The sequence below is a fragment of the Pseudarthrobacter sp. R1 genome (assembly GCF_024494415.1).
Classification (GTDB): Bacteria; Actinomycetota; Actinomycetes; order Actinomycetales; family Micrococcaceae; genus Arthrobacter.
Genome location: NZ_JAMKFI010000006.1, coordinates 78,636 through 193,978, shown reverse-complemented (window position 1 = coordinate 193,978; position 115,343 = coordinate 78,636). Strand labels below are relative to the sequence as shown.

Below are 115,343 nucleotides of genomic sequence, written 5' to 3'. Positions count from 1 at the left end.
GGTATAGGGGGTTTCACGCGTTCCAGGGAAATAGGTACAGGGGTTGTATTGCGACGTATTTGACGCCGGTCTATTGTTTGGCATTTTGGATCTACGGCTCGCTAAACTCCAGGCATATCGTTCAATTCACCAGTAGAAACAGCGATGAATACGAAGCTACGTCCGCGGGCCTACCCGTTGACGGCCGTCCGGAAGAACAGCTCCGTCACAGCGGCCAGCCGCCGCGGGTCCTCCACCCCGCACAACTCCCGCGCAGAATGCATGGAAAGCAACGGAACGCCTGCGTCCACCGTCCTGATTCCAAGGCGGGTGGCAGTCAGCGGACCAATGGTGGAGCCGCAGGGGATTGCGTTGTTGGATACAAACTCCTGGTACGGCACCCCGGCTTCACCGGAAAGCCGGGCCCACACAGCTGCCCCGTTGGCGTCCGTGGCGTAGCGCTGGTTGGCGTTGATTTTCAGCAGCGGGCCGCCGTTAAGTACAGGGCGGTTGGCGGGGTCGTGCCGTTCAGCGTAGTTGGGGTGGACGGCGTGCCCGGCGTCGGCCGAAACACAGAACGACGCCGCCAGCGCCTGCCGCCGTTGGCTCACTGTGGCACCGAGGCCGTCCGAGATACGCACCAGCACATCCTCGAGGATGGGCCCGCAGGCCCCGGAGCGGGAGTTGGAGCCAATCTCCTCGTGATCGAAGGCGGCAAGTACGGCGACCGGCCCGCCGGCGGCGCCACCAACAGAAGAAGCGTGGGCAATCAGCGCCACCAGCCCCGCATGGGTGGCCGAAAGGTTATCCAGCCGCCCGGACGCGAAGAACTCCCCGTTGCCCCCGAAAACCGCAGGTGCCTGCGTGTCTGCAATGACGACGTCGTACCCGCCAATCCGGGCAGGGTCCACGGAAGCGCCGGGAACATGGGAAGCCAGCACCGCAAGCAGATCGGAATCCCCGGCGTTGCCGAGCCCCCATACGGGATTCATGTGCCGTTGCTTGTCCAGCGTGAGGCCATCATTCACGGTGCGGTCCAGGTGGATGGCCAGCTGCGGGAACCGGAGCATGGGACCGGTGGCCGTGAGGTGCTCGGTACCATCCAGCATGACCAGCCGCCCGGCCAGCTGCAGCTCACGGTCCAGCCAGGAGTTCAGCAGCGGCCCCCCGTACACCTCCACGCCTGCCTGCAGCCAGCCGTGCGCACCAATGGTGGGCTTGGGCTTGAGCTTGAAGGAAGGGGAGTCAGTGTGTGCCCCCAGGATGTTGAACCCGGTGGTGGGTCCGGCGCCCCCGGGGACCACCCAGGCGATCAGCGCGCCGTCGCGGATGATGAAGAATGAACCGGCGCCGCCCTCCCAGGGTTCCAACTCATCCAGCCGGACAAACCCGGCGTCCAGCAGCCGGCGGCCCGCTTCGTGCACGGCGTGGAAGCTCGACGGCGATGCGCTGACGTAGTCGCCAAGGTCCTGGATGTGGTCTGCAGCGGAGGATGAAGAAGGCATGCTCCCGAGTCTAGAGGGTGACGTTGAGCCCAGCCGTGTAGCCTGCCGCAGCCGTTCCGGTCATGGTGGCGAGCTGGTAGATGCCGCCGTCGTTCCTGAACACGCTGTCGGACTGCAGCGTGGTGCGGCCCATGTTCCGCCTGCTCGTCTCGTAGCCCGGGAAGGCATAAACGTCGTCGCAGGAGGCCTTGGTGAGCGCAATCTGCGAAACGGCAAGCACCTGCCCTGCCGCCGTCGCGTTGTTCATGGACTCGAACACCTCGAAGTGGATGTGCGGCCAGCGTCCGGAATAGGCGCCAGGAAAAATCGTCGTGAAGGTGGCCTGGCCGTTCACGTCCGCTTCCTGGACGCCGCGCAGGTAGCTCTCGCTGGTGAGTTCCGGGTCGTACATCGAATACCTGCCTTCCCGGTCGCAGTGCCACGCATAGACGGCCGCCCCGGACAGCGGGACGCACCCGTTCGCGTTATCCAGCAGTGTCAGGGTGAAGGTCAGCGGTACTCCTTCAGCCCTGGCGGTCCCGGTCCCGAAGCTGGATGCGATGTCCCGGCGCACTACTCCGGAGGCTTCCAGCAGGTTGGGCCCATTCGAGCCGTCGGCCGGAAATGGCCCGGCGGTTTCCTGCCGAATTTCCACGCCGCACTCAGCAATGGCCCGGGTCAGGGCAGGCGACGGCGAACTGGCGGCACCTCCCGAAGCAGCGGCTGCCGGGCCGGCGGACGACGTCGAAGGGCCGGCGTTGGGGGTCGTCCCGCCAGGAGTGCAGGCAGCCAAGGCAGCGGCGGCGCCGCCCGCGCCGAGGAACATGCCCAGCGACCGGCGGCTGATGATGGTCGAAAGGTCGAACTCGAGGCCGCGGTCGTGGTTCGGGTGGGGGAGACGATTGCTCATGGGACCATCCAACCGCCCCGCCCATCGCCTGCATAGGGTCTCCTGGGCGGCGCGTGCGTCAGTAGTCCGGGTTACTGGGAACCACCAGGCCGGTTTCGTACGCATAGACCACTGCCTGGACGCGGTCGCGGAGGTGGAGCTTGGTGAGGATGCGCCGGACGTGCGTCTTTACCGTGGCCTCTGACAGGAAGTACCGGTGGGCGATCTCCGCATTGGACAGGCCTTCGGCCATGGCCTGCAGCATTTCCGTCTCCCTGGGCGTCAGGTCGGCCAGGAGCGGATCGGGCGCAGGAGCCGCCGGTGCGGGCTTGGCGGCACCGCGGACATAGGTCTCCAGCAACCGTTGGGTGACCCTGGGCGCCACCACGGCGTCACCGCTGGCCACCAGTCGTACGGCGTTGATCAGTTCCGACGGCGCGGCGTCCTTCAGCAGGAACGCGGACGCGCCTGCCTGGAGGCCCGCGAAGGCATACTCGTCCACATCGAAGGTGGTCAGGATGATGATCCTGGAGCAGGCCCCGGATTCCGTGATGGCACGCGTCGCCTCGATGCCGTCCAGCAGGGGCATCCGCACGTCCATCAGCACCACATCGGGGTTCAGTTCCCGGACCTGGCGGACGGCCTCGGCACCGTTTGACGCTTCGCCCACGATCCGCAGGTCCTCCTCGCCCTCGAGGATGAGCCGGAAGCCCATGCGGAGCAGCGGCTGGTCATCCACCAGCAGGACCGTTATGGCCGGATTATTGGTCATGCTTTGCCTTGGAGTTCGTAGGGACGGAGTGATTCGGAAACATCATCGCCAGGCCAGGTCAGGACGGCGTGCACCCGCCAGCCCCGTCCGCTGCGGCCGGCCTCCACTGTGCCGGAGTAGATCCGGGCCCGCTCGGCCATTCCGGTGATTCCCTGGCCGGTGCCGTAGGAGCCGTGCCCCGGGGCGGTGGCCGCGCTATCGCCAGGGGCGGGATGCCCCGGAAGTCCTGCCCCGTCGTCGAGCACGTCAATGGTGACCGTTGAACCCGTGCGGACAATCGAGACGTCTACGCGTCCCAGCGAACGGCCGTAACGGAGCACATTTGTCAGTGATTCCTGGACAATCCGGTACACGGTGAGCTGGAAGGCGGCGTCGTCGGGCAGCGCCGGACCGGTGTGGGAGTAGTGCAGGGGCAGGCCCGCGGTGCGGAAACCCTCCAGCAGCTTGGACAGGGTGTCGCCCGATGCGAGCGGCAGCCGCGGGGCCGCTGCTCCCGCATCATCCCGGAGGACACCCAGGACCCGCCGCATGTCGGCGAGGGCCGTCCGGCCAGTCCGGGACAGTTCACCCAGCACCTCGCCGGCGCGCTCCGGACTTTTTCGGACCACGACGGCGGCGCCGTCCGACAAACTGATCATCACCGTCAGCGAGTGGGCCACGACGTCGTGCATCTCCCGGGCGATACGGTTCCGTTCGTTCACCGACGCGAGCCGGGCGGTCCGCGCTGCCCACGCGGCCACTTCCAGTTCATGCTCACGCCCCTGCCGGACCGAGATGCCAATGCCTGTGGCGATGAAATTGGACAGGGTGATAGTCGCCCCGGTGGCGATGCTGGTCAGCAGGTGGAAGTCGCCGGGGTTGACTCCGGTGTCGTGGACGAAGGAGTTCTCCATCGGCCCGACGGCGGCCAGCAGGTAGGGGAGGGCCAGCGGCGCCGTGGCCACCGCCATGGTGATGAGGGCAAAGCGGCGGGTGTGGGCCACTGCCACGGCATACAGCGAGAACCAGAGGCCGGCCGACACATTGGAGCCCCACGGGTGCAGCAGCGTCACGGCCACTTCCGCCACTGCCACAAAGGCAACAAGGCCCACCGGGTGGAAACGGCGGAGGAACAGTGCCCCGGCCACCGCCACCAGCAGGGCGATGGCGGGCCAGTTGCCGGACTTGGTGGCGTCCACCACCGTGGGCGCCACCAGCAGGCTGTAGCTGGCGGCCACCACGGCGTCCATCACAAGGGGGTGCCGGTGCAGGTAACGCCGGATGCGCCCCCTGCGCCGGGCGGTGAGCTCGGCAAAGGACGCGTCGGCCTGTCCGGCCGGCGCGTCCCTTCCAGCTGCCATTTCTGTCATGGTCGCGGTTCTTGGTCCCTGTCTAGACGTCGCGCTTCTTCAAGGTGATCATTGCCGGGATCAGGAACAACAGCACGTAGCCCAGGAAAATCAGGCCGCCGTGCCAGGGGTCGATCACGCCGTCCGTGTGCCCGATGGACAGGAAACGTCCGCCGGCCTCGCTCGGAATGTACTGCGGAACGTACTTCCAGAACTCACCGGGAATGAAAGTCATGAAGCCCGCAGCGATGGAGAGGACGAAGAACATGGCCACCAGGACGGTGATGCCGCCGGCGGAGTTCCGCAGCAGCGTGCCCAGGGACAGGCCGATCAAGGCAACGCCGGCCACGTAGAGGCCGCCGGTGAAGATGCTGTAAAGCACCCCATCGGTGGACCAGTCCAGGTCGAAGCCCATGCCCTGGAACACCGGCATGGCGATCAGGAAGGTTACTGCTCCGGCGATGGTGGTGATCACGTAGGAGATGACCGCAAGGATAATCGCTTTGGCCACAAAGGCGGGGGTGCGCCGCGGCACGGCGTTCATGGTGGAACGGATCATTCCGGTGGCGTATTCGGAGGACATAAAAAGCACCGCCAGTGATCCGAGGATCAGGATGCCGATCTGCAGGCCTGCGTTCGGCAGGTTGTAGAGGTCGAAGCCCGAGCCCGGAGGGAATGATGCCTCGAGCATTTCGGGGGTCATCGTTTGGCCCTGATCCCTGGCGCTGCGGATCATCTCGTCCAGGTAGGTGTAGCGGATCAGGACAGTCAGAGCGCCAACTCCGACGATGGCGGCCAGTGTCAGCAGCAGCAGGATGCGGGTGGACATCAGCGACCAAAGCTTGATCCATTCGGACCGCAGGACTCCGCCAAAGGTCACGCCCCGTGATCCCGCAGAGGACCGGGTTGGGGCGGTACGGGTTTCAGTCATCGTGCTCATCGTCCTTACTTTCCTGCCGCTGCCGGGGCGGCCACTGCGGGTCCGCCGGTCAGGTGCGAATGGTATTCCACTTCGTCCTTGGTGAGGTCGAAGTACGCGTCCTCAAGGGAGGACATCTGCGGGGTGAGCTCGTAGACCAGGACACCGTTGTCCAGCGCGACCTGTGCGATCCCGCGGGAATCCATCCCCGTCACTTCAAGGGTTTCGGGCTCGTTGTGGTCCACGGTGACGCCATCGCCTGCCAGGAGCGCAGAAAGTTGCAGCGCGTCGCTGGTGCGGACCAGGGTCCTGGCCTGCCGGGTTCCGGCGATGATCTCCTGGACCGGCGCATCGGCGATGATCCGCCCGCGGCCGATGACGATCAGGTGGTCAGCAGTCTGGGCCATTTCGCTCATCAGATGCGAGGACAGGAAGACGGTTTTGCCCTCGTTCGCGAGGTACCGCACCAGGTTGCGGACCCAGAGGACACCCTCCGGGTCCAGGCCGTTGACGGGTTCGTCCAGGATAAGCGTCTGGGGATCGCCCAGAAGCGCGGCCGCGATTCCCAGCCGCTGCCCCATGCCTAGGGAGAAACCGCCGGCCTTCTTGCGGGCCACCGCCTCCAGGCCGGTCATCTCGATGACCTCATGGACCCTGGTCTTGGGAATGCCGTGCGTGGCGGCCATGGCCAGCAGGTGGTTGTAGGCGCTGCGGCTGGTGTGCACGGCTTTGGCGTCCAGCAGCGCACCCACCTCATGCAGCGGTGCCTTGTGGTGTGCGTACGGCAGGCCGTTCACGGTGACGGAGCCCGACGTCGGCCGGTCCAGCCCCATGATCATGCGCATGGTGGTGGATTTACCGGCGCCGTTCGGGCCCAGGAAGCCCGTGACCAGCCCTGCTTGGACGGTGAAGCTGACCCCGGCCACGGCGGCTTTTCCGCCGTAAACCTTGGTCAGGCCTTGTGCCTCAATCATTGGTTGTTCCTTCGGACGGCAGCGCGTGGCTGCGGCAGATGTTCGGGGACGCTTGCGTTATCCACCACGCTACCGAGGCGCAAGCCTGTTTTCGCCGGTCTCAGGGATGATTCAGGGGTTAACCGGGGTAGTCCCCCTGGATGAGGGGCGGCCACCATCAGGGACGGCGCCGTCAGGGACGGGGGGAGTAGTAGGCAAGGGCCCTGGGCCGCACCCGGTACTCAACACTGCGGACGCCGGCCAGCGCCTCGCCGTCCACGGCGAGTACCATCGGTGCTCCGCCCGCTTCGATGCGCACTTCCTTGGCCTCGGACAGATGGGTGATGCGTGAGGTGGCCAGCGTGCCGGTCAGTACAGACCAGAGCAACCTCAACCGGGCGAAGGACTCATCTGCCGTGATCATGCGGATGTCGAGGACGCCGTCGTCCATCACCGGCCGCAGCAACGGGGCATGGTCGCGGGGATAGTACCGGCCCCGGCCCACGTAGGCGATCCAGACTCTGTGCAGTCTGCCGTCCACCGTCAGGGTGGTGGGAGTGCCCGCCGCGAACGTGCGGAACATTGCCACCACTCCGGCGAGGGGCTTTCCCAGTGCCGGCTGCAACTGTTCGCGCCGCCGGACGAAGTTGGGATACAGGCCGAGGCTGGACGTGTTGAGCATCGTCACTTCGGCCTTTTCGGGCTTTCCCGCCAGGCCGCGCTGCACGGTAATGGTCCCGACGTCCGCCAGGGCAGCTTCGCCTTTCGTCGCGGCTGCCAGGGCTTCTTTGAGGCTCCCCGTTCCGGCGTCCCGGGCAAAGTGGTTGATGGTTCCGCCGGGCAGGACCAGCAGCGGGAGTGACCGCTCGACGGCGGCGGTGGCCGCCGCTCCCACCGTTCCGTCCCCGCCCCAGACACCCAGGGCACGGGTCCCGGGACGATCTGACGTCTCGGTGATTGCGGCACATAGGTCATCTTCCGGCTGCACGGTCTTTATATACGCTTTGGGGAATACCTGCTGAAGTGCGGCAGCCGTCTCCTTGGTGAAGGAACCACCCAAAGTGTTGACTACAATCGCAAGCCCTTCGCCCTCGGGCAGTTGGGGCGCAGTGGTCCAGGTCCTTGCCGTTTGCGGGAACGGCGGGCGGACGGGCCACCACCGCCGCGTGACCAGCGCCGCACCGGCACCGATCGCGGAACCGAACAGCACATCGGAGGGCCAGTGCGCCCCCGTGTGGACCCGGGAGTATGCCACCCCAAGCGCGGCCGGAGTCAGCGACGCCCCCAGGGACGGCTTGACCAGTCCTGCCCCTACCGCGAACGCCACCGCCGAAGCCGAGTGACCGGACGGCATGGACGAGCTCTTCGGCTGAGGATGCACGAACCGGAACACAGGAAGGTGTTCCGGCAGCGGACGGGCTCGGGGCAGCACGGTCTTGAACACTCCGTTGGTCACTGCGGAGGCAACTGCCTGCGCGATCAGTCCGTGAAGTGCGGCGCGGCGCGGCCTGCCCGGGATGATGGCCAGGACGGCGGCAATGCCCATCCACAGTTTTCCGTGATTTGCAGATGCTGACAGCCGACGGAAGAACGCGTCATGGTTTCCACCTGGCAGCTTTGATACATGCCGTACAAGGTATTTGTCCGTGCGGCTGATCCACTGATGGCCCCGGCGCCATTTCCTCTGCATGACCTCACCCTACCGCCGCCGCCGCACCTGGCGGCGATAGATGCAGCGCTTCCGGGAGGACCCTACGTGACCTTCAGCGGCTTGGCGGCGCCGGCGAGCAGGAGCGCCAGGATGATGGGTGCAAGGATCGCCAGCAGCGCGAAGTGGATTCCCGTCAGGTCGCCCAAGTATCCCAACAGGGGAGGCCCGGCCAGGAAGGAGGTGTACCCAAGCGTGGAAACAACAGAAACCCTTGCTGCTGCATGTTGGGGGTCATCGGCGGCAGCGGACATTCCCATCGGGAAGGCCAGTGCTGCTCCTACGCCCCAGAGTGCCGCGCCTACGGCAGCCAGCCACACATTCCCGGCCAGCACAAAAAGGCAAAGACCGGCGGCTGCTGCTGCCATGCTGGCGCGGAGCACGGCAACGCGGCCGTATTTGTCGATCACGCGGCCGCCCAGGAAACGCATCGCTGTCATGGCCAGGACAAAGAGGGCGAACATCAGGGCGCCGGTGGACTCGGACGTGCCGAGGCCGTCAACGGATGCCTTCGCAATCCAGTCATTGCCGGCACCCTCGGTCAGGGTGGCGCCAAGGATAACGACGCCGATGAGCAAGGTCCGGCTGTCCCGCCAGGCCGAAGGGCCTTTGGCAGGCTTAGCCTCGCCATCGGCCGGTGTTGGTGCCGTGATGTGCGGAAGGAAGTAGCGGGGGGCAATCATCGTCACCAGCAGCACGATGCCCACGATAACCAGCAGGTGCACCGGCAATCCGACGCCCAGATTCGACAACCCTGCTCCGATCAGCGCACCCACGAAGGCTCCGCCACTGAACGCAGCATGGAACTGGGGCATGATGGTCCGCCGCAGCTTGTGTTCGACGTCGGCCCCTTCAAGGTTCTGGGACACATCCCAAAGCCCGATGGCTATGCCAAAGAAGAACAAAGCGACTGCTGTGCCCGGAATGGAGGCGACCGAAAGGGACAGTGCAATGGCCGCCCCGGCCACCGAGGCCACCAACCCGCCGAATCGCACGGTGTTGGCCGTGCCGATCCTGCCTACCACCCAGCCGGCCGTAGGCAGGGCGAGCAAAGAGCCGATGGCGGTGCAGAGCAGCAGTGTGCCCATTTGGCCGGAGGTTATCTGCAGGGTCTCCGTGACCGCAGGGATCCTCGCTGCCCAACTGGCGAACACCAGGCCGTTAATGCCGAAGACAACGAACGTGGCAACTGCCGCTGCTTTCAGGCCAGCCTGCTGTGCCGTTCCGGTATTTAAGCTCATACATTCACTACTTCCACAGAGTTCTCATCGAGTCGTCGTTGTTCTTCAGGGCTGAACTGTTTGTTGGTGACATCAACACGCTCTCTCACTTAATGCGGCATTTCCGCCAACGCTCTGCAATGGGTGCGAGAGCGTTGACCAAAAACGTGCAGGAAGTGAGAGAGCGTCCGGTTAGCGGACGCGCTCCACGCGCTTCTCGTCCCACACCGGCTCGGCTGATTCGTACACCTTGCCGTCCGATCCAAACACCAGGAAGCGGTCGAAGGTCCGGGCGAACCAGCGGTCGTGGGTCACGGCCAGGACCGTGCCCTCAAAGTGGTCAATTGCCCGTTCGAGTGCCTCGGCCGAGTGCAGGTCCAGGTTGTCCGTGGGCTCGTCCAAAAGGAGCAGGGTGGCACCGCTCAACTGCAGCAGCAGGATCTGGAACCTGGCTTGCTGCCCGCCGGAAAGGGACTCGTACTTTTGCTCCGACTGCCCCGCCAGCCCATAACCGTCCAGCGCCCCGGCTGCTGCCTCACGGCCCAGGCCGGACCGGTGTTCGTCACCGCGGTGCAGGATTTCCAGCAGGGTCTTGCCCAGCAGGTCGGGCCGGACGTGCGTCTGGGCAAAGAACCCGGGGCGGATCCTGGCGCCAAGTTTCACAGTGCCCTCGTGCGGCACTTCGGCGATTTCGACGTCGGACACGGGCAGGTGCTCCCGCTCCGGGTCGGTGCCGCCTGTGGCCAGCAGCCGGAGGAAGTGACTCTTACCCGAACCGTTTGAGCCCAGCACACCTACACGGTCCCCAAACCACACCTCGGTGGAGAACGGCTTCATTAACCCGGTGAGTTCAAGCTTCTCCGCCACGATGGCGCGCTTGGCGGTCCGCCCGCCCTTGAGGCGCATCTGCACGTTCTGCTCAATGGGCAGTGCCTCGGGCGGCCCGATCTCCAGAAACTTCGCCAGGCGGGTCTGGGCTGCGTGGTACCGGTTGGCCATGTCGGAGCGGAACGCGGCTTTGTTTTTGTACATGTTGACGAGTTCCTTGAGCTTGATGTGCTCCTCGTCCCACCGCTTGCGGAGTTCCTCAAACCGGGCATTGCGGTCCGCCCGTGCGTCCACGTAGGAGCCGAACCCGCCGCCGTGAACCCAGGCTCCCGCGCCGCTGATTCCGGGCTCCAACGTGACGATGCGCCCCGCTGCGTTGTTCAGCAGTTCACGGTCGTGGCTGATGAAGAACACCGTCTTCTTCGATTCGTTCAGCTTGTCCTCAAGCCAGCGCTTGCCTGGCACGTCCAGGTAGTTATCCGGTTCGTCCAGCAGCAACAGGTCATCCGGGCCGGCAAAAAGCGCTTCCAGCACCAGCCGCTTCTGTTCACCGCCGGAAAGACTCGACGCCGGGCGGTGCTGGGCGCGGTCAAAGGGGAGTCCCAGCGCGGCCATGCACACTTCGTCCCAGACGGTCTCGACGTCGTAGCCTCCGGCGTCTCCCCAGTCGACGATGGCCTGGGCATAGCGCATCTGGCTGGGTTCGTCGTCGTGCTCCACCATGACGAGCTCGGCGTCGTCCACCTCGCGGGCCGCCGCTGCCAAGGCGGGCGGCGCCGCGGAGACCAGCAGGTCGCGAACGGTGGAGCCATCGCGGACCTGGCCCACGAACTGGCGCATGATGCCCATGTTCCCGGAGCGGCCGATCACGCCTTCGTCGGGAACCAGATCTCCGGCGATGATCCGGAACAGGGTCGTTTTGCCAGTACCGTTGGGGCCGATCAGGGCCGTTTTGGTGCCATCTGGAACCTTGAAGGTCACGCCGTTCAGCAGTTGGGTGCCGTCGGAAAGGAAGTAATCGATACCGGAAACGTCAATATGGGCCACGTATTCCATCTTCCCACGGCGCACCCACCCGAATTTTGTCAAGATCTGCAGGCCTACCCGGCCTGAAAGTCCGCATATCTGGACAAAAACTCTAGCCCGCGGCGGTCAGGAACTTTTGCAGCAGCGGCCCGGAGGTTGTTGCCCCCAGGCCGCCATCCTCCACAAAAACGGCAACGGCGAGATCGCCCTGTAAGGCCACAATCCAAGCGTGCGTCTTTGGCGGATTCTCTTTGCCGAACTCGGCCGTGCCGGTCTTGGCTCCCACCGGGGCACCCGGAACACTGGACAGGAAACCTGCGTGACCGGACGTCACCACGGCCCGCATCATGTCGGCCAGGGACGCCGCTTCCTGGCCGGTGACGGGGTCCTCGGATGCTTGGGACGGAGCCTCCGCGGTGGCCGTGGCGGACGGCTGGGCAGCGGGTGCAGTGGAGCCGCTGGTCGTTCCCTCGGCAGCGGCACCGGCGTCGGGATTCAACACCAGCTGCGGGGCTACCGGCGCACCCTTGGCCACGGAGCCGGCCATCATGGCGGCGGCCAGTGGCGACAGCAGCACCTTTCCCTGGCCGATCATCGAAGCGGCGTGCTCAGTTCCCGCGGCCTCGCCGGGGACGGATCCCAGGAAGGCCGCGGCGCCGAGCGTCGGTGCCTCGACGGCGAGGCCCATCGCCATGGCGGCTGCTTCAAGCTGCCCCTGCGAAACGGTGTCACGGGCGGCGATGAACGCTGTATTGCAGGAGTGGGCAAAGGCGTCACGCAGTGTTACTGAACCTAATGAGCCCTCCGGGTACCCCTCCGCGTTTTTGAAAGTCCGTCCGTCCACCGTCAGCGTGGGTGTGCATTCAACCTTCGACTCAGGGGTCAGCCCGTTACGGAACATCGCCAGCGAATCCACCATCTTGAAGATGGAGCCGGGCGCGTACTGGCCCAGCATCGCCGTGTTGTAGCCGTTGCTCCCCGGACCGGAGGCGGCCGCCAGGACAGCGCCGGTTGAAGGCCGGAGCGCAACAATCGCAGATGCCGGCTCCACGCCTTCCAGCGTGCTCTCCGCCAGCGACTGCAGCGTGGGATCCAGGGTTGTCTTCAGTGGGGTTCCCGGCGTGGGCTTCACCTCGAAAAGCACCCGGCGCGGATCGGTTGCGGCGGATTGGATCTGTTCCCTCGTCAGGTCGGCGCGCTGTGCACGGATAACGACGGCGTCCGTCCCCCTGAGCTGGTCGTCGTACTGCTGCTGGAGGCCGCCGACGCCGGTGACGTCACCGGCTGTCAGCTCGCCGCCGGATGCCTCGATCTGTTCGGCCGTGGCCTCGCCCACCGAGCCGAGGACGGCGCGCGCAAACGTGCGGTTGGGGGCCAACGGCATGGAGGCCGGAATGGCACGGGCCCCTGGAATCGCCGCAATCTGCTCATTGGTGATGGTGCGCCCTTCCTCCCGCAGGGTGATCGCGGGAACAAAGGCCTCGGCACCCGACGCCTGGACCTGCTGGACGTAGGCGGCAGGGTCCACCCCGACGAGCGCTGCAAGCTTGGTGGCGGCATCAGCAGGATCTCCAGCACCAAGCTGAGGCTTGTCGATGCCCACATTCACCACCGGGCGGTACGTCACCAGGGGTACGTCGCCGGCACCCAGGATGTCTGCCCGCTGGGGCGACTGGGAGCCTTTAGTCAGGATCTCGCTGTCGGCCAGGTCCGGTGCCAGGGTGGCCGGATCCCAGACCGTCAGCCATTTGTCCCCCGACTTCTTGAATTTAGCCGAGACGGAGTACTTCCACTCGGCACCACCGAAGTTCCAGGTGTAGTTGAGCGGTGCAGAGGCGTTGTCCCCGTCAAGGGCCAGTTCCCCTGCTTCGACGGCGGGCTTCTGGGGATCCAGTGCCGCAAAGACTTTTTTCAGCTGGTCATTTGCAGCCGCGGAATCCTTGCCGTCGAAGGGCACCGAGCCCACATCCAGTCCGGCTACTGCCGCGGCCAACTGCCCCGCAGCCGCCTCAGCTCCGCTCCTGCCGTCGTCGCAGGCAACCAGCGACGTTCCGAGAATGACCGCAGCGATGCCCAAAGAAAGTTTTGTTGATATCCCCATCGCGCCATTATCCCCCGCTTTTGCGGTCACTGTGGCACGTTCCGTTCTTCCGAGCCGCCGGAGACGGGAGCTGGAGGCCTACGCTGCGGCCAGCCCGAGTGCCGGGACAGAAAGACCGAACATGTCCTGAAGTGCATACTTCGCGGCGTGGTACCCCGGCATGCCGGTCACACCCGGCCCTGGCGGGGTGGAGGAAGAACACAGGTAGACACCGCGCAAAGGGGTACGCCATGGCACCGGCGACACGACCGGCCTCTGGACAAGGTTCAGCAGGTCCATGGTGCCCGCGCTGAAATCCCCGCCGACGTAGTTGCGGTTGTACTTCGCCAGCCCGGCAGCGGTAATCGCACTGGAGTCAACTACAAGGTCGCGGAACCCCGGCGCGAACCGCTCCAGCTGTGCAGTGATGGCTTCCGTCATGTCCCGTGTTGATCCGGAGGGGACATGGCAGTAGGCCCACAGGGTGTGGTGTCCGGCGGGGGCGCGGCCGGAGTCGAAGCGTGACTGCTGGGCCACCAGGACATACGGGCGTTCCGGGTGCCTGCCCGCGCTGACCTCGTTCTCTGCGCGTGCCACCTCGGCCCGGGTACCGCCCAGGTGTACCGTTCCGGCGTCGGCCAGTTCCTTCGCCGTCCACGGCACGGGACCCGAGAGGATGAAATCCACTTTGCACGAGCCATTTCCGTACCTGAACGATTCCAGCGCATCCCGGTACCGGTCGGGAAGGGCGTTACCGGCCATGTTCAGCAACCCTTGCGGCGCCACGTTCAGCAACGTGGTGCGTGCGGAGGGCAGATCCGTCAGCCGGTCGATGGGTGCATCGGTGTGGATAACACCCCCATGGGCAACGATGTCCTCCGCCAGGGCGGCAGCTATGGCGGCCGACCCTCCTTCCGGGATGGGCCAGCCACCGGCATGCCCGAGCGCCCCCAACATCAGCCCCGCCCCGGACGCGGCGAGGGAAGGCAGGTGGGAGATGGCATGGGCGGCAACCCCGGCCAGCAGGGCAGGTGCAGAGTCTTCCTTGAAACGGGCGTTCCACAGTCCGGTTCCCTGCTCCAGGGTCCGCAACCCGAACAGCCCTGCCGCCAACGGGTTGCGGGGGACGCGGATCAGCTGGTTCTGGGTGAAGTCCATGATCTCGTCGATGCGGTCCACGAGAGGTGCCATCAGCCGCCGGTAAGCAGCACCGTCGCGACCCAGTCCCTCGGATGTCCGGTCCAGCGACCGGTAGGCGAGGACCGCCCTGCCACCATCCAGCGGGGATCCGTAGGACAGGTCCGGGGTGATCAGGTTCACCCGGCGGGACAGTTCGAAGGCCTTGAAAAATGGTGAGGCCACTGCCATCGGATGAACAGCGGAGCAGATGTCGTGGAAGTGGCCCGGCTGCATCAGTTCGCTGGTCCGGGTCCCGCCGCCGATGGTACTGCCTGCCTCGAAGACCTCCACGGACAGCCCGGCCCGCGCCATTACCGCTGCCGCTGCAAGCCCGTTCGGCCCGGCGCCTACTACCGCTACGTCAGGCATTGGAACCCGCCTTCCAGGGCAGTACGGAGTTTGATCGCTCTCGAAGATCCAACCGGAGCCAGTCAGGCGCGCCGGCGAAGGGACCGCTCTGGGGATCATCCAGATGATGCCGGCGGATGGGGTCGTAGTCCGGGTTGTAGATGTCCCAGGTCACGCGCAGCATAAGGTAGCCCACCGCGGCCATGTGCGCCGCCACGGCGAGGACGTAGTAAGGCATATCCAGGTTGTGCTGGGAAGAGCCTGCGCTGGTCACCTGTCCAAGGTACATCCACACTGCTGCCCAGTGCAGGCCCTCAATTCCCTGCCAGATCAAAAAGTCACGCCATCTCGGCCGCGCCAGCGCAAGGAGGGGGATCAGCCACACCACGAACTGCGGCGAATACACCTTGCCGGTAAGGACAAACGCCGCCACGATCAGGAAGGCCAGTTGGGCAAGGCGGGGGCGGCGGCCGGCAGTCAGGGCAACGGCTGCAATAGCCACACAGGACAGGAGAAAAAGGCCAGGGGACAAGAGGTCGACGGCGGCCGGGCTGAGTTCCGTCCATTGCAGCCTGTTGGCCACGAGGTTGTAGGCGAACCAGGGCGAGCTGTACCCGGCGTCGCGGTCCACGCTGAACTGGAAGAAGTAGGCCCACCCGGCAGGGTTGGCAGCGGCGAAGGGCAGGTTGACAGCCAGCCATGAGGCGGCGGCAGCGCCCGCCGTCACCAGCAAGGGACGGAACCGTCCAGTCCGGATGGCCAGCAGCAGGATCGCGCCAATAACAAGCAGCGGGTACAGCTTCGTCGCCGCCCCCAGTCCGATGAAGACGCCGGCAAGCACCAGCCGTTCCCGCGAGAAGAAGTACATGCCCAGGGCGAGCAGGGCTACTGCCCACAGATCCCAATTGATGGTGCCGGCCAGCACGATGCCCGGGGCCAAGGCCACCATGGCGGCATCCCAGGGCCGCCGGCTGGACATCCGGGCGGTGGCCAGGACCGTGACCACAGTAACTGCGGCCAGAAGGGCAACATTGATGTCGAAGTAGGCGAGGACACGCGGTTCCGATATCCCTGTCCCGGGAACGAGCCATGCCGTGACCCCCGCGATCAGGGCGATCAGGACCGGATACTCAAACTGGCTCCCGGCGCCAAGGATGGGCACGGTTCCCTCCGCCAGTCCGCGGTTCCGAAAAAGCTCGGGGAAGTCCGAATAGCAGGTGGCGTAGAACTGGGTGGGGGATTCCCAGCCGTTGACGCGGCAATACCCTTTGACCAGGATGCCCGCAAGAGCCGCCAGGACCGTGAGCAGGATCAGTACACGTTCAACGGTAAAGATGCCGGGGGAAACGATGCCCGGTGCGGCCCTGGCTCCGAGGGGGCCGCCGATGGCTTCGGTGAAGTTGCGCAGCAGGACATCGCTGCGACTGGGAACTACCAGGCGGGTCCGCCCTCGGTGCTCCGGCGGCTGGGTCTCCTCCATGGCATCGAGCTTACCGTTGCTGCCTGCCACCATTGGAAGAGTCCCCGCGGGGAGCCCACGCGTCGCCGCGTAGGCTCCGGCACTGGCACTCATGTGCGCCCATATCTTCTCCTGCAGATCAAGCGGGCCGTCAGCGCATACCTCCCAACTGCTGGTGCATCAAGAGGAATACATCTTCCCGTTGTTTCTCCAGCAGCGGGCGGTTGAATTGCCTGCGGCTGCTGCGTCTCCCGCGTGAAGGAGACAGGAGTTTTTGAAGCTTTTTGATCATTGTGGGTCACCTCCTTTGAAACTGGTTGGCCCGCAAACTGGGCGCGACAATTAAGCCCCCAATCCGCGCCATAAAAAAGGGGGCGATTTGGGGCATAGGAATACCGGGAATGAATAAGTAATTAGAACCCGCGGGAAGGGAGCACAAAGCCCATAAGCTGCCGATGGCAATAGAAGAAAATTGCCGGGCTAATGGGTTAGCTGGTTATCCCGTGAAAGATGCGAGGGTGCGAATAACGGTGCCTGATGCACCCGAAGCATCGCCACCGGTCTCAGCACCGGCAGCAGGGGCGGTGGCTAAGAGCCGACGAACCCTGGAAAGGGGCGCGCAAAAGCATCAGAGGCCGGGTCCGCGGTGATGGTTGTCTTCCGTCCGCTAGTCAAAGTAATCATTTTTCCCAACCTCCTTTTTTGCTCTGCCGTTGCTTCAGCTGACTGGCCTGGCAACGAACGCCACGACCCCGGCAGGACGCTCTGGGGTCAGGAATAAAAGTACACCACGATTACAGTGCACCGCTACCTAATTCGTGAAACTTTCTAAAGAAACTCGGAAATAGCTTTTTAAAGGCCCCATCGGACAATTGCCGGAGTCCTCTTATCCCAGCCCAGGGTGCACACTTTCGCGGTTCCGAGAATAAAGTGGCGCCCCTCGGTGGGGGGCAATTCAAGCCAGCGGGCTGTGAGGATCCGGGAGAAGTGCCCGTGGGCCACAATGAGGACGTTGTCCATGCCGGATTCCAGGACGCGCCCTATGATTTTGTCCGCCCGGGCAGCCACTTCGTCCAACGTCTCTCCGTTGGGCACGCCGTGGGTCCAGATCAGGTAATCGGGGTTGTCTTTCCGGATCAGGTCCGAGCTGATGCCTTCATAATCGCCATAGTTCCATTCCACGGCGAGGGGCTCATGCTGGGCGTCCGGAAAGCCTGCCAGTTCCGCCGTCCGGCGGGCACGCCTCAGGGGAGAGGTCAGCACCAGGTCAAAATCGACAGGGTCCAGCACCTTCCGGGCCTCCACCGCCTGCTGCTCGCCTTCAACAGTGAGGGGCAAATCAGTAAGTCCCGTGTACTGCCCGCTTTTGGACCACTCGGTCTCGCCGTGGCGGAGGATCCAGAGCTGGGGCCGGGGGGCAAGGGCAGGATTGGTCACTTGGACTCCTTGGAGGAAAGGTCGACGGCGGCAGGAGGCGTTCCGGCCCCGGGTTCGGCGGGTGCAGATTCAGGCTGCTCCGCCCACCAGCGGAGCAACCTGGCTTCCGCGTCTTCGGTGGGCAGGGGCCCGTGCTCCATCCGCTCATTGAGCAGGAACTTATAGGCGCGGCCCACTACAGGGCCAGGTTTGAGGTCCAGGAGGGCCATGATCCGGGCACCGTCCAGGTCAGGGCGCACCGAATCCAGCGATTCCTGTTCCCGCAGCGCCGCGATCCGGGCCTCGAGGTCGTCATAGGCGAAAGCCAGCCGCTCGGCCTTCCGCTGGTTGCGCGTGGTGACATCCGAGCGGGTCAGCCGGTGCAGCCGTTCCAACAGTGGCCCGGCGTCGGTCACGTAGCGGCGAACCGCGGAGTCGCTCCAGCCCGCGTCGCCGTAACCGTAAAAGCGCATGTGCAACTCCACCAGGCGGGCAACGGCCTTGATGGTGTCATTGTCGAACCGCAGGGCCTTCATCCTCTTGGTGGTGAGCTTGGCACCCACCATGTCGTGATGCCGGAAGCTCACCGCGCCGCCCGGTTCAAAACGGCGCGTAGCCGGCTTGCCGACGTCGTGCATCAATGCTGCGAAACGGAGCACAAAGTCCGGCGCCGGCACGGGGCCGTCAGCGTCCGTTTCCAGTTCCGCAGCCTGTTCCAGCACCTGCAGCGAATGCTGGTAGACGTCCTTATGGCGGTGGTGCTCATCCGATTCGAGCCGGAGGGCGGAGACTTCCGGCAGCACGAACTCGGCCAGGCCGGTGTCCACCAGCAGATCCACACCCACCCGGGGGCGGCGGCCGCAGATGAGCTTGGTGAGTTCGTCCCGCACACGTTCGGCGGAAATGATGGTGATCCGTTCAGCCATCCTTGTCATGGCCTGGCGGACGTCATCGTGGACGGAGACACCCAACTGCGCCCCGAACCTGGCGGCGCGCATCATCCGCAGCGGATCATCCGAGAAGGACGCTTCCGGAGCCCCCGGCGTGGCCAGGATGGAGGCGTGCAGGTCGCGTACGCCGCCGAACGGATCCACCAGTTCCAGGGAAGGAAGTTTCAGGGCCATGGCGTTGATGGTGAAGTCCCGCCGGAGCAGGTCGTCAGTCAAAGAGGAGCCGAACGCCACCACCGGTTTCCGGGACTCCGGATCGTAGGCCTCCGCACGGTAGGTGGTTATTTCGATCTGGAAGCCGGCCTTGCGCATTCCGATGGTGCCAAAGGCGCGGCCGATCTCCCAGAAGTTATCCGCCCACTTCTTGATCAGGGCCACCGTTTGGTCCGGCGTGGCATCGGTGGTGAAGTCCAGGTCCGGGGAGGTCCTGCCCAGGAAAAGGTCACGCACGGGACCGCCCACCAACGACAGTTCGTGGCCTGCGTCCACAAAACGCTGGCCGAGCTCCAGGACCACCGGGTCCACCTGGAAATCAACGGTGTGGGATTCAGTCTTGTGATGTGGGTGCGCCATAGTTACTTAAGCTTGTCAGAAACCAGCGGGCGCGCAGGCCAAAATGCTGTCAAGATCCTGCTCATTCCGTGCGGCGCCTCCAAAGCGCGTCATATGCAGTCCATGTTCGTGTCATGTTCCGGTCATCACGAACGGGCAACAGTCGTTAGAGTGGACTCCATGGCCCATCCAGTACCGAGCGCTCCAGGCAGGAGGACAAACGCACCGTTGCCATCGGCAATCGGTGCGCACGTTGCACCTGCCCAGCATTCGGCACCGGCTTCGCTGCCTACCGTCGAGGAAGTCTCTGCCGGCGGCGTCGTTGTGGACACCTCCGACGCCGAACTGAGGGTGGCGATCATCGCCCGCCTTAACCGCGGCGGACGCCTGGAATGGTGCCTGCCCAAGGGGCATCCGGAGGGCAAGGAAAACAACGAGCAGGCCGCTGTCCGTGAAATCGCCGAAGAAACCGGCATCGAAGGCGACATCCTCGCGCCTCTGGGAAGCATCGACTACTGGTTCACCGTCAGTGGCCACCGCGTACATAAAACGGTCCATCACTACCTCCTGCGGGCCACAGGCGGCGAGCTGACCATCGAGAACGATCCGGACCAGGAAGCCGTGGACGTGGCGTGGGTTCCCATCCATGAACTCGCCCGCAAACTGTCCTTCCCCAATGAGCGCCGCATCGCCGACCTGGCACGCGAAGTCCTGCCAGAACACCTCTAGGGCGGCATTGCCGGTGCCGGTATTGCGGTGATAAGCGGCTGCGGGTGAGACGATGAACTCGATGTCAGCTTCCAATTTTCCTTCCGATCAAGCCGGCCGGGCCGGCGGCGCTCCAGAGGGCGTACCTGCAGACGGTGTACCCCTGGACGGGGCGCCCCAGGCTGCGGCACCCCTGGACAGCGCAACGCAGGACAGCGCCCCCGCGGAAACCGCGCACCTGGCTGCACCCGTGGACGGCTCTCCCTTGGACGGTGGACAAGCCGGCGCTGAGCAGGCGAGTGAAACCAGGTCCAGCGCCATCATGGCCGCGGGAACCCTCGTTTCGCGTTTCCTGGGCTTTGGCAAGACCTGGATGCTGGGCACGGCCCTCGGCCTCGGTTCCACCGTTAATGACACGTTCATCAACGCAAACAACCTGCCCAACCTGATCTTCCTGCTGGTGGCCGGCGGCGTGTTCAACGCTGTGCTTGTGCCGCAGATCATCAAGGCCAGCAAGGCTCCGGACAGGGGAGCGGACTACATCAGCCGGCTGCTGACGCTGGCGGTCCTGCTCCTGCTGGGACTGACGGCCCTGGTGACGCTGGCAGCGCCCTGGGTCATCGAACTCACCACCCAGGGCTATTCCCCGCAGCAAAAAGCGTTGGCCGTGGCCTTCGCCTTTTGGTGCCTGCCCCAGATCTTCTTTTACGGCCTCTACGCCCTCCTCACCCAGGTCCTCAACGCCAATGGCGCCTTTGGGCCGGCCATGTGGGCGCCCATCCTCAACAACCTGGTGGCCATCGCCGGCTTGGGGATGTTCATCTGGATCTTCGGCTCAAACGAGATCAATACGCACACCCTGGATAACTGGGGTGACACCCAAACGCTATTGGTGGCCGGATTCTCCACCATCGGAGTCATCTCGCAGACCGCCATCCTGATGATTCCCGTGATCCGGCTGAAACTGGGGCTCCGGCCGCGGTTCGGCTGGCGCGGAGTGGGACTGGGCCAGGCAGCGAAGCTGAGCGTCTGGACCTTGCTGACTGCCGCCGTCGGGCAACTCGCCTTCCTGTACGTCATGCGCATTGCCACCATTCCCGGAGCCGAGCGTATCCGGCTCCAGCAGGCCGGCGACCCTGCCGCGTACATGCTTCCCGGCAACGCCGTGCTGGAGGTTGCCAGCCAGCTGTATCTTCTGCCGCACTCCATCATTGCCCTGTCCCTCGCCACGGTCCTGTTCAACCGCATGACCCGCGCGTCGCAGGACGGCAACCGCGCCGAACTGCGCGACGCCCTCTCGCACGGCCTCCGGACCATGGCTGTGGCCACCGTGTTCGGTGCGTTGGCGCTCTTTGCCCTTGCCGGTCCGCTGGGGATGTTCTTCTCTGGCGGCCTTCGCCAGGACGGCGTGATGCTTGCCCAGACGCTGACCATTCTCGCGCTCAGCACGCCGTTCATGAGCGCCAACTTCATGATGTCCCGCGTCTTCTATGCGAACGAGGATGCCCGCACCCCCTTCTACATCCAGCTGCTCCTGGCGGTGGTTTACGTGGCCGGGGCGTTTGCCATCCAGTTCCTGCCCGTAAACCAGATCATCTACGCCATCGCGGTGCTCTATATGGTGGGCAACATCCTCTCGGTGGTTATCAGTGCCTTTTTCCTTCGGCGCCTCCTGGGGCACCTGGACGGCGCGCGGATCGCCAACTCCTACATCCGGATGGGCTACGCCGCCCTTGGTTCCGCGATTGCGGGTGCGGGAGCGCTGTGGTTGATGGGCAGCTACAGCCCGGACGGCTTCGCCTGGCGCGATCGGCTGAGCGCGCTCATAACGGTCATCGTGGTGGGTCCCATCATGCTGGTGGCCTACTTCGTCCTGCTCAAACTGTTCCGAGTCTCTGAGCTGCGCGACCTGCTGCGTCCCCTCCTGGGAAGGCTGGGGCGCGGCGGGGCTGCTGCGCCTGCTGCGGAAGACGGGACCCGGCCGTCGGACGATACAGCTGGAGCAGGGTCGGATGACCATCGGCGCCACGCACCCGAGCGCGCCACCACCTCCGTGGATACCGGGCTCATCCCACGCATTTCTGGAGAGTTTGACGCCGTCTCCTTCCGCGCCGGTCCCGTCCCCGAGCGCGGGGCAGGACGCCGGGAACCGGCCGACGGCGAAGACCACCCCGGCGGAGACGGCACGTACCTCCCCGGCGAGGACCAGCCCAGCACCGCGCGCGGCGGACTGCTGCGCGATCAGATCCCGCTTCCCGGACGCCGCACCTTCCAGGGGAAGCCCGGCGAGAACCCCCATTTCAGGCCGCGGCGGCCGCGGAAAAAGTGATGTTGACCCGGTCTGCCGCTGTCTTTGTCCACGGTGCGTAAGGCGCAATCGGCTAGGATCGATAGGGAACAGGGGTAGTTGCATTCAAGGGCCAGCCTCCCCGGCGGCCCCTTGAACGGTGGTTGCGTCATCCATCCCGGCAATACCGGACAGTCTAGGAGGAACACGTGTCCAACCCGATCGATGTCGGATCAGTACTGGGCGGCCGTTACAAGGTCACAGCCACTGTATTGGCCTCGCACGACCACGATCTGGTGCTGGATGGTGTGGACCAGGTGCTTAACCGCCCTGTCAGCATCCTGGTTGCCGGACCAGAGAACACCGAGCAGGTTGCCCAAAGCGCGCGCGAGGTTGCTACCGGTGAGCGCCCCGGCACGGTTCAGGTTCTGGACCTCGGCGTGACCGAGGCCGCCACCTACCTCATCACCAACCACACATCCGCGGCGGACCTGCTGGATCTTGTGGTAGCATCCAACCCTCCCTATGTGGAGCCCTTCTTTACGGACACGCTTGGAAGCGAAATCTTTGGGCAGCCGCGGTCCCATGAGCCGGAGCCGTACGACGACGAAGATCACGTGGACGCCGGCTACATCAACTACGGCGATACGCACCCCAGCCAGGTTGATCCTTTCCGTGCTGCGCCAGCAGTGCCGCCGAGGCCTCCAGTCCGGCCGACGAATGCACCCGCCGGGCGTAAGCCGTCCGGTGCGTCCCCGATGGGAGCAGCAGCCCTAGGCGGCGCGGCAGGGGCTGCGGCGTCGCATGCTTCAGCTCGCCCCGCCGGCCCCTCGACCCGGCCTGCTGAAGATCCGGCAACTGCCAGCTTCGCGTCCAACCAGCGGAACCAGCCCGAGGCGGCCGGCAGCGGGAAGCCGAAGGTGTCCCTCTGGTCTGAGGACGATTACGCAAGCGCCGGAGACCAGGACCGGTACGAAGTCTCTCCGGTTAGAGATGAAAAGCCGGCCAAGAAAAAGTCTCCCGTGTTTGCGCGGCCGGCTGCCGCTGCCGCCCCTGCTGGCCCCTCCTACGCTGAGCAGGACGACTATGACGACGACGACCGGGATGCACCGGCACGTGAACCGCGGTCCATGCGCTGGCTGGTGGGCGGGTTGCTCGCCGTCGTCCTGATTGCCGGGCTCGTTTTCACCCTGACCAACCTTGGCAGCCTCTTTCCCTCCGAGCCGCAGGCCAATCCCTCAGCTCCTGCCACCGCCAACGGGGCTCCCGCAGGCTCTGCCGCGCCAACGCAGGCACCTACCTCGGCCCCGCCCGCCGTCCCGCCGGCCATTGAAAGCGTCAGCCGGCAGGGTACCTTCGACTTTGCCGCCACCTTTGACGGTGACCTGGTCAGGGCATACGACGGTAACGCCGCCAGCTACTGGTCGGACATGGAATTCGCCACGGAGAACTGGGGAGGACTGGCCGCCCAGGGCGTGCCGCTGGTAGTGAAGCTTGAGAACCCGGCAACTGTTTCTTCAGTGACGCTTTCGCAGCTGGGCGGTTCAGGTGGAAACATCACGGTTTACACCAACGATCAGCCGTCTTTGGACGGAGCGAAGGCAGTCGGGACCAACAGCTTTACGTCAACCGATCTCACTATGCCGCTCGCGGAGCCGGTACAGGCCCAGTACGTCATTGTGTCCATCAACTCCCTTCCCCGGCTGGCTGCACCGAAGACGCGCTATGGCTACGGCCTCCGGTTGGCGGAGATCAAGGTCCAGTAAACCCCCAGGGTCTGTGCGACGGTTCCGCAATACTGGTGGGCTGTGGTCCTTACTGTGCTCGGGTTTGCCATGGGACGGTAATCTGGAAAGAGCGTCTCGCGGAGTTCGCTTACTGCTGTCCGCGGTCATCCGCCGTGCCCTGGGGTCGGAATATTCAACCTGCAGTATCAGTTGTGCCATGTGGCCGGCCTCCAAAGCGGGGCGCGTCAAATAAGGAAGAGGTTCACCGTTCAGTGACCATCACAGAAAACACCACGTCAGAAGTACGTGATGTCATCATCGTCGGCTCCGGCCCGGCTGGTTACACGGCAGCTGTCTATACTGCCCGCGCCAACCTGAAGCCCCTGTTGCTGGCAGGTTCTGTCACTGCCGGCGGTGAACTGATGAACACCACCGATGTCGAGAACTACCCGGGCTTCCCGGAGGGCATCATGGGGCCAGACCTGATGGAAAGCTTCGAGAAGCAGGCGGCACGCTTCGGCACCGAAATTCAGTTCGAGGACGTTACGTCGGTCCAGCTCGAAGGACCTGTCAAGACTGTCACCATCGCCACCGGCGAAAGCTTCCAGGCAAAGGCAGTGATCCTCTCCACCGGCTCCGCCTACCGTGAACTCGGCCTCCCGAACGAGAAGCGGCTTTCAGGGCACGGCGTCAGCTGGTGTGCAACCTGCGATGGTTTCTTCTTCAAGGACCAAGACATTGCAGTCATCGGTGGGGGAGACTCTGCCATGGAAGAGGCACTGTTCCTCACCAAGTTTGCGAAATCGGTAACGGTTGTCCACCGCCGCGATACGTTGAAGGCTTCGAAAATCATGGCCGACCGCGCACTGGCCCACGAGAAGATCAACTTCATCTGGAACAGCACTGTGGACGACGTGGTTGGAGACCAGAAGGTCACCGGTTTGAAGTTGAAGAACCTTGTGGACGGTTCCATTTCTGATTTGGCGGTTACGGGGGTATTCGTCGCCATCGGCAACGACCCCCGCACCGATCTGGTTAAGGGAGTCCTGGACCTGACGTCGGAGGGAACTATTGCCGTCGAAGGCCGGAGTTCCAAGACCAGTCTGTCAGGCGTGTTCGCCGCCGGTGATGTCATTGACCCCACCTACCGCCAGGCAATCACAGCGTCCGGTTCAGGATGTGTTGCCGCTATTGACGTCGAACACTACCTCGCAGACCTGCAAGCCTAAATCCGTCAGCGCTACGAAGAGAGAGATAAAACCATGAGCAATGCAAAAGACGTAACAGACGCCAGCTTCGGCACGGACGTCCTGTCCTCAGATAAGCCGGTTATCGTGGACTTCTGGGCTGAATGGTGCGGCCCCTGCCGCAAGCTCGGCCCGATCCTTGACGAGATCTCCGTCGAGTACAGCGAAAAGGTTGACGTTGTGAAGCTGAACGTGGACGACAACCCGGCCATTGCGGCAGAGTACGGTATTACATCGATTCCAGCTGTTTACCTGTTCCAGGGCGGGGAAGTGAAGAGCACTGTTATCGGCGCAAAGCCGAAGCAGTTCTTCGAGAAGGAATTTGCCGACGTCCTTTCCTAGGTCGTTACTCTAGGGCTCTTGCCCCGTAAGTACGGAAGTGGTCACCGCTCATGAGCGGTGACCACTTTCTTTTTGGCTCCACCGCCTTCCGTGCGTCTCCGCTGTCTCGATCGGAAAGAGGCCCCCAAAGGTGCCAAGGATTGCTCGGGAAGCGCTGGACCGTTCCGAGACGAACACATGCAGCCTTCAATGGTGTGATTCTCGGGCTGCGGGGCAACTCGCACCTCTGACGCGGACCCCGTGGAGCGCGGGTCTGTTTCACGTGAAACACTCCGGCACAGAGTGTGTTGACGGCGCGAAGGCTGCGAGTAAGTGGAAAAGTTCTTGCGAAGACTGGAACAATTCAACGCTTAAACGCCTAAGTGCCCGGCTAGTCGATGCAACCCGCACCGATACCTCATCAATGTTCATGACGCCCCATGAGGTGTTTTCCTGAAGAGGTCCTGTTCCCTGCCGCACTGCAGCCCCTTGTCGCCGCGCGGAATCACGGGCTATTCGCAGAACATCACGCGGTCTTTCCCAGCTGCTTTCCTGGGCCGTGTCGCTATTACGCACCGCCCTGCACCGCAAGAGCATTCGGCCCTGGAATAGGGGCAACGATCTCGGAGGCCTATTCAGCGCTCTGGTCCTGCTGTTTCACGTGAAACAAGAGGCCACGCCTTTGGACTGAAACGCACGGTGGTCCAGGAAGACGGTTGCGGCGCAGCGGTATTCTGAGATGCACTGAAAAGAACACGTGAATTCGAATTGGCATAGCGGTATCCGCCGTAACCCCAGATAGAGTTCCCGCTGCAAAGGTCGATGACAGCAAAACCCACATGAATGCTGTCATCGGCATTGTGCGTCGTGACGGTTAGTCGTCACAGAAGGTGCAAAAGGTCGGCTTTCGATCGTGCAAAAGAGTAGCTCCTCCCTAGGCGGCGCCAGGACATGTTGACGGACCGCATCGACACAAGGGCACAACAAAACCGAGTCTAAACGAGGTATAGACTCCGTAACACTAGTGTCGCACTCGAAAACTTTTCGGACTGGCGCCAATAGGGCCAGCCGAGGCTGACCAAAGCCTCTGGCGAAAGGGACGAATCGGGTAACACCCCATATTTTGGAACCCGACTGCAGGGCTGCGTCCGAGACGACGATCGAAAGCGAGAAATGTCCACATCCCACTGAGCTCCCGCGAGGAGCGGATACCAGCCAACAGTACATGAGGCGCAGTCGAAGAGGGGCCCTGACATCACCATGGCCATCAATTGTCCAGATCCTGGCCTTGAAGCTAACGTGCACACTTCGTCGAGCCAATTTGCTCCGAATACTCAAGCCAACCGTCATTTGAAAAGAAGAACCTGGAAGAGCACCAACCAGGCCCGCTTCTATTCATGCAATTAGCGGGGCGCCCGGAGCGGAGCTGCAGCCAGACACTAGCCACCAATAGCGGTGTCCTTCTTTGTGTACGGCGCGCCGGGCTTCGATGCGAAAGGAGCGACGGCATCGAGGCCGAGCGGCTAATCGACGCAACTACTCAGATCACCGTGAAGTGCGTGCCGGCCTGCGAGGGTGCTTGGGGGAGTCGATCAATAAGTTGCCCCTTCTAAGATCGGAATGATCACGCAGGACGCGCTTCACGATGAATTCGGAGAGCAGGCGCTGTTTCACGTGAAACAGCGGTGCCGGCCTTGAAGCACTATCCTAGTTTCGTGGTTAAACACTAAAGACTCTCGTCTTCTACAGACCACCGACGGTAGCTAGCTCTAGCGGGGCTAAATTCGGAGGTACCTGTCACGGCACACAGAGCGCGTGATTCTGTGGAGTGCAATGCACCCTTTCCAGTCGTCCAAGCCTGCCCCACGAGAGTCGCATCGCCAGGTGGCAGATTTAGGTGCCAGCCGCGCGTTTCACGTGAAACATCACTAGAGGCTCCCTTTCATGCGGGCAGCTTTTACATGTACGGTTTTCAAAGGCTCAGGGCACGCGCTGGCCCCTTTGCCACGGCACGAGCGACTCCAAGTTGGACTGGGGCTTTCGGGTTCCACTCACTAATGTCTCCCTTCGACCCCCGCGGAACTTTCGCCTCGACGTGGTCCGTGGAATGCCCGAGAGGGGAGCCAGAGTCCGCTACCTGGAGGGCTACCGCACACCACCAGCAAGATACATGACCTCGGATGCGCTGCGCAGCCACCCACACCCGCCTTCCACCTTTAGTACTCCTGTCTCTCCGGCTACTGAACCACGCTAGGGGGCAATTGCCGAGCCGATTACAACTCGCACGTGCGCGAGGACGAAACAGGTCTTTCGGATCGTTCTCCACGGCGTGCCGGTCGACCAGATCCATGGCGTGTGCCATAGCAAAGGTCGCCTCACTGATGGCAGCGCCAGACCTCCAGGGCGAGTCTTTACGACGGCCCCCCACGGTACAGCCCCACACCCCCTACCGCGAACTGCACACCATGTGCAGATCGATCAGCACCTGACAAGGGCAGTGACTGGATGATCACCTGGTGTGTGATAGCGTACGCGTCCTGTCGTTATCCCCAACGTTATCCACAATCCCTCTCCTCCTTTTCAACAGCGTTATCCACAGTCCTCCTGCCGATTCATTGACAGCCACTTCCCGCCCCGCAGCAAAGCATCAACAGCGATAACGCCCTACTTGGCGCAGCGGGACGCGATGGAAGACTCCGGATACGCTAATTCGGACGCAGGAACGGTAACCTAGCACTCATTGGAATACTGAACTGGTTGATTTCATGGATGAAACCAAGCTGTCTCAGGCGGCGGCGCTGGTCCCTGGTGTTTCACGTGAAACACCGCCAAGGATGACCTACAACTAAGGCCCGTAGCGCCTCGCCGACAAACAGAAATCGCCGTGGTGACCGCGGCCATCATCCACAACCCGCAGGCGATTTGTCCACAGAGTTATCCACAGCGATATGCACTGCACCGAGAAGGCTCCGCCGGAATCTTTCCCCGGCCGCGTACAGGGGAATCCATGGTCAAAGCAGGTCGAGAATGGCATAGCGCCGTTGATGGATACGCCCGTGCTAACACCACCCCTTCTACAAGTCCCGCGCGTCCTCACGGGTTGAGGGAGGAATCAGTACCAGTTCACCCGGGGCGCGACATCACGATGCTGCTTTCGCTAAGACCAGTTGGGCAGTAAAGCATCTCCACAGGAACCAAGCTAAATGGAAGCGTGACCGTGATGCGAAATCCAGGGCCTTCCATGTCGAGAGAGGCCAACAGCCCCCGAGCCATGCACAGGGGATAGGCAGGAGCCCAGGCTTCTGCCACCTGGTCGTACCGCCAGTCCGACGGCATATCCAGCTTTCACTACGGGCCTCCCTGACAACTCATCACCCACTGACTACGACCCAAACCACCGGACGATTTTACGCCTGACTTTGGAAGAGGCAGCGGTAGGCCTCCGGTACCTAGCGATTATGGGTCCTCCTGGCGGATCAGAACTTTGCCATCGCATTAGCCAGGCAGGGGGAGCGAGGTCGTCAGTGTTTCACGTGAAACAGACCTGCGATCCCTGTCTAAGCAAGACGGCCCAAATAGCTTGAAGAGGACGAAGAACGATGGGGCCCGACGCGGCCCGCGCTGATCCAGCCGCACCACGGAAAAAGCGCCTGCCGGCAGAATCAAACACGCTAACGTCTCAATCCCAGAATCGAATCAGCGGACGCTAATCTGCCTGATCCGAGCCGCTATCTTGACGGCCCCAAAGAATCGGATTGGACCTGCTCTCGTCCTATCCTTCACGGACAACGCCGCACTTCAGCCTCGAACAAGAAGGCCCTAGGTGCAGCTGCTGCAGCGCCCTGTGCGCGAGCACGCAAAGACTGGAAGTGCCACGGAGACGATCGGCATAACTCGGCTGCCGCTGACTTGCCTTCGCAGGGACTAAGCTGCTCCGCCATTAACAGAACCTACGAGCGATCCTTATGCATCGGGGCTGTCTCGTAAAGCTGGCTGGGCGTAGGATCGCGGGGCTGCGGGTATCCAAGTACAAACCTGGTCTCACTCCTTACGGTGGGGATGCGCTAATTTGTTCTGGCCTCATGGACCAGGAATACCGAATTCTCGGCCGGGTTGCGAGGTGTGCACGGCCCGCAGGAGTTCCTGCCTTCACTAGCAACCGGAAGGCAAAGCTTCCACCACCAAAGCTCCGGAGGCGCTCACGATGCCTTGTTGTGAGAAGCCAGAGCCTAAGCCGCAAGCTGCTAGCCAGGAGCTGTCAGAGCTGCCCGCGGTCTGTTGCTGTTCCCCCGCATGCCAAACGTGTTTCACGTGAAACAGGGGCCGCCAACCTTAGCCAGTGCATGAAGCAACGCGGGAATGGCTTCACGCGGCCGGCGGCCCATCAGGTTGCCTTGATGACTCGGTACGGCGAAGGTCCGCCTCCGCTGGCAAAGGCATCCGATAGAAGTGTTGGCAGCACCAAGAGGCGATGCGGAGGACCGCTCTATGAGTAACTGAGGCCCCAGATGCAGCCCGCACTCGAAGAAAAGGCCCTAGACCTAAATGATCGGTAAGTCGGCGATAAGGAATAGGACTTTCGACTCAGTCTACCGACTTTGCTCTACGGAACCTGAGCTACGGACATGACCGTAGCTCAGCTGCTATGAGAAGTGCACGAAAGCGGCGAAAGGGGCAGCAGCAGGCCGCCGTCAATACGGTCCGCAGCGGCAAGCACCGTAGGCGATATAAGTGCGCCTAGAACGACCATCGGGCTATCCAACACTGGTGGCGAAGTTTCACGTGAAACAGCAGACTGGAAACCGAGGGACCTGTACGAGCTATGGCAGACAACAACCGCGTGAATACCCGGGGACAGCTGTACGAGCGATCGATTGCGACGATTGCGAGGCTTCGAACTAGGAGTCTTCAACTGGCCTATAGTTCGCCGCACACTAACAGGTGGATCGGCCCTCCAGCCGAACCTGGCTGGTTATGCGGAGACACACTTCCTATAGATGCCACAGCACGTCCCGATTTACGGCACAGAGCAAAAAGGCGATAGCCCTTTGAATTCGAGAAGCACAAACTACGTTCTACTGTGGAAGAAAGCGCACTTTAAGGGCAGCATTCACAGACCCTTCCGCGCGGTAACTAGTTTTCTGCCCCTGGCGCGAGCACATCCATGATGCGGTTAAGATCCTCCACGCTGGCAAATTCGATGCTGACCCGGCCCTTGCGGACCCCAAGCGAAATCTTGACGTTGGTATCCAGACGGTCGGAGAGCGATGAAGCCAGGTAGTCCAAGCGCTCGTGCCGCGCACCAGGACGGGGAATGTTGTTCTTCGCTGGCTTAGCCGGGTCCTGGTACATAGCCACGGCTTCTTCGGTGGCGCGTACAGACATGCCTTCAGCCACAATCCCCTGTGCCAGACGTTCCATGGCTGCGGCATCGGGAAGTGCCAGGAGCGCACGCGCATGGCCTGCCGACAGCACTCCTGCTGCCACACGACGTTGGACCAACGGGGGCAGCTTCAGGAGCCGCAGAGTGTTGGAAACCTGGGGCCGGGAGCGGCCAATGCGGTCGGCCAGCTGTTCATGGGTGGTACCAAAATCTTCGAGCAGCTGCTGATAGGCCGCCGCTTCTTCCAAGGGGTTCAGCTGGCTCCGGTGGAGGTTTTCCAGCAGCGCATCCCGCAGGAGGTCGTCGTCGGTGGTGTCCCGGACGATTGCGGGGATAGTTTCCATGCCGGCGGCCTGCACCGCACGCCAGCGCCTCTCGCCCATAACAAGCTCAAACGGTTCTCCACCCTCTTCGGTTGAGTTACGGACCACAATTGGCTGGAGGACGCCTATTTCCCGGACGGAGTGTACGAGCTCCGCCATGTCGTCCTCGTCGAAGACTGCACGAGGCTGCTTTCGGTTTGGATGAATATCAGAAACGCGAATTTCTGCAAACCGAACGCCGGGCACCGGCACCAGTTCCACGCCCGTATCCGTGTTAACCGAATCAAACGAATCGTTGGCCCCGATGGCCAGAACTTCCTGCCCGTCCTCGTTGGCGGACACCACCGGCTCGACATCCGTTTGGGCCCTAGACCTGTGCTCGTTCTTGGTGCCCGCAGCGGTCTTCGTTGCAGAACTGCTGCCTGATTTGTTGGAGCTAGAGGCTGCTTCAGTTGCCCGCGTGGAGGATTTCGCTGAAGCCGGCTTACGCGAAGGACTGGTAGCTTTGGCCGCAGAATCCGGAGCGGTGGCTGATTTAGTGACAGCTTCAGTCAGACGCGCTGATTCCTCTGCCGCTGAAGCATCCGCAGCCGTCTCGGGCTCCACAGTCTTCCTGCGTCCCTCGGGAAAGAAGAGATCGACGGGACGCGAAACCGCTGCGCCGTTGCCAGCCCCATTCGCACCGGCGGAACTTGGAATCAGTGCGCCAAGACCGCGGCCTAAGCCCCTTCGCTTCTCGCTCATGGGTAAATCCCTCCAGTGGTAGAGCCCGGCCTTGCCGGACTCCAGTTGTTGCAGTTCTTGAAGATTTTAGCGTTCTGCTATTTCAGCAGCGGCTTCCAGGTAGGACAGGGCTCCACTGGATGAGGGGTCGTAGGTCATCACGGTTTGTTGGTAGCTCGGAGCTTCGGAGATACGAACCGAGCGCGGCACAACAGCGGACAGTACTTGCTCGGGGAAGTGTTGGCGAACCTCGGCGGCGACCTGGGCGGCCAGGTTGGTCCGGCCGTCGTACATGGTCAGGAGGATGGTGGAGACCACGAGGTCGGCGTTGAGATGTTTCTGGATCATCTCGATGTTTTTGAGCAGCTGGCTCAGTCCCTCCAGTGCGTAGTACTCGCACTGAATGGGAATCAGGACTTCACTCGCTGCGCAGAAGGCGTTGACCGTCAGAAGGCCAAGGCTTGGAGGGCAGTCAATGAAAATGTAGTCCAGGCGTTGTTCGCCCTTCTTCTCTCGAACCTTTGCGTAAACATCAATGGCTCGGCGCAACCGCTGCTCACGGGCCACAAGCGATACGAGCTCAATTTCTGCGCCCGCCAAGTGGATTGTGGCCGGTGCACAAATGAGGTTGTCGATGTCCGGGCATTGCGCGACCACATCGGCCAGGGGAACGTCGTTGATCAGGACGTCGTAAATACTGTCCACGTCCGCGTGGTGCTCAATGCCCAAAGCAGTGGAGGCATTGCCCTGGGGGTCGATGTCTATCACCAGGACATTCAGGCCGGCGGCGGCAAGGGCAGCCGCTATGTTCACTGTTGTGGTGGTCTTGCCGACGCCGCCTTTTTGGTTGGACACCGTGAAGACCCTCGTCTTCTCGGGACGCGGCAACTGCCGTCCAACAAGTCGTTCACGCCGGCGGGTCTCGTGCGCCAGTTCCCGGGCGATAGGACTGGAATCATCAATTGCATCGATAATGTTTGCCCTACCCGCGGAAGTTGTTTCACGTGAAACCAGCACCGGAGAGGAGCTTGATACCGATCGCGGTTGCTTCCCGAGTAGACCGGAGGAGGCTGAAACAGCACCAGCGAGAGAACGTGCTGACCCCAATGACACGAACGGCGGTATCCGTTGCGTGGAGGCTTCGCTACTGGTCACTGGGGCACACTCACTCTCGTTCAGCTATTTTTGCTGCCGTTGACTAGCCTAACTGCTTACCCCGGCAGACTGTGGCCGCCGGGCCTACCCTAGGCCTTCTTTTGGGACTTGTTTACAACGATGCGTACTACAGTGGTGGGCTCTTCCAATAGGTTGTCGCCAACCGTGATGACAGAGGTCTGAACGCCCCCCAGTTTGCGGATAACCTTCGCTGCCTTCTCAATTTCCTCAGCAGCACTGCGGCCCTTGATAGCCACCACTTCTCCGTGGCCTCCCAGCAGCGGAATGGTGAGGCCGGCGAGGTTACTCAGAGCGGACACTGCCCGTGCCGTCACGACGTCGGCCTCCACGTGGCCAACCGCAAGTTCGGCCCTGGTCCTCATCACCGTGACATTGTCCAGGCCCAGATCGTCAACTACTTCCTGGAGCCAGATGACCCTGCGCTCCAGCGGTTCGATCAGGGTGAGCTCCAGGTCCGGACGCGCGATCGCGAGGCAAAGGCCCGGCAGTCCGGCGCCGCTGCCGACGTCTGCAACATGGCTTCCCTGGGCGATCTCACTTTCGATGACCGCACAGTTAAGGACATGCCGCCCCCAGAGGCGGGGGATCTCCCGCGGGCCGATAAGCCCGCGCTCAGTTCCGGACGTGGCGAGGTGTTCCACATAGCGCTTGGCGAGATCCAGGCGGTCGCCAAAAATCTTTTCAGCTGCCAGAAGTTCAGCTGCCGTGATGTTAACCATGATTAGCGAATCCGCAATTCTCTAGTCTGCGGATACAACAATATGGCGTCCGGCGCCTTCGCCCTCGGACTCGCTCACCAGGCCCAAGTCGGCAACCGCGTCGTGAACGATTTTCCGCTCGTAGGCGCTCATCGGTTCCAGGGCAACAGCCTGGCCGGTTTTCTTCACAGCTGCGGCTGCATCTTCGGCAATTTTCTGAAGGTGGCCAGTGCGTTCCTGCCGGTAGCCGTTGATATCCAGCACCAGGCGGGAGCGGTTCTCCGTTGCGGACAGGACGGAGAGCCGGGTCAGTTCCTGCAGGGCTTCCAGGACTTCGCCGTCTTCGCCCACGAGGTTGTCCAGGCTATCGGACTCTTCCTCGGTAACGATGGAGATGTAGGTACGGCCGTTACGGACCTCAATGTCTATGTCACCGTCGATATCCGCGATGTCCAGCAGTTCCTCGAGGTAGTCCGCAGCAACATCCCCTTCTTCCTCCAGTCGGCTGGCTGAGGAAGCCTTGGGGGCAGAGCTGTCCTGGGCAGCGGACTCGTCCTGATCGTCGATGATCTCTTCGGAAAGGGCGTGTTCGGTACTCTCGGCTGACATTACTTCTTCTTCCTGTTCTTGCGTTGCGGCTGAGTGCGCTGTCCCTTGGCCTGCGCCACGGCTGCTGCTGCGGCGGCAGCGTCGGCATCTTCGTCCTTCTTACCACTCAGGATCGAGAGGGCCGGCAGGCCCTTGGCGGCACGGCGCTCGGCGAGGGCCTTGGCTGCGGGGGATCCCGGCGTCGGCATGCGGCGGATAACAAAGAACTGCTGGCCCATGGTCCAGAGGTTAGTGGTGGTCCAGTAGATCAGGACACCGATGGGGAAGTTGATGCCGCCCACACCGAAGACGATGGGCAGGATGTACAGCATCATCTTCTGCTGGCGCATAAAGGGGCTGGCCATGGCTTCTTCAGACATGTTCTTGGCCATGATCTGCTTCTGCGTAATGAACTGCGAGGCGGTCATGGCAAGGATCATCACAATGGACAGAATCCAAACTGCCGTGAGGTTTCCCTCACCGCCATGCAGCAGGGAGGCAGACAGCGTGGCGCCGAAGATGGTGGAGTCATCGAACTGAACCACCTGCTCGTGGCTCATTGCCCCAATGCCATTCCCTGCGGCGGCGGCTCCGGAGATCCCGGAGAGAACCGTGAACAGCGCGAAGAAGAACGGCATCTGGATCAGCATGGGCAGGCAGGCGGAGAACGGGTTGGTCCCGTGCTTCTTGTACATGGCCATCTGTTCCTGCGCCATGGCCTGGCGGGACAGCTGGTCAGTCTTGCCCTTGTACTTGTCCTGAAGCTTCTTCAGGTCGGGCTGGAGCAGCTGCATGCCGCGCTGCGCCTTGATCTGCTTCACGAACACAGGAATAAGGGCGGCACGGATCACCAGCACCAGGCCGATGATGGACAGAGTCCAGGTCCAGCCGGAGGCCTCAGGCATGCCAATGGTGCTCAGGCCCTCATGGAAGCCCACCATGATGATGGACACAAGCCACTTGAACGGAAACATGATTGTTTCAAAGAAGTCCATACTTATCCCTATTCGTCAGGCCGCCGTGCGGCCTTCTCCATCAGTCCGAGCAGCCAGGTACTTGTCCGGGTTGTTCAGCACAACAATTGTGGGGGTCTGGCTCAAAGGCCATTCCCTGTGGCCGGCGGGGACGTGGTCCACGCCACCGGCATTCCATGGATGGCAGCGGCCCAGACGGCGGAGGGCAAGCCAGCTCCCCTTGACGGCACCATGGACGGTAATCGCTTCAAGGGCATACGCCGAGCATGAAGGGAAAAAACGGCAGACCTGTCCATACAAGGGAGAGATCACCTTGCGGTAAGCCTTCAACAGAAGAATGAGGATGTTCCGGGGCAGGTTCCAGAGGAATCTCCCGGCAGCGGCAGCAACAGGACGAAAATAGGTGACGACGACGGCGGTGGCGTTACGCACGCGGTGTCCCCTCCTGTGTTGTACCGGCCGAACCGTTAGCAGCAGCCCGTGAAGGGCGGCCAGCCAGCCGGGTCATCGTCGCTGCCAATGCGGCGTTGTAATCCGACAACAGCTGATCCCAGCTTGCGGACGCGGACGCAGGAAGCGCCCGGACCACTATGGCAAACCCGGTACCGTACTCGCGCAGCGAGGCAGCACCTGCTTCTCTCAGTCTCCTCTTAACGAGATTCCTGACCACAGCGTTCCCGACACCCTTGGAAACGATGAACCCGATCCGGCTGGGTTCGTCAGCAGCAATGGCTGCCGTATATAACACTACGTTCCGGCGTCCATTGCGGACACCGGAACGTACAGTTGTTGAAAAATCGGTTGCAGTCCTCAAACGGTTACGGGTGGCCAGCACCTTAAACTCGCAAAGAAATGTCTACCGACGAGTCAGTATTTAGGCCGACAGCTCGGTACGGCCCTTGCCACGACGGGCTGCCAGGATGGCGCGGCCGGCACGGGTACGCATACGAAGGCGGAAGCCGTGCTTCTTGGCTCGACGGCGGTTATTCGGCTGAAAAGTCCGCTTGCTCACGTTAGTTACTCCAGTGGATCAAAGGTGCGCCCACCCGATCAGTAAAGGGGAAGAACTGGCCGACGCTAAGTTTTGTATATGCACGCTTCCCCCGGCCGCCCAAACGCACTGCGTCTGGGAGATTCAGATGGGGCCAAAAAGCGGACACAAAGGACTTCACAACGTTAGGGCAATTTAAGCCCCTGAGTCAAACCGGAGCAGGGTGCAGGCGGTATCCACAACTATGGTCAAGCAGCCCTTCCAGCCTGTGGATGAAGTGGCTCACAGGGCCGCTTTCAGAACAACAACCGTGTAATTATTCACAAGCTACTTGCCAGCTATCTTCTAGGCTTTTCATCCCCTAGAGTGGCCCAGTAGCCGATTATCCACGTGCTGTGCATAACCCTGTGGATGAAGCTGAACCCATCCTGGTTCAAGACTTGCGGCTGCAGGCAATGCAGGCAAAGCAAGTTTTGAGGGAACCGATTGATGACAGTAGACGAAGCCAACCACGCCAATACTGTCGGAAGTTCCTGGCGGCGGGTTGTCACCCTGCTGGAGCAGGACCACCGCGTCACACCGCGGCAGCGTGGCTTTGTCATCCTCGCCCAGGCGCAGGGCCTGATCGGTTCCACCTTGCTGGTTGCCGTTCCCAATGAGCTCACCCGGGAAGTGCTGCAGACCCAGGTCAAGGATGCGCTGGACGACGCACTGCACAACGTGTTTTCCGAAGACATCCGCTGTGCCATCGACGTGGACACCGATCTGGTGCCTGTCCACGAAGAGCCCGAACCCGTCGTCGAACCTTCCTTCTCGCCGGACCAGCTCATTGAGCAGAAGCCGCAGCCCATGCTGCCCAGCACGTCCCACGAGTTCGGCCGGCTGAACCCGAAGTACGTCTTCGACACCTTCGTGATCGGTTCCTCCAACCGCTTCGCCCACGCCGCTGCCGTCGCCGTGGCCGAAGCGCCGGCGAAGGCCTACAACCCGCTGTTCATCTACGGCGACTCCGGCCTGGGAAAGACGCACCTCCTGCACGCAATCGGGCACTATGCCCGGCGGCTGTACAGCGGCATCCGCGTCCGCTACGTCAACTCGGAAGAGTTCACCAACGACTTCATCAACTCCATCCGTGACGATGAGGGTGCCAGCTTCAAAACGACCTACCGCAACGTGGACGTCCTGCTGATCGACGACATTCAGTTCCTGGCCGGCAAGGACCGGACGCTGGAGGAGTTCTTCCACACCTTCAACTCACTGCACAACAACAACAAGCAGGTGGTCATCACCTCTGACCAGCCGCCCAAGCTGCTCGCCGGTTTCGAAGACCGCATGAAATCCCGTTTCGAGTGGGGACTCCTGACGGACATCCAGCCCCCGGAGCTCGAAACCCGAATTGCCATCCTCAGGAAGAAGGCCCTCAGCGAAGGCCTCTCCGCTCCGGATGACGCACTTGAGTACATCGCGTCCAAGATTTCGAGCAACATCCGTGAACTCGAAGGCGCCCTGATCAGGGTTACTGCCTTCGCCAGCCTCAACCGGCAACCCGTTGACGTTGCCCTCGCTGAGATGGTCCTCAAGGACCTCATCACCGACGACGGCGCCCAGGAAATTACGTCGAGCCAGATCCTCACGCAGACAGCGGACTACTTCAAGCTCAGCATGGAGGAGCTCTGCAGCAAGTCCCGCACCAGGACCTTGGTCACCGCACGCCAGATTGCCATGTACCTGTGCCGCGAGCTGACTGACATGTCGCTTCCGAAGATCGGGCAGGAGCTCGGCGGCCGCGACCACACCACCGTGATCCACGCGGACCGCAAAATCCGCGAACTCATGGCCGAGCGCCGTGTGATCTACAACCAGGTGACGGAGCTGACCAACCGGATCAAGCAGCAGCAGCGCGATTCCTAGCGGCGCTTCTATACCTTATTAACAGGTGCATGTGGATAAGCCTGTGGATACTTAAGGGGACAACCGCGGTTAATGGGCTTAAAACCCTTAAGGCGCCTGTGGATTCGCAAAATCGCGAAAAATGTTGTCCCCATCCACACCCTGTTTAAAACCTGCTCCACCCACAGTCCATGAACAGGGCTTAACCGCCGGATCATGCGGGCGGAGGCAGTTATCCACAGTTTCCACAGCAGTTATTAACACTACTAATCCCAAAAATTCGAAGTCCCTCAAATAACAAGTTCGATCTCCAGCACCGCACGAAGGGTCCAGCGACCCAAAGGGACCTGGCGCTGCCGACTGGGGATGGGTTAATCGCTGATCTTCCGGCTAAGCTGTCAGCAGCGCTCCCATCCTTGGGTTTCTGCGTGGTCCAGGCAGCACGGACCATGCAAGTTCAGGTGCCGGGGCAACTCCTTTTGGAACTTCCTGCGGGAAATTTCCGGAACACCATCGCAGCAGCAATGAAAGGCGGCACCCTTCCGTGAAGTTCAGAGTCGATCGGGACGTCCTGGCAGAAGCCGTCACCTGGACAGCCCGCTCGTTGTCTCCGCGGCCGCCCGTTCCCGTCCTCTCCGGCCTCCTCTTGAAGGCTGAAGCAGGCACGGTCAGCCTTTCGAGCTTTGATTACGAGACCTCCGCGCGTCTCGAAATCGCCGCTGACATCCGGGACGAAGGCACCATCCTGGTGTCGGGACGCCTCCTTGCGGACATTTGCCGCAGCCTCCCCTCGGCTCCCGTCGACGTCGAAACCGATGGCAACAAAGTCACCCTGACCTGCCGCCGAAGCAGCTTCCACCTGGCCACCATGCCCGAAGCCGAGTACCCGCCGCTTCCGGCCCTGCCGGCCGTCAGCGGAACGGTTCCGGGCGACTCGTTTGCCCAGGCCGTTTCCCAAGTGATCATTGCTGCCAGCAAAGATGACACCCTGCCCATCCTCACTGGCGTTCGGATGGAGATCGAGGATGACCTCATCACGCTCCTCGCCACGGACCGCTACCGCCTCGCCATGCGTGAAGTTCCCTGGAAGCCGGTTACTCCTGGAATCTCCACCAGCGCATTGGTCAAGGCAAAAACGTTGAACGAGGTGGCCAAGACCCTCGGCAACAGCGGCGATATCCACCTCGCCCTTTCGGATGATGAAAGCCGCCTGATCGGCTTCGAAAGCGGCGGCCGCACCACTACGTCGCTGCTGGTGGACGGTGATTACCCGAAGATCCGCTCGCTCTTCCCGGATTCAACCCCCATTCACGCGACCGTGCAGACGCAGGAACTTGTTGAGGCAGTCCGCCGCGTGTCCCTGGTGGCAGAACGCAACACCCCCGTGCGCCTGGCCTTCACCCAGGGCCTGTTGAACCTTGACGCCGGTACCGGCGAAGATGCCCAGGCCTCCGAAGAGCTGGAAGCCCAACTCTCCGGTGACGACATCACAGTGGCCTTCAATCCCCACTACCTGGTGGAGGGCCTGAGCGTGATTGAAACCAAGTTCGTTCGCTTCTCCTTCACCACGGCACCGAAGCCGGCCATGATCACCGCCCAGGCGGATGCCGACGGCGAGGACCAGGACGACTACCGTTACCTCGTGATGCCGGTCCGCCTCCCCAACTAATCCCCACCGCCACCCTCGCCTCGCAAGTCCCCATCGGCTCCCAGCCTTCCCCAGCGCAGAAAGAGGTTCCACCATGCACATCGGACTGATCGGCCTTGGCAAAATGGGATTCAACATGCGCGAACGCCTGCGCAAGGGTGGTGTGGAGGTCACCGGGTATGACCGCAACCCGGACGTCACCGACGCAGGCTCCATCGATGAACTCCTCACTGCTGTTCCAAGTCCGCGGTTGATTTGGGTGATGGTCCCCGCCGGTGACATCACAGACGCCGTCATCAGGGAGCTCAGCGAAAAGCTTGACGAGGGCGACCTCATCATCGACGGCGGCAACTCCCGGTTCACCGAAGACCAGAAGCACGGGGAACTCCTGGCCGCCAAGGGCATCCGCTTCGCGGACTGCGGGGTATCCGGTGGCGTGTGGGGCCTGCAAAACGGTTACGGACTGATGGCCGGCGGCGACGCAGCTGACATCGAGCGGGCACTTCCGGTCTTTGACGCCCTGCGCCCGGAGGGGGAACGCGAGGACAGCTTTGTCCATGTTGGCGGGATTGGTGCAGGCCACTACGCCAAGATGGTGCACAACGGCATCGAGTACGGCCTGATGCAGGCCTACGCCGAGGGGTACCAGCTGCTCGCCTCCAAGGACATCATCACCGATCTGCCAGGCACTTTCCGGGCCTGGCAGAAGGGCACGGTGGTCCGTTCGTGGCTGCTGGACCTGCTGGTCAAGGCACTCGATGAGGATCCGGGCCTGCAAAACATCGACGACTACGTCGAGGACTCCGGTGAAGGCAGGTGGACCGTGGAAGAAGCCATTGCCAACGCGATTCCCGCGCCGGCCATCACGGCCGCGCTCTTCGCGCGCTTCGAGTCCCGCGAGGACAGTTCCCCGGCCATGAAGATGGTGTCCGCACTGCGCCACCAGTTCGGCGGACACGCAACCCGTCCCGCCAAGTAGCCTCCACCGGGAACCTGCGAGGTTCCCAGAATTGCCGAAAACCGCGTGTACCTAGAACACCTTTCCCTGACTGACTTCCGCAGTTACGCGCAGGTCGACCTTGCCCTGGGCCCGGGTGTCACGGTTCTGGTGGGCTACAACGGCATCGGCAAGACCAACCTCATGGAGGCCATCGGTTACCTGGCCACCATGAGCTCCCACCGGGTCAGCTCGGACGGGCCGCTTCTGCGCTTCGGAACTGACCGCGCGCTGGTCCGGGCCAGACTGGTCCGCGGCGGACAAACCACCGTCCTGGAACTGGAAATCAACGCGGGGCGGGCGAACCGCGGACGCATCAACCGGAGTAATCCGGTCCGTGCCCGCGATCTGCTGGGCATCTGCCAGACAGTGCTCTTTGCCCCCGAAGACCTGGCCCTGGTCAAGGGGGACCCCTCAAACCGGCGCCGTTTCCTGGATGAACTGCTCGCCAGCCTTATTCCGCACCACGCGGCCACGCGCAGCGATTACGACCGGGTGCTGAAACAACGCAATGCCCTGCTGAAGTCCGCCCGCGCCGGGAAATTCACCTCCGCCCACGAGGCAACGCTGGATGTGTGGGACCAGCACATGGCCAAAGCCGGCGCCGAGCTGCTCTTTGCCCGGCTTGAACTGGTGGAGCGCCTCCGCCCCCACGTGGCCCGTGCTTATGCTGAGCTGACTGATGGGTCAAAGCCTGCTGACGCCGTCTACCGCTCCACCCTCCAGAACCAGGTGGACGACGACGACGCCCCCGTGGTGCGCACTCCCAGCACCAATGCCGGAGGTACTTCGGCAGACGTGGAAGACCTGCGCCAGCTGACGGTGGATCAGCTAACCGAACGGTACGTGCGTGCCTTCGCCGAAGCGCGCAAAAAGGAACTGGAACGGGGCATTTCCCTGGTGGGCCCGCACCGGGATGAACTGGAGCTGGTCCTGGGCCAGGCACCGGCCAAGGGGTATGCCTCCCACGGGGAAACCTGGTCCATGTGCCTGGCACTGCGGCTCGGTTCGTACTATGTGATGCTGGACGATGCCAGGACCGGAGGCTCAGCCCCCATCCTGATCCTCGACGACGTTTTTGCCGAGCTGGACGTCCAGCGCCGGCGTAAACTGGCGGCAACAGTCTCGGGTGCGGAACAGGTCCTGGTGACTGCCGCCGTCGACGCCGATATACCGGAAGAGCTGTCCGGACGGCGGGTGAAGGTCATCGCGGGAGGTATCGATGAATAGGGACGACGAAAGCGCCGGCGGCAAAGCCCCCCGCCACGACGCCGACGGCCGCACCCCGGACAACATCGACGCACCCCAGGCTGCACTGAACAGAATGCGGGAGGCTGCCGCCGCGCGGGGCGAAATCCGCCGTGCCGCCCCGCGCCCCGGATCCCAAAAGGCCAAAAAGGGCATCCGCGACACCCGCGGTTTCAGCCAGTTCCACGCCACCGGCCGCGACCCCCTGGGCCTCGGCAAAGTAGTGGGCCGCCTGGTGGCCGAACGTGGCTGGACCTCGCCGGTTGCAGTCGGGTCCGTCATGGCAGAGTGGGCCACGCTGGTGGGACCGGAAATCTCCGCCCACTGCACACCCGAAAGCTTCACCGGCACCACTCTGCACGTCCGGTGTGATTCAACCGCCTGGGCCACACAGTTGCGGCTCCTCAGCATGAGCCTGCTGGAGAAATTCCGGGTGGAGCTCGGCGATGGAGTGGTCACCAGCATCCAGGTCCTGGGGCCCTCCGCGCCCAGCTGGCGCAAGGGCGGCAGGTCCGTCAACGGCCGGGGACCCCGGGACACCTACGGATAGCCCGCCGTCGAACTCTTGAAAATCCCCTGATTGCCGTGTAGCGCCCTGGAAGGGCCGGAGGGTGTATAGGCACCCGGAGACCGGACCGTTGGAGCGCCCAAGGCGCGGTCTACGGCCTGCAAAGGGCACATCGACGGCCATCCACGCCCCTGGAATGCGGGGATACCGCTTGTTTCGCGGTAGAATCGTTGGAGATAACTGGGCGCGGGTTAAACGTTGACTGAGTCCGTTTTCCGCACGCTTTCAGCACGCGGACTTCGGATTCCGCCATCAGCTAGTAACCGGCGCTATAAGTTTGTGCCTGCTGGCAGATGACTTTCCTGATGGAACTGGGGAAAGAATCAGCCGGCCATCATCGAGAACAGAGGAGTCGACAGCACCTGTGGCTAACGACAATACAGATATTCTGGCAGCTGAGCCCGCAGTCGAGGATGCCCGCACGCCTGACACCCCGGGGGAAGCTGCCACTCCACGCGAGTACGGCGCCAGCGATATTACTGTCCTTGAAGGCCTCGAGGCAGTGCGGAAGCGCCCGGGCATGTATATCGGCTCCACCGGACCCCGGGGACTCCATCACCTTGTCTACGAAGTGGTGGACAACTCCGTGGACGAGGCCCTGGCCGGCTACTGCACACATATTGAGGTAGTGCTCCAGGCGGACGGCGGCGTTAAGGTCGTTGACGACGGCCGTGGCATTCCGGTGGACATGCACCCCACCGAACACAAACCCACGGTCGAGGTGGTTATGACCATCCTGCATGCCGGCGGCAAGTTCGGCGGTGGCGGCTATGCCGTATCCGGCGGCCTGCACGGTGTGGGTATCTCCGTTGTTAACGCCCTTTCCAGCAGGGTGGACACCGAGGTCCGCCGCCAGGGACACGTCTGGCGGATGTCTTTCGCCGACGGCGGCAAGCCCCAGGGCAGCCTGGTGAAGGGTGAGGAAACCGACCTGACGGGAACCACCCAGACGTTCTACCCGGACGCCGAGATCTTCGAGACCACGGAGTTCGATTTCGAGACGCTGCGCGCCCGCTTCCAGCAGATGGCATTCCTCAACAAGGGGCTGCGCATCACGCTGACTGACGAACGCACCTCTGCCAGCGATAACGACGCCGACGCCGACCTTGACCTCGATGCTGTTGTCACTGAAGGTGAAGTAACCGCCGAGCACCGCACGGTGGTTTACCAGTACGACGAGGGCCTGCTGGACTACGTCAAGCACCTGAATTCCGGCAAGAAGGTGGAAGTGGTCCACGAGGACGTCATCGCCTTCGAGACCGAGGACAAAGAGCGCCGCATCGCCCTGGAAATGGCGATGCAGTGGACCAATGCCTACTCCGAAAGCGTCCACACCTACGCCAACACGATCAACACCCATGAGGGCGGTACGCACGAAGAGGGTTTCCGCGCTGCCATGACGTCCCTGATCAACCGCTACGCGCGCGAAAAGGGAATCATCAAGGAAAAGGACGACAACCTTACCGGTGATGACATCCGTGAGGGCCTCACCGCCGTCATTTCCGTCAAGCTTGCCGAGCCCCAGTTTGAAGGGCAGACCAAGACCAAGCTTGGCAACTCCGAGGTCAAGGGCTTCGTCCAGCGCGTTGTCACCGACGGACTCGGCGACTGGCTGGAACGCAATCCCGGCCCTGCCAGGGACGTCATCCGAAAGGCCATTTCCGCAGCGCAGGCCCGCATGGCGGCCCGCAAGGCCAGGGACAACGCGCGCCGCAAGAGCCCCCTCGAATCCTTTGGTATGCCGGGCAAGCTGTCCGACTGCTCCTCGAAGGATCCGGAGAAGTGCGAGGTCTACATCGTGGAGGGTGACTCCGCCGGCGGTTCCGCCAAGCGCGGCCGGAACCCCGAAACCCAGGCCATCCTCCCGCTGCGCGGCAAGATCCTGAACGTGGAGCGCGCCCGCCTGGACAAGGCGCTGGGCAACGCGGAAGTCCAGTCCATGATCACGGCGTTCGGTACCGGCATCGGTGAAGACTTCGACCTCTCGAAGCTGCGGTACCACAAGATCGTCCTGATGGCCGACGCCGACGTGGACGGCCAGCACATCACTACCCTGCTGATGACCCTGCTGTTCCGCTACATGCGCCCGCTGATCGAAAACGGCTACGTCTACCTGGCCCAGCCGCCGCTGTACAGGATCAAGTGGTCAAATGCTGCCCACGACTACGTCTACAGCGACAGGGAACGCGACGCAAAACTGGTCGCAGGCCAGGCAGCCGGGCGCCGCATCCCCAAGGACAACGGCATCCAGCGCTACAAGGGCCTGGGCGAGATGGACTACACGGAGCTGTGGGACACCACCATGGACCCGGACCACCGCACCCTGCTGCAGGTCACTATGGATGACGCCCTCGCGGCGGACCAGATCTTCTCTGTGCTGATGGGTGAGGACGTGGAATCACGCCGGAACTTCATTCAGCAGAACGCCAAGGACGTCAGGTTCCTGGATATCTAAGCGCGCGTCCTTCGCATATTCCAGAGCTGACATATACCTGAAACGGAAAGAGAAAATGAGCGACGAAACACCCGAGAACCCGGTCCCCGAGGCCGGGAACCCGGACACCGTTCTTGAAGGCGATGTGCTGATCGACCGCGTGGAGCAGGTGGACCTGCAGACGGAAATGCAGCGGTCCTACCTGGACTACGCAATGGCCGTCATCGTGGGCCGTGCCCTTCCGGACGTCCGCGACGGCCTGAAGCCTGTCCACCGCCGCGTGCTTTACGCGATGTTCGACGGCGGCTACCGCCCTGAGCGCTCCTTCAACAAGTGCGCGCGTGTGGTGGGCGAGGTCATGGGCCAGTACCACCCCCACGGCGACACCGCGATCTACGATGCCCTGGTCCGCCTCATCCAGGACTGGACCATGCGGTACCCGCTGGCCCTCGGCCAAGGCAACTTCGGCTCTCCCGGCAACGACGGAGCTGCTGCGCCCCGTTACACCGAGACGAAAATGGCGCCGCTTGCCATGGAGATGGTCCGCGACATCGACGAGGAAACCGTCGATTTCCAGGACAACTACGACGGCAAGAACCAGGAACCCACCATCCTGCCGGCCCGGTTCCCCAACCTGCTGGTCAATGGATCCTCAGGCATCGCCGTCGGCATGGCCACCAACATCCCGCCGCACAACCTCCGCGAGGTAGCCGACGGCGTGCAGTGGTACCTGGCCAACCCGGGAGCCAGCCGCGAAGAACTGCTGGAAGAACTCCTGCTGCGGGTCAAGGGCCCGGATTTCCCCACCGGTGCCACGATCCTTGGGCACAAGGGCATCGAGGATGCCTACCGGACCGGCCGCGGCTCCATCACCATGCGGGCCGTTGTGAACGTGGAGGAGCTGCAGGGACGCACCTGCCTCGTGGTCACGGAACTGCCGTACCAGGCGAACCCGGACAACCTCGCCATCAAGATCGCCGAACTGGTTAAGGACGGCAAGATCCAGGGCATTGCCGACCTGCGCGATGAAACGTCCGGCCGAACCGGCCAGCGGCTGGTCATCGTCCTCAAGCGCGACGCCGTCCCGAAGGTGGTGCTGAACAACCTCTACAAGCACACCGAACTGCAGAGCAACTTCTCCGCCAACATGCTGGCCATTGTGGACGGCGTGCCCCGCACCCTGAGCCTGGATGCCTTCATCAGGCACTGGGTGACCCACCAGATGGATGTCATTGCCCGGCGCACCCGGTACCGGTTGCGCAAGGCCGAGGAAGAAGCGCACATCCTGCGGGCGCTCCTCAAGGCACTGGACATGCTCGATGAGGTCATCGCCCTTATCCGCGCTTCCAACACCACCGAAGCGGCACGCGACGGCCTGATGGAACTGCTGGACATCGACGAGCTGCAGGCACGGGCCATCCTGGACATGCAGCTGCGCCGCCTGGCCGCCCTGGAACGCCAGAAGATCCAGGACCGCCACTCAGAGCTTGAAGCGCTGATCGCTGAGTACAACGAGATCCTCGGCTCCGAGCAGCGCCAGCGCGAGATCATCAGCACCGAGCTTGGCGAGATCGTGGCGAAGCACGGCGACGACCGGCGCACCAAGATCCTTATGGGCTACGACGGCGACATGTCCATGGAGGACCTCATCCCCGAAGAGGAGATGGTTGTCACCATCACCCGCGGCGGCTACGTCAAGCGCACCCGGAGTGACAACTACCGCTCGCAGCAGCGCGGCGGCAAGGGCATAAAGGGTGCCCAGCTCCGCGGCGATGACGTGGTGGAGCACTTCTTCGTCACCACCACCCACCACTGGCTGCTGTTCTTCACCAACCTCGGCCGCGTGTACCGGGCCAAGGCGTACGAGCTGATGGAAGCCGGCCGCGACGCCAAGGGCCAGCACGTGGCCAACCTGATGGCGTTCCAGCCGGACGAGCACATCGCCCAGGTCCTGGACTTGAAGGACTACCAGCAGGCGCCGTACCTGGTTCTCGCCACCAAGCGGGGCCTGGTCAAGAAGACTCGGTTGGAGGACTACGACACCAACCGTTCTGCAGGCGTCATCGCGATCAACCTCCGCGACGGCGACGAACTAGTGTCCGCCCAGCTGGTGTCGGAAACCGATGACCTGCTGCTGGTGTCCCGCAAGGGCCAGTCCATCCGCTTCACGGCCACCGAAGACGCCCTTCGCCCCATGGGCCGGGCAACCTCCGGCGTCACCGGCATGAAGTTCCGCGAAGAGGACGAACTGCTCGCTGCCAACGTGGTGACCGACGGCTCGTTCGTGTTCATTGTCACGGACGGAGGCTACGCCAAGCGCACCGCGGTTGAGGAATACCGGCTGCAGGGCCGCGGCGGCCTGGGCATCAAGGTGGCCAAGCTGGCCGAAGGACGCGGTGACCTGGTGGGAGCGCTGATCGTCCAGGAAGAGGACGAGGTCCTGGTGGTCATGGAGGGCGGCAAGGTTGTCCGTTCCTCGGTTGCCGGCGTCCCGGCCAAGGGGCGCGACACCATGGGCGTCATCTTCGCCAAGCCGGATAAAAATGACCGGATCATCGAGGTGGCGCGCAACAGCGAACGCGGTCTTGAGGGCGAGGAATCGCTTGAGGATGACGTAACGTTGGCTGAAGATGGCGGCTCCCCGGAGGAAGCCGCAGAGTCAGCAGTGGCAGAAGAATCACCGGCCGTTGAGTCAGAGGACGCCTCGGGCGACGCTGAGCCGAACGAAGACAACACGGAGGTAACGAGTGAGTAATCCGGACTCATTTCCCAAGCCGAACACTTCTGTTCCCGAGGGAAGCCGGCCCTCGGCTGCGCCCCGCGTGAACGCTCCTGTTCGCCCCCAGCAGCGGCCGGCAGCTCCCGCAGCTGCCCCCGGCCAACGCCCGTCTGTTCCCGGCCAGCGCCCCGCCCAGGGCGAGCGTCCGACGACGGGACAGCAGGCCCCGCGCACGGCTCCGGGAAATCCCGTGCAGGGTCAGCGCCCCGTGCAGGGCCAGCCCGGCCAGCGCCCCGCACCGGGAAACCCGGTACAGGGCCAGCGTCCCGCCGCGGGCACACCCGGATTGGTGAAGCCGGCACCGAAGGCCAAGGTCAGGCGTGCCCGGCTGCTGGTCAGCAAGGTGGATCCGTGGTCTGTGCTGAAGATGGCGTTCCTGCTGTCGGTGGCGCTGGGGATCGTCACCGTGGTCGCTGCCATCGTCCTGTGGACCGTTCTGGACCTCACGGGGATCTTTGACCAGGTGGACAGCCTGCTGGGCACGCTCGCCGGTTCTGAGGGCGGCGGCTTCGAGCTGAAGAAGGTGGCCAGCCTCGGCCAGGTGGCATCATTCGCCACCATTATTGCCGTAGTGAACGTGGTTCTGCTGACCGCGCTCTCCATGCTGTCTGCCGTTCTATACAACATCGCTGCCACCCTGGTGGGCGGCATTGGCGTCACCCTCACCGACGATTAGGTCCCTGCTTTCACCGGCCAGTTCCCGGTGAAAGCGCCCGATTTGAGATCGGGCCGGGATGTGCTGTAAAGTCATGTCTCGGCCCGATGAGGTATCGGGGCGTATAGCTCAGGCGGTTAGAGCGCTTCGCTGATAACGAAGAGGTCCCAGGTTCAAGTCCTGGTACGCCCACGGAACCTGTGCAGGTTCAAGTGGAGGTTTGGTTCGCATCACTGCGGCCAGACCGGAACGGGGAGCATGTGAAGAAGTTGCTGGTACTGGCAGCCGCAATCGCAGGCGTCCTGGTCTACCGAAAAGCACAGGAATCCGAAGCCCGGAAAACTGTCTGGAGCAAGTCAACCGATACGGTGGACTAGGACGGACGCCCGGTTCCGGGGCTGGTAAGCAGCCCTGAGGTTCTAGGGTATGATTGACGGGTTGCTTCTTATGGGGGCATGGCGCAATTGGTAGCGCACCTGCTTTGCAAGCAGGGGGTTCGGGGTTCGAGTCCCCGTGCCTCCACCATAAGGAAGTCCCGGTCAGCGGAAACGCTGACCGGGACTTTTGCTTTGCCCCGCAGCACCCGACATTAGGGTTGGACAGTGAACTTCTTTCTCGCGGCCCTGGGGGTGCTGGGCGTTGCGTCGTCCGGCCCCCTGATAGCGGCAACGCTTGGGGCAACCAGCGTCAGCGCGCTGGCCATAGCCTTCTGGCGCAATGCCATTGGCGCCGCTGTCATGGCGACGCCCACCCTCATTCGGGAGCCAGCCCAGTTTGGCAGGGTCACAAAGGCCGAGTTCCGCTGGTCCGTCCTGGCCGCCGTCGCGCTGGCCCTGCACTTCGCCTGCTTCATCACCTCACTGCAACTGACGTCCGTTGCCGCAGCCACAGCCCTGGTCTGCCTCCAGTCGGCGTGGATCGCCGTCTTCCAGCTCTTCAGGGGAACCCGGCACCGGTGGCAGGTACTGGCCGGACTGGGCATCGCGTTCGCCGGTGTGGTGGCCATTACCGGCTTCGACCTGGGCACGTCACCCGAAGCCCTGCTGGGCGACCTGTTGGCTGTGGCTGGCGGCGCCCTTGCCGGGCTGTACACACTGGCCGGAGGCAAGGCGAGGCAGAGCATGACCACGGGAACCTACACCACGCTGTGCTACGGCATGTGCGCGGCGCTGGTGGCCTTGCTGGCCCTGCTGGGCGGACAGCCGCTGGTGGGGTTCGAGGCGGCCGGCTGGCTGGGCATCGCAGCCATTACGGTCTGCGCGCAGCTCATCGGGCACACAGCGTTCAACCACCTGCTGGCCACCATGAGTCCGCTTTTGGTGTCGATGATCATCCTGCTGGAGATCCCCGGAGCCGCCCTCCTCGCAGCGCTCTTCCTGCAGGAGGTGCTCCCCGCCGGTACGTACGCCGGACTGGCGCTCATCCTGGTGGGACTCGCCGTCGTCGTCCTCGGGCAAAAGTCCGGAAGGGCAGGGCGGCGTAGCCGTGCGGCAGGAACAGGCAATGCTGATGGGCCGCCGGAGCGTCCCCTGGCGGAACTGGGGACGGACTGACCTGTGCAGGTTCAGCTGCCGAAGGGTCTACTGGCCGCCGCGGCGCACGGGCTGGGCCGTATTGACCGTGTGGATGGCCCGGAGGAGTTTGGCCGGGAAATACACCGAGAAGAACACCACCATGGGCGCTTTGAGTGCCATCTTCTTGACGTTGTGGGCCTTGTAGGTACGGTCAAACCGGGTGACGTAGAAGCGGTAGTCGCGCGGTGAGTCCTCCAGCCGGCGGGCCGACATGCCGGAAACCATCTGCGGACAGTAACTGATCTTCAGGTCGTGGTCCGCCAGGTGCAGCGAAAGGTCGATGTCCTCATGCATCTCGTCCTTTTCGTCGCGGCAGGTCTCGGACCGGATGACTTGCCAGGCTGAGGAACGCAGGGCCATGTTGGAGCCGAACAGGAAGTGGTACTGGTGTTTGGCCAGCTTCAGCATAAGCTGGCGCATCTTGTCGTCAGCTTTCAGGCCGAAGCGGCGCATGGGCATGTCGTAATAGACCACGGGACCGGTGGCCGCCTGGACGGATGTGTCCAGGAAGGCCCGCTGCACCTGTTCCACCCAGTCCGGCTCCACCACGGAGTCCGCGTCAATACGGCCGAGGATGTCCCCGGTGGCGTTGTCCAAGCCGTAGTTCCGGGTGGGAATGAGGCCCTGTTCCTTGTCCTGGCTCAGCAGGACGATGGGGCTTTCCGGATATTCGAGCTGCATCTGGCGCACAATGTCCGCGGTGCGGTCCTTTGACAGGTTGTCCACCACGATGATCTCGTGGGCCGGGACGGACTGGTAGATGGCAGCAATAAGGCACTGCCGGATCACGCTCTCCTCGTTGTATGCCGGGATAACGATTGACACGCGGGGCAGTTCTGCTGCGTCGTTCAAGGCATCCTCAGAGGATTGATCGGCTGACATCAGTCCAAATCTAGCATCGATCAGATGCGCCTCCCGGGAGGGCGGCTGTGCCCGGAGACGAATGAGGGGCCCCGCCTCAAAGGCAGGGCCCCTCATTCGGACATCCGGACTGCTAGGACTGGGTGGTTCCCTTGTCCGCACCGCTGCTGCTGGATGCGATGTTCCTGGTGGCCGTCTTGGCATCGGTGGCCACTGATGCAGTGCTGCTGGAAACGTCCTCAGCCACATCCTCCGCCACATGCTTTGCCTTCTCCGCGGCGTCTCCCGCCGTGTCCTTGGCAGCCTCGGCCATCTCGGAGGCGGAGCCGGTGGTTGCTTCCGGGACATCGTTCACTGTGGTGGCCGGAACCGGCGCGGGCGTGCCCGTGCCGGCAACAGGTGAGGGCGTCTTCCACGGATCCTCGACCGGCTTGGAGGCTTTCCAGGCCGCTACGCCGGCGGCAACTGCTGCGGCGATCACACCGAAGACCAGCCAGCCGCGCTTCTTCGGGGCCTCGGGCTCCGCGAGCTGAACGGTTGCCGTGCGGCCGGCTTGGGTGGCCGCTGCCTTGAGCTGCGTCCCGGTGGCCAGGGCCTGCTCCTGGATGGCGTGGATGATTCCCACGTCGCCAAGCTTCTGGGCAACGGCGTCCACGCGGGCGGGTGTGTTTTCCAGCGTCCGGTGCACAACGCTGGATGCGGAACCGATCTGGTCGGACAGGCGGGGCAGGTATTCCACCACCACGCGGTCACGGGCATTAAGGATGACGGGCGTGGCCTTGTCCAGGGCCTCATGCAGCCGCGGCGAAGCGCCGTCCACTGCATCGTTGATCCGCGGAGCGAGCTGGGCCAGGCCGTCCTGGATGCGGGGGGTCACCACGGCCACACCGTCCGCTGCCCTGTGGGCCGCGGTCTTCAGGCCTTCCTGGATCTTGGGAGATGCGGTATCCAGGCTGTGCTGCAGCCGGTCCACGGCTGCTTCCACGCGGGGGGATGCCCAATCCTTGGCATTTTCCATGGCGCCAATGACTGACAGCTCAAGGTCACGGGCAATACGATCCGATTTCTTCACAACTACCTCCCGAATTAATGTGACGGTCTGTGGTTAGCCTACGTGCCTTGGTCTTCACCGGCTATTCTCTCTGCGGATTTTAGGCGGATTTCACCCAGCGCGGAACTGATGCAACAGCCATCACCACCCCGGACCGCCGTGGAAGAATGGCCTTTATGACTGCAATCGCAACCGCAAAAGCAACCATCCACACCAGCCTTGGCGACATCGTCGTCAACCTCTTCGGCAACCACGCGCCCAAGACGGTCAAGAACTTCGTTGGCCTCGCCACCGGCGAGCAGACGTGGACCCACCCGGAGACGGGCGAGGAGAAGACGGGCACGCCGCTGTACAACGGCACCATCTTCCACCGCATCATCAAGGACTTCATGATCCAGGCCGGCGATCCCCTGGGCCGCGGCACCGGCGGACCCGGATACCGGTTCGACGACGAGATCCACCCCGAGCTCAGCTTCAACCAGCCCTACAAGCTGGCCATGGCCAACGCCGGGATCCAAATGGGCAAGGGCACTAACGGTTCACAGTTCTTCATCACCACCATCCCCACCGACTGGCTCCAGGGCAAGCACAGCATCTTTGGTGAGGTGGCCGACGACGAATCCAAGAAGGTTGTCGACGCCATCGAGGGCGTGCGCACCGGCATGGGTGACCGCCCGGTGGAGGACGTCACCATCAACAGCATCGACATCGAACAGCTGTAATCCCCACCCATGAGTTACGGAGTTCCGTCGGCCGAGCCGTCCGCACAGGTTCCGGTGTGCCCGCGGCATCCGGACCGGCCTTCCTATGTCCGCTGTCAGCGGTGCGGGCGGCCGGCGTGCCCCGACTGCCAGCGGGCGGCCGCCGTCGGATTCCAATGCGTTGACTGCGTCAACGAGACAAGCCGGACGACGCCCCAGGTGCGGACGGTCTACGGCGGCGCCGTAGCGTCCGGCAAACCGGTGGTCACGTACGGGATTATTGCCCTTTGTGCGGTGATGTACGTGCTCCAATGGGTGGTTCCCGGCCAGGTGGTCTACGAGCAGTTCGCCTACAACAACGTCTTCGCTACCCCTGAGTACGGGGCGTTTGAGCCATGGCGGATGCTGACCGCGGCTTTCCTGCACTCGCCGGATTCCGTCCTGCACATCGCCTTGAACATGTACACGCTGTGGATCTTCGGCCAGGCCCTCGAGCCACTCCTGGGCCGTGCCCGATTTCTGGCGCTGTACCTGATCTCGGCCGTAGGCGGCTCCGTTGGATATCTGCTCCTGAATCCCGTGCTGGTACCCGGACAAGGGCTGGTGGGAGTTGTGGGCGCTTCAGGCGCCATCTTCGGCCTCTTCGGCGCCATGCTGCTGGTGCAGCGGCACCGTGGCGGCGATACCCGCCAGCTGTGGGTGCTGATTGCCATCAACGGCGTGATTGGTTTCCTCATCCCGCAGATCGCGTGGCAGGCGCACTTGGGTGGCCTGGTAACGGGTGCCCTTTGCGCGGCAATCCTTGCCTACACTCCCCGCGGACGGCGGCAGGGCCTCATCCAGGCAGCGGGCCTGGTGGCGGTCGTGCTGCTGCTGGCCGTTGCCAGCTGGGTGAAAATCTCGATGTAGCCACACAGGCATGCAGCCCGAAGGGCTGACGCCGTCCCGTTCTCAAGAGGGCCCCGACATGACCAATGTCGGGGCTTTTCTTATCCACAGGACTTATCCACAGTGTTGGTAACTTACACGCCTGTAGTTCGACCAGGGAAACCGGTTTTCCCGCTAGTTCGCGGGAATTCCGGGAAGCAGGACGGCCTACAATCCACATCTGTGGATAACTCTTGGGGATAGTGCTGTGCTTAAGTGGACAAAAGCCCGAAAAAGCAGTCCTCTGTGGATAAAGCAGTGGAAGACAATCCGGATGGGCAGCATCCCTGGCTTTCATGGGCAGCTTTCAACAGCCTTTTGCACAGTGTTAATAAGTGACAGCGCGGTAATCGCGTGGCCGAAATTGCCCGCACCGCGGTGCGAGAAGAGTGACGACCCGCCTGTAGCTTCCGCAGTTTCCACAGTTGTGGATAACTTGTGGGTATCGCAGTGTTGGTAAGTGGACAACCTGGCCCGAGTAGTTGAAGCTAGGTGCCAGTCCGCAGTTCCAACGCAGGTTGCCTGCCACTTTTTGCGCCTGCCATTGCCGTCCGACCCAGGAGTACCTATTGAGCGCCACCACGCAGCACATCTTCCTCGACAAGCAACATCCTGTCCTCTGGCGGGCACTGAACGGGTTGGGGATTAAAGTGCGGGAGGCCGCAGAGGCCGCCGGACTGGACGGGAAGACAGTGGAGCTCCTGCACGTCCGGATATCGCAGCTCAACGGCTGCGCTTACTGCCTGGATCTCCATGTCAGGGATGCCCTCAAAGCGGGCGAGAGCGGACAGCGCCTGGCGGTGCTCCCCGCGTGGCGCGAGACGGCCCTCTTCACCGAAAAGGAACGGGCCGCCCTTGCACTGGCCGAAAGCATCACCGAGTTGCCGGACCATCATGCCCAAGCCCAGGAGGAAGCGTTCGCGCGCGAGCACCTGACCGAAGAGGAGTTCTCGATTGTCAGTTGGTTGGCAATCACTATGAACGCATTCAACCGGATATCCATCACCAGCCACCACCCCGTCCGCCGGGAGCGCTAATCGTCCGCCCGGACCCTAAGGACAGGCCCTACCCGGAGGGCTTGGTTATCCACAGGTCTTCCACACTGTTAATAACTGCATCCGGGTGGCATGATTGGCCCGATCCCGCTGCTTGGCGGTCGTAAGGCTGGCTTTCTACTGGTCCACTCAGGTTTTCAACAATGTGGATAACTTTCCCAACAGTTGGGGAAAACCAGGGAATCAGGCGTGGGGCTGCGGCCAGATTCCTGAAGATCCACGGCGGTGGCTGTCCAACAGGTGCGTATCCACCATGCCGATGGCTTCCATGAGGGCAAACATGGTGGTGGGACCGACGAAGGAGAATCCCTTCTTCCGCAAGGCCTTGGACAGGGCAACCGACTCCGGGGACTGGGTGGGGATATCGGTGTGGACTGCAGGACGGGGTGTGTCTGTTGGTTTGAACTGCCAGACAAACTCCACCAGGCCGCCTTCCTGGCGCAGCGCGAGTGTGGCGTGTGCATTTGCCACAGCGGACCGGATTTTCAGCCGGTTCCGGACGATGCCCGGATCCTGCAGCAGCCGATCGACGTCGGCTTCGGTAAACAGCGCTACCGCATCCGGGTTGAAGCCCGCAAAGGCGGCCCGGAACGCAGGGCGCTTCCGGAGGATGGTGGCCCAGGAAAGTCCTGCTTGAAACCCCTCCAGGCAGATACGCTCGTAGAGCCCCTGTTCGTCGGTGACAGGAAGGCCCCACTCATTGTCGTAATAGTCGCGCAGGAGTGGGTCAGTGGACGCCCACGCAGGCCGGGCGAGGCCGTCCCCGCCGACGACTGCACCGCCGTGGGCAGGCCGGTCAGAGGCTGGACCACCGCTCACCGTTGTGCCGAGGGCTGGCCCGCCGCCAGGAATTATGAGCGCCACCGGGTGGTCATGAGGAAGCCGATGATTGCGATGCCGAAGCCGGCCACGATGTTCCACGATTCCCACGCCGCAACCGGCAGCCGGCCTTCGCTGATGTAGAACGTGATGATCCAGAAGAGGCCGATGATCATCAGGCCGAACATAACCGGCTTGAACCAGACGGGGTTGGGCTTGTAGGCCTGCGACGAAGCCTGCTGGGGGGTGCTGGCGGTCTTCTTGCGAGGCTTTGACTCGGGCACGGGTTCTCCTTGGCGGGCTGAGGCAAGCTCGGCGTTCCGGGCTTGATATCCTGCAAGAAGGAAGTTGCCAGCGGTCTGCGCGATCTTGGTCAAATCTGGATTCTTACTAGCAGCCAATTCTAGCCGTAGTCATGGGTCACCAACGCCCATCGCAACCGCCGGGAGGAGAACCCGTGGTACTGCAGGAGAAGGCGCGGCCAGCTGCTGCGCCGGCTGCCGGCGTCGTCATTTTGCGCGGGGCAGTCCTGGTGGTGGGTGAGCTGCTCATTACAGCGGGGATCATTCTTCTTCTTTTTGTTGCCTGGCAGCTGTGGTGGACCAACGTGGAGTCAGACGCCAAGCAGAGCGAAGTCATCAAGGAGTTTGCACAGGACCTCGGTGCTGCCGCTCCAGCCGCCCCGGACGCGCCGGCAGCCCCTGAAGATTTCGGTCCGCCCGCAGTTTCGGCAGCGCCCGGCCACGCCGGCACCATCGGGATAATGTACATTCCCCGGTTCGGCGAAAACTACACCCGGCCCATCGTCCAGGGGACCACCAGTGACGTACTGGACACGCTCGGGTTGGGGCACTACACCAACACGGCCATGCCTGGAGCGGTTGGTAATTTCGCTGTTGCAGGGCATCGCCAGACCCATGGTGCGGTCCTGGACAATATCCACACCCTGGTTCCCGGGGACAAGATCTACGTCCAGACCAAGGACGGATACTACGTGTATGTCTTCCGCAACAACCAGATCGTGATGCCGTCGCGAACGGACGTCCTGGAGCCTGTGCCCACTCTTCCGGGCGTCACCCCCACGGAAAGATTCCTCACCATGACCAGCTGCAACCCCCGCTTCGGGGCGGAAGAACGCATTATCGCCTACGCGCTGCTGGACAGCTGGCGCCCTGCATCAGCCGGTCCGCCTGTTGAAATCGCAGCCCAGGTTGCTGCAGCGATTGGAAAGGGCTGAGCATGTACGGCTGGATTTTCCGCCATCTTCCAGGGCCTTTGTGGCTGCGGATCGCCACCTCGCTGGTGCTGATCGCCGGCGCACTGGTATTGATGGTTCAGTTCCTTTTCCCGTGGATGTCCGAGTACACCCAATTCACCGACTCAACGATTGGTTCCGTAAGCCAGCCATGACCCCAACCAAGATCCTCGTGGTGGATAACTACGACAGCTTCGTCTACACCCTGGTGGGCTACCTCCAGGAGCTTGGCGCCGAGACCACAGTGGTCCGCAACGACGACGTCACCCTGGCGGAGGCCACCGAACTGGCCGGCACCCGCGACGGCGTGTTGATCTCTCCCGGCCCTGGCAACCCGGCTGAAGCCGGGGTCTGCATCGAACTCATCAAATGGTGTGGCGAGAACAGCGTGCCCATGTTCGGCGTGTGCCTGGGACACCAGGCGCTGGCGGAGGCATTCGGGGGCAAGGTGACCCATGCCCCGGAGCTTATGCACGGGAAGACCTCCCTGGTGGAACACATCGGGACCAGTGTCTTTTCGGGGCTCCCCTCCCCCGTCACGGCCACCCGCTACCACTCCCTCGCTGCGGTGCGGGACACGCTTCCCGATGTCCTGGAAGTGACGGCGGAAACCGCGTCAGGCGTGGTGATGGGGCTCCAGCATCGGACCGCACCCCTGTGCGGTGTGCAGTTCCACCCGGAATCCGTGCTGACTGAAGGCGGCTACCAGATGCTGGGGAACTGGCTCGAGTCCCTGGGCATGAAGGGCGCGGCTGCGCGGGCAGCCAAGCTGAGCCCGCTCATCCAGCACTGACCTGTTGCGGCCTGCCGTTCAGTCGTCATCCTTCTTGGTGGATGTCGGCGTGGGCGTCGGGGTCGGAGAGGGGCTTGGCGGCGGAGGCGGCGCCTTGGCGACCACGATGGTGACAGTCTTGCCCTGCTCCACTGCCGCGTTAACGGCGTCGCCCTGATCCGTGACCCTGCCTGGTTCCACCTGCGCGTTCTCCGCTTCAACCACGGCGGGTACCAGGCCCAGTTCCTTCAAAGCCGCTTCTGCTTCTTCCCGGGTCCGTCCGCGGAGTTCGGGGACGGCGACCTTGCCGGTGGACACCACCAGCTCAACGCTTGTGCCCACGCCGACGCTCTGTCCCGGGGCGGGGCTTGTGGTGATCACGATGCCTGCCGGGACTGTGGGGCTGTTGGCGGTGGTGGTTGAGGGAGCGCCCACCAACCCGATCTGGCGCAGCATGTCCCGGGCAGCAGCTTCAGTCTTGCCCGGCAGGCTGTCTGGAATCTTGACGGCGCTGGGCCCGTCGGAGATATTCAGGACCACCTCGGCTCCCGGATCTACGGCGACACCGGACGCAGGATCCGTTCCGATGGCAGTGCCCTTGGGTACCGTGTCATGTTGTGCGCGGGCGATTCTGGGCACGAGGTCCGCGCCGTAGAGCTCCTGCAGGGCAGCAGACTCAGTCATCGCCGCCACCGCCGGAATCGAAACCTTCGGCGGCGGCGGTGCCGGGCGGTTCACGATGCTGTACAGCCACAGCCCGCCGCCGGCCAGGACGAGGACGGTGAAGATCACCAGGGTGGTGATCCACGCACGACGGCGGGACTTTTGCCGTGCGGTCCGCTCGCGTTCCAAAGGCAGGCCGAGGAGCAACTCATCCCGTGTGGAAGGTTCGTAAGCGCCGGGACCGGGGCTGCCGCCGGCGTCGGCCGGGGTGCTCAAGGCAGTGAGCCGTCCCGTAGGTGCATCATCCAGGAAGCTCGCGCCCGTAACAGCAAAGGCTTCAGTGGCGGGGGAAGAGGACGGGGTTGGGACGTGGTCGTTGGGATCGGTGGGAGCCTCCGAGGGCGATGCCGCCGCAACAGGAATACCGGCCCTTGCGGCGCGCAGGGCACGCTGGAACGCTGCCGCATCCTGGAACCTGTCGTCGCGGTTCTTCTGCAGTGCCTTGGCAAGCACGGTGTCCAGTGCCGGCGAAATTTCCGGGTTCAGGCTGCTCGCGGGTGCCGGGATTTCACGCACGTGCTGGTATGCCACGGACACGGGACTGTCGCCAACGAACGGCGGGCGCGAGGTCAGCATTTCATACAGGAGGCAGGCGGCAGAGTAGAGGTCACTGCGCGCATCCACTGTTTCACCGCGGGCCTGCTCAGGTGACAGGTACTGCGCGGTGCCCACCACGGCCTGCGTCTGGGTCATAGTGGCCGAGGAATCGGCCATGGCACGGGCGATGCCGAAGTCCATGACCTTCACCGAGTCACTGCCGGGGCAGTACATCACGTTGGCCGGCTTGATGTCCCGGTGCACGATCCCCGCCTTGTGGCTGTACTCGAGGGCTCCGAGTACGCCCAGGCAGTAATCGATGGCGTGGTCGATAGTGACATCGTTGGCCCGGATAAGATCGCGGATGGTCTTGCCCTCAACGAACTCCATCACGATGTACGGCACGCGGACGTTGTCATGCGAACCGTCGTGGACGAGGTGCTCGCCGGTATCGTAAATAGCCACAATGGACGGGTGGTTCAGCGCCGCCACGGCCTGCGCTTCGCGCTTGAAGCGCGCCTGGAACTGGGGATCACGTGCAAGGTCCGCGCGCAGCAGTTTAATGGCCACGGTGCGTCCGAGCCGGGTGTCCAAGCCGCGGTGAACGTCCGCCATTCCTCCCCGGCCAATAAGGTTGCCCACCTCGTACCGTCCGCTCAGGACACGTTTGCTATCCACCGGGAGGCTGTCCTCCCGGTGCAACGGTGTGCGCGCTGACTCGTTCATTGGCTGTCCTGCCGGTTACGGCTTGCAGGTCGGAGGCAGGCCCGGCAGCTCACCGGCGGCGCAATCCGGGAGGGGCGACTGTGCTGTGGGTGCTGCCACGGCGGAGGTGGTGGATGTCGGTGTTGGCGCCGGCGGCGGAGAGGTTGTGGTGGGGGCGGGGGGTGCCACGGCATAGGTAATGGTCACCGGCGAACCCACTTCCACCTGACCCGACCGCGACAAGCCAATCACCGAGTTGGGCGCTGAGTTCGCATCAACCTGCGGCTGCACGCTGACGTCCAGGTTGAGGGCGGAAAGCTGCGACTGAACCGTCCGGTAGTCCTTCCCCAGGTAGGCCTCAGGAATGACGTTCACAGTTTCCGGCGGTGGGGGCGTGGTTACGGTGGGTGTGGCCCGGGTCTGGGTGGGCGTGGCCGATTGCTGTGTTTGCGTCGGGGTCGCCGATGTGGCGGGCGCACTGGTCGACGCGGCACTGGACGAAGGACTGCCGGACGGGGAGAAGACTCCGAGCTGGTTCACGAGGAACCCGATCAAGGCGAACAGGAGCAGCAGGATCAGGGCGATCAGCGGCCAGGTCCAGGGGCTGCGGCGGCGGCGTTCGGGCTCATCGGCCGGCTCGTCGTCGTACGTTGTTTCTTCCGGCACCCAATTCCGCTCGGCGGCGAGGGCATTGGCGCGGGCAAGCGTTCCCTGCGGCTCATCAGCATCCGCCGCCGATCCTGCGGCACCGGCTGCCATTCCTGCCATGGCACCGGCAGCACCGGCACCCAGCACCGGCAACGCAGAGGTTGCAGTGGGGGAAGTGTCACGCTGGGCACCGATAACACCGGTGGGTGCAGTTGTTGTGTCCACCGGTGCCGTGATGGGACCGGTATCGGCGTCAAACAGGAGCATGCCCGGGACGGCGGCGCGGGCGGCGCTGACGTCCCCGTTCCGGATGGCCTCCGCTGCCTCAGCCAGCTTGATGGCGTTCGCGGGGCGGTTCTTGGGATCCTTGGCGAGCATGGACATCAGGAGGGCCCGCACCGGTGTGGGAAGCGACTCCGGCAGTGGCGGCGGCGCATCGTTGACCTGGGCGAGGGCGATGGCGATCTGGGACTCGCCGGAGAACGGCCGGTGCCCGGAGAGGCATTCGTAGCCAATGACACCCAGTGAGTAGATGTCCGAGGAACCGGTGGCCGTCTGGCCCGTGGCCTGCTCCGGTGCCAGATACTGGGCTGTGCCCATCACCTGGCCCGTCTGGGTGAGGGGCACCTGGTCGGCAAGGCGGGCGATGCCGAAGTCAGTGACTTTCACGCGTCCATCAGGAGTGATCAGGAGGTTGCCCGGCTTGATGTCCCGGTGCACCAATCCCTGGGCATGGGCAACGGAGAGCGCACGGGCTGTCTGCGCGATGATGGACAGGGTGCGGTCCGGGGACAGCACCTGCTCGTGTTCGATGATGCTGCTTAGCGGCTGGCCCGGGACCAGTTCCATGACCAGGTAGGCAGAGCCCTCTTCCTCGCCGTAGTCGAAGACGTTGGCGATGCCCACGTGGTTCAGCAGGGCAGTGTGGCGGGCCTCTGCGCGGAAGCGCTGAAGGAAGCCGGGGTCCCCCGTGTACTCCTCTTTCAACACCTTGATGGCGACGATGCGGCCCAGGACGAGGTCTTTGGCTTTCCAGACTTCGCCCATGCCGCCGATCGCGATCCGCGTGGTCAGCTGGAATCTGCCGCCGAGGGTGATTCCGGTTGTAGGCCTCACTTATTCAACACCGCCTCAAAAATTCTCTTCGCATTCGGACTGGTTAGCTGTGCGCCGGTAGTGATGTCCACGCCCTCCATGACGATCGTGACACCCACCTGCGGGTTGTTTGCCGGGGCAAATCCGGTGAACCAGGAGTTGTTCACGCCATTGCCCAGCTCTGCAGTTCCGGTTTTGCCTGCCACCTGGACTCCCGGGACTGCTGCCCTGTTGGCGATGCCCTGGCTGACCGCACTGGTCATCCACTCCGTGATCTGGTTGGCGATCTCCGGGGTGGTTGAGGTGCGCAGTTGTTCCGGCTGCGGTTCGTCGATGACACGAAGGTCCGGGGAACGCAGGGTCTTGATCAGGTTGGGCCTCATCTGCACCCCGTCATTGGCGATAGCCGCGGTCATCATGGCCACCTGCAAGGGCGTGGCCCGGACGTCCCGCTGTCCGATGGCTGACTGGGCGAGTCCCGGCGCATCCAGGTCGTCGGGGAAGCCGTTGTCCCGGGCGTAGCCGAGCTTCAGCTGGTCCCCCATGTCCTCGCCGAAGCCGAACTTCCTCGCCTGCTCGGCGATTGCGTCCCGGCCCAGGTCCAGGGCAATGCTGGCGAATGGCGTGTTGCAGGATTGCTGCAGCGCAAAGGCGAAGTCCGCCGTGTCCCGGGTGTAGCAGTTGCCGCCTGCATAGTTGGGAAGCTTGTACTGGATGCCGTCGAAGGGCATTTCAGCCGGATTGGGAAGTTCGCTGTCCTTGTTGTATTTGCCTGACGCAAGCGCCGCGGCGGTGTCCACGAGTTTGAAGACGGAACCCGGGGCAAGCTGTTCACCGGTGGGTCCGCTGACGTTCGGGTTCAGGTTGATGCCCGGAACTTTGACGAGTTCGTTGATATTGGCCGACTCTTCGGTGGGATTCTGAGTGGCAACCAGGTTGGGGTTGTAGGAGGGTTTGGACACCATGGCCAGGATTGCGCCGGTCTTGGGGTTGGTGACCACAATGGAACCGCGCTGCCCTTCCGGAATGAGGTCGTAGGCGAGCCGCTGGATCTCCGGATCGATGGTGAGTTCCACGGACGCACCTTTTGGCTGGCTGCCCAGGAAAAGCTGGCCCACCCGGTCCAGGAAGAGCTGGTCTGAGTTGCCTGCCAGCTGCTCGCCCATGGCCTGCTCAAGGCCGGTGGCCCCGTAGTTCTGCGAGAAGTACCCGGTGATTCCCGCGTACAGCTCCGGCTGCGGGTAGGTCCGCTGGAACGCGCAGGTCTCCGAACCGCTCTCCACTGATTCCGCCACCGGTGATCCGGCCACAACGATCGCGCCGCGGTCATTGCAGTAGTCCTGCAGGATGGCGCGCTGGTTCCACGGGTTGGCTTCGAGCTCTTCGGCGCCAATCACCTGGACATAGCTGATGGCGCCGAAGATCAGCGCGAACATCGCAATCGCCGCTACCCATGAATGCCGTATCGCCTGGTTCACAGGTGCTTCACCGCCTCGGTAGGAGTATCAATGCCCACGGATTCCGCGCCCTTTGCCGGTGGCAGGGGTGTGGTGTCCACCGGGCCGCGGGCGGTGTGGGAAATCATCAGGAGCAGGCCCACGATGATCCAGTTGGCCAGCAGGGAGGAACCGCCGGCGGCAAGGAAGGGCGTGGTCAGACCGGTCAGCGGAATGAGCCGGGTAACGCCGCCGATGACCACGAAGCACTGCAGCGCCACGGCGAATGACAGTCCGCAGGCGAGCAGTTTGCCGAACGCATCGCGGGTGCCCAGGGCCGCCCGGAAGCCGCGGGTGAAGAGCAACAGGTACATCAGGACGATGGCGAAGAGTCCGATCAGGCCAAGTTCCTCGCCGAGGGAGGCGATGATCATGTCGCTGTTGGCGAACGGAACAAGGTCCGGCCGGCCCTGGCCCAGGCCGGTCCCTACGAGGCCGCCGTTGGCCATGCCGAAGAGTCCCTGCACGATCTGGTGGCTTCCACCGGGAGCCCGGTCGTAAACCTCCGGGGTAAAGGCGTTCAACCAGCCGCTAATACGGAGTTCCACATGGGAAAAGACCCGCGACGCTGCAAAGCCGCCGCCGAGAATGAGGGCCAGGCCGATCACCACCCAGCTGATACGGCTGGTTGCCACGTAGATCATGACGATGAACAGGCCGAAGAAGAGCACAGATGAACCGAGGTCGCGCTGGAAGATGAGTACGCCGATGCTCACCAGCCAGGCAGTGATCATGGGGCCCATGTCCTTGAACCGCGGAAACTGCAGCGGACCGATCTTCCGGCCGGCCAGCAGGATCAGGTCGCGGTTCGAGGAAAGATACCCGGCGAAGAATATGGCGAGGGTGATCTTGGCGACTTCACCCGGCTGGAACGTCATGGGCCCAAGCCGGATCCACACGCGGGCACCGAGGATTTCGCCTGCGCTGATGCCGGGAACCAGCGGAAGCACCAGCAACAGGGCGCTGGCGGCAAGGGAGATGAAGGTGAACCTGCGGAGGATGCGGTGGTCCTTGAGGAACCAGATGACGGCTATGGCGACTGCCATGGCGATCAGGGTCCACCGGAGCTGGTTATTGCCGGTATCGTCGCCGGGCGCGTCGAGACGGCGGATCATGGCCAGGCCGATTCCGTTGAGGGCCACCACCAGGGGAAGTATTACCGGATCTGCATATTTTGCGCGGAAGCGAAGCACGCCGTGGAACACCAAGGCAGCCAGGGCGAGCAGGCTCGACTGGAACCAGAAGTCCGAGTCGAACGCCTTTTCCTGGTCCACCCCCACCAGCATGCTGGCCCCAATGCCGACCGCAAGGGCCAGCAGGAGCAACGCAAGTTCCACGTTGCGGCGGGGTTTGATTGTGGTACTGAGCTGGCTCATTGGCCCACCTCGCAGGTGACTGTGGGACTGGGTGGGGGGGACGGAACCGCAGGGGTGGCCGAAGCATCAGGCGCTGGTGCGGCCGTCGCGGTGGGCGCGGCCGTAGCTGTTGGAGCCGTTGAGGCGCCGGGGGAAGGCGAAGGCGCCACGCACTCGTCTTCCGGTGACGTGCTGCCGGTCAGTTCGAGGTTTTTCACGATGCGCTGGGCGTCGTAAAGATCCTGGGCAGGTACCGTCTGGCGAACGCGCTGCTGCGAGAACGGCGGAAGGGAATCCATCCGGATCTCGGTTACGGTCTCAAGACTTGAGAGCTGGATGGGTCCCAGGCGCTGGGAAACGCCGTTGAAGATGGCAACGCGGGCATCGAACTCGCCGACGTAGTAACGGGTTTGGGTCCAGGCGTACCCGAGCCAGAGTCCAATAGTCAGGAGCACCAGGACGGACGCGGCAATGGACCAGGTCAGCCACCGCCGTGGCTTGAGGGGCACCACTGTGTCATCGTCACCGGCGGGGGGTTCAGCCTTGTGCGTGAGGAGGGTGGCGGCGCGCCGCGCAACGGTGCGGCCGGCGATGGTGGGAATGGAACCGGACTCCGCAGCTGTTGCGGCTGCTCCCACAAGTTCGTGCGGGCGTGAGGCCAGTTCGTCACGGAGCACTTCGGCGGACAGGTGCTCGCCGAGGTGCGGATCGGTGACTCCTGCTCCAGGGGTATCCGGGCTGTTGCTGCTTTTGGCCGACGCCGGTTCCCCTGAATCCTTGGCGGCATTGGAGTTTTTGGGATCATTGGCAGCAGGAGGTTCTGCTGGGTTGCCGGCAGCGGGCTTCGGGCTGCCTACGGCTCCCGGTGCTTCGGCCGCCAGGGAGCCCGCGCTCTTCGCCACGGCAGCGGCTTTGGTGACTTCGTGGGAGGGAATGACGTCGACGGCGGCGGTACTGACGTCGTCGGGCGTTTCCTCAACGATTTCCACCATAACAACGGTGACGTTGTCCGGGGAGCCGGCCTCGAGGGTAAGGTCCACGAGGGTTTCCACACACTCGCGCAGGTCCTTGGTCTCGCGGACGGTGCGTTCAACGGCATGGCCGGCAACGTAGTTAAGGCCGTCAGAACAGAGGAGCCAGCGATCCCCGGGTTTCACGTCCAAACTGTCCAGGTCCAGTTCAGGGCTGGCATCAACGTCGCCCAGGACACGCATCAGGACGTTCTTATGCGGATGCGTTTCGGCTTCCTCGGGCCGGAGCCGGCCTTCGTCGATCAGCCGCTGCACAAACGTGTGGTCAACACTGACCTGCTCAAACTCGCCGTCCCGCAGGCGATACGCCCGGGAGTCACCGATGTGCGCAAAGTGCAGCTTCCCCTCGGCAAGCAGGAGCGCCGTGACGGTGGTTCCCATCCCGGCCAGCTTGGGGTTGACATGCACAAGCTCAGACAGCAGGGAGTTTGCGGTCTGGATCTCATCGGCCAGCGTGGTGGCCGCATCGCCGGTGTAATCACCCCGGTCCAGGTGGATCATGTCAAGAACAGTGGCGGCCGAAGCGACGTCGCCGCCCGCGTGCCCGCCCATGCCGTCCGCGACTACGGCGAGGTGGCGACCCGCGTAAGCGGAATCGTCGTTTTTCGAGCGGATTTTTCCGACGTCGGACCTCGCTGCGAAGCGCATGATGAGGGGCCGCTCCACCGGCTTGGGGCCGGGTGCGGGGCTTTCCGGGGCGGCCACGGCTATGGCCTCAATTCAATGACCGTCTTGCCGATTCTCACGGGTACGCCAAGCTCAACGGGCAGGGCACGGGTCAGCTGCTGGTCAGCCAGGTAGGTGCCGTTGGTCGAACCCAGGTCCTCGATGAACCAGCGGCTGCCCTGCGGAAACAGCCTGGCGTGACGGCCGGAGGCGTAGTCGTCCTCCAGGACCAGGGTGGCCTCCTGCGCGCGGCCCAGCAGGATGGGGCTCGCGGCCAGCGGAAGTGTTCGGCCCTTTAGTGGGCCTTCGACGACCACCAGTTGCCGGGCCTGCTGCTTCAAGGGTTGTGGCGTGCCCTCGGCCAGTTCGGGGTTTTTGCGCATCTGCCGGGCTGTTGGGGCGCCGGCGGCGGCCTTTCGGCCCACCATAAGATCCCGGCGCATGGTGGAGACGATGCTGAAGATGAGCACCCAGAGCAGCAACAGGAAACCGAACCGCAAAGCGGTGATGGTGAGTTCACTCATGCGTGGCCGCCAGGGCTGGCAGGAAGCAGGCGGAAGATAATCTTTGTCCGTCCCATGGTGATGGTGGAGCCGTCGGTGAGTTCGGTGCTTCCCGAGACCTTGTGCCCGTTCACATAGCTCCCGTTGGTGGAACCCATGTCCACTGCCGTGGTGACCCCGTTGGCCGTGCGGATTTCAAGGTGGCGGCGGGAAACGCCGGTGTCCTCGACCAGGATGTCGGCCTCCGAGGACCTCCCGAGCACGATGGACGGGGCGTTGAGTGAGTACCGCTGGCCGTCGATGTCGAGGACGGGCTGCAGCCGGACCGGTTGGCGGCTGGGAGCGGCAGGCAAGTTGGGACGGGGCGGGGGACCGCCTGCTGTGCCCTTGGATTTCTCGGTTGAGGAGACGATTTCGAAGTCGCCGGCGCGCAGTTCTGTATCGCGGCGGAAGGAGATCCGCACCGAACCCTGCAGGGTGTAGCCCTGGCTGCGGACGTGGTTGATCACAACGTCGCAGAGTTCTTCGGCCAGCGGGGTGCCCCATTCCTGGGCGCGTATGAAGTCATCATCGCTGAGCTGGACATCGAAAACGTTGGGCACCAGGGTGCGTCCCGCGGCGACGGTAAGGGACTTGTGGTCCACTTCCCGGCGCAGCCTGCTGGCGATTTCGACGGGTTCAACCTGGGCGCGCGAGCCGGTGGAGAAGACGCCCCGGACGGCCTTTTCGATGCCGCGCTCGACTTTGTCCAGCAGACCCATGGTTCTTCTCCTTTCCCCCCGGCTGCGGGGCAGTTTTCGTTCCGTAAGTTCACTTGCAGTGGTGTTCCCAAGCCGCCGGTGTGACTGCATGCAGCAGTCACTCCTACATCCGATACTACTGGGCGGGCCCGTGAATGACCTTAATCCACAACGGCCGGGCGCTGCCAAAAGTTCAGTTTCCGATGGTCTGCGTTATCTGGTTGCCCGCGGTGTTGGCAGTGTTGTGGGTCGGTTCCTGGCCTTAGTTCGTAGCCGGGTGCGGGTGGCCCCGTGCCCCAATTGGTATTTTCCGGGCAATGTCCGTTATGCTTGATCTCGCTGCTTTTACAGGGTTGCGGTTCGGGAAACTGGACGGGATTCTGTGAAGGAAGTTGCGCGCGAGTGGCGGAACGGCAGACGCGCTGGCTTCAGGTGCCAGTATCCGAAAGGGTGTGGGGGTTCAAATCCCCCCTCGCGCACGCAAATGAAGAGCCCCGGTCAATAGACCGGGGCTCTTTTGCTTGTGCTGCCCGAATGCCTGCCTGCATCCCCGTCTGCCTGGGCGCAGGCCCGGAACAGCCCAGGTTAGGGCCGGGCGGAAGCCTTAAACCGGCGTCGGGAGTTGGCAAGGTGGCTGCGCATGGCGGCGGCCGCGGCAGCCTCGTCGCCGTCGGCAATGGCGTCTGAAATGGAACGGTGCTCCTGGACCACCTGGTCGAAATGGTCGCGCGCGTAGTGTTCCGCGTCCGTCATCAGCCGGGTGCGCGGCATCGCGATCATGGTCTGGCCAAGGGCGGACAGGCAGTCGGAGTAGTAGGGGTTGCCGGAGGCGGCAGCAACGGCCCGGTGGAACTCGAAGTCGGACTTCATGGCATGCGCCGGATGGCCGGCACTCAATGTGAACTCGTCAAGTGCCGCAGTAACAGCCCGGAGCTGCCGTTCGGTGTGGTTCCGCGCGGCCAGCGCCGCCGCTTCAGCTTCCACGCCGATCCGGAATTCGAGCAGGTGGAGCCGGTCCTCCATGGTTGCGACGGGACGGGCCCCGGGTGCAGCCTGGGGCCCGTCCGACGGCGGGGTGAGGGCGAAGCTTCCTCGCCCTCGTTCGGTTTCGACCAGGCCCTCGGCCTGCAGCCTGGTCAGCGCGGCGCGCACCACGGTACGGCTCACCCCGAAGTCGCTGATAAGGGTGTTTTCGCTGGGGAGCTTCTCGCCCGGCTGGATGACGCCGTCGACAATGCGGGTGCGAAGGTCAGCGGCGAGGTCCGCGGTGAGGTTCCGGCTCATGGCAACAAGGTTACGCGCCGAACTCCACGGACTCGGTGGTCCAGGCGCGGGCCTGCTCGCTCAGCGTGACGCCCAGGCCGGGGCGGTCCGGGACGATCATCCGGCCGTTCTTGGTCTCGAGCCGCTCGTTGAAGAGGGGATCGAGCCAGTCGAAGTGCTCAACCCAGGGCTCGCGCGGGTACGCCGCTGCCAGGTGCAGGTGGATTTCCATGGCGAAGTGCGGGGCAAGGCCCAGCCCGCGCTCGTCGGCAAGCGCAGCCAGGCGAAGGAACTGGGTGATACCGCCCACCCGGGGTGCATCCGGCTGGATGATGTCGCAGCTGTTGGCGTTGATGAGGCCCTTGTGTTCGGCCACGGAAGCGAGCATTTCGCCCGTGGCGATGGGGGTGTCCAGGACCTGGGCAAGGTGCGCGTGGCCCTCGAAGTCGTAGGCGTCCAGGGGCTCCTCAATCCAGATGAGGTTGAATTCTTCGAGCTGGCGCCCCATCCGCAGCGCGGCGGCGCGGTCCCACTGCTGGTTCGCGTCCACCATCAGCGGGACGTCCCAGCCGATGTGTTCGCGGATGCCGGCGACGCGGCGCAGGTCCTCTTTGCTGTCCGGAAGGCCCACCTTGATCTTGATGCCGCCGATGCCTTCCTCGAGGGACTGCGTGGCGCGGGCCTTGACTTCTTCGAGGGTGGCGTTGAGGAATCCGCCGGAGGTGTTGTAGGTCTGCACGGAGTCGCGGTAGGAGCCAAGGAACTTGGCGAGCGGCAGGCCGGCGCGCTTGGCCTTGAGGTCATAAAGGGCGATGTCGATGGCGGCGAGGGCCTGGGTGGCAACGCCGGAGCGGCCCACCGAAGCCCCTGCCCACAGCAGTTTGGTATAGATCCTGGCGATGTCGTTGGGGTCCTCGCCGATAATGCCTTCGGCCACTTCCTTGGCATGCGCGTACTGGGCCGGGCCGCCGGCACGCTTTGAGTAGCTGAAGCCGACGCCGGTGTGCCCCAGCTCCGTGGTGATCTCGGCGAAGAGGAAAACCACCTCAGTCATTGGCTTCTGCCGGCCGGTGAAGACCTTGGCGTCGCTGATGGGAACAGCGAGGGGCAGCCGGGCGGTGGACAGTTTGACGTGGCGGATCACATCGACGGTACTCACGGTTTCTCCTTTGGGCGGCGCTGGGCTCCTTCGCCCACCCTCTTATTCTATAAGTGCACAACTTGTATTACAACTACGCCCGTCTATGGGTCTTTAAGATCCCTGCCGGAGGCAAGTTTGCCTGTCAGTTCCGAGGAGGCACCGCATAAACTTAGGGGGTTACGCAGCGAACGCAATTAGCGGGTGCAGCGTGCTTCAGAACGGAGAGCACCATGCTCGGGATCCTCATGTGCAAACTGAACCTGCGCCACGCCTGGCACATAGAATCTGCGGAAGATGGCAGCGGCCGTTACAGGCGCTGCACGCGTTGCGGTAAGTACGACCGCGACAGGGACGGCAGCGGCTTTATGCACTGACGGCACGGCGTTGCCGGGTCCCTGTTTCAGCAATAACAAGGCATGGGACAATAGAGGGGATGACTTCCCCCACTTCTTCCTCCGAAGCTCCCGCGCGCGCCCGTCAAGAGGCCCCGGAGAGCACCCGCCCGCAGGTCCTCCCCACTGCCGAAGGCTGGGAGCAGGCGCGTACCGTCGAGGGCCGGCCGCTGCTCCAATTCGCATCACCGCGGGTGAAGCAGCCGCCCACGCATCTCGCCGACCTGAGCCTGGCCGAGCGCGGCGCGAAGATGAAGGAGCTTGGCCTCCCCGCCTTCCGGGCGAAGCAGCTCTCCACACACTACTTCCAGCACTGGACCGTTGACCCGGAAGCCATGAGCGACCTCCCCAAGGCCGGCCGGGAGGAACTCGTCTCCCAGATGTTCCCGCCGCTGCTCACCGAGGTCCGGCGCCAGCGCAGCGACAAGGGGGACACCATCAAGTTCCTCTGGCGGTTGTTCGACGGAGCGCTGGTGGAGTCCGTACTGATGCGCTACCCCGGCCGCATCACTCTCTGCATCTCCTCCCAGGCTGGCTGCGGCATGAACTGCCCGTTCTGCGCCACCGGCCAGGCCGGTTTGACCCGCAACATGTCCACGGCGGAGATCGTTGACCAGGTGGTCGCTGCGAACCGGGTAATAGCGGCCGGTGAGCTGGGCCCCAAGGAGCACGATGACGAACGTGTCACCAACATCGTGTTTATGGGCATGGGTGAGCCGCTGGCCAACTACAAGCGCGTCATGGCCGCGCTCCACCGCTTCGTGGATCCCGCACCCGAGGGCTTGGGCATGTCTGCCCGGAACATCACGGTCTCGACGGTGGGCCTTGTCCCCGCCATCCGCAAGCTTGCGGACGAGGACCTGCCCGTCACGTTCGCGCTGTCCCTGCATGCCCCCGACGACGAGCTCCGCGACGAGCTGATCCCGGTCAACAACCGCTGGAAGGTGGACGAGGCGCTCGACGCGGCCTACGACTACTATCGCAAGACGGGCCGCCGGGTCAGCATCGAGTACGCGCTTATCAAGGACATGAACGACCACCCCTGGCGTGCAGACCTGCTGGGGAAGAAGCTCAACCAGCGCGGCCGCGGCTGGGTGCACGTGAACCCGATCCCGCTCAACCCGACCCCAGGCTCCATCTGGACCGCCTCGGATAAGCCGGTGGAGCAGGAATTCATCGCGCGGCTCCGCGCCGCAGGCGTGCCCTGCACCCTGCGCGACACCCGCGGCAAGGAGATCGACGGCGCCTGCGGCCAGCTTGCCGCTGCCGAAGACTAGGGGCTCTCAGCCCCGCAGGGCACCGAGCCCTGAGATCAGCGCCTCGAGCCCCAGCTCGAACGCCATGTCCGCCGGCCGGCCCCGCCCTTGGGCGCCGCTGCGGGCGGCCGCGCTCCGGACGGCTGCCGTGAAGTTCGGCGTGGTGCCGGCCATGGTTCCCGCCTCGAAGATGTCCTCGGGCGCGGTGACGTCGTACGCCGAGCCGAAGATAAAGGACTCCAGCGCCACGATGGAGGACACGACGCGGTCCTGGGGGAAGCCGGCGTCGAGAAAGCCCTTGCTCACTGTCTCGTACATCGCCAGTGTCTGCGGCGCATCCGTGACCGGAAGGACGGCGATCACCGGAATCAGTGGGGTGTGCTCCGCGAAGACATTGCGGTAGCTCCACGCCCAGCTGCGCACCGCGTCCTCCCACGGGGCCGAGCCGAAATCAGACACATCCACCAGCGAGGTGAGATGGTCCTCCACCAGGAGCAGGACGTCGCGTTTGGCGGCCACATGGTTGTAAAGGGCCGACGGCGCCACGTCCAGTTCCTTGGCCAGGCCCGCCATGGTCAGGCCGTCGTAGCCCTTGCGGTTTATCAGTTCCAGCGCCGCCGCCGTGATCCCGGCCTTGTCCAGCAGTGCGGCCGAGGGCCGGCCCGCCCGCCGCCTGGCGGTGCCGGGTTTTCCGGCGGCGCGTCCCTGTACAGCTGGTACTGCCGGCATCAGTGGCCTTTCTCTGGTGGTCTCCAGCATTATTCCATCCGGCACTTCCGGTCCGTGCAGGGAGCCGCTATAGTTCTAATAAATGAATGGCATTCATTTAGTGGTCCCCATCACTGCCGGGACCCAAGAGAGGACATCATGCTGAACCTGAACCGCGACGTTGTGGTCGTTGGAGCCGGGCCGTCCGGACTTACCGCAGCCCGTGAACTGAAGAAGGCCGGCCTGAGCGTCGCCGTGCTCGAGGCGCGCGACCGCGTAGGCGGCCGCACCTGGACCGACACGGTGGACGGGGCCATGCTGGAGATCGGCGGCCAGTGGGTCTCGCCGGACCAGACCGTACTCCTGGAACTGCTCGACGAACTCGGCCTTCAGACCTACCCCCGGTACCGGGAAGGCGACTCGATGTACATCGGAGCCGACGGCGTGCCCGTCCGCTACACGGGGGACACCTTCCCCGTGGATGCGGACACCAAAGCCGAAATGGACAAGCTGATTGGGCTGCTGGACGCGCTGGCCGCCGAGATCGGCGCCACCGAGCCGTGGGCCCATCCGAAAGCACGCGAGCTGGACACCGTTTCCTTCCACCACTGGCTGCGGCAGAACTCGTCCAACGAGGAAGCGTGCAACAACATCGGCCTGTTCATCGCCGGCGGCATGCTCACCAAGCCGGCCCACGCGTTCTCGGCTCTGCAGGCAGTGCTGATGGCCGCCTCCGCCGGGTCCTTCACCCACCTCACCGACGAGGACTTCATCCTGGACCGGCGCGTCGTGGGCGGCATGCAGCAGGTTTCCCTGCTGCTCGCGCAGGAGCTGGGGGACGACGTCGTCCTTAACTCCCCGGTGCGTACCATCAACTGGGAGCCGGACGCCGAGGACGGGCACCGCGTCACCGTGGTCTCGGAGCGGGCCACTGTGAATGCCCGGTTCGTGATCATGGCCGTGCCGCCCAACCTCTATTCCCGCGTCTCGTTCAACCCGCCGTTGCCCCGTCGCCAGCACCAGATGCACCAGCACCAGTCACTGGGCCTGGTCATCAAGGTCCACGCGGTCTACAGCCGCCCGTTCTGGCGGAACTCCGGCCTGTCCGGAACCTGCTTCGGCGCCGGATCCCTGGTCCAGGAGGTTTACGACAACACCAACTTCGGGGACACCAGGGGAACCCTGGTGGGCTTCATCTCGGACGAAAAGGCCGACGCCATCTTCGAGTTGAGCCCCGAAGAGCGCAAGGGCGCGGTGCTGGAGTCCATTGCCGGCTTCCTCGGCGCCGAGGCGCTGGAGCCCGAGGTCTATTACGAGTCGGACTGGGGTTCGGAGGAATGGACACGCGGCGCCTACGCCTCCAGCTATGACCTCGGCGGCCTGCACCGCTACGGCAAAGACCAGCACGCGGCCGTCGGGCCCATCTTCTGGTCGTCCTCGGACCTGGCGGCTGAAGGCTACCAGCACGTTGACGGCGCCATCCGGATGGGCCGCCGCACCGCAGAACGCATCTGCGAAGCGGCACGCGTGACGGTTCCGGCCTAAGGCCGGACAGCCCGGACGGCCCGGCGGGCGGCGAAAAGGCCGGCCGCCGGGTGGAATCTAAGCATGCTTACCAATAGGCTGGCGGATGGGGAGCGTCCCCGCATGCAGACGAACGAGGTGAAATATGACTGACACCGAGAGCATCAGCAAGGTCACGGACATCATTAACGATTCCCACATCGGAATGTTGACCACCATCAATGAAGAAGGCGCCCTCGTCAGCCGGCCGCTGGCGGTCCAGGATGTCAAGGACGACGGCGACATGTGGTTCTTCACCGGCCTCGGCACCTCGCAGGTCGCCCATGTCCGGGCTGACCCGCGCGTGAACGTTTCCTTCGGCAAAAACACCGAATGGGTTTCCGTTGCCGGAACCGCTGAGGTGGTAACGGACCGGGAGAAGATCCGGGGGATGTGGAACCAGGCTGTTGAAGCGTGGTTCCCGGATGGCCCGGACACCCCTGAGGTGTGCCTGCTCCGCATCGATTCAGACTCCGCCGAGTACTGGACCAGCCCCGGCGGAACCGCCGCGACGGTGTTCCAGTGGGTTAAGTCCAAGGTTACCCACAGCCGGATGAGCGTGGGCGAAAGCGGCACCGTAGAGCTGTAGGCCCTATTAACCGTTCAGGGCGCCGAGGACGGCGGGCAGCAGCACGTTGTCCCGGCCCCAGGACGGGTCCAGGATCTCCACGTACCAGGAGTCCGCGAGCAGGAGCGCCAGCGTTTCGTTGGTTTCATCGGCCCAGTCCTGGATCTGCTCCTCCGTCACGGGGTTCTCGCTGGACCCAAGGACGGTCACCACCTCTCCGCCGTCCACAGTGACCGGGATGGCTGCACTGCTTGACTCGCCCGGGGCGTGCACCACGGCGACCAGTTCGGACCGGGTGGAGAGGGCCAGGAGTTCCGCGGCGACTTCTGCACTGCAAAATCCGGTGACGTACTGGCGCTGGGCAATGCCGGCTGAGCGCAGCCCGGGTTGTGATTCCTTCGTGAACACCCCGCTTCGGTTCAGGGTAGCGAGCCCGGGCGCGATGGCTGCGGTTTCGGCGTCGTAGGTGGCAGTGAACGTGGCGGCCTGATACTCGCTGTGGCCCTCCAGCCAGCGAGCGGTCAGCTCACCGGCAGCCTCCAGGGTGATGGCCTGGCGCCAGACTTCCCGGTCCTCCAGCCGCCTGCCGAACCGGTCACGGCTTTCCGTTTCTTGGGGCTCCATCCTCGGATGCTACGGCGCTGCGCCGCTGGACTCCAGTGACTGCGACACAGCAGTTAATGCGCGGGTCGGCAGTCAGCGTCCGCCGGCGGGGATTCCTGCTGCCTGCTCGGCGGCGGCGAGGGCGCGGCCAAAGCGTTCGACGGCGGGCGGGTACCCTTGGTGCCCCGCGGCCCGGAGCTGCTCGGCCTCGCGCATGGCCTTAATAACGGCGGCGGTCTGGGGCAGCCGGACGTCGGTCATGGCAGGGTAGTCGATGCAATACGCGGGATCCAGTTCGTACCGGCGCCAGCGCTCCAGCAGCACGTTGTGTTCAGCCTGTGCGGCCGAGTGCAGGGGCAAGTACTCCCGGCGTTGCCGCCGAAGGGACAGCCAGGCCACCATCCGCGGGCTGCCCCGGTAGGCCGCGACACCGGAAGCCACGGCCGCGCCGCCGAGGAAGAGCCCTGCCCAGGGGGATGCCAGGGCGGGGATGAGCAGGGCGGGAAGGGCCACCGCCGCGCCGAGGAACAGATCCCAGAACAACTGGTCCGAACGCTCGGGTTCCGTGCCCGTCCCGGCGAGGGCCCGCCGGCGTACCTGGAAAACGGTGGCCGCAACGCTGCCCACCAGCACAGATCCACACAGTAGAAGGACCCACGCCCCCTGGAACAGGGATTCTGCGATGGCTGCCACCTTGCACCTCCACGTCCACAGGCCCGGGCGGGAAACGCCGGGCTGGTCCTTCCATTCCAGCGCCTTCCCGTTCTTGGGTCAATGGCCACCGCAGACCGGAGCATGGCAAGGGCGGGGCTTTCCGGGCCGGTCGGCGGCACGTACCTTGGGACCATGAGACTCAAGATGTGCAGCATCCACGTTCAGGACCCCGCCGCAGCCCATACCTTCTACACCGGGACGCTCGGCTTCGAGACGCTGATGGCCATGCCGGAATACAACCTGTTCATCATCAAGGACCCTGGTGCGGACCAGGGCTCAGTGGGCCTGCTGCTGGAACCCAGCGACAACCCGATTGCTGCGGACTACATGAACGGACTGTACAAGGCCGGCATGCCTGCGGTTGTTTTTGGCGTCCCGGACGTGCAGGCGGAGTACGAGCGGCTTACCAGGGCAGGAGTGAGCTTCCGCGGCGAGCCGGCTGAAGATCCCTCTGGAATCAGCGCCGTGTTCGACGACGGTTGCGGCAACTACATCCAGCTCCATCAGGACTGACACCGGAGACTGACGCCGGAGATCGATCCGCCGGGACCAGCCTCCCAAAGATTGTTGAACAATCTTGGTCTATCGGGCATGATGGTTGGAGAAGCCAACCTGAGACGAGGGTCACAATGCAATCCATCGATCTGAACAGCGACGTCGGAGAGTCCTTCGGCAGCTGGACCTTGGGCGATGACGCGGCCGTATTCCGCCACGTCACCAGCGCCAACGTGGCCTGCGGTTTCCACGCCGGGGACCCCAGCACCATCGCGCAGACCTGCCGCGATGCCGTGGCCGCCGGCGTGACCATCGGAGCGCACGTCGGCTACCGGGACCTGGCCGGCTTCGGCCGCCGGTTCCTGGACTGCTCCGCCACCGAACTCGCCGACGACGTGCTCTACCAGCTGGGCGCACTGCAGGCCCTTGCCCGCGCCGCCGGGTCAGAGATCAAGTACGTCAAGCCCCACGGCGCCCTGTACAACGCGATCGTCCACCACGAAGTCCATGCCGCGGCCGTGGTTGATGCCGTGCACGCCTTCAGCCCAGGGCTGCCGCTACTCCTCCTTCCCGGATCGGTGGCGCTCCGGAAAGCGGAGGCCCGGGGCCTCCAGGCCAGGGCGGAAGCCTTTGCCGACCGCGCCTACAACCCGGACGGCACCCTGGTATCGCGGCGGGAGCCGGGCTCGGTGCTGCACGACAATGAAGCGGTCACCAGGAACATGGTGCTCCTGGCCACCGAAGGCAAGATCATCGCCCGGGACGGCAGCGTCCTGCACGTCCAGGCTGACAGCATCTGCGTGCACGGCGACAGCCCCGGTGCCGTAGCGATGGCCGGAGCTGTGAGGGCGGGGCTCGAGGCCAGCGGTGTCACCGTCCGGAGCTTTGCATGAGCATCACCGGAATCCGCTGGGCCGGACCCCGTGCCCTGCTGGTGGAACTGGCCGACCTTAACTCCGTGCTGGCTTTCCACCAGCGTGTCCAGGCGGCTCCCTTGCCGGGACAGTTGGACGCTATTGCCGCAGCTGCGACCGTCCTAGTGAAATTCGCCAGCCAGGCGCAGGCACGCTGGGCACGTGCCGCCGTCGAACAGTTCCAGCTCGAAGGCGCCCGGAAGGTCGGGGGGCGGGAGGTCACCATCGAAGTGGTGTACGACGGCGAAGACCTCGCCGAGGTGGGGCGCCTCACCGGGCTCGGCGCGGACGGTGTGGTTGCCGCCCACACGGGCCAGCTCTGGACGGCTGCCTTTGGCGGTTTCGCACCGGGATTCGCCTATCTGGTGGGCGGGAACAACAGCCTCAGCGTTCCGCGCAGGCCTACACCCCGGACAGCTGTTCCTGCCGGGTCCGTTGCCTTGGGCGGCGAATTTTCCGCCGTGTATCCCCGGCAGTCGCCGGGCGGCTGGCAGCTGATCGGACGCACCTCGGCCGTGATGTGGGATCTGGAACGGGAGCAGCCCGCGCTGATCCGGCCCGGGGACACAGTCCGTTACGTGGCCGTTGACTCGTTGACGGAGCCTCCCGGCACCGCGCTTATTTCCACGGGGGAGACGGATGCGGACCGGCCCGATGCCGTCCGCTCCGGACTCGAGATCCTGCAACCCGGCCTGCAGTCCCTGCTGCAGGATTTGGGCCGGCCGGGACTGGGGGACCTCGGTGTTTCCGCCTCCGGCGCCGCGGACCAGCAGTCAGCCCGCCAGGCAAACAGGCTGGCGGGAAACGGCCCCGCTGCCGCCGTCGTCGAAAATCTTCTCGGCGGGCTCACCGTAAGGGCCATGGGTGACCAGGTGGCAGCAGTCACCGGCGCCGCCGCCCCCCTCGAGGTCCGCTCCGCCGAAGGCGGCGTGCTGCGCCGGCCCGATCCTTGCGCTCCGTTCGCACTGCTCGACGGCGAAAGCCTCACCGTCGGAGCGCCGGCCCGCGGACTGCGCACCTACCTGGCTGTCCGCGGCGGATTCGATGTTCCGTTGGTCCTCGGCAGCCGTTCCACCGACACCATGTCCGGACTGGGTCCTGCTCCACTGGCAACCGGCACCCGGGTACCCGTGGCTCCTGCCACTGAACGAACGGCGGTGGGTCATCCGGAGCCGTCCGCACTGCGGGTTGCAGCCGGAACCACGGAACTCAGGGTGACCTTGGGCCCCCGTGAGGACTGGTTCCCCGAGGAGGCTGTCCAGGTCCTCACCCAACAGCAATGGCAGGTCTCGGACCAGTCAAACAGGATCGGTGTGCGCCTGGTTCCGGACCCCGGCCACGGGCGCCCCCTCGAACGCAACCGCACGGGGGAGCTCGCCAGCGAGGGCGCAGTGGCCGGCGCGCTCCAGGTTCCCCCCAGCGGGCATCCCGTCATCTTCCTCGCCGACCATCCCATAACCGGCGGGTACCCCGTGATCGCCGTGGTGATTCCCGAAGACCTCCCCGCCGCCGCCCAGGTCCCGCCCGGCGGACGCGTCCGGTTCACGGTGGTTGATTCCGCAACGCTGGAACCCCTCGCACAAGCCGCCAACGACACTATTTCCGAAAGAATCCCGTCATGAAAAAAGTCCTGATCGCCAACCGCGGCGAGATTGCCGTCCGCATCGTCCGCGCCTGCTACGACTCCGGCCTGCAATCCGTGGCGGTGTATTCGGATCCGGACGCCGACGCGCTCCACGTGCGGATGGCAGACGAAGCGTATACGCTGGGCGGTTCAACCGGGGCCGAGACCTACCTGGACATGGCGAAAGTGATTGCTGTAGCCCGGCGCTCCGGCGCTCACGCAGTGCACCCCGGCTACGGGTTCCTGTCCGAGAACGCCGACTTCGCCCAGGCCGTGCTGGATGCCGGGCTGACCTGGATAGGCCCTACCCCGGAATCCATCCGCGCACTGGGTAACAAGGTGACCGCCCGGGACATCGCCGTCAGGGCCGGCGCCCCGCTGGTTCCCGGCAGTGACGGCCCGGTGGCCAACGCAGGCGAAGTCCTCGCCTTCGCACAGGAGTACGGCCTGCCGGTGGCCATCAAGGCGGCGTTTGGCGGCGGTGGGCGAGGCCTGAAAGTTGCCCGCCGCCTCGAGGACGTTGAAGACGCCTTTGATTCGGCAGTCCGGGAGTCCACCGCTGCCTTCGGTCGCGGCGAATGCTTCGTTGAGCGCTTCCTGGACCAGCCGCGGCACGTTGAGGCGCAGGTCCTGGCGGACACCCACGGCAACGTGGTGGTACTGGGGACCCGGGACTGCTCCCTGCAGCGCCGTAACCAGAAGCTCGTCGAGGAGGCACCGGCGCCCTTCCTGACAGCAGACCAGCGTGCGCAGATCCATGCGTCAGCGAAAGCCATCTGCCGGGAAGCTGATTACCACGGCGCAGGAACGGTGGAATACCTCGTCGGCAAGGACGGCATCATCTCCTTCCTTGAGGTCAACACCCGGCTCCAGGTGGAGCACCCGGTAACGGAGGAAACGTCCGGCGTGGACCTGGTCCGGGAACAGTTCCGGATCGCTGCCGGCGGCACGCTCTCGCTCACCGCGGATCCCGAACCGCGCGGGCATGCCATCGAATTCAGGCTCAACGCCGAGGATCCGGCCCGCGGATTCCTGCCGGGACCCGGAATTGTCGAGGCTTTCGAGCCGCCCACCGGCGCCGGTATCCGCGTGGACAGCGGGGTCCGCTCCGGCTCCGTAGTGTCCGGACACTACGACTCGCTCCTGGCCAAACTCATTGTGCACGGGGAAGACCGGAACCAGGCCCTGCGCCGGGCACGGGCAGCCCTGGACGAGATGCAGATCAAGGGCCTGCCCACGGTGCTTCCCTTCCACCGGGCAGTGGTGCGCCACCCGGACTTCACCGCAGAAGACCGGCTGGGCGTCCATACCACCTGGATTGAAAACGAGTTCGCCGAGCCCCTCGCGGCTTCTCCCGAGATAGCCCGCACCACCCCCGCGTCAGCCCGGACCACCATCACCGTGGAGCTGGACGGCAAGGCGGTCCAGCTGGGGCTGCCCTCCCGGATCTACGAAGCGCTGGTTAATGGCGGTGGCGGTTCCGTGACCGCTGCCGTTGACGCGCAGGGTGCTGCGGCGGACGGCCAGGATGACAGGCTCGTGTCTCCGATGTCCGGCTCACTGGTGAAGTGGCTGGTGGACACGGGCGACCAGGTTGAAGCGGGCCAGCCCATCGCGGTGCTGGAAGCCATGAAGATGGAAACCACTGTGGCCGCCCACCGGCCGGGAACGGTGGCAAGGGGAGCGCAGGAGCCAGGATCCGCCGTCGCACGCGGAGACGTCCTGGCCAGCATCGCCTGAGGCGCACTGTGTAAGTTGCCCCGCGTGCGCTGGTGCCTGCCAGCCTTGGGTACATTGGATTTATGCCCATGAACGCTGCACTGCAGGGGATCGCCGAGAGTGCACCCGCAACCCACGCCCATACCGGAGCGTGGGTTGCGGGCGTTCTCCGTGCCCGGATCTCGGCCGGCCAGCTCCCGCCCGGCACCAAGTTGTCAGAGCAGAAACTGTCTGCGGCGCTTGGCGTTTCGAGAAACACCCTGCGGGAAGCCTTCACCGTCCTTGCCGGCGAATCGGTGGTCCACCGGATTCCCAACCGGGGCGTCTACGTGGCTGCCCCCGGTGGTGACGACGTGCGGGAAATCTATCGCGTGCGGCGGGTCATCGAGCCGGCTGCCGTCCTGTGGGGGGATCTCACGGACGACGCCCTGGACCGGCTGGACGCCATCATTGCCCGCGCCCGGGAAGCGCTGGCCACTGGCTCGGTGACGGGCATGGGCGACGCCAACCAGGAACTCCACAAGGCGCTGGTGGGGCTCTCGGGCAGTGCGTCGCTGGACGAGCTGATGGAAAAGGTCCTGGCCGAGATGCGCCTGGTGTTCCATGCGATGGCCACCACCCCTGATTTCCACAGCCACTATGTGGAGCGTAATGCCGCGCTGGTGGCCCAGATCCGTTCCGGCCGGCGCGAGGAAGCCGCCGCAGAGCTCCGGCGCTACCTGGATGCCGCGGAACAGGAACTGCTGGCCCACATGGGCATCATTCCCTCATGAACGCCAACATGCCCTGCGGGCAGAAAGCGCGCAGGGCATGTAGCGCCGGAATCCGGCTGCGTGGTGCTGCTAGGGCACCAGGTAGCTGCTGTCCCTGGCATCGGTGATCAGCATGTGGCCCGGGGCGTGCCCGATGGCCAGGGCGGGCCGGGACTCCATCACGGCGGCCTGCGGTGTTACCCCGCAGGCCCAGAACACCGGCACGTGATGGGCCGGAACGTCCACTGCGTCGCCGAAGTCGGGCCGGGAAAGATCGGCGATGCCCAGTTGTTCGGGGTTACCCACGTGGACCGGGGCGCCATGCACGGCCGGGTAGCGCGATGTTATCCGGACGGCGTCCGCAACCTGGGATGCCGGAACAGGGCGCATGGACACCACGAGCGGCCCGGCCATGGCCCCTGCCGGTTCACAGCGGACGTTGGTCCGGTACATGGGCACATTCACCCCCTGGTCGATATGGGCAACGCGGATTCCGTTTTCCTGGAGTGCAGCCTCGAAGGTGAAGCTGCAGCCCACGATGAACGTGACCAGGTCATCCCGCCAGTAGTGCAGGATATCCGTTGGCTCGTCCGTCTTAACGCCGTCCACGTAGACGGCGTAGCGGGCAACATCGGTGCGAACATCACCGCCGGCGAGGAGGGCGCCGCTGGTTTCGCCGGCGTCGAGCACTCCCAGGATGGGGCACGGCTTCGGGTTCCGCTGCGCAAACAGCAGGACGTCGAAGGCCTGGGCTTTGGGGACGATAATCAGGTTCGCCTGGGCGTAGCCTGCGCTCCACCCTGAGGTGGGGCTGACCAGTCCTGCGCGGAACAGGGCCCGCGCTTCTGATGGCGCCAGGGCGGCAGGGTTGGCGGGGAAATCGATGCCCGCGGGCAGGTTTTTTGACAAGAACATGGCTCCTCCTATGCCCACAGCCTGGTCAGGCCTACCAGCGAATTCCAGCCCAGGAACAGCGTGAGCAGCCAGGCCAGGACGCCGATGATGAGCAGCCACTTGGGGTAGGCATAGCCCTGCATCAGGTCACGCCGGCGCCAGGCCACCCAGAGCAGGACAGCAAATCCGACAGGAAGGATGAGGCCGTTGAAGGCGCCGGCGAAGATCAGCAGCTGCTGCGGAGCCTGGCCGATCAGCAGGTACGCAACTGCACAGAAGGCGATGAAGCCCACGGTGATCAGGTTGCGGGTCCGTTCCGGAGTGGTGGATTTGGTGATGAACGAAACCGAGGTGTAGGCAGCGCCGATGACGGAGGTCACGGAAGCGGCCCACAGGATCACGCCAAACATCCGCAGGCCGATTTGTCCGGCTGCTGCTTCGAACGCGGATGCCGCGAGGTTGTTGTTGGCCAACGCCACGCCGCCGGCCACCACTCCAAGGATGGCCAGGAAAAGCAGCACCCGCATCACGCAGGTGACCAGGATTCCCACGATCGAGCTCCGGGTGATTTCCTGGACGTGCTCCACTCCCGTGGCGCCGGAGTCAAGCAGCCGGTGTGCGCCGGCGTAGGTGATGTAGCCGCCGATGGTCCCGCCGATCAGGGTGGTGATGACCAGGAAGTCCACCTTCTCCGGCATGACCGTGTTCCGCAGTGCTTCACCCAGGGGTGGTGCGGAGACGATGGCCACGTACAGCGTCATCAGGATCATGAGTGCGCCCAGGATCACCACGATCTTGTCCAGGGCGACGCCGGCCCGCTTGCTGAGGAAGATCAGGATGGCAATGACGGCGGAAATCGCGCCGCCCAGTTTCGGGTCCAGGCCCATCATGGCGTTGGTGCCGAGTCCTGTTCCGGCGATGTTTCCGATGTTGAATACCAGGCCGCCAAGGAAAACGAGTCCGGCAAGGAACCAGCCGATGCCGGGCAGCACCTTATTGCCCAGTTCCTGGGCACGCATGCCCGAGACGCCGATGACCCGCCAGACATTGGTCTGTACCGCAATGTCCACCAGGATCGATACGAGGATGGCGAAGGCGAAGGCGGCGCCCAGCTGCACTGTAAATGCTGCTGTCTGGGTAATGAAACCCGGGCCGATTGCGCTGGTGGCCATGAGGAACATGGCTCCCAGGAGGGCTGAACGCCTGCCGGCCTTCGTGGTGCCCGATGTGAGTGTTGCGCTACTTTCCACAGATCCGTCCAAACGTGCGGGTGACTGGAGTCACAGAGGGGATGTACGGGCAACACTACAGACTGTTCAACAATCCACGCAAGGGATTGTTGAACAATAATTTGATTTGTGGGAAGAAAACCCCCGTTGATGGAGCTCCTGGACGCTAGGCGCGGGCCCGCTTGGCTTCCTTCTTGGCGGTTTCTTCCTTGACCCGCTGGGCTTCAGCCCGGAAGGCGGCGTGGGTGGCGCGCTCGGTGACCAGCCACGCGGGGGGAGCCTGCAGCAGCGCGGTGATTTCCGCCGTCGTCAAGGCTTCCTCGATGCCGCCGCGGGCCAGGCCGCTGATGGAGACGTTCAGCTTTTGGGCCACGACCGGACGCGGGTGCGGACCGTTGCGGCGCAGTTCGGCGAGCCATTCCGGCGGGTTGGCCTGGAGTTCGGCGAACTCTTCCCGGGTGATGGTTGATTCCTGGAACTCCTGCGGTGTTGCGGGCAGGTAGATGCCAAGTTTCTTGGCAACGGTGGCCGGCTTCATGGACTGGGAGTTTGCAGAGGTCATGCTTCAAGGGTATCCGGGCGGGCGGTACTGTGAAGACGTGCCCACCGACAACGCCCCCCAGACAGACGCCGGTTCCGCAGGGTCTGCTGACCCGGCTGGGCCGGATGCCCCCCGCACGCTCCGCATCGCCTACGTGGCGGGAGTGACGCCCGGCAAGTGGATCCGCCGCTGGGAAGAACGGGTGCTGGACATTCCGCTCCAGGCGTTTATGTCCGACGACGGCGCACAGGTTCAGGTGCTGCATGACGGGTCCGCGGACCTCAGCTTCGTCCGCCTTCCGGTGGAGCGCGAGGGCCTCAGCGTGATTCCCCTCTACGAGGAGCAGCCCGTGGTGGTTGCCCCGAAGGGCCACGAGATTTCGGTGTTCGAGGAAGTAGCGCTGGCTGATGTGGAGCAGGAGGCCTTCCTGGACGTGGCTGCGCTGGGCGGTCCGGAGGCTGCGCTGCAGGTGGTGGCAACTGGGGCGGGCCTGGTGATCCTGCCCATGTCCGTGGCCCGCCATTTCAACGTCAAGGACACGGTGGCGCGGCGCCTCACCGGAGCGCCCGCGACCGAGATAGCTGTTGCCTGGCCTGCCGATTCCACGGACGAAGTCATCGAGGAATTCATCGGGATCGTCCGGGGGCGTACCGCGCAGAGCTCCCGCCAGCCCTCCGCCCAGCCCGTCAAGCCCAAGAAGGAACCCAAGCCGGACCGGCGCGGCAGCGGAACCAAGAAGGCGCCCAAGGTGGCCCAGCGCTACGCCCCCAATCCGGATAAGGGCCGGGGCAAAGGTTCCCGCAAGAAGGGCAAGCGCTAGCCAAAACACTGGAGGTGGAGCTCGGCGGGCGTGGCCAGCAAAGTTCTACTGGCTTCACACTTAGGGTGTAGAGGGTGAATTAAGTTAGCCTTACCTTGCCCAATTCGCGTGCGGTAAGAGTACTGCCCCTTTGAGAAGAGCTACGAGTGTCCCGTCGAAGCGTGATCGCTGCCACAGCAGGCCTGACCATCCTGGCGTCCGCCGTAACTGGTTGCGGCATCATCGGTGGGCAGCCTGCCGATCTCCAGATCTACTCGGCCCGCCACTACGACTTGGAGGGCGCGTTCGGGCAGTTCCAGGATGAAACGGGAATCTCCGTGGAATTCATCAGCGGTGACGACGCTGAGCTCCTCGAACGCCTGAAGGCTGAAGGTGAGGACTCCCCAGCTGATGTTTTTATGACGGTGGATGCCGGCAACTTGTGGAACGCGGCCCGTCAGGATGAGCTTGCCGCCGTCGACTCCGCAGCCCTGAACGAAGCGGTGCCGGAGGACCTCCGTGATCCGCAGGGCCGCTGGTTCGGCTTGGCCATGCGCGCGCGCACCGTCACCTACAACCCGCAGAATGTGGATCCCGCTGAATTTGACGCGGCGGACACCTACGCCGGCCTGGCGGACCCGAAATGGAAGGGGCGGCTGTGCATGCGGGACGCCACCTCGTCCTACACCCAGTCACTCGTGGCCAGCCTGATCGACCTGCACGGCCGGGAGAAGGCCCTGGAGATTGCCAAGGGCTGGGTGGCCAACGACGTGCAGATCATGAGCAATGACGTGCTTTTGCTTGAAGCCATCGACGCCGGCACCTGCGATGTGGGGATCAACAACCACTACTACCTGGCCCGGACGCTGAAGGAAAAGCCCGATTTCAAGGCGGAGCTCTACTGGGCGAGCCAGGACGGTGCCGGGACGCATGTCAACATTTCCGGTGCGGGCGTAGTGGAGGGCTCAGATAATGCCGGGGACGCGCAGCGGCTCATCGAGTGGCTCGCCACCAAGGGCCAGAACGCCTTCGTGGACGCGAACCACGAGTTTCCGGTCAACGCGGCGGTGAAACCCGAGCCAGTAATTGCAGGCTTTGGTGACTTCAAGCGGATGCCGCTGAACGCTGAAGCCTACGGCGACCTCAACGCAGGGGCAGTGGACCTGCTCGCCGAGGCCGGATACAAGTGACCGAAACGGCGGTCCTCGCAGAAGCGGGGATGCCGAAGCGCCGTCCACGCCGGACGGCCGGTGCCGGACGCCCTGCGTGGTCCGCACTGGTGGTCCTGGTGGCCGTTGTTGTTGCCACCCCCGTGTTCGCTGTGGTCCTTGATGGCCTGGGCAGTATGGGCGGCACGGCGCCGCCGCGGGACCTTTCCGGCATGGTGCTCACAACCCTGCTCCTGATGCTGGGAGTGGCGGCGGGTTCCCTCCTGGTGGGCGGCGGCCTGGCATGGCTCGTCACCGCCTACCGCTTTCCGCTGCGCAATGTCTTCGCCTGGTTGCTCGTCCTGCCCCTGGCGGTACCCGCCTACATTCTGGGCTTCGTCTTCCTCTCCGTATTCGACGTCTCCGGGCCGGTGCAGTCCGCCCTGCGCACGGTACTGGGTACGGACGTCTGGGTGCCCGACGTCCGGTCGCTGCCGGGCGCTGTGCTGGTGATGTCGCTGTCGCTCTACCCTTACGTCTACCTCCTCGCGCGCACTGCGCTCACTGAGCACGCATCCGGCACCTACGACGCTGCCCGGACCCTCGGTGCAGGCCGGGGACGGGCACTGCGGCGCGTCCTGCTGCCGCTCGCCAGGCCGTCGCTGGCCGCCGGCATGGCCCTGGTGATGATGGAGACGCTCACCGACTTCGCCACGGTGCAATACTTCAACGTCCAGACCGTTTCCGTGGGTGTCTACCTGGTCTGGAAGGGAACCTTCAACTTCCAGGCCGCAACCCAGCTGGCCGTCCTTGTCCTGCTGTTCGCCGTCGCCGTGCTGGCGGGGGAGCGGGCACTCCGCGGCCGGGCACGCTATCACCGGCAGGGCGGGAGGGGTCAGGGCCTGCAGCCGGAAACGCTCCACGGCGGGCGCGGTTGGGCCGCCGCAGCTCTCTGTACGGCTGCCGTCAGTACAGGCTTCCTGATCCCCGTCCTCCAGCTGCTGGGCTGGGCCGTGGGCGGGGCGGTCAAGAACCCCGGCTTCCTCGCCGATCCGCGCTTCGGTGAGTACATCGTCAATACCCTCCTGGTCGCAGCGGTCACCGCCGCGGCCTGCGTGTTCCTCTCCGTGGCAGTGGGGCACGGTGTCCGCCTCAGCGGCGGCAGGTTCATCTCCTCGGCTGCGCAGCTCACAACCTTCGGATACGCCGTGCCGGGTGCCGTCGTGGGCATCGGCGTCCTCATCTCCTTCGCGGCTTTGGATGATGCACTCGAGGCTGCCGGCGTTCCCGGCGGCACCGGACTATTGGTCACCGGTTCGGTCCTGGGCATTCTTTACGCCTACGTGATCCGTTTCCTCGCACCCGCGTACCAGGCAGTGGACGCGAGCTTCGCGAAAATCCCGGCAACCCTCACTTTCTCGGCCCTTAGCCTGGGCGCTGCCCCGCGGCGCATCCTGGCGCGGGTGCATGTCCCCCTGGCGCGGTCCGGGATTGCCGTGGCGTTGATGCTGGTGGCAATCGACGCCGTCAAGGAGCTGCCCATCGTGCTGCTGCTCCGGCCCTTTGGATTCACTACGGCGTCCGTCTGGGTCTACGAACTTGCCCGCGAAAACTTCTGGGAAAAGGCGTCGCTGCCCGCACTGGTGATCGTCGCGGCCGCCGTCCTCCCCGTCCTGGTCCTCGTCAGGCAAGCCCGCCGCGATGAAACATCTGGAAAGGCCTCGGCATGACCCTGCGCATGGCACACGGAAATCGTCTTGCGGGCAGGGAGACTGCTCCGGCAGCGCTGGTCTTTGAAAGCGTCAGCAAGCACTACGGACGGGCCGTAGGCGTGGAGATGCTGGACCTCGCAGTGCCGGCTGGCGAGCTGGTCACCCTGATCGGTCCGTCGGGCTGCGGCAAGTCCACTACGCTGCGCCTCGCCGCAGGCCTGGAACGGCCGGACGGGGGCACCATCCGGGTGGCCGGGGACGTCGTGGCGGGCAAGCGCCACTTCGTCGAACCCGAGCAGCGCAGGGTGGGGTTGGTATTCCAGGACTACGCACTGTTTCCGCACATGACCGTGGCCCAGAACGTCGAGTTCGGGCTGGACCGGCTAAGCCGCGGTGATCGCAAAGCGCGGGCCGGGGAAGTCCTGGACCTGGTACGGCTGACCCATTTTGCGGGCCGGTACCCGCACGAACTTTCCGGCGGGGAACAGCAGCGCGTGGCCCTGGCCCGCGCCCTGGCGCCCCGCCCCGCCGTCGTCCTCCTGGACGAACCATTCTCCAGCCTGGACGAGTCGCTGCGCGCGCAGGTGCGCCGGGACACTGTGGCAACGCTGCGCGAGGCCGGCACCACCGGCGTCCTCGTCACCCACGACCAGACCGAGGCGCTCTCCGTCGGCACCCGGGTGGTGGTAATGCGCGGCGGCGTCATCGAACAGGCGGACACGCCGGAGAAGGTCTTCGAGCAGCCGGCCACCCGCTTTGTGGCCTCCTTCATGGGCGACGCGGACTTCCTCCCGGCGCATGTGCACCGCGCCCTGCTGACCTGCGAGATCGGCGTCGTTTCCACTGTCCCGGGCTGGGCCAACAGCGAAGCGGACGTAGATGTGGTGCTGCGGCCGCACGAGGTGGCGCTGCACCCGGACCCCAACTCTCCGGCGCGGGTGTCCGCAGTGGAGTACCACGGCGCCTTCGTCCTCCATTACGTGCGGCTGGCCTCAGGACGCACGGTGCGCTCCTGGCAGCCCCACACCGTCCGCCATCCGGTTGGAACAGCGGTAGCGGTGACCGTAGCGGCAGGCACCACGCCCACACTGCTGTTGGGCGACCATGCCATCACATCCCCACCCCCGGGCAGCTCATTGAAGCAGCGGTCGCCCGAGCCCGTCCAGCTAAGTTAGGCCAGTTTTATGTCCCCACATATCGCCCCGGTGACGCGTTGACCGCGCAGCCAGACCTCGCCCGGGCTGCCTTCACCGACCTCGCCCGCCACGGCGACCGATCGGCAGTACTCACCGCGGACGGCGTCCTGTCCTACCGGGAGCTTGCCGCCCGCGTGGACGACGCCGCAGCCCGCCTGGGAACAGCACGGCGCCTGGTGGTGCTGGCAGCGCGCAACGATCTGGACTCGCTGGTAGCGTACCTCGCCGCGTTGTCGGCCGGCCACGTCCTGTTGCTGGCCCCGGCGGACAAGCCGGAGGCCCTCGCGTCCCTCATGGACGCTTATGACCCGGACGTTCTGCTGCGCTCCGGCGACGGCCACGGGGTGCCCGTGCTCGAGGAGCGGCGCGACGGCTCCCGGCACCACCTGCATCCTGAACTGGCGCTGCTGCTCAGCACCTCAGGTTCCACGGGCTCGCCGAAACTGGTGCGGCTCTCGCATACAAATCTCACAGCCAATGCTGAGGCCATCGCCGAGTATCTGGGCATTGGGCCGGACGACAGGGCCGCCACCGCGCTGCCCCTGCACTACTGCTACGGCCTGTCAGTTGTTAACAGCCACCTGGTCCGCGGGGCAGGGCTGGTCCTCACTGACCTCTCAGTAGTGGATCCCTGCTTTTGGGATCTCTTCCGGGAACGGCAGGCCACCTCCTTCGCGGCGGTTCCCTACACCTTCGACCTCCTGGAACGGGTCGGCTTCGCGGACTCGGACCTGCCGCACCTGCGCTACGTCACCCAGGCCGGCGGGCGGCTGGCACCGGAGAAGGTGCGCTCCTGGGCGGAAACCGGGCAGCGCCGCGGCTGGGACCTCTTCGTGATGTACGGAGCAACGGAAGCCACCGCCCGGATGGCTTACCTGCCGCCTGACCTGGCGGCCGACCATGCCGAAACCATCGGCGTCCCCGTACCGGGCGGTTCCTTCCGCATCGAACCGGTGGAGGACCTGGCAGACGGGGAACTGGTCTACAGCGGCCCCAACGTGATGCTCGGTTACGCCGAGCACCCCGGGGACCTGGCACTGGGCCGGGAAGTCCACGAACTGCGCACCGGCGACCTCGCCCGGCGGCACACGAACGGCCTGTACGAAGTGGTGGGACGGCGCAGCCGGTTCGTGAAGATTGTCGGCCTGCGGGTGGACCTCGGCCAGGTGGAGCGGATCTTCGCCGACATGGGGATCACCGCCGCCGCCGCCGGCACCGATGATCGCCTGGTGGTCGCCGTCGAAGGCGGGCACGACGGCGGTTTGCTCGCCAAGTCCCTGGCCGGCACGCTTGGGCTGCCGCGCGCCGCCGTCGTAATCCATGCCGTGGAAGCCCTCCCGCGCCTGACCACCGGCAAGGTGGACTACCCGGCCGTCCTGGGACTTGCCGCTCCGGCGCCCGCTGCTGCGGGTGCCGTCGGCACCGCCCGCGCCGCAACCGCCAAGCCGGCACCGGAGGGCCCAACCCCCGCCGGCAACCCCGACGACATCCGAAGTATCTTCGCCGACGCCCTGGAATGCCCCGTTGTGGGAGACGACGACACGTTCGTCTCCCTTGATGGTGACTCGCTGTCCTACGTGGCGGTCTCGGTTCAGCTGGAACGCGTCCTGGGACAGCTTCCCTCGGACTGGCACCTATTGCCCGTGCGGGAATTGGAGCGCCGCCGGAAGCCCAGGCGGTGGAGCCCCTTTTCCTTCCTGGAAACCTCGATTGTGCTGCGGGCCGTCGCCATCGTGTGCATTGTGGCCACGCACGTGGAGCTGATCATGTTCCAGACCGCCCACCTGCTCTTCGTGGTGGCCGGTTACAACTTCGCACGCTTCCAGTTGGCGGACCAGCGGCTCCCGCGGCTGCGCCGCCAACTCCGCGGGGCGGCCCGGATAGTTCTGCCCTCAACCGCTTTTATCGCCGTGGCCTACCTGCTCACGGACCGCTACAGCGTTGCCAATATCTTCCTGCTGAACGCCATAGTTGGGCCCGAGCAAGTAACCACGCAGTGGCATTTCTGGTTTGTGGAACTGCTGGTGTACATCCTGCTGGCCGTGGCAGCGCTCATGGCCGTGCCCTGGGTTGACCGGGTGGAGCGCCGTGCGCCGTTCGCTTTCGCCCTGGGGCTGGTGGCCATCGCGCTGCTGAGCCGGTACGACATCGTGGATCCCGGCCTGCCCAAGCCGCCGCCGGTGTTCTGGCTCTTTGCGCTCGGCTGGGCGCTCGCCCGGGCCCGCACGCACTTCCACAGAATCACTGTCTCGGTCATCACCCTGGTGACGCTGCCGGGGTTCTTCGGCAGCACCGTCCGCGATGTCACCGTCGCGGCAGGCATTCTGCTGCTGGTGTGGGTGCCCGCCCTGCCGGTGCCGGCGGTCCTGCGCCGGGTCACCGGCTGGCTGGCGGCGGCGTCCCTGTATATCTACCTCACCCACTGGCTGGTCTACCCGCTGCTGCTTCCCATCAATCCGGTCCTGGCCGTCGTCGGGTCCCTCGTGCTGGGGGTGGGCTACTGGGCGCTCTGCAGGTGGTTGCCCACTACGGCAGCATTCAAATGGGCGGGGCGGCGCTTCACATCGTTGCTACGTCCAGTTGGACGGGAGCGATCGACGTAGGTTGCAGCCCGAAAGCCGTTATGCAAATGTGACAAGTGGGGCTGGTGTGATGTAGGGTCTGAAACCGTGCCCGTTTCTCCGAATGCGGCACTCCTGAGCAGACTTGCCTAACTCTGCCGCTGCCCGGGATCCGTTCGCAAAATCGTCCGGCAGAGACGGGGAAACCAATATCGGCCTGCTTCCGGCAGGCCTTGGGGTGAAGCCGTGCCTGATGCATTCCGTGCATCACCACGGCCGGGTGTCTCCCATCCGAATCCGACAGCTAACCTCGCAGGCAGTGGGAGAGGCCCTTTCATGCCCAATGGCAAAGCTCACGGCCGCCGCCGCGCGGTCCCCGTCCAGACCAGCCCTTTGGCGGTCCTGTCCAAATCCGTCGCTGGCCACGCCGGCGGTGTAGGCCGCCAGGCCGCCGTCATCGCGGCCGCTTCCGGCCTCGTCCTGACCAGCGGCATCGCCGCCCAGGCAGCAGACGCCCCAACCCAGCGCGAAGCCGAGCCGGCATCGAACCTCGAAGTCACCAGCCAAGTGCAAACCCCGCTCAGCGCAGACGCCACCGTGCAGATCTCCTTCGAGCGTACCGCCGACGAGGCCACTCCTGCCCCCGTCGTGGAAGCACCCAAGCCGGTCGCCGTCGAGGCCCCCAAAGCGGCCGCTCCTGCCGCTTCTACCGCCGTAAAGACACAGGCCGTTGCGCCGGCCAAGGCCCAGGTCACCGTTACGCCCGCTGCTGCCGCTCCGGCTGCTGCCCCGGCAGCAGGCGGAATCAACGCCACCATGCTGTCCTCCGCTTACGCGCAGATCGGCATGATTCAGGACTGCACGCGACTGGTCGAAAATGCCCTGAATGCTGCAGGGATCCCGGTCGGTGACCTTGGCCCGATGCAGTTCATGAACTACGGCACCGTCGTCTCCGATCCCCAGCCCGGCGACATGGTCATGCAGCCCGGCCACGTAGGTATTTACGTCGGTGACGGCCAGGTCCTCAGCTCCGGCCTGAACGGCAAGAACGAAACCGCCGTCCACCCCCTGTCCTGGATGACCTCCAAGGGCGGCGTCACCTTCGTCCGCGCAGGCAAATAGAAACCACTGAAGGCCGGTGAGTCAAATGCCTTAGGGGCATTGACTCACCGGCCTTCAGCATGCCCTCGGCATAGTGGGAGCATTGCCATTTCCGCCGTATCGCGTGGTTATGTTGCCCCATGCCTTCCCGACCTTCGGCCGGGGTGTGGCCAGCCGTACACAGTGAACGCCTCGTGGGGCACTCAGCGCCTGGTCGCATACCTGGTCATGACCACACCGTCGGGAAACTTCCGGGTCTCCACCAGGTTCAGGTTCACCCAGTTGTCCAAGGCTGTGAAGAACGGCGTGCCGCCGCCCACCAGGACCGGATGGGTGACCATCAGATATTCGTCGATCAGCCCGGCCCGCATGGCCGCCGCGGCGAGTGTGGCACCGCCGATGTCCATGAAGCCGCCGTCATCGGCTTTGAGCCGGGTGATCTCCGTGACCGCGTCGCCAGTGGCCAGGCGGGTGTTCCAGGCGACCGTGCGGGGCGTCGAGGAGAACACCATTTTCGGCATGTCCCGCCAGCGGCGGGCATACTCGATGTCGGCAGGCGTGGCGCCGGGCTGCTGGTCGGCCGTCGGCCAGTGGGAGCTCATCGCCTCCCACAGTTTGCGCCCGTACAGCGCCAGGCCCGTAGCCCCCACCCGGTCGGACCACCATTGGAACAGTTCGTCGCTCGGGGCGCTCCAGCCGAGGTCGTCCCCGGGCGCGGCGATGTAGCCGTCCACGCTCACGTTCATGCCAAAGGCCAGGTTACGCATGGCGACAGTCTCGCCCGCGCCGGTATTCCTTGTACAGACCAGCGCGCGCCGTAAAGCACGCCCCGACCCAGCGCCGGTCAAAGTGTTGCGGTCAGTACTCCGCCGTCAGCGCGCACGGCAGCGCCGTTCGTTGCAGAGGAAAGCGGGCTCGAGAGATAAGCGGCGAGAGCCGCAATTTCGTCCGGCTCGATGAAGCGCTCAAGCAGAGACGTCTGGTTCCCGCCCATGATCAGCGCCTTCAACTCTTCGGTGGAGAGTCGCTGCGCCTCGGCAATACCGCGGACCGTATTGGCTACGCCGTCTGAAAAGGTCGGGCCGCCCAGGATCGTGTTGACCGTCACGCCGGTACCCCGGGTGAGCTTGGCGAGGCCGTTACTCAAAGCGAGCATTCCCGCTTTGGTCACGCCGTAGTGCGTCATGTCAGCGGGTATGTTTACACCTGATTCGCTCCCTACAAAGATGATCCGGCCCCACCCTGCGCCGATCATCCCCGGCAGCAGCTCACGCGACAGCCGGACTCCGCTCATCACATTGACGTCAAAATAGCGCGACCAGTGCTCGTCGGGTATTTCGGCGAAGGGTTTTAGCTCGAAAAGGCCGACGTTGTTGACGAGGATGTCGACGCCGCCGAGAGCAGCGAGCAGGCGCTGCACCTGACGGGCGTCCGAGAAGTCCGCCGCAATACCGGTCACACTCCCGCCGGGAACTTCGATTTCGAGGTTCTTCACCGCTTGCTGTACCCGGCTGTCGTCACGGCCGTTGATAACGACCGCGACGCCCTCCCGGAGGAGGGCTTTCGCGATCGAATACCCGATACCCTGCGTTGAGCCGCTTATGAAGGCGCGTTTGTTTGCCAGCTGCATGTCCATTGTCGTTTAGCCCTTCAGATTTTACTTGCTCAAGCAAGTAAAGTTAGCGGCATTTTGCTTGCTCAGTCAAGCAACCTTGTAGGCTGTATGAATGAGCGATGCCAGCCTCCCAGACCGTCTCGCAGGAGCTGACCTAACCACATGGGCGGCCCTTGCGACGGTACTGGAGTGGTTACCGCCCGCCCTCGACGCCCCCCTGGTTCGCAATTTCGATCTCACGCACTTCGAGTACGGCATCCTGTTCGCCTTGGCTGACGCTCCGGACCACGCGCTTAAGATGACCGTCCTGGCCAGTTATGCAAACAGCTCGCTCTCACGGCTCTCTCGAGCCGTGGCGCGGATTGAGGGCCGGGGTTGGGTCCAGCGGAGTCGCGATCCCTTGGACGGTCGCTCGACCTTGGCCACCCTGACCCAGGCAGGGCTGGAGATGCTCGAAGAGGCCACTCCCGTACACGCTCAGACGGTCACCGAATTAGTCCTCGAGCCTCTCACCAACGCCCAACGGCGCCAGCTGCGGGAGATCAGTCTTCGGATCCAGCGAGCCATCCGGGAGCAGGAGGGATGGCAGCCTCCACGGCCTTCCTCGTCCGACGGTGATTAGCCTTGAGCTGATCGAAGGATGAGCGCACCCACGGCTGCCTTCAGCGTTCGCTTGGGACGGGCTTTTACAACCGCAGCATCAACTGCCAGGGATGTGGTTGATGGCCGCTTCGTCGTTGGATTTCACCTCGATGCTGTTAGCAGCGGCCCAATTAGCCAGCAACTGCAGCCCGTCGTGGGACGCGGAGCCTGGTTCCGCGGAGAAGACCAGCATCTGGAGGCTGTGGTCGGAGGCCAGGTCCAGGCCGAGGTAATGCAGGTCGAGGTCGCCAACGATGGGGTGGTGGACGCTTTTGATGCCGGTGCGATGTTCCCGGACGTCGTGGGCTCCCCAGAGTTTCGGGAAAAGGTCACTGCGGGTTGAGAGTTCGCCGACGAGGTCGCTGAGCTGACGGTCGTAGGGGGATCGGCCCGCTTCGACCCGGAGGAGGGCGACGACTTGGCGGGCGGTCGATTCCCAGTCCCGGTAGAACGTCTGTGCACTGGCGTCGAGGAACACGAAACGTGCTGCGTTCACGGGTTGCCGGGAGTCCTCGAACATCTCTGAGAAGAGAGCCCGGCCGAGGCGGTTAGCGGCCACGGCGTCCAGCCGGCCGTTTTGCACGAACACCGGGACGGTGGACATCGCGTCAAGGGTCTGCTGCGGGGTCGGGTTGATCTGGGTTTTGCGTGCCGGGCGTCTGCGGTGCGGGTGGGCGCCGGCGTTGGCTGCGCGGATGAGTTCGTAGAGATGTGCGTGCTCGGCCTCATCCAACTGGAGGGCCCGGCTGACCCCATCGATGACGGCCTCGGACGCTCCCTTGGCATTGCCGCGTTCCAGGCGTTTGTAGTATTCCGAGCTCATCCCGGCCAGGAGGGCAACTTCTTCCCGGCGCAGGCCAGGGACGCGGCGCCGCCCGCCGAAGTCAGGCAGGCCAACCTGTTGCAGGGTCAGCTTGGCCCGCCGCGAGACGAGGAATTGGCTGAGGTCGTCCTGGTTGTCCATGGTCTCGAAGGTACTCCACCTCGCGCAAGCTGACGGGTCCCTGCCAGGGAACCTCTAGGTAGTCTCGTTAGCCCACGCCTTGGCCGGTTGACTTGAATCATCAGCCGCCCCGGACGGGCCGGTTGGGATTGAGAGAGGCATCATCATGACCAACGTTTGGTTCATCACCGGAGCCGCCCGCGGCATGGGCGTCGACCTGGCCAAAGCCGCCCTCGACGCCGGCCACCGGGTCGTTGCCACTGCCCGCGACCCTGCCAAAGTCACCGCAGCCCTCGGCGAGTATGAGAACCTGCTCGCCCTGTCGTTGGACGTCACCGATGCGGCGGCCTCGGCCGCCGCCGTCGAGGCCGCCGTCGGACGCTTTGGAAGCATTCGTCGAGGGCGCATCCTCCGTTTGGCCGGAGCTGGTTATTGACGACTATGCCGAACGCACCAGCCAGACGGTCAACGCGTGGAAAGCCATGAACGGCCAGCAGGGCGGAGACCCCCGCCAAGCTCGGCTCAGCCCTGGTAACCATCGCCGCCATGGACACCCCGCCGTTGCGGTTCTTCGCCGGAGCAGACGTCGTTGCCGGCGTCGAGCAGAAGGCCCAGCTCCTCCTAGACCAGATAGAAGCACACCGCGACCTGTCATCTGCCCTGGTTCCGGAACGCCGGCAGGCGCAGCGAGCGGGATTACAGCCCTACCCGCTTCAGCCTGGCCTGGAATCCGTGCCCCCGGGCACCGCCTGCCCGAAAACCAATTCCGCCGTCGCTGATCCTCCGTTGGTCCGCTGCGGCCCACGCCCACGTCCCAGGCATTGAAACCAGATAAAGGAAAACACCATGAAGAACGCACTCCTCGGGAACCTCGAAGTTTCCGCGATCGGACTCGGCGCGATGACCATGGCCGGCACCTACACCAGCGAGGGTGCCCTGAATAATGCGGAGTCGATCCGCACCATCCACCGTGCACTGGATCTCGGGGTCACCCACATCGACACGGCCGAGGTCTACGGTCCATTTTTGAGCGAAGAGCTCGTCGGCCAGGCGGTCAAGGGACGCCGCGACCAGGTCAATATCGCCACGAAGTTCGGCCTGGTTTCCCATTCCCGTGGCGGCCCCGGCGTGATCGACAGCAGTGCGGCCAACGTGAAGGCTGCCGTCGAAGGCTCCCTCAAGCGTCTCGGCACCGACCACATCGACCGGTACTACCAGCACCGGGTGGACCCCAGCATCGCCATCGAGGAAACCGCCGGGGCCGTCGCGGACCTGATAACCGAGGGCAAGGTACTGCACTTCGGACTGTCCGAGGCGTCCCCGGAGACCATCCGCCGTGCCCATGCAGTGCAACCGGTCACCGCCCTGCAGACTGAATACTCCCTCTGGACCCGCGACGTGGAGGAGGAAATCCTGCCGCTGCTGCGTGAACTCGGCATCGGCTTTGTCCCGTACTCACCGCTTGGACACGGCCTGCTCACCGGTCAAATCCGCTCCGTGGACGACTTTCCCGACGACGACTGGCGCAAGACCAACCCACGCTTCACTGGCAACAACTTCCGCCGGAACCTCGCGATCGCCGACGAAGTGAAGGCTATCGGCGCCGAGAACGGCGCGACCCCCGCACAGACAGCCCTCGCCTGGCTGCTGACACGTGGGAACGACATCGCCCCGATCCCCGGCACCCGACGGGTCTCCCGGGTCGAGGAGAATACCGCTGCCGCCGGCATCGAACTCACCGGCTGCCAGCTGAACCGGCTGAACGCGCTCCAACCCGCCGCGGGAGAACGCCACGACGAGGCCAACATGGCATCCATCGACCACTGAACCCCGGCGGTGGGTACCCCCCCCAAGTACCCCCAGGACGCGGGAAAGGCCGGCCCCTGCGGGAGCCGGCCTTTCCGTACTTACGCAACTCTAGGTGTTTTGGACGTTGGTTTTGGCGTCGGTGGCGCGGTCTTTGACGTCGGTGACGGCGCCTTGGCCTTCGGCTTTGACGTTCTGGGCGGCGTCGGTGGCGGTGGCTTTGACGTTGTCCATGGCTTCGCACCTGCGGGATGCTCCTCTTCTTCAGCAAAATTGTTCTGTCGCAAGTCCAATTTTCCCTGAAAAGACGGGCATTTCGTGTTTAAACCGCCGTCGGCGCAGCAGCCATCATCGGTGGATCAAGGCTAAGACTCCTGTGTCCTTCAATCCTTCAGCTATCAATCTTGCCGGGCCGGGCTTCAGCCTCATAGAAATGCACAACGCCCCCGCATTGGGCTCATGGGCGTCGAATCCCGACGCCACCGATGTGCGCCTGGCCTACTTCCGTAAAGCGCCGGGACTAACACTCGCTCTCAACGGCGTGCCGGAGCCAATATCCCCAGGCTCCGTGAGATTCATCGATACTTCGCGGGGCGGACACTTTGAAGCGCCCGAAGGCTTTCACGCTTTGCAGCTCAACATTGATCGCAGCAGCCTGAACGTGAGCGAGGCCGGGCTGGGCTCCCTGCTTCGCCTGCCTGACCTCGCACAACACCCAATTGTGGGCACTTTCGTGATCCCCGCACTGATGAGCTGGAAGCGGCCGGGCATCGACCGCGAAGCACCGGGAGCCGCGGACATCCTCCGATCCCTGATGGCAACCCTCGTGGGCTCCCTGCTCGAAACGCCAATCGATGAAGAGGCGCAGAGACCCGTACTCAGTCGGGCTATCAAGAAATACCTTGATGCCAGTTATGACAACGCCGATCTGGACGTAGCCATGGTCGCCGAAAGGTTCAACCTCTCCCGTCGATCTTTGTTCTACTTTTTCGAGAATGAAGAACTCCGCCTGGGGGAGCGCATACGCGCCTTGAGAACGCGGAAAGCGCTCGAGCTCCTCCTGCAGGCCGATGCCAAAAGGATCACCTACTCAGAAATTGCGGCCTCGTGCGGATTCACCAATGTACAAAGCATGCGCCGCGCGGTGAAGGAGTTTACCGGGATGAACGTAAGGGAAATCCATCGATCTGAGACTGTCGTTCATGTCGCGCTGCAACAACTGCGTGCGTCGCTGAGTCCTGGCCTTTGACCGAACTGTCCGAGCGGAGATCGAGTGCCTGGCTCAGGCTCGAACAGGAACTTTGGTTCTTGGAAGGGACCGCAAATGAGATTCTGCCAGCCGTACGTGAAAGACCGGCAGAATCTTTTGCGCGGGCAATTAATCCGCGTAGGGGTCTGCGATGCCGATGTATTGGGTGGTGGTGTATTCGGCGATGCCTTCTGATCCGCCTTCACGCCCAAGGCCTGACTGCTTGACGCCGCCGAAGGGTGCTGCGGCGTTGGAGATGACGCCGGCGTTGAATCCGACCATGCCGAATTCGATCTGTTCGGCCACCCGCAGGAGGCGGTTGAAGTCGCGGCTGTAGAGGTAGGACGCGAGGCCGTATTCGGAGGCGTTGGCCAACTTGATGGCATCCTCCTCGGTTGTGAAGGTGGTGACGGGGGCGACGGGGCCGAAGATTTCCTGCCCCAGGATCGCTGCGTCGTTGGGGACGCCGGCGAGGACGGTGGGCTGGTAGAAGTAGCCGGGCCCATCCACGGGTGCGCCGCCGGTGACGGCTACTGCTCCGGCGTCGACGGCGGCGGTGACCAGGGCGTGCACGTCCTCCCGGGCGCCGGCGTCGATGAGCGGGCCGACCTGGGTGGCGGCTTCCGTGCCGCGGCCGGTGGTCAGGGCGCCCATCGCGGCGGCGAACTTGGCCGTAAATTCCTGCGCGACGGATTCGTGGACGAGGAAGCGGTTGGCCGCGGTGCAGGCTTCGCCCATGTTCCGCATCTTCGCCGCCATGGCCCCTTCAACAGCCTTGTCCAGGTCCGCGTCCTCGAACACGATGAAGGGGGCGTTCCCGCCGAGCTCCATGGAGGTGCGCAGCACGTTCTGCGCCGCGTCGGCCATGAGGCGCTTACCCACCGGGGTGGAGCCCGTGAAGGAGACCTTCCGCAGCCGGGAGTCCTTCAACAGCGGCCCGGAAATACCGGACGCGGAGGACGACGCGACGACGTTGAGGACGCCGGCGGGCAGGCCGGCGTCGAGCATGGTCTGCGCGAAGTACTGGGCGGTGAGCGGTGTGAGTTTGGCGGGTTTGAGGACCGTGGTGCAGCCAGCCGCGACAGCCGGCGCGACCTTCCGGGTTGCCATCGCGAGCGGGAAGTTCCACGGAGTGATGAGCAGGCAGGGTCCGACAGGCTTGTGCTGGACCAGGATCTTGTTCTTGCCCTCGGGCGTGGTGAGGTAGCGGCCGTAGTCACGGACGGTTTCCTCGGAGAACCAGCGCAGGAACTCCGCCCCGTAGGTGACTTCGCCGCGGGCTTCGGCCAGCGGCTTGCCCATTTCCAGGGTCATCAGCAGGGCGAAGTCGTCGGCGCGTTCGGTGACGAGGTCAAAGGCCCGGCGGAGGATCTCGGCCCGCACCCGGGGTGGGGTCCGCGCCCACGAGGCTTGGGCGGTGTCGGCGGCGTCCAACGCTGCAATCGCGTCCTCGCTGGTAGCGGAGGCGAGCGTGGCGAGCACCTCCCCGGTGGCGGGATCGTGCACATCGAATGTGCCGCCGTCGGACGCCTCGCGCCACTCACCATCGATTAATAGGCCGGTCGGGACAGAGTCAAGGAGCGCGGCCTCACGCTCGGAGAGGATGACAGGGGATATTGCGGGGGAAGTGGTCATTCGGGAGATCTCCTTTGAAGAAACAATTTCAAGGGCAGGAAGTTAACGCGGTGACGGCGGCGGGGGTGCTCCCGCCGCCGTCACCTGTCTGTCAGTGGTGCTTACGTCTCACGCTTGAGGATGCTGCTGAGGTCCCGCTGGGTCAGGGCGCGGGTGCCCTCGAACTGGGGGTCTTTCCTCAGCTCCACCACCAGGCCGTAACCGAGGAGGGCGACGATCACGGTGAACGGCAGTGCCGACAGCATGGCTGCCTGCTGGAGTGCGCCCAGGCCTCCGACGATCAGGAGAACGACGGCGCAGAGACCGGTGAGCAGGCCCCACGTCGTCAGAACCGGCTTGGTCGGCTTGAGGGTCCCGCGGGAGGACATCATGCTGAGCACGAATGTGTTCGCGTCAGCGCCGGAGACGAAGTACATCACCACCAGGAAGATCGCCACTACGGAGGTGATGCCGGACAGTGGGAGTTCTGCGAGGGTGGCGAAGAACGCGGAGTTGACGTCCTCCAAGGCGGCGGCACCGATCTGGCCGCCGTTATCCATGTCGAACTTGATTGCCGAGCCGCCGAAGATGGTGAACCAGGCGAAGAACACGACGCTCGGAACGATCATGACGCCGGCGATGAACTGGCGCACGGTGCGTCCCCTGGAGATCTTGGCGAGGAACACCCCAACGAAGGCGCCCCAGCTCAGCCACCAGGCCATCATGAAGTAGGTCCACCACTGCATCCACTGGACGTCGTCAGGGGTGCTCGGCGTCAGCAGGCTCACCGCGAAGAATTCGGAGAAGTACTGACCGAGGGAGCGGAAGAACAGGTTGGAGATGAAGTTGGTAGGGCCGGTGAACAACACGAAGAGGCCCAGCCCGGCAGAGAGGACCATGGTGCCTTGGCTCAGGTATTTGATGCCGCGGTGCACTCCGGAAAGTGCGGAGAGCGTGAAGATGACAGTGATGACGGCGATGATCAGGATCTGGCCCAGAAGGCTGGAGGGAATGCCGAACACCCGATCGATACCTTCACCGATCTGTGAGGCACCGAGCCCCAGGGAGGTGGTTGTTCCGAAAAGGGTGGCGATGATGGCGAAGATGTCGATCATCTTGCCGAACCAGCCATCCACCAGCTTGCCGAAGACCGGTCGGAGCATCGGGGACACCAGTCCGGCGTTGTTGCGGCGGTGCGTGGAGTAGGCGATGGCGAGGCCGAAGACCCCGAACACGGCCCAGGCGTGCGGACCCCAGTCGAAGTAGGAGAACTGCATGGCCCGGACGGCGGCTTCCATGGTCCCGGCCTCCGCCAGGCCGTGCGGCGGCGCGGCGAAGTGCGAGATGGGCTCCGCGACGCCATAGCTGATCAGGCCGATGCCCATGACCGCGGAGAGGATCATCGCGAGCCACGACCAGGTGCTGAAGTCAGGCTTTGCGTCGTCGGCTCCGAGGCGGATGGTTCCGAACCTGCTGACGCCAATGTAGATAAGGAGACCGATGCAGCCGAGGGTTACGACGAGGTAGCTCCAGCCGACGCTCTCAGCGACCCAGTTCATTGCCGCGGTCATAACGGCGCTCAGGTTTTCGGGGGCCAGTGATGCCCAGGCGGTGAACGCGCCGATGAGGCCAACTGATGTCCAAAAGACTGCCCCTGGCCTGTGCCGGAGGCGGTCGGCTGTGGCCATCGGGGTTTCGGTTGCCTGCTCAGTAGCAGCAGGGGAGTGCGATGCCTTGCTGTTGTCGCCCATGCCGGGGGATGTTTTATCCATCAGATCCTCGGCATTTTTGATGTGGGTCATGAGTGCTCCAGGTTGCAGTGGCGCTGCATAAGTTGGTTTGGGGAGGCCTCCGGGGGCGGAGGAGGTAGGCGCCCGGACCAGTCCGTGGGGGCCGGCTGGCCCGGGCAGTTGCGCGGGAGTGCGTTCAGAGTTCTTCGAGGCGTGCGCCGTCGAAGAAGTGGCCTGCCTTGTAGATCATGGGGTCCACGTCGGCGACTTCAGCGTGCCGTACGCGGCCAACGAAGATGGTGTGGGTCTTCGCCTGGAACCGTTCCTTGATCTCGGCCTCAAGGGAAGCGGCCGAACCCTCGATCAGCGGCACACCGTTGGGCCCTGCGTGCCATTCAAGGTTGGCAAATTTGTCCGGAGTTTTCGAAGCGAACGTTCGTACGGTGTCGTGTTGTTTGTTGCTAAGGATGTTGATCCCAAAGTGTTCCGACTGGAACAGGGCCGGGTATGTGGACGACGTCTTTTGGACACACACGAGAACGAGCGGCGGGTCCAGCGAAATTGAGGCATAGGAGTTGGCCGCCAGGCCCCGGGGCTTGCCGTCTTCGTCGACGGTGGTCACAACGGTGACGCCTGTGATGAACTGCCGGTTGAAGCCCTTCATAACGTCCAGCGGAAGGTTGCCGGTCAGTTCATCCACCACAACGTCCGTGGTTTCGTCCTCGAATGCTGAGTGGAGGGACGGAACGCCCAGGTCGGCCAGGAGTTCCGCAGCGTCCCAGGTGACGCGTTCGTAGGCAATGCGGCCATCGCGCAGCGTGAGGGCGTTCGATCCGCGGGTCTCCACCACACGTCCTGTGGGCGGAACTCCGCCCAGCGGGTGCGTAAACGTGCCGGTGGTTGTCCAAAAAATGGCTACATCGTCGCCGTCTGCGATGACCTTGTCGATGCGGGTGGTGAGGTCCGGGAATGCCGCCCGGACCTCCAGGATTTCCTGCTTGAGCTCATTCAGACCTGTGATTTTTTTCGTGCCGGCACTCTCACGCTGGTAGTCGGCGGTGACGATTGCGTCGAAAGCACTGACGTCACCCTCGTCCCAGGCTGCGGTCCAAGCTGCGGTCAAGGTGTGGTTGATTGTCTGTTGCATGCCACAACCGTAAATCTAAGTGTGATCTACGTCAACACCCTTCGCCAAAACAGCTGGAAAACGGGGAATAAGGGGAATCCCTTGACGCCCTGCTTGTATGCAACGTACGTTTGATGCATGCAAGAGACGCTTCAGGCAAAAACACAAGAGCAGGCGAACGGGAACCAGGGAAGCCTCCTGGACAAGCTCCGCAAGCTCGTCCTCAGCGGTGAGTACCCTCCGGGAGCACCCCTCCCGGAGCTGTTCCTGGCTGAAGAGTTCGACGTCAGCAGGACACCCGTCCGGGAGGCGCTCAAGCAACTGGAAAATGAGGGCCTGGTTGAAATCAGGCCAAAGGTCGGCACCTTCGTCCGGATACCCACCCGGCGCGAAATCGTCGAACTGTTCCAGCTAAAGGAAAGCCTGGAGGGCCTGGCGGCCAGCCTGCTCGCCCGGCGCGGACCCGTGCCGGAGCTGGACCGGCTTCGACGCAACATTGAAGCGTCAGAGGGCGCCGAGCGCAGGGGGGACAGCGCAAAGTACGCCGAACTGGTCCACGAGTTCCACTGGACCATCGTGAACGGCTCCGACAATTCAAAGCTCCGCGAGCACTACGGGCGCCTCATGAACCAGCTCGCTTACCACCGGATTGTCCTTGAGACCGTTGAGCGTCCGGCCCGGATGCGGGCATCCATCCGCGAACATCAGTCGGTTCTCGACGCGATCCTGGAAAAGGATCCCACCGGTGCCGAACTTGCGATGCGCGGCCACGTCAATGCCTCAAGCCTCGCCGCGGCCCGTATCGAAGCGCCCGAAGCCCCAGATGTGACCGGGAACTGAAATATTGACTGCGCCCATCCCTCGTGAACGGGGTGGCCAACCTTGCATTGCCGCTATACCAGCGAACTACTTGCCCCTGCGGCAGAGAAACCGAAAGGACCTGCACCGTGTGCTCCCTGACTGCCCTTTCCTTCCGACGAAAGGACCTGAACAGTGTCTGATACAGCCCTGACTTCCCGTTCCGCTGACGGAACCGTTCCTCGCCAGGCGCCCCTCATGGAAGAGCTCGCCCGGCAGGTCGGTGTCCGGAAGATCACCGTCCTCACCGAGGAACTGCTGCGTGACGGCCAAGGTTCCCTGCCCACCACCGTGACCAGGGCAGCCGCAGCCGCCGTCATCCGCAATCCATGGGCCGGCTTGCCGGTCTCGACGGACCTCGCGTCCGAGACCGAACGGATCGCGCCGATACTCGCGAAGGTCCTCACCGACCGCCTCACCGAAGCACTGGGCGGCGCCGAGGAAATCGAGGCCTTCGGCAAGTCGGCTGTTGTGGGGCTCAATGGTGAGGTTGAGCACGCCGCGGCGCTGATCCACACGCCGTTCTTCGGCAACCTCGTCCGCGAGTTCCTCGAAGGCACGTCCATCCTGTCCTTCTCGGACGACCGCGCCGAACCGGGAACCACCATTGCAGTGCCAATGTGGCACAAAGAGGCCGCCTCCACCCGCAGCCACTACCAAACCCTGACGCTAAGCCTGAGCGATGCGCCCCACCCGGATGAAATCGTCGTGATCGCCGCAGCATCCACAGGCTCTCGTCCGCATCCCCGCATTGGCGACCGAACAACTGACCGCCCCGTAACCGCTGAAATACTGGAGGGAATCCTGCCGTGAATATCCGTAAGATCGTTACTTTGTCCGAAGAAATCCTGACCGAGGGCGGCCGCCCCGTCACGCCCGGAGCCCGCGTCGCTGTCGCCATCGCCGTCGTGGAAAACCCCTGGGCAGGCCAGGGGTTCGTCGAGGACCTCAGCCACGGCATTGATGCAACCGCCTCCGACCTTGGCGCACTCCTTACTCCGAAGGTCATCGAGGCGCTTGGCGCCCCGGTCGAGGCCTACGGCAAAGCAGCCATTGTGGGCATCGAAGGGGAAGTGGAGCACGGCTCGGCACTGATCCACACACTCAAGTTCGGCGACCACTACCGCAAGGCCGCATCCGCAACCACCCTGCTGCCCGCCGTCGAGAAACGCGCGCCGGCCGGCACCGTGTTCGACATCCCGATGAAGCACATCACGGACGCGACCATCCGCTCCCACCACCAGACCGTCGAGGTCAGGATCGCCGACGCTCCCCACCCCGGGGAAATCCTCATTGCCCTCGCGGCATCCGCACAGGGCCGGCCGCAGGAGCGCCTGGCGCCCCTCTCCACAGAGCAATGACACAAATGCAGGAAACTCCCGTTGCCCTCCTTCACGGGGTGGGCCTGGACGCCGCCATGTGGGCGCCCGTCCAGGAAGCGCTCGGGCGTGAGTCGATTGCCATCGACCTTCCCGGGCACGGCCAGCAGCCGCCGCTGACGCAACCGGTCACCCTTCAAGAAATGGCCGACGACGTGCTCACGCGTCTCCCCGAACAATCCCACCTCGTGGGCTTCTCACTGGGCGCGCTGGTTGCCCAGTACATCGCCAGGTTCCATCCCGGCAGGGTCAAGACCCTCACCTGCGTGAGCTCTGTCTGCCAACGCACCGTTGCCGAGAGCAGTGCGGTCAGCGCACGGCTCGCATCGGCCGAAGCGGACTTCCCGGCCACGGTTGAGGCTTCGATCGACCGTTGGTACTCAGGGACGAGTGTGCCACAAAGCGTCGTTGACGCGACCCGCCGGACGCTCGAGGCAAATGACGTGCAGTCGTTTGTGCACGCCTACCGCGTCTTCGCCCTGGGAGACGGTGTCATCGCCGATGAGCTCAGGCGTATCGAGGTGCCGGCACTGGCCATCACCGGCGAGCACGACCCGGGCTCGACGCCGGAGATGACCAGGCGCCTCGCCGCAGCAATCCCCGGTGCGAAGGCTGTCATCGTCCCGGGTGCGCGGCACATGCTTCCCGTCCAGGACGCTGACGTCCTGGCCCGGGCAATCAATGAGTTCATCAAAGAATCCGAAGGAGAACGCGCATGACTGTTCGACTCGACCACTTCATCGGGGGTACCTGGTCTGCTCCCGCCGGTGGGGAATACTTCCCCAGCACCAACCCCGCAACACTCGACGTTCTCTACGAAGCCGCCCGGGGAACCGAGGAGGACGTGCGCCGGGCCGTGGCAGCGGCGAAGACCGCATTCCAGTCGCCGCTCTGGCGTGATCTCACCGCAACCAAGCGAGGCCACCTCCTGCGCCGCCTCGGTGACCTCATCGGCGAGCACGCCGAGGAGCTCGCCGAGCTTGAGACCCTCGACAACGGCAAGCTGCTGCGCGAGATGCGCGGCCAGCTCGCCGGCCTGCCGGAGTACCTGTACTACTACGCCGGTCTCGCGGACAAGGTCCAAGGCAGCCAGATCCCGACGAATTCACTCGCGATGCTCAACTACACCCAGCGCGAACCGCTGGGAGTTGTCGGAGCCATCACGCCCTGGAACTCCCCTCTGACGCTGACCACCTCCAAGCTCGCCCCTGCGCTGGCTGCGGGCAACACCGTGGTCATCAAGCCCAGCGAGTACACCTCCCGGACCATCCTCCGCGTGGCCGAACTGGCTTCGCAGGCCGGATTCCCCGACGGCGTGGTGAATGTCGTCACCGGTTTCGGACAGGAGGCCGGGGCTGCCCTGGTCAGCCACCCGGACCTGGCGAAAATTTCCTTCACAGGGTCCACACAGACCGGAGCCCGCATAGCCGCGGAAACTGCCTCACGCTTCATCGGCTCCACCCTTGAACTCGGCGGCAAAAGCCCCAACATCGTGTTCGGCGACGCAGACGTCTCAAACGCCGCCATGGGAGTCATCGCCGGAATCTTCGCCGCAGCCGGCCAGACCTGCATCGCCGGAAGCCGGGTCTTTGCCCACCGCAGCGTCTACGACGAACTCGTGGAGCGCGTCGCCGAACGGGCGGCATCCATCATCATCGGTGACCCGCTCCTGGCCACCACCGAGCTCGGACCCCTCGCCTTCGGCGCCCAGCTGGACAAGGTCAGCTCCTACGTCGACCTGGGCGTCAGTGAGGGTGCGACGGTCCGGACCGGAGGACGCCGGCCTGAGATCGATCTTCCGGGCTTCTTCTTCTCGCCGACTGTCCTGACCGACGTCGACAACTCGATGCGTGTGGTGCGGGAGGAAATCTTTGGCCCCGTCGCCGCGATCATGCCCTTCGACTCCGAGGACGAGGTGGTGGGCCTGGCCAACGACACCGAATACGGCCTGGCCGCCGGCGTCTGGACCCAGAACCTCGCCCGCGCCCACCGCATGGCCCGCCGGCTGGAGGCGGGCACGGTGTGGGTCAACACCTACCGAGCCATGTCCCCCATGTCACCGCGGCAGGGATTCAAGAACTCGGGTGTGGGCATCGAGCACGGGCTGGAATCCATGAACGAATACACCCGCCTCAAGAGCATCTGGATCAACACCGACGAAGGACCCGTGTCCGACCCCTTCGTCCTGCGCAGCTGAAGGAGCCATCCATGCCACTCATTGAAGTCTCCATAGCCCGCGGCCGGACCCCGGAGCAGCTCCGCGCACTCATCGCCGAACTGCACCGGGCGGCAGAAACCGCCGTGGGTGCGGTTCCGGACAACACCACCGTCATCATTCGCGAGATCGAGCACGAACACTGGTCCCGCGGCAACCAGACCATCGCCGAACGCAATGCAGCGTCCCAAGAAGCTGCTGTACTCAACGAGGCACCGCAGAACGCCGCGGCAGAACAAAGGAGTCACTAATGCGCTTTTCCCTCTTCGTCCACATGGAACGCTGGGACGAAACCGTCTCGCACCAGGAATTGTTCGAGAACCTGACCGAACTGACGCTCATCGCCGAGGCCGGAGGATTCAGCACAGTATGGATTGGTGAACACCACTCCATGGAGTACACCATCTCTCCCAGCCCGATGCCCCAGCTCGCCTACCTGGCCGCCCGCACGTCCACAATCCGGCTCGGTGCCGGCACCATCATCGCTCCATTCTGGAACCCGCTCCGCGTTGCCGGCGAAACGGCACTCCTGGACGTCATCAGTAACGGGCGCATGGAAGTGGGACTGGCCCGCGGCGCGTACCAGTTCGAGTTCGACCGGCTCATGGGCGGCATGTCCGCGGTAGACGGCGGCAAGCACCTGCGCGAACTCGTACCGGCAGTGCGCAAGCTCTGGGAAGGTGACTACGCACACGACGGCGAGGTCTGGCAGTTCCCGACATCCACCAGTGTCCCCAAGCCCGTCCAGAAGCCCACCCCGCCCATGTGGATCGCCGCCCGCGACATCTCCTCGCACGAGTTCGCCGTCGCCAACGGCTGCAACGTTATGGTGACCCCGCTGATGAAGGGCGACGAGGAAGTCGAAGACCTGGCACACAAGTTCGACACCGCCGTCGAGAACAACCCCGGCGTCCCCCGTCCGGACCTGATGGTGCTCCGGCACACGCATGTCCACTCTGAAGACGAGCCCGAGGGATGGCGGCGTCCGGCCGAGGCCATTCAAAAGTTCTACCGGACCTTCGATGCCTGGTTCGGCAACAAGACCACCCCGAAGAACGGCTTCCTCGAGCCCAGCCCCGAGGAGAAGTTCGCCGAGCGCCCGGAGTTTACGCCGGAATCATTCCACAAGACGGCGATGATCGGGACGCCCAGTGAGGTCATCGAGCGGCTCCGCCGCTACGAGGCACTCGGCGTCACCGAGTTCAGCTTCTGGGCTGACAACAGCCTCACGCATGAAGAAAAGAAGCGCTCACTCGAACTCTTCATCGAGCACGTCGTGCCCGCCTTCCAGGAACAGCCTGCCACAGCGGCACGCTAGTGCCGCGTTAAGGGCCAGCGTCAAAGACGTAAGAAAAAACGACGGCGGGACTTCCCGCCGTCGTTTTCGTCGCGGTGCCTCAGCGCCCAACGGGAACAGCCAGTACGAAATGAGTTAAGCAGTTGTCCAACCAATCAACGCCGATATGGGCGATCCAGCGGATTAATGCGGTTCTTGCCGCGGAGTACGATTTAGGGCGTCGGCCAACGGAGGCGGTTCTCGCCCAGCGGACGGGTTTAAGCAAGCGCCTTGTCCGGCGATGCTTGATCCATTCGGTGATGACCTCCAAGGACAAGAATCTCTTGAGGCCCGCCGTCAACACCACGCCAGTTCACTAGCACCCGGCAGCACAGCATCCCCGATGTCCAGCGCATCATCAAGACCGTTGGGCGCAGGGCACCACGAGCTGCTGGAGACATTTGAGTCGCACTCTGACGTCGTCTCCTCCCCGCTGGCAACGGAGGGAACGGCATGGGCCAGACCCCGGCGCCCACTTTCGCCCGTTTCCGTTAATGCAGTTGGGCCGCCCAAGTTGGAGTCATTTAGCGGGCTCCGGCATTGCCGCCTGCATCCTCGTCGGGTTTGGAATCCTCGGGTCCCGGCTCCGCGGAGCCACGTATCCCATGTACTGGATCTGACAAGGTACGGCGCTCCAGAGCCTGACCGCGGACAGCGTAGCCAGCAGGGCCCGATGGCCGACGGCTACGCTGTCCGGGAACCAGCCCAACCTGACTTCATAGGCCTTTTGCTTGTTGTGGTCCATTCCGCGCCCGCTCATAATGTGGCTGTGGGGATGTCGGTGCTCTTCGGCGTCGTGACTGCCAGTGCTTTAGTGCTGGGGGCCTTCGCCGGTGTGCGCTTTGAGCTGCCCAAGCGCGTCCTGGCTATCATCCTGTCCTTCGCGGCAGGTGCCCTGATCACTGCCCTGACGTTCGAGTTGTTCGAGGATTCCTTCGAGCGCGGCGGAGTCTGGCGCGCGGGTATTGGCCTGTTCATTGGTGCCTTGGTGTTCACGGTGTTGAGTGCATTGCTCGACCGGTGGGCCCAAGCCGGATCCGAGCCGGTTCCCGCGGATGAATACCGGGGCAGTCCCAAGCTCGACACTGACGCCGCTGCCGAGGACCGTGCCCCGTCCGCCGCGTCCACCAGGGGTGCGGCGGGCCTGGCTTTGCTGGCTGCCGCCACGCTGGATGGCGTGCCGGAGAATCTCGCCCTCGGCGTCTCGTTGGGTGAGGGGACCGGCGGCCTGGCGCTGCTGGCCGCGATCTTCGTCTCCAATCTGCCCGAGGCCCTTGTGGGGGCAGCATCAATGCGCAGCCAGGGGATGTCCACAGCCGCCGTTATCAGGCTCTGGGGCGTGTGCTCGGTTGTACTGGTCCTTGCCGTCGTGGTTGGTGCCGGCCCGCTCTCCGGCAGCAGCCCCGAGACGATCTCATTGCCGCTGGCCTTCGCGGCTGGAGCGGTGATCGCCGCCCTCGCGGACACCATAATGCCTGAGGCGTTCGAACATGGGGGACCGGCAGTTGCATTGAGCACTGCGGCCGGGTTCGTGGTTTCGTTCCTGTTGTCCCTGGCGTAGGAGCTGCTGCCGGTGAGTACCCGGCGGCACCCGGGGGCCGCCAAATACGCTGTCCGAGAACCGCCCCACCTTCTCCTGCGCATCCCCGGCCCCATCCCGGCCGCCGGACGTAAACTGACCTTCGCACCACACCTTGTGGACACTGTGTCAGGAGCCGCCCATGCTCTGGAAACTGCTTGTTGAATACGTCCGGCCCCACCGGAAGCTGCTGGCCGCCGTCGTGGTTTTCCAGCTGGCGCAGTCCATCGCGTCCCTGTACCTGCCCACCCTGAACGCGGACATCATCGACGAAGGCGTGGCCAAGGGGAACGTCGGGTACATCCTCAGCCTGGGCGGCGTGATGCTGGGGATCACCCTGCTGCAGATCGTCTGCGCGGTGATCGCGGTGTATTTCGCGGCGAAGGCGGCGATGGGCGTCGGCCGGGACCTCCGGGACGCCATCTTCACAAGGGTGGGCGACTTCTCCGAGCAGGAGGTCACCAGATTCGGCGCACCCAGCCTCATCACACGGTCCACCAACGACGTCCAGCAGGTCCAGCAACTGGTGCTGATGTCCGCCACCATGCTGGTCACCGCGCCCATGCTCAGCATCGGCGGGGTGATCATGGCCGTGCGGCAGGACGCGCAGCTGTCCTGGCTGATCGCCGTCGCCGTCCCGGTGCTGCTGATCGCCGTCGGCCTGATCACCGTCCGGATGGTGCCGCTGTTCCGCAAGATGCAGAAGCGGATTGACACCGTCAACCGGGTCCTCCGCGAACAGCTCACCGGCATCCGCGTGGTGCGCGCCTTCGTCCGCGAGGATATCGAGACCGAGCGCTTTGCCCGCGCCAACGAGGACGTCACGGACACCGCCCTGCGCGCCGGCCGGCTCATGGCGCTCGCGTTCCCCGTGGTGATGCTGGTCCTGAACGTCTCGTCCGTGGCCGTGATCTGGTTCGGCTCGTTCCGGATCCAGGACGGCTCCATGCAGGTGGGCACGCTCATCGCGTTCCTGAGCTACCTGCTGCAGATCCTGATGTCCGTCATGATGGCCACGTTTATGGCCGTGATGATCCCGCGCGCCGCGGTGTCCGGCGACCGGATCGGGGAGGTGCTGCGGACGGAGTCGAGCGTCCGGCCGCCGCTTCACCCCATTAGTACGACGGCGGCACAGGACGGCCGCCTCCGCGGCGGGCTGGAGATGCGCGACGTCGGATTCGCCTACCCGGGTGCCGACCAGCCCGTCCTCACCGGGATCAGCTTCACCGCCAGGGCAGGGCAGACGACGGCGATCATCGGCAGCACCGGCGCCGGCAAGACCACCCTGGTGAACCTCATGCCCCGGCTCTTCGACGCGACGGAAGGCTCGGTCCGGATGAACGGCGTGGACGTCCGCGCGCTGCACCCGGACCTGCTCTGGGGGCACATCGGCCTGGTCCCGCAGCGGCCCTACCTGTTCAGCGGCACCGTGCGCAGCAACCTGCTCTACGGCAAGCCGGACGCCACCGAGGACGAGCTCTGGACCGCGCTGGAGATTGCCCAGGCCCGCGACTTCGTGGAACGAATGGAGGAGGGACTGGACGCACCCATCAGCCAAGGCGGCACCAATGTCTCCGGCGGGCAGCGGCAGCGGCTGGCCATCGCCCGGGCCCTGGTGAAACGGCCCGAGCTGTACATCTTCGACGACTCGTTCTCCTCCCTGGACACCGGCACCGACGCCCGGCTCCGGCAGGCCCTCAAGCGCAGCACCGCCGGCGCCACGCTGGTGATCATCGCCCAGCGCGTCTCCAGCATCATGGACGCGGACCAGATATTAGTGCTCGAGGACGGCAGGATCGTCGGGCGCGGAACGCACCGTGAGCTGCTGGAGACCTCGGAGACGTACCGCGAGATCGTCTCCTCCCAGCTGGCAGCGGAGGAGACGGTATGAGCGCGCCACACCGCCCGGCGTCGTCCGCCTCTTCCGGAACCACCGCCGGAATCGCACCCGCGGGCAAAACGGCAAGCGCCGACGTCGTCCGCATTCCCCGTCCGGCAGGCGGGCCGGGGCGCGGCGGGCCGTTCGCGGGGATGAACGTCCCGGCGGAGAAGGCGATGAACTTCTGGCCGTCGGCCAGGCGGCTGATGGGGACGCTGCGGCCGGAGCGGGCGTGGCTGCTGCTGGTGTTTGCGACGGCGGTGGCCGGGGTGGCGCTGTCCGTGATCGGGCCGCGGCTGCTGGGGGAGGGCACCAACCTGATCTTCGCCGGCGTGGTGTCCCGGGAGCTGCAGGCAGGGACTAGCAAGGAGCAGGTGATTGCGCAGCTGCGGGCGTCCGGGGAGGGGCAGCGCGCGGACATGCTCAGCGCGATGGACCTGGTGCCGGGGCAGGGGATCGACTTCGCGGCCCTGGGCAGTGTGCTGACGTGGGCGCTGGTGCTGTATGTGCTGTCCTCGGCCTTTATGTGGGTGCAGGCGTATGTGCTGAACGGGGTGGTGCAGCGGACGGTGTTCGGGCTGCGGGAGCGGATCGAGGCGAAGATCAACCGGCTGCCGCTGCGGTATTTCGACTCCATCCAGCGCGGGGAGCTGCTCAGCCGGGTGACGAACGACGTGGACAACATTTCCCAGAGCCTGCAGCAGACCATCAGCCAGGCGGTGACGTCGGTGCTGACCGTGGTGGGTGTGCTGGTGATGATGGTGATCCTTTCGCCCACGCTGGCGCTGATTGCGCTGGTGACCATTCCGCTGACGCTGGGGCTGACGGCGCTGATCGCCAAGCGCTCGCAGAAGCTGTTTGTGGCGCAGTGGAAGCACACGGGGGAGCTGAACGGGCAGATCGAGGAGACGTACACCGGGCATGCGCTGGTGAAGGTGTTCGGCCGGCAGCAGGAAGTGGGGGAGCGGTTCCGGCAGAAGAATGCGGAGCTGTATTCGGCCAGTTTTGGTGCCCAGTTCATTTCGGGACTGATCATGCCGGCCATGACGTTCATCGGGAACCTGGTGTACGTGGGCATCGCAGTGGTGGGCGGGCTGCAGGTGGCGTCCGGCGCGATGCAGCTGGGCGACGTGCAGGCGTTCATCCAGTACTCGCGGCAGTTCACCATGCCGCTGGCGCAGCTGGGGTCCATGGCCAACGTGCTGCAGTCCGGAGTGGCGTCCGCCGAGCGGGTGTTCTCGTTGCTGGATGAGGAGGAGGAATCTGTGGAGCCTGCGCCTTCTGATGGTCCTGTGTTTGGGCGGGGGCGGCTGGTGTTCTCGGACGTGTCCTTTTTCTACTCGCCGGAGCAGCCGCTGATTTCCTCGCTTTCGTTGGTGGCGGAGCCGGGGCAGACGGTGGCCATTGTTGGGCCTACAGGGGCAGGGAAGACGACGCTGGTGAACCTGATGATGCGGTTCTACGAGATTGATGCGGGGCGGATAACGCTCGACGGCGTGGACGTCACCTCGGTGCCGCGGCGTGAGCTGCGCTCGCGGATGGGGATGGTGCTGCAGGATACGTGGCTCTTCGCGGGGACCATCCGGGACAACATTGCGTACGGGCGGCCAGGTGCTACCGAAGCCGAAATTTTAGAGGCCGCGCGGGCGACGTATGTGGACCGGTTCGTGCGGTCGCTGCCCGACGGGTACGACACTCTGCTTGAGGACGAGGGGTCCAATGTGTCTGCGGGGGAGAAGCAGCTGCTGACGATCGCGCGGGCGTTCCTGGCGCGGCCGTCGGTGCTGATCCTGGACGAGGCGACTTCTTCGGTGGATACGCGGACTGAGGTGCTGGTGCAGAAAGCTATGAGTGCTTTGCGGTCCGACCGGACTTCTTTTGTGATCGCGCACCGCCTGTCCACGATCCGCGACGCCGACCTCATCCTGGTGATGGAGGCCGGGCAGATCGTGGAACAGGGGACGCACGCTTCATTGCTGGCCGCCGGTGGGGCATACGCGCGGCTGTATGAGGCACAGTTCGCGGCACCTGCGGCGGAGGTTTAGATTTCGGCAGGAACTAACACTGTGACGCAGTGATGGTCCCATTTTCCAATCAGTTGAGGGCTGCGCGCCGGATCGATTGGATCGCGTGGAGCCTTTTTCACCCGTGATTCTGCTGCTAATTTGACTGAATGGATGCTGCCACTATCGGCATCGTCGGAGGCCTTGCCGGCGTGCTACTTGGTGCCTTCCTGACCTATGTTCTTGATCGCAGGAAGGCCGTTTCCGTGCGGCTTCATGAGTCACGAATAGAGGCTTACAAGCTATTTGCCGCTACTGCCATGGAGTATCGCCGGGCAGTCATGGATCAGTGGTTCGAAGACCATCAACTGCAAGAGTCGACGGATGACGATGAAGTTCACCGGACGCGGAGTTCAGCATGGTCTGCCTACTATGGCGTTCGCCTTTTGACTGAAGATCAGCGCCTGGGTGAGTCGGGCCGGCAAATTCTCGACAGAATCACCGCGCTGAAGGACGTAGCAAACCGAGAGGAACTGAACCGTCTGGGCGAGGACTGCCGTGATGAGGTAGACGGGTTCGTTGAGTTGGCTCGTGCAGATGTAGAAGTAGCGTCGAAAACTATATGACGAACTCTTTCCTCGGTCCATATCGAAATCGAGGTGTCGTCGGTAAAGGCGGTTCCTCTTCTGGCCACTGGCTCTCCTAAGCATTCCTTGGGTAACTCCCCCTGAGTCGGAAGCCGCCGATCTCCTCCCTGAATCTTGTGCGGAGCTGGGGCAGACGGTGCCGATCGTGGGGCCCACCGGGGCGGGCAAGACCACGCTGGTGAACCTGCTGATGCGGTTCTATGAGATTGATGCGGGGCGGATAACGCTCGAAGGCGTGGACGTCACCTCGGTGCCGCGGCGCGAGGATACGTGGCTGTTCGCCGGGTCGATCCGGGACAACGTTGCGTACGGGCGGCTTTCGGCGACCGAAGACGAAATTCTGGAGGCGGCGCGGGCGACATATGTGGACCGGTTTGTGCGGTCGCTGCCGGACGGGTACGACACGCTTCTTGAGGATGAAGGGTCCAACGTGTCCGCGGGGGAGAAGCAGCTGCTGACGATAGCGCGGGCATCCCTTGCGCGGCCTTCGGTGCTGATCCTGGATGAGGCGACGTCTTCCGTAGATACGCGGACCGAGGTGCTGGTTCAGAAGGCAATGAGCGCGCTACGGTCCGACCGGACGTCATTCGTGATTGCGCACCGCCTGTCCACGATTCGCGACGCCGACCTCATCCTGGTGATGGAGCCCGGCCAGACTGTGGAGCAGGGGACGCACGCATCACTGCTGGCCGCAGGCGGGGCTTTCGCTCGGCTGGACGAGGCGCAGTTCGCGGCCCCGGTGGCGGAGGTTTGATTGCGGCAGAGGCCTGGGAGCTTTTGTCAGCGAGGAAAATCACTAACGAATGTCATGACGGCCCGGAGGATAGTCTGCCCGCTTATTATTCTCGTGCCAAAATGCG

99 protein-coding genes, 3 tRNA genes, 1 pseudogene and 1 riboswitch are annotated in these 115,343 nt (G+C 64.1%); of the genes and pseudogenes, 54 read left to right on the top strand and 49 right to left on the bottom strand.

From position 1 onward, the window contains the following. Positions 1 to 170: 170 nt before the first annotated feature. The 15 genes from M8J71_RS06925 to M8J71_RS06855 form a co-directional block, all read right to left on the bottom strand. Complete coding sequence (locus M8J71_RS06925; protein WP_256247217.1) at positions 171 to 1,484, bottom strand: M18 family aminopeptidase; 1,314 nt, start codon at positions 1,482 to 1,484, stop codon at positions 171 to 173. Positions 1,485 to 1,494: 10 nt separating this feature from the next. Next, the gene (locus M8J71_RS06920) at positions 1,495 to 2,373 is read right to left on the bottom strand and encodes an intradiol ring-cleavage dioxygenase (RefSeq protein WP_256247216.1); all 879 of its coding nucleotides are present in this window, start codon (positions 2,371 to 2,373) and stop codon (positions 1,495 to 1,497) included. 58 nt (positions 2,374 to 2,431) lie between these two features. Further along, a complete protein-coding gene (locus M8J71_RS06915) occupies positions 2,432 to 3,124 on the bottom strand; it encodes a response regulator (protein WP_256247215.1) in 693 nt (230 codons plus the stop codon). Next, positions 3,121 to 4,473: a sensor histidine kinase gene (locus tag M8J71_RS06910; RefSeq protein ID WP_256247213.1), complete on the bottom strand. Its 1,353-nt coding sequence runs from the start codon at positions 4,471 to 4,473 to the stop codon at positions 3,121 to 3,123. The genes M8J71_RS06915 and M8J71_RS06910 overlap by 4 nt, the downstream gene beginning before the upstream one ends. A gap of 22 nt (positions 4,474 to 4,495) precedes the next feature. Next, the gene (locus M8J71_RS06905) at positions 4,496 to 5,383 is read right to left on the bottom strand and encodes an ABC transporter permease (RefSeq protein ID WP_256247212.1); all 888 of its coding nucleotides are present in this window, start codon (positions 5,381 to 5,383) and stop codon (positions 4,496 to 4,498) included. A gap of 14 nt (positions 5,384 to 5,397) precedes the next feature. Next, positions 5,398 to 6,345, bottom strand: a complete 948-nt coding sequence (locus tag M8J71_RS06900) for an ABC transporter ATP-binding protein (protein ID WP_256247211.1) — start codon at positions 6,343 to 6,345, stop codon at positions 5,398 to 5,400. Positions 6,346 to 6,517: 172 nt separating this feature from the next. After that, entirely contained in the window at positions 6,518 to 8,014 is a 1,497-nt protein-coding gene (locus M8J71_RS06895; RefSeq protein WP_256247210.1) for a bifunctional phosphatase PAP2/diacylglycerol kinase family protein, read from the bottom strand. A 62-nt stretch (positions 8,015 to 8,076) separates the two neighbouring features. Beyond that, entirely contained in the window at positions 8,077 to 9,273 is a 1,197-nt protein-coding gene (locus M8J71_RS06890; protein ID WP_256247209.1) for an MFS transporter, read from the bottom strand. 171 nt (positions 9,274 to 9,444) lie between these two features. Further along, on the bottom strand, positions 9,445 to 11,127 hold the full coding sequence (locus M8J71_RS06885) for an ATP-binding cassette domain-containing protein (RefSeq protein ID WP_256247384.1): 1,683 nt from the start codon (positions 11,125 to 11,127) through the stop codon (positions 9,445 to 9,447). Positions 11,128 to 11,218: 91 nt separating this feature from the next. Further along, positions 11,219 to 13,207: a penicillin-binding transpeptidase domain-containing protein gene (locus tag M8J71_RS06880; RefSeq protein WP_256247208.1), complete on the bottom strand. Its 1,989-nt coding sequence runs from the start codon at positions 13,205 to 13,207 to the stop codon at positions 11,219 to 11,221. A gap of 78 nt (positions 13,208 to 13,285) precedes the next feature. Further along, a complete protein-coding gene (locus M8J71_RS06875) occupies positions 13,286 to 14,734 on the bottom strand; it encodes a phytoene desaturase family protein (RefSeq protein WP_256247207.1) in 1,449 nt (482 codons plus the stop codon). Further along, entirely contained in the window at positions 14,727 to 16,193 is a 1,467-nt protein-coding gene (locus M8J71_RS06870; protein ID WP_256247206.1) for a glycosyltransferase family 87 protein, read from the bottom strand. The genes M8J71_RS06875 and M8J71_RS06870 overlap by 8 nt, the downstream gene beginning before the upstream one ends. Positions 16,194 to 16,323: 130 nt before the next feature. Continuing rightward, positions 16,324 to 16,464, bottom strand: coding sequence for a hypothetical protein (locus tag M8J71_RS06865; protein ID WP_256247205.1), 141 nt, complete (start codon positions 16,462 to 16,464; stop codon positions 16,324 to 16,326). A 560-nt stretch (positions 16,465 to 17,024) separates the two neighbouring features. Then, positions 17,025 to 17,609, bottom strand: a complete 585-nt coding sequence (locus M8J71_RS06860) for a histidine phosphatase family protein (protein WP_163164999.1) — start codon at positions 17,607 to 17,609, stop codon at positions 17,025 to 17,027. Further along, the gene (locus M8J71_RS06855; RefSeq protein WP_256247204.1) at positions 17,606 to 19,111 is read right to left on the bottom strand and encodes a CCA tRNA nucleotidyltransferase; all 1,506 of its coding nucleotides are present in this window, start codon (positions 19,109 to 19,111) and stop codon (positions 17,606 to 17,608) included. Before M8J71_RS06855 ends, M8J71_RS06860 begins: the two co-directional genes overlap by 4 nt. 207 nt (positions 19,112 to 19,318) lie before the next feature. Here M8J71_RS06855 and M8J71_RS06850 point away from each other — a divergent pair, with 207 nt between their 5' ends. The 5 genes from M8J71_RS06850 to trxA all read left to right on the top strand — a co-directional run bounded on the left by M8J71_RS06850 (position 19,319) and on the right by trxA (position 25,401). Continuing rightward, positions 19,319 to 19,819, top strand: coding sequence for an NUDIX hydrolase (locus M8J71_RS06850; RefSeq protein WP_163165305.1), 501 nt, complete (start codon positions 19,319 to 19,321; stop codon positions 19,817 to 19,819). A 61-nt stretch (positions 19,820 to 19,880) separates the two neighbouring features. Next, a complete protein-coding gene (gene murJ, locus M8J71_RS06845; protein ID WP_256247203.1) occupies positions 19,881 to 22,127 on the top strand; it encodes a murein biosynthesis integral membrane protein MurJ in 2,247 nt (748 codons plus the stop codon). A 167-nt stretch (positions 22,128 to 22,294) separates the two neighbouring features. Further along, positions 22,295 to 23,851, top strand: a complete 1,557-nt coding sequence (locus M8J71_RS06840) for an ABC transporter substrate-binding protein (protein ID WP_256247202.1) — start codon at positions 22,295 to 22,297, stop codon at positions 23,849 to 23,851. A 233-nt stretch (positions 23,852 to 24,084) separates the two neighbouring features. Continuing rightward, positions 24,085 to 25,041, top strand: coding sequence for a thioredoxin-disulfide reductase (gene trxB / locus M8J71_RS06835; RefSeq protein ID WP_256247201.1), 957 nt, complete (start codon positions 24,085 to 24,087; stop codon positions 25,039 to 25,041). A 33-nt stretch (positions 25,042 to 25,074) separates the two neighbouring features. Beyond that, positions 25,075 to 25,401, top strand: a complete 327-nt coding sequence (gene trxA / locus M8J71_RS06830) for a thioredoxin (protein WP_091419383.1) — start codon at positions 25,075 to 25,077, stop codon at positions 25,399 to 25,401. A gap of 5,112 nt (positions 25,402 to 30,513) precedes the next feature. Here trxA and M8J71_RS06825 read toward each other — a convergent pair. The 8 genes from M8J71_RS06825 to rpmH form a co-directional block, all read right to left on the bottom strand. Beyond that, positions 30,514 to 31,830 carry a ParB/RepB/Spo0J family partition protein gene (locus tag M8J71_RS06825; RefSeq protein WP_256247200.1) on the bottom strand — a complete coding sequence of 439 codons (1,317 nt, stop codon included), beginning with the start codon at positions 31,828 to 31,830 and terminating at the stop codon, positions 30,514 to 30,516. A gap of 66 nt (positions 31,831 to 31,896) precedes the next feature. Then, positions 31,897 to 32,964 (bottom strand): ParA family protein, encoded by a 1,068-nt coding sequence (locus M8J71_RS06820; RefSeq protein ID WP_308292949.1) that lies wholly within the window; start codon positions 32,962 to 32,964, stop codon positions 31,897 to 31,899. A gap of 89 nt (positions 32,965 to 33,053) precedes the next feature. Next, entirely contained in the window at positions 33,054 to 33,704 is a 651-nt protein-coding gene (gene rsmG, locus M8J71_RS06815) for a 16S rRNA (guanine(527)-N(7))-methyltransferase RsmG (RefSeq protein WP_256247198.1), read from the bottom strand. A gap of 21 nt (positions 33,705 to 33,725) precedes the next feature. Further along, positions 33,726 to 34,292, bottom strand: a complete 567-nt coding sequence (locus M8J71_RS06810; RefSeq protein WP_163164981.1) for a Jag family protein — start codon at positions 34,290 to 34,292, stop codon at positions 33,726 to 33,728. After that, positions 34,292 to 35,266 (bottom strand): membrane protein insertase YidC, encoded by a 975-nt coding sequence (gene yidC, locus M8J71_RS06805; protein WP_163164979.1) that lies wholly within the window; start codon positions 35,264 to 35,266, stop codon positions 34,292 to 34,294. Before yidC ends, M8J71_RS06810 begins: the two co-directional genes overlap by 1 nt. A gap of 15 nt (positions 35,267 to 35,281) precedes the next feature. Beyond that, positions 35,282 to 35,677 (bottom strand): membrane protein insertion efficiency factor YidD, encoded by a 396-nt coding sequence (yidD, locus tag M8J71_RS06800; protein ID WP_256247197.1) that lies wholly within the window; start codon positions 35,675 to 35,677, stop codon positions 35,282 to 35,284. Further along, positions 35,670 to 36,080, bottom strand: a complete 411-nt coding sequence (rnpA, locus tag M8J71_RS06795; RefSeq protein ID WP_163164977.1) for a ribonuclease P protein component — start codon at positions 36,078 to 36,080, stop codon at positions 35,670 to 35,672. The genes yidD and rnpA overlap by 8 nt, the downstream gene beginning before the upstream one ends. A gap of 39 nt (positions 36,081 to 36,119) precedes the next feature. Then, positions 36,120 to 36,257, bottom strand: a complete 138-nt coding sequence (gene rpmH, locus M8J71_RS06790; protein WP_003800212.1) for a 50S ribosomal protein L34 — start codon at positions 36,255 to 36,257, stop codon at positions 36,120 to 36,122. 468 nt (positions 36,258 to 36,725) lie between these two features. Between rpmH and dnaA the strand changes: the two genes are divergently transcribed. From dnaA to M8J71_RS06730, 12 genes are all read left to right on the top strand, one after another. Continuing rightward, positions 36,726 to 38,147, top strand: coding sequence for a chromosomal replication initiator protein DnaA (gene dnaA / locus M8J71_RS06785; RefSeq protein ID WP_163164975.1), 1,422 nt, complete (start codon positions 36,726 to 36,728; stop codon positions 38,145 to 38,147). A gap of 523 nt (positions 38,148 to 38,670) precedes the next feature. After that, complete coding sequence (gene dnaN, locus M8J71_RS06780) at positions 38,671 to 39,795, top strand: DNA polymerase III subunit beta (RefSeq protein WP_163164973.1); 1,125 nt, start codon at positions 38,671 to 38,673, stop codon at positions 39,793 to 39,795. A gap of 73 nt (positions 39,796 to 39,868) precedes the next feature. Further along, positions 39,869 to 40,753: a phosphogluconate dehydrogenase (NAD(+)-dependent, decarboxylating) gene (gene gnd / locus M8J71_RS06775; RefSeq protein WP_256247196.1), complete on the top strand. Its 885-nt coding sequence runs from the start codon at positions 39,869 to 39,871 to the stop codon at positions 40,751 to 40,753. A gap of 45 nt (positions 40,754 to 40,798) precedes the next feature. Then, entirely contained in the window at positions 40,799 to 42,001 is a 1,203-nt protein-coding gene (gene recF / locus M8J71_RS06770; protein ID WP_256247195.1) for a DNA replication/repair protein RecF, read from the top strand. After that, positions 41,994 to 42,569, top strand: coding sequence for a DUF721 domain-containing protein (locus M8J71_RS06765; protein WP_256247194.1), 576 nt, complete (start codon positions 41,994 to 41,996; stop codon positions 42,567 to 42,569). Before recF ends, M8J71_RS06765 begins: the two co-directional genes overlap by 8 nt. Before the next feature lie 382 nt (positions 42,570 to 42,951). After that, positions 42,952 to 45,042 carry a DNA topoisomerase (ATP-hydrolyzing) subunit B gene (gyrB, locus tag M8J71_RS06760; protein WP_256247193.1) on the top strand — a complete coding sequence of 697 codons (2,091 nt, stop codon included), beginning with the start codon at positions 42,952 to 42,954 and terminating at the stop codon, positions 45,040 to 45,042. 55 nt (positions 45,043 to 45,097) lie between these two features. Then, on the top strand, positions 45,098 to 47,776 hold the full coding sequence (gene gyrA, locus M8J71_RS06755) for a DNA gyrase subunit A (protein WP_256247192.1): 2,679 nt from the start codon (positions 45,098 to 45,100) through the stop codon (positions 47,774 to 47,776). Continuing rightward, positions 47,769 to 48,476: a DUF3566 domain-containing protein gene (locus M8J71_RS06750; RefSeq protein WP_256247191.1), complete on the top strand. Its 708-nt coding sequence runs from the start codon at positions 47,769 to 47,771 to the stop codon at positions 48,474 to 48,476. The genes gyrA and M8J71_RS06750 overlap by 8 nt, the downstream gene beginning before the upstream one ends. Positions 48,477 to 48,573: 97 nt before the next feature. Continuing rightward, a tRNA-Ile gene (locus M8J71_RS06745) sits at positions 48,574 to 48,647 on the top strand. A gap of 8 nt (positions 48,648 to 48,655) precedes the next feature. After that, positions 48,656 to 48,832 carry a DLW-39 family protein gene (locus M8J71_RS06740; protein ID WP_374114819.1) on the top strand — a complete coding sequence of 59 codons (177 nt, stop codon included), beginning with the start codon at positions 48,656 to 48,658 and terminating at the stop codon, positions 48,830 to 48,832. A gap of 72 nt (positions 48,833 to 48,904) precedes the next feature. Beyond that, positions 48,905 to 48,980: transfer RNA gene (locus M8J71_RS06735), tRNA-Ala, on the top strand. Positions 48,981 to 49,057: 77 nt separating this feature from the next. Further along, positions 49,058 to 50,008, top strand: coding sequence for a DMT family transporter (locus M8J71_RS06730; RefSeq protein WP_256247190.1), 951 nt, complete (start codon positions 49,058 to 49,060; stop codon positions 50,006 to 50,008). A 27-nt stretch (positions 50,009 to 50,035) separates the two neighbouring features. Here M8J71_RS06730 and M8J71_RS06725 read toward each other — a convergent pair whose 3' ends face one another. Both M8J71_RS06725 and M8J71_RS06720 read right to left on the bottom strand, forming a co-directional pair. Continuing rightward, the gene (locus M8J71_RS06725) at positions 50,036 to 50,911 is read right to left on the bottom strand and encodes a glycosyltransferase (RefSeq protein WP_163164957.1); all 876 of its coding nucleotides are present in this window, start codon (positions 50,909 to 50,911) and stop codon (positions 50,036 to 50,038) included. A gap of 112 nt (positions 50,912 to 51,023) precedes the next feature. Further along, a complete protein-coding gene (locus tag M8J71_RS06720) occupies positions 51,024 to 51,962 on the bottom strand; it encodes a hypothetical protein (protein WP_256247189.1) in 939 nt (312 codons plus the stop codon). 155 nt (positions 51,963 to 52,117) lie between these two features. Between M8J71_RS06720 and M8J71_RS06715 the strand changes: the two genes are divergently transcribed. From M8J71_RS06715 to M8J71_RS06705, 3 genes are all read left to right on the top strand, one after another. Beyond that, complete coding sequence (locus M8J71_RS06715; protein WP_163164953.1) at positions 52,118 to 52,663, top strand: peptidylprolyl isomerase; 546 nt, start codon at positions 52,118 to 52,120, stop codon at positions 52,661 to 52,663. 9 nt (positions 52,664 to 52,672) lie between these two features. Further along, positions 52,673 to 53,551, top strand: coding sequence for a rhomboid family intramembrane serine protease (locus tag M8J71_RS06710; protein WP_163164951.1), 879 nt, complete (start codon positions 52,673 to 52,675; stop codon positions 53,549 to 53,551). Positions 53,552 to 54,138: 587 nt separating this feature from the next. Beyond that, positions 54,139 to 54,606 carry a carboxymuconolactone decarboxylase family protein gene (locus M8J71_RS06705; protein WP_256247188.1) on the top strand — a complete coding sequence of 156 codons (468 nt, stop codon included), beginning with the start codon at positions 54,139 to 54,141 and terminating at the stop codon, positions 54,604 to 54,606. A gap of 201 nt (positions 54,607 to 54,807) precedes the next feature. Here M8J71_RS06705 and M8J71_RS06700 read toward each other — a convergent pair whose 3' ends face one another. Then, complete coding sequence (locus M8J71_RS06700) at positions 54,808 to 55,443, bottom strand: DNA-3-methyladenine glycosylase I (RefSeq protein ID WP_256247187.1); 636 nt, start codon at positions 55,441 to 55,443, stop codon at positions 54,808 to 54,810. Between the two features lie 32 nt (positions 55,444 to 55,475). Next, positions 55,476 to 55,727, bottom strand: a complete 252-nt coding sequence (locus M8J71_RS06695; protein WP_256247186.1) for a cell division protein CrgA — start codon at positions 55,725 to 55,727, stop codon at positions 55,476 to 55,478. A gap of 173 nt (positions 55,728 to 55,900) precedes the next feature. Here M8J71_RS06695 and M8J71_RS06690 point away from each other — a divergent pair, with 173 nt between their 5' ends. From M8J71_RS06690 to M8J71_RS06680, 3 genes are read left to right on the top strand one after another with little or no spacing between them, the layout of a single operon-like run. Further along, complete coding sequence (locus M8J71_RS06690) at positions 55,901 to 56,680, top strand: class E sortase (RefSeq protein WP_256247185.1); 780 nt, start codon at positions 55,901 to 55,903, stop codon at positions 56,678 to 56,680. A gap of 2 nt (positions 56,681 to 56,682) precedes the next feature. Then, positions 56,683 to 56,853 (top strand): hypothetical protein, encoded by a 171-nt coding sequence (locus tag M8J71_RS06685; protein WP_205484375.1) that lies wholly within the window; start codon positions 56,683 to 56,685, stop codon positions 56,851 to 56,853. After that, on the top strand, positions 56,850 to 57,491 hold the full coding sequence (locus tag M8J71_RS06680) for an aminodeoxychorismate/anthranilate synthase component II (RefSeq protein ID WP_256247184.1): 642 nt from the start codon (positions 56,850 to 56,852) through the stop codon (positions 57,489 to 57,491). The genes M8J71_RS06685 and M8J71_RS06680 overlap by 4 nt, the downstream gene beginning before the upstream one ends. 18 nt (positions 57,492 to 57,509) lie before the next feature. Here M8J71_RS06680 and pknB read toward each other — a convergent pair whose 3' ends face one another. Genes pknB through M8J71_RS06645 form a run of 7 tightly spaced genes read right to left on the bottom strand, consistent with a single transcriptional unit; the run spans position 57,510 to position 66,990 of the window. Continuing rightward, positions 57,510 to 59,456, bottom strand: a complete 1,947-nt coding sequence (gene pknB / locus M8J71_RS06675; RefSeq protein WP_256247183.1) for a Stk1 family PASTA domain-containing Ser/Thr kinase — start codon at positions 59,454 to 59,456, stop codon at positions 57,510 to 57,512. Between the two features lie 15 nt (positions 59,457 to 59,471). Continuing rightward, on the bottom strand, positions 59,472 to 61,199 hold the full coding sequence (locus tag M8J71_RS06670; protein WP_256247182.1) for a serine/threonine-protein kinase: 1,728 nt from the start codon (positions 61,197 to 61,199) through the stop codon (positions 59,472 to 59,474). Further along, positions 61,196 to 62,656: a peptidoglycan D,D-transpeptidase FtsI family protein gene (locus M8J71_RS06665; RefSeq protein ID WP_256247181.1), complete on the bottom strand. Its 1,461-nt coding sequence runs from the start codon at positions 62,654 to 62,656 to the stop codon at positions 61,196 to 61,198. Before M8J71_RS06665 ends, M8J71_RS06670 begins: the two co-directional genes overlap by 4 nt. Then, the gene (locus M8J71_RS06660) at positions 62,653 to 64,050 is read right to left on the bottom strand and encodes an FtsW/RodA/SpoVE family cell cycle protein (RefSeq protein ID WP_256247180.1); all 1,398 of its coding nucleotides are present in this window, start codon (positions 64,048 to 64,050) and stop codon (positions 62,653 to 62,655) included. The genes M8J71_RS06665 and M8J71_RS06660 overlap by 4 nt, the downstream gene beginning before the upstream one ends. Continuing rightward, complete coding sequence (locus M8J71_RS06655; protein ID WP_374114818.1) at positions 64,047 to 65,765, bottom strand: PP2C family protein-serine/threonine phosphatase; 1,719 nt, start codon at positions 65,763 to 65,765, stop codon at positions 64,047 to 64,049. Before M8J71_RS06655 ends, M8J71_RS06660 begins: the two co-directional genes overlap by 4 nt. A 2-nt stretch (positions 65,766 to 65,767) precedes the next feature. Further along, on the bottom strand, positions 65,768 to 66,250 hold the full coding sequence (locus M8J71_RS06650) for an FHA domain-containing protein FhaB/FipA (protein WP_256247179.1): 483 nt from the start codon (positions 66,248 to 66,250) through the stop codon (positions 65,768 to 65,770). Continuing rightward, complete coding sequence (locus M8J71_RS06645) at positions 66,247 to 66,990, bottom strand: FhaA domain-containing protein (RefSeq protein WP_256247178.1); 744 nt, start codon at positions 66,988 to 66,990, stop codon at positions 66,247 to 66,249. Before M8J71_RS06645 ends, M8J71_RS06650 begins: the two co-directional genes overlap by 4 nt. A 375-nt stretch (positions 66,991 to 67,365) precedes the next feature. Here M8J71_RS06645 and M8J71_RS06640 point away from each other — a divergent pair. Then, positions 67,366 to 67,448, top strand: a tRNA-Leu gene (locus M8J71_RS06640). Positions 67,449 to 67,554: 106 nt separating this feature from the next. Here M8J71_RS06640 and M8J71_RS06635 read toward each other — a convergent pair. Together M8J71_RS06635 and M8J71_RS06630 are read right to left on the bottom strand one after the other, a co-directional pair. Next, entirely contained in the window at positions 67,555 to 68,253 is a 699-nt protein-coding gene (locus tag M8J71_RS06635; protein WP_256247177.1) for a FadR/GntR family transcriptional regulator, read from the bottom strand. Between the two features lie 10 nt (positions 68,254 to 68,263). Beyond that, the gene (locus tag M8J71_RS06630; RefSeq protein ID WP_256247176.1) at positions 68,264 to 69,391 is read right to left on the bottom strand and encodes an L-talarate/galactarate dehydratase; all 1,128 of its coding nucleotides are present in this window, start codon (positions 69,389 to 69,391) and stop codon (positions 68,264 to 68,266) included. A gap of 415 nt (positions 69,392 to 69,806) precedes the next feature. Here M8J71_RS06630 and rlmN point away from each other — a divergent pair, with 415 nt between their 5' ends. Further along, positions 69,807 to 71,042 carry a 23S rRNA (adenine(2503)-C(2))-methyltransferase RlmN gene (gene rlmN / locus M8J71_RS06625; protein ID WP_256247175.1) on the top strand — a complete coding sequence of 412 codons (1,236 nt, stop codon included), beginning with the start codon at positions 69,807 to 69,809 and terminating at the stop codon, positions 71,040 to 71,042. Between the two features lie 6 nt (positions 71,043 to 71,048). On the opposite strand, the gene M8J71_RS06620 is transcribed toward rlmN, so the two are convergent. Then, on the bottom strand, positions 71,049 to 71,750 hold the full coding sequence (locus tag M8J71_RS06620) for a TetR/AcrR family transcriptional regulator (protein ID WP_256247174.1): 702 nt from the start codon (positions 71,748 to 71,750) through the stop codon (positions 71,049 to 71,051). 138 nt (positions 71,751 to 71,888) lie between these two features. On the opposite strand from M8J71_RS06620, the gene M8J71_RS06615 reads away from it, so the two are divergent. Both M8J71_RS06615 and M8J71_RS06610 read left to right on the top strand, forming a co-directional pair. Continuing rightward, positions 71,889 to 73,274, top strand: a complete 1,386-nt coding sequence (locus M8J71_RS06615) for a flavin monoamine oxidase family protein (protein ID WP_256247173.1) — start codon at positions 71,889 to 71,891, stop codon at positions 73,272 to 73,274. 124 nt (positions 73,275 to 73,398) lie between these two features. Beyond that, positions 73,399 to 73,881, top strand: coding sequence for a pyridoxamine 5'-phosphate oxidase family protein (locus tag M8J71_RS06610; RefSeq protein WP_256247172.1), 483 nt, complete (start codon positions 73,399 to 73,401; stop codon positions 73,879 to 73,881). Positions 73,882 to 73,887: 6 nt separating this feature from the next. On the opposite strand, the gene M8J71_RS06605 is transcribed toward M8J71_RS06610, so the two are convergent. After that, on the bottom strand, positions 73,888 to 74,484 hold the full coding sequence (locus M8J71_RS06605) for a DUF6919 domain-containing protein (protein WP_256247171.1): 597 nt from the start codon (positions 74,482 to 74,484) through the stop codon (positions 73,888 to 73,890). A gap of 72 nt (positions 74,485 to 74,556) precedes the next feature. Continuing rightward, positions 74,557 to 75,156: a hypothetical protein gene (locus tag M8J71_RS06600; RefSeq protein ID WP_256247170.1), complete on the bottom strand. Its 600-nt coding sequence runs from the start codon at positions 75,154 to 75,156 to the stop codon at positions 74,557 to 74,559. A gap of 153 nt (positions 75,157 to 75,309) precedes the next feature. On the opposite strand from M8J71_RS06600, the gene M8J71_RS06595 reads away from it, so the two are divergent. From M8J71_RS06595 to M8J71_RS06575, 5 genes are all read left to right on the top strand, one after another. Continuing rightward, on the top strand, positions 75,310 to 75,690 hold the full coding sequence (locus M8J71_RS06595) for a VOC family protein (protein WP_256247169.1): 381 nt from the start codon (positions 75,310 to 75,312) through the stop codon (positions 75,688 to 75,690). A 116-nt stretch (positions 75,691 to 75,806) separates the two neighbouring features. After that, positions 75,807 to 76,565 (top strand): LamB/YcsF family protein, encoded by a 759-nt coding sequence (locus M8J71_RS06590; protein ID WP_256247168.1) that lies wholly within the window; start codon positions 75,807 to 75,809, stop codon positions 76,563 to 76,565. Next, positions 76,562 to 78,208, top strand: a complete 1,647-nt coding sequence (locus tag M8J71_RS06585; RefSeq protein ID WP_256247167.1) for a 5-oxoprolinase/urea amidolyase family protein — start codon at positions 76,562 to 76,564, stop codon at positions 78,206 to 78,208. Before M8J71_RS06590 ends, M8J71_RS06585 begins: the two co-directional genes overlap by 4 nt. Continuing rightward, entirely contained in the window at positions 78,205 to 79,950 is a 1,746-nt protein-coding gene (locus M8J71_RS06580) for an acetyl/propionyl/methylcrotonyl-CoA carboxylase subunit alpha (protein ID WP_256247166.1), read from the top strand. The genes M8J71_RS06585 and M8J71_RS06580 overlap by 4 nt, the downstream gene beginning before the upstream one ends. Before the next feature lie 68 nt (positions 79,951 to 80,018). Then, positions 80,019 to 80,702, top strand: a complete 684-nt coding sequence (locus M8J71_RS06575) for a GntR family transcriptional regulator (RefSeq protein ID WP_374114824.1) — start codon at positions 80,019 to 80,021, stop codon at positions 80,700 to 80,702. Positions 80,703 to 80,771: 69 nt separating this feature from the next. Here the strand turns inward: M8J71_RS06575 and M8J71_RS06570 are convergent, their stop codons facing one another. The 3 genes from M8J71_RS06570 to M8J71_RS06560 all read right to left on the bottom strand — a co-directional run bounded on the left by M8J71_RS06570 (position 80,772) and on the right by M8J71_RS06560 (position 83,366). Continuing rightward, positions 80,772 to 81,596 (bottom strand): putative hydro-lyase, encoded by an 825-nt coding sequence (locus tag M8J71_RS06570; RefSeq protein WP_256247164.1) that lies wholly within the window; start codon positions 81,594 to 81,596, stop codon positions 80,772 to 80,774. A gap of 8 nt (positions 81,597 to 81,604) precedes the next feature. After that, the gene (locus tag M8J71_RS06565; protein WP_374114823.1) at positions 81,605 to 82,756 is read right to left on the bottom strand and encodes an NRAMP family divalent metal transporter; all 1,152 of its coding nucleotides are present in this window, start codon (positions 82,754 to 82,756) and stop codon (positions 81,605 to 81,607) included. A gap of 214 nt (positions 82,757 to 82,970) precedes the next feature. Then, positions 82,971 to 83,366: a DUF5997 family protein gene (locus M8J71_RS06560; protein ID WP_256247162.1), complete on the bottom strand. Its 396-nt coding sequence runs from the start codon at positions 83,364 to 83,366 to the stop codon at positions 82,971 to 82,973. Between M8J71_RS06560 and M8J71_RS06555 the strand changes: the two genes are divergently transcribed. From M8J71_RS06555 to M8J71_RS06530, 6 genes are all read left to right on the top strand, one after another. After that, entirely contained in the window at positions 83,329 to 84,165 is an 837-nt protein-coding gene (locus M8J71_RS06555; RefSeq protein ID WP_256247161.1) for a LysR substrate-binding domain-containing protein, read from the top strand. The genes M8J71_RS06560 and M8J71_RS06555 overlap by 38 nt on opposite strands. A gap of 146 nt (positions 84,166 to 84,311) precedes the next feature. After that, positions 84,312 to 85,334, top strand: a complete 1,023-nt coding sequence (locus M8J71_RS06550; protein ID WP_256247160.1) for an extracellular solute-binding protein — start codon at positions 84,312 to 84,314, stop codon at positions 85,332 to 85,334. Continuing rightward, on the top strand, positions 85,331 to 87,022 hold the full coding sequence (locus M8J71_RS06545) for an ABC transporter permease (protein ID WP_256247159.1): 1,692 nt from the start codon (positions 85,331 to 85,333) through the stop codon (positions 87,020 to 87,022). Before M8J71_RS06550 ends, M8J71_RS06545 begins: the two co-directional genes overlap by 4 nt. After that, the gene (locus M8J71_RS06540; RefSeq protein WP_256247158.1) at positions 87,019 to 88,179 is read left to right on the top strand and encodes an ABC transporter ATP-binding protein; all 1,161 of its coding nucleotides are present in this window, start codon (positions 87,019 to 87,021) and stop codon (positions 88,177 to 88,179) included. The genes M8J71_RS06545 and M8J71_RS06540 overlap by 4 nt, the downstream gene beginning before the upstream one ends. A 38-nt stretch (positions 88,180 to 88,217) precedes the next feature. Continuing rightward, positions 88,218 to 90,803 carry an AMP-binding protein gene (locus M8J71_RS06535; RefSeq protein WP_256247157.1) on the top strand — a complete coding sequence of 862 codons (2,586 nt, stop codon included), beginning with the start codon at positions 88,218 to 88,220 and terminating at the stop codon, positions 90,801 to 90,803. 104 nt (positions 90,804 to 90,907) lie between these two features. Further along, a riboswitch (cyclic di-AMP (ydaO/yuaA leader) is annotated at positions 90,908 to 91,090 on the top strand. A gap of 7 nt (positions 91,091 to 91,097) precedes the next feature. Further along, complete coding sequence (locus M8J71_RS06530; RefSeq protein ID WP_256247156.1) at positions 91,098 to 91,883, top strand: NlpC/P60 family protein; 786 nt, start codon at positions 91,098 to 91,100, stop codon at positions 91,881 to 91,883. 182 nt (positions 91,884 to 92,065) lie between these two features. Here M8J71_RS06530 and M8J71_RS06525 read toward each other — a convergent pair whose 3' ends face one another. Together M8J71_RS06525 and M8J71_RS06520 are read right to left on the bottom strand one after the other, a co-directional pair. Then, positions 92,066 to 92,629: a dihydrofolate reductase family protein gene (locus M8J71_RS06525; protein ID WP_256247155.1), complete on the bottom strand. Its 564-nt coding sequence runs from the start codon at positions 92,627 to 92,629 to the stop codon at positions 92,066 to 92,068. 77 nt (positions 92,630 to 92,706) lie between these two features. Further along, a complete protein-coding gene (locus tag M8J71_RS06520) occupies positions 92,707 to 93,498 on the bottom strand; it encodes an SDR family NAD(P)-dependent oxidoreductase (RefSeq protein ID WP_256247154.1) in 792 nt (263 codons plus the stop codon). A gap of 91 nt (positions 93,499 to 93,589) precedes the next feature. Here M8J71_RS06520 and M8J71_RS06515 point away from each other — a divergent pair, with 91 nt between their 5' ends. Then, positions 93,590 to 94,099 (top strand): MarR family winged helix-turn-helix transcriptional regulator, encoded by a 510-nt coding sequence (locus M8J71_RS06515; protein WP_256247153.1) that lies wholly within the window; start codon positions 93,590 to 93,592, stop codon positions 94,097 to 94,099. 78 nt (positions 94,100 to 94,177) lie between these two features. Here the strand turns inward: M8J71_RS06515 and M8J71_RS06510 are convergent, their stop codons facing one another. Beyond that, entirely contained in the window at positions 94,178 to 95,083 is a 906-nt protein-coding gene (locus M8J71_RS06510) for a helix-turn-helix transcriptional regulator (protein ID WP_256247152.1), read from the bottom strand. Positions 95,084 to 95,228: 145 nt separating this feature from the next. On the opposite strand from M8J71_RS06510, the gene M8J71_RS06505 reads away from it, so the two are divergent. After that, positions 95,229 to 95,498: an SDR family NAD(P)-dependent oxidoreductase gene (locus M8J71_RS06505; RefSeq protein WP_256247151.1), complete on the top strand. Its 270-nt coding sequence runs from the start codon at positions 95,229 to 95,231 to the stop codon at positions 95,496 to 95,498. A gap of 410 nt (positions 95,499 to 95,908) precedes the next feature. Further along, on the top strand, positions 95,909 to 96,889 hold the full coding sequence (locus M8J71_RS06500) for an aldo/keto reductase (protein WP_256247150.1): 981 nt from the start codon (positions 95,909 to 95,911) through the stop codon (positions 96,887 to 96,889). A 90-nt stretch (positions 96,890 to 96,979) separates the two neighbouring features. Here the strand turns inward: M8J71_RS06500 and M8J71_RS06495 are convergent, their stop codons facing one another. Then, the gene (locus tag M8J71_RS06495; protein WP_256247149.1) at positions 96,980 to 97,102 is read right to left on the bottom strand and encodes a hypothetical protein; all 123 of its coding nucleotides are present in this window, start codon (positions 97,100 to 97,102) and stop codon (positions 96,980 to 96,982) included. Between M8J71_RS06495 and M8J71_RS06490 the strand changes: the two genes are divergently transcribed. Then, a complete protein-coding gene (locus M8J71_RS06490) occupies positions 97,101 to 98,117 on the top strand; it encodes an AraC family transcriptional regulator (protein WP_256247148.1) in 1,017 nt (338 codons plus the stop codon). The two genes, M8J71_RS06495 and M8J71_RS06490, sit on opposite strands and share 2 nt — an antisense overlap. 129 nt (positions 98,118 to 98,246) lie before the next feature. Here M8J71_RS06490 and M8J71_RS06485 read toward each other — a convergent pair whose 3' ends face one another. From M8J71_RS06485 to M8J71_RS06475, 3 genes are all read right to left on the bottom strand, one after another. Next, positions 98,247 to 99,752, bottom strand: a complete 1,506-nt coding sequence (locus M8J71_RS06485) for an NAD-dependent succinate-semialdehyde dehydrogenase (protein ID WP_256247147.1) — start codon at positions 99,750 to 99,752, stop codon at positions 98,247 to 98,249. Between the two features lie 101 nt (positions 99,753 to 99,853). Continuing rightward, positions 99,854 to 101,533, bottom strand: a complete 1,680-nt coding sequence (locus M8J71_RS06480; RefSeq protein ID WP_256247146.1) for a BCCT family transporter — start codon at positions 101,531 to 101,533, stop codon at positions 99,854 to 99,856. Positions 101,534 to 101,657: 124 nt separating this feature from the next. Next, positions 101,658 to 102,608 carry a flavin reductase gene (locus M8J71_RS06475; RefSeq protein ID WP_256247145.1) on the bottom strand — a complete coding sequence of 317 codons (951 nt, stop codon included), beginning with the start codon at positions 102,606 to 102,608 and terminating at the stop codon, positions 101,658 to 101,660. Between the two features lie 117 nt (positions 102,609 to 102,725). On the opposite strand from M8J71_RS06475, the gene M8J71_RS06470 reads away from it, so the two are divergent. The 12 genes and pseudogenes from M8J71_RS06470 to M8J71_RS06415 form a co-directional block, all read left to right on the top strand. Beyond that, positions 102,726 to 103,427 carry a GntR family transcriptional regulator gene (locus M8J71_RS06470; protein ID WP_256247144.1) on the top strand — a complete coding sequence of 234 codons (702 nt, stop codon included), beginning with the start codon at positions 102,726 to 102,728 and terminating at the stop codon, positions 103,425 to 103,427. Between the two features lie 153 nt (positions 103,428 to 103,580). Then, the gene (locus M8J71_RS06465) at positions 103,581 to 104,258 is read left to right on the top strand and encodes an amino acid synthesis family protein (protein WP_256247143.1); all 678 of its coding nucleotides are present in this window, start codon (positions 103,581 to 103,583) and stop codon (positions 104,256 to 104,258) included. After that, on the top strand, positions 104,255 to 104,806 hold the full coding sequence (locus tag M8J71_RS06460; protein WP_256247142.1) for an amino acid synthesis family protein: 552 nt from the start codon (positions 104,255 to 104,257) through the stop codon (positions 104,804 to 104,806). The genes M8J71_RS06465 and M8J71_RS06460 overlap by 4 nt, the downstream gene beginning before the upstream one ends. Before the next feature lie 5 nt (positions 104,807 to 104,811). Further along, positions 104,812 to 105,543, top strand: a complete 732-nt coding sequence (locus M8J71_RS06455) for an alpha/beta fold hydrolase (RefSeq protein WP_256247141.1) — start codon at positions 104,812 to 104,814, stop codon at positions 105,541 to 105,543. Further along, the gene (locus M8J71_RS06450) at positions 105,540 to 107,021 is read left to right on the top strand and encodes an aldehyde dehydrogenase (protein ID WP_256247140.1); all 1,482 of its coding nucleotides are present in this window, start codon (positions 105,540 to 105,542) and stop codon (positions 107,019 to 107,021) included. The genes M8J71_RS06455 and M8J71_RS06450 overlap by 4 nt, the downstream gene beginning before the upstream one ends. Before the next feature lie 11 nt (positions 107,022 to 107,032). Further along, a complete protein-coding gene (locus M8J71_RS06445; protein WP_256247139.1) occupies positions 107,033 to 107,290 on the top strand; it encodes a tautomerase family protein in 258 nt (85 codons plus the stop codon). Then, positions 107,290 to 108,357, top strand: a complete 1,068-nt coding sequence (locus tag M8J71_RS06440; protein ID WP_256247138.1) for an LLM class flavin-dependent oxidoreductase — start codon at positions 107,290 to 107,292, stop codon at positions 108,355 to 108,357. Before M8J71_RS06445 ends, M8J71_RS06440 begins: the two co-directional genes overlap by 1 nt. 793 nt (positions 108,358 to 109,150) lie before the next feature. Beyond that, a complete protein-coding gene (locus tag M8J71_RS06435) occupies positions 109,151 to 109,936 on the top strand; it encodes a ZIP family metal transporter (RefSeq protein WP_305478742.1) in 786 nt (261 codons plus the stop codon). A 160-nt stretch (positions 109,937 to 110,096) separates the two neighbouring features. Then, the gene (locus tag M8J71_RS06430; RefSeq protein ID WP_256247136.1) at positions 110,097 to 111,845 is read left to right on the top strand and encodes an ABC transporter ATP-binding protein; all 1,749 of its coding nucleotides are present in this window, start codon (positions 110,097 to 110,099) and stop codon (positions 111,843 to 111,845) included. Then, complete coding sequence (locus M8J71_RS06425) at positions 111,842 to 113,878, top strand: ABC transporter ATP-binding protein (RefSeq protein WP_374114817.1); 2,037 nt, start codon at positions 111,842 to 111,844, stop codon at positions 113,876 to 113,878. The genes M8J71_RS06430 and M8J71_RS06425 overlap by 4 nt, the downstream gene beginning before the upstream one ends. Positions 113,879 to 114,006: 128 nt before the next feature. Beyond that, positions 114,007 to 114,462 carry a hypothetical protein gene (locus tag M8J71_RS06420; protein WP_256247135.1) on the top strand — a complete coding sequence of 152 codons (456 nt, stop codon included), beginning with the start codon at positions 114,007 to 114,009 and terminating at the stop codon, positions 114,460 to 114,462. 110 nt (positions 114,463 to 114,572) lie between these two features. Further along, a pseudogene (locus M8J71_RS06415) lies at positions 114,573 to 115,237 on the top strand (ABC transporter ATP-binding protein); the annotation flags it as partial. Positions 115,238 to 115,343: the final 106 nt, after the last annotated feature.

Bases quoted from the DNA above. Each gene is read 5' to 3' on its own strand.
- M8J71_RS06925 (WP_256247217.1), bottom strand. From the start codon at position 1,484: ATGCCTTCTTCATCCTCCGCTGCAGACCACATCCAGGACCTTGGCGAC.
- M8J71_RS06920 (WP_256247216.1), bottom strand. From the start codon at position 2,373: ATGAGCAATCGTCTCCCCCACCCGAACCACGACCGCGGCCTCGAGTTC.
- M8J71_RS06915 (WP_256247215.1), bottom strand. From the start codon at position 3,124: ATGACCAATAATCCGGCCATAACGGTCCTGCTGGTGGATGACCAGCCG.
- M8J71_RS06910 (WP_256247213.1), bottom strand. From the start codon at position 4,473: ATGACAGAAATGGCAGCTGGAAGGGACGCGCCGGCCGGACAGGCCGAC.
- M8J71_RS06905 (WP_256247212.1), bottom strand. From the start codon at position 5,383: ATGACTGAAACCCGTACCGCCCCAACCCGGTCCTCTGCGGGATCACGG.
- M8J71_RS06900 (WP_256247211.1), bottom strand. From the start codon at position 6,345: ATGATTGAGGCACAAGGCCTGACCAAGGTTTACGGCGGAAAAGCCGCC.
- M8J71_RS06895 (WP_256247210.1), bottom strand. From the start codon at position 8,014: ATGCAGAGGAAATGGCGCCGGGGCCATCAGTGGATCAGCCGCACGGAC.
- M8J71_RS06890 (WP_256247209.1), bottom strand. From the start codon at position 9,273: ATGAGCTTAAATACCGGAACGGCACAGCAGGCTGGCCTGAAAGCAGCG.
- M8J71_RS06880 (WP_256247208.1), bottom strand. From the start codon at position 13,207: ATGGGGATATCAACAAAACTTTCTTTGGGCATCGCTGCGGTCATTCTC.
- M8J71_RS06875 (WP_256247207.1), bottom strand. From the start codon at position 14,734: ATGCCTGACGTAGCGGTAGTAGGCGCCGGGCCGAACGGGCTTGCAGCG.
- M8J71_RS06870 (WP_256247206.1), bottom strand. From the start codon at position 16,193: ATGGAGGAGACCCAGCCGCCGGAGCACCGAGGGCGGACCCGCCTGGTA.
- M8J71_RS06865 (WP_256247205.1), bottom strand. From the start codon at position 16,464: ATGATCAAAAAGCTTCAAAAACTCCTGTCTCCTTCACGCGGGAGACGC.
- M8J71_RS06855 (WP_256247204.1), bottom strand. From the start codon at position 19,111: ATGGCGCACCCACATCACAAGACTGAATCCCACACCGTTGATTTCCAG.
- murJ (WP_256247203.1), top strand. From the start codon at position 19,881: ATGTCAGCTTCCAATTTTCCTTCCGATCAAGCCGGCCGGGCCGGCGGC.
- trxA (WP_091419383.1), top strand. From the start codon at position 25,075: ATGAGCAATGCAAAAGACGTAACAGACGCCAGCTTCGGCACGGACGTC.
- M8J71_RS06825 (WP_256247200.1), bottom strand. From the start codon at position 31,830: ATGAGCGAGAAGCGAAGGGGCTTAGGCCGCGGTCTTGGCGCACTGATT.
- rsmG (WP_256247198.1), bottom strand. From the start codon at position 33,704: ATGGTTAACATCACGGCAGCTGAACTTCTGGCAGCTGAAAAGATTTTT.
- M8J71_RS06810 (WP_163164981.1), bottom strand. From the start codon at position 34,292: ATGTCAGCCGAGAGTACCGAACACGCCCTTTCCGAAGAGATCATCGAC.
- yidC (WP_163164979.1), bottom strand. From the start codon at position 35,266: ATGGACTTCTTTGAAACAATCATGTTTCCGTTCAAGTGGCTTGTGTCC.
- dnaA (WP_163164975.1), top strand. From the start codon at position 36,726: ATGACAGTAGACGAAGCCAACCACGCCAATACTGTCGGAAGTTCCTGG.
- gnd (WP_256247196.1), top strand. From the start codon at position 39,869: ATGCACATCGGACTGATCGGCCTTGGCAAAATGGGATTCAACATGCGC.
- M8J71_RS06765 (WP_256247194.1), top strand. From the start codon at position 41,994: ATGAATAGGGACGACGAAAGCGCCGGCGGCAAAGCCCCCCGCCACGAC.
- gyrA (WP_256247192.1), top strand. From the start codon at position 45,098: ATGAGCGACGAAACACCCGAGAACCCGGTCCCCGAGGCCGGGAACCCG.
- M8J71_RS06725 (WP_163164957.1), bottom strand. From the start codon at position 50,911: ATGTCAGCCGATCAATCCTCTGAGGATGCCTTGAACGACGCAGCAGAA.
- M8J71_RS06715 (WP_163164953.1), top strand. From the start codon at position 52,118: ATGACTGCAATCGCAACCGCAAAAGCAACCATCCACACCAGCCTTGGC.
- M8J71_RS06710 (WP_163164951.1), top strand. From the start codon at position 52,673: ATGAGTTACGGAGTTCCGTCGGCCGAGCCGTCCGCACAGGTTCCGGTG.
- M8J71_RS06685 (WP_205484375.1), top strand. From the start codon at position 56,683: ATGTACGGCTGGATTTTCCGCCATCTTCCAGGGCCTTTGTGGCTGCGG.
- M8J71_RS06680 (WP_256247184.1), top strand. From the start codon at position 56,850: ATGACCCCAACCAAGATCCTCGTGGTGGATAACTACGACAGCTTCGTC.
- pknB (WP_256247183.1), bottom strand. From the start codon at position 59,456: ATGAACGAGTCAGCGCGCACACCGTTGCACCGGGAGGACAGCCTCCCG.
- M8J71_RS06660 (WP_256247180.1), bottom strand. From the start codon at position 64,050: ATGAGCCAGCTCAGTACCACAATCAAACCCCGCCGCAACGTGGAACTT.
- M8J71_RS06650 (WP_256247179.1), bottom strand. From the start codon at position 66,250: ATGAGTGAACTCACCATCACCGCTTTGCGGTTCGGTTTCCTGTTGCTG.
- M8J71_RS06645 (WP_256247178.1), bottom strand. From the start codon at position 66,990: ATGGGTCTGCTGGACAAAGTCGAGCGCGGCATCGAAAAGGCCGTCCGG.
- M8J71_RS06635 (WP_256247177.1), bottom strand. From the start codon at position 68,253: ATGAGCCGGAACCTCACCGCGGACCTCGCCGCTGACCTTCGCACCCGC.
- rlmN (WP_256247175.1), top strand. From the start codon at position 69,807: ATGACTTCCCCCACTTCTTCCTCCGAAGCTCCCGCGCGCGCCCGTCAA.
- M8J71_RS06620 (WP_256247174.1), bottom strand. From the start codon at position 71,750: ATGCCGGCAGTACCAGCTGTACAGGGACGCGCCGCCGGAAAACCCGGC.
- M8J71_RS06615 (WP_256247173.1), top strand. From the start codon at position 71,889: ATGCTGAACCTGAACCGCGACGTTGTGGTCGTTGGAGCCGGGCCGTCC.
- M8J71_RS06610 (WP_256247172.1), top strand. From the start codon at position 73,399: ATGACTGACACCGAGAGCATCAGCAAGGTCACGGACATCATTAACGAT.
- M8J71_RS06605 (WP_256247171.1), bottom strand. From the start codon at position 74,484: ATGGAGCCCCAAGAAACGGAAAGCCGTGACCGGTTCGGCAGGCGGCTG.
- M8J71_RS06595 (WP_256247169.1), top strand. From the start codon at position 75,310: ATGAGACTCAAGATGTGCAGCATCCACGTTCAGGACCCCGCCGCAGCC.
- M8J71_RS06590 (WP_256247168.1), top strand. From the start codon at position 75,807: ATGCAATCCATCGATCTGAACAGCGACGTCGGAGAGTCCTTCGGCAGC.
- M8J71_RS06585 (WP_256247167.1), top strand. From the start codon at position 76,562: ATGAGCATCACCGGAATCCGCTGGGCCGGACCCCGTGCCCTGCTGGTG.
- M8J71_RS06580 (WP_256247166.1), top strand. From the start codon at position 78,205: ATGAAAAAAGTCCTGATCGCCAACCGCGGCGAGATTGCCGTCCGCATC.
- M8J71_RS06575 (WP_374114824.1), top strand. From the start codon at position 80,019: ATGAACGCTGCACTGCAGGGGATCGCCGAGAGTGCACCCGCAACCCAC.
- M8J71_RS06570 (WP_256247164.1), bottom strand. From the start codon at position 81,596: ATGTTCTTGTCAAAAAACCTGCCCGCGGGCATCGATTTCCCCGCCAAC.
- M8J71_RS06565 (WP_374114823.1), bottom strand. From the start codon at position 82,756: ATGTTCCTCATGGCCACCAGCGCAATCGGCCCGGGTTTCATTACCCAG.
- M8J71_RS06560 (WP_256247162.1), bottom strand. From the start codon at position 83,366: ATGACCTCTGCAAACTCCCAGTCCATGAAGCCGGCCACCGTTGCCAAG.
- M8J71_RS06540 (WP_256247158.1), top strand. From the start codon at position 87,019: ATGACCCTGCGCATGGCACACGGAAATCGTCTTGCGGGCAGGGAGACT.
- M8J71_RS06530 (WP_256247156.1), top strand. From the start codon at position 91,098: ATGCCCAATGGCAAAGCTCACGGCCGCCGCCGCGCGGTCCCCGTCCAG.
- M8J71_RS06525 (WP_256247155.1), bottom strand. From the start codon at position 92,629: ATGCGTAACCTGGCCTTTGGCATGAACGTGAGCGTGGACGGCTACATC.
- M8J71_RS06520 (WP_256247154.1), bottom strand. From the start codon at position 93,498: ATGGACATGCAGCTGGCAAACAAACGCGCCTTCATAAGCGGCTCAACG.
- M8J71_RS06515 (WP_256247153.1), top strand. From the start codon at position 93,590: ATGAGCGATGCCAGCCTCCCAGACCGTCTCGCAGGAGCTGACCTAACC.
- M8J71_RS06510 (WP_256247152.1), bottom strand. From the start codon at position 95,083: ATGGACAACCAGGACGACCTCAGCCAATTCCTCGTCTCGCGGCGGGCC.
- M8J71_RS06505 (WP_256247151.1), top strand. From the start codon at position 95,229: ATGACCAACGTTTGGTTCATCACCGGAGCCGCCCGCGGCATGGGCGTC.
- M8J71_RS06500 (WP_256247150.1), top strand. From the start codon at position 95,909: ATGAAGAACGCACTCCTCGGGAACCTCGAAGTTTCCGCGATCGGACTC.
- M8J71_RS06490 (WP_256247148.1), top strand. From the start codon at position 97,101: ATGGCTTCGCACCTGCGGGATGCTCCTCTTCTTCAGCAAAATTGTTCT.
- M8J71_RS06495 (WP_256247149.1), bottom strand. From the start codon at position 97,102: ATGGACAACGTCAAAGCCACCGCCACCGACGCCGCCCAGAACGTCAAA.
- M8J71_RS06485 (WP_256247147.1), bottom strand. From the start codon at position 99,752: ATGACCACTTCCCCCGCAATATCCCCTGTCATCCTCTCCGAGCGTGAG.
- M8J71_RS06480 (WP_256247146.1), bottom strand. From the start codon at position 101,533: ATGACCCACATCAAAAATGCCGAGGATCTGATGGATAAAACATCCCCC.
- M8J71_RS06475 (WP_256247145.1), bottom strand. From the start codon at position 102,608: ATGCAACAGACAATCAACCACACCTTGACCGCAGCTTGGACCGCAGCC.
- M8J71_RS06470 (WP_256247144.1), top strand. From the start codon at position 102,726: ATGCAAGAGACGCTTCAGGCAAAAACACAAGAGCAGGCGAACGGGAAC.
- M8J71_RS06455 (WP_256247141.1), top strand. From the start codon at position 104,812: ATGCAGGAAACTCCCGTTGCCCTCCTTCACGGGGTGGGCCTGGACGCC.
- M8J71_RS06450 (WP_256247140.1), top strand. From the start codon at position 105,540: ATGACTGTTCGACTCGACCACTTCATCGGGGGTACCTGGTCTGCTCCC.
- M8J71_RS06445 (WP_256247139.1), top strand. From the start codon at position 107,033: ATGCCACTCATTGAAGTCTCCATAGCCCGCGGCCGGACCCCGGAGCAG.
- M8J71_RS06440 (WP_256247138.1), top strand. From the start codon at position 107,290: ATGCGCTTTTCCCTCTTCGTCCACATGGAACGCTGGGACGAAACCGTC.
- M8J71_RS06435 (WP_305478742.1), top strand. From the start codon at position 109,151: ATGTCGGTGCTCTTCGGCGTCGTGACTGCCAGTGCTTTAGTGCTGGGG.
- M8J71_RS06430 (WP_256247136.1), top strand. From the start codon at position 110,097: ATGCTCTGGAAACTGCTTGTTGAATACGTCCGGCCCCACCGGAAGCTG.
- M8J71_RS06425 (WP_374114817.1), top strand. From the start codon at position 111,842: ATGAGCGCGCCACACCGCCCGGCGTCGTCCGCCTCTTCCGGAACCACC.
- M8J71_RS06420 (WP_256247135.1), top strand. From the start codon at position 114,007: ATGGATGCTGCCACTATCGGCATCGTCGGAGGCCTTGCCGGCGTGCTA.